This window comes from Pseudodesulfovibrio sediminis, assembly GCF_020886695.1.
GTDB classification, from domain to species: Bacteria; Desulfobacterota; Desulfovibrionia; order Desulfovibrionales; family Desulfovibrionaceae; genus Pseudodesulfovibrio; species Pseudodesulfovibrio sediminis.
Window position 1 is genome coordinate 3,483,056 of record NZ_AP024485.1, and the last position, 111,624, is coordinate 3,594,679.

General features: G+C 54.8%; 113 protein-coding genes, 1 tRNA gene and 1 pseudogene (1 of these 115 running past the window's edge). 44 read left to right on the forward strand and 71 right to left on the reverse strand.

Going from position 1 to position 111,624, the window contains the following annotated elements; genetic code table 11:
- Positions 1-1,235, reverse strand: the 5' portion of a protein-coding gene (locus tag SRBAKS_RS16345; RefSeq protein ID WP_229591960.1) for a Do family serine endopeptidase. It extends 187 nt beyond the left edge of the window; 1,235 of the gene's 1,422 nt are visible here — the first part of the coding sequence; it begins with the start codon at positions 1,233-1,235; the stop codon falls past the left edge of the window.
- A 239-nt stretch (positions 1,236-1,474) separates the two neighbouring features.
- Here SRBAKS_RS16345 and SRBAKS_RS16350 point away from each other — a divergent pair, with 239 nt between their 5' ends.
- Complete coding sequence (locus SRBAKS_RS16350) at positions 1,475-2,221, forward strand: substrate-binding periplasmic protein (protein WP_229591961.1); 747 nt, start codon at positions 1,475-1,477, stop codon at positions 2,219-2,221.
- Positions 2,222-2,277: 56 nt separating this feature from the next.
- Positions 2,278-2,354: transfer RNA gene (locus SRBAKS_RS16355), tRNA-Arg, on the forward strand.
- 81 nt (positions 2,355-2,435) lie between these two features.
- On the opposite strand, the gene SRBAKS_RS16360 is transcribed toward SRBAKS_RS16355, so the two are convergent.
- Positions 2,436-3,095: a class I SAM-dependent methyltransferase gene (locus SRBAKS_RS16360; RefSeq protein WP_229591962.1), complete on the reverse strand. Its 660-nt coding sequence runs from the start codon at positions 3,093-3,095 to the stop codon at positions 2,436-2,438.
- Positions 3,096-3,267: 172 nt separating this feature from the next.
- The gene (locus SRBAKS_RS16365; RefSeq protein WP_229591963.1) at positions 3,268-6,216 is read right to left on the reverse strand and encodes a sensor histidine kinase; all 2,949 of its coding nucleotides are present in this window, start codon (positions 6,214-6,216) and stop codon (positions 3,268-3,270) included.
- A gap of 145 nt (positions 6,217-6,361) precedes the next feature.
- Between SRBAKS_RS16365 and SRBAKS_RS16370 the strand changes: the two genes are divergently transcribed.
- Positions 6,362-7,282 (forward strand): YceI family protein, encoded by a 921-nt coding sequence (locus SRBAKS_RS16370; RefSeq protein WP_229591964.1) that lies wholly within the window; start codon positions 6,362-6,364, stop codon positions 7,280-7,282.
- A 66-nt stretch (positions 7,283-7,348) separates the two neighbouring features.
- Here SRBAKS_RS16370 and SRBAKS_RS16375 read toward each other — a convergent pair whose 3' ends face one another.
- The 6 genes from SRBAKS_RS16375 to SRBAKS_RS16400 all read right to left on the reverse strand — a co-directional run bounded on the left by SRBAKS_RS16375 (position 7,349) and on the right by SRBAKS_RS16400 (position 13,374).
- Positions 7,349-9,019, reverse strand: a complete 1,671-nt coding sequence (locus SRBAKS_RS16375; RefSeq protein WP_229591965.1) for a DEAD/DEAH box helicase — start codon at positions 9,017-9,019, stop codon at positions 7,349-7,351.
- A 288-nt stretch (positions 9,020-9,307) separates the two neighbouring features.
- The gene (infA, locus tag SRBAKS_RS16380) at positions 9,308-9,526 is read right to left on the reverse strand and encodes a translation initiation factor IF-1 (RefSeq protein ID WP_163810014.1); all 219 of its coding nucleotides are present in this window, start codon (positions 9,524-9,526) and stop codon (positions 9,308-9,310) included.
- Between the two features lie 91 nt (positions 9,527-9,617).
- Positions 9,618-9,881, reverse strand: a complete 264-nt coding sequence (gene rbp / locus SRBAKS_RS16385) for an RNA-binding regulator (protein WP_229591966.1) — start codon at positions 9,879-9,881, stop codon at positions 9,618-9,620.
- Positions 9,882-10,234: 353 nt separating this feature from the next.
- Positions 10,235-10,534 carry a hypothetical protein gene (locus SRBAKS_RS16390; RefSeq protein ID WP_229591967.1) on the reverse strand — a complete coding sequence of 100 codons (300 nt, stop codon included), beginning with the start codon at positions 10,532-10,534 and terminating at the stop codon, positions 10,235-10,237.
- An 11-nt stretch (positions 10,535-10,545) separates the two neighbouring features.
- A complete protein-coding gene (locus SRBAKS_RS16395; RefSeq protein WP_229591968.1) occupies positions 10,546-12,081 on the reverse strand; it encodes a sialidase family protein in 1,536 nt (511 codons plus the stop codon).
- 6 nt (positions 12,082-12,087) lie between these two features.
- Positions 12,088-13,374 (reverse strand): phenylacetate--CoA ligase family protein, encoded by a 1,287-nt coding sequence (locus SRBAKS_RS16400; RefSeq protein WP_229591969.1) that lies wholly within the window; start codon positions 13,372-13,374, stop codon positions 12,088-12,090.
- Between the two features lie 137 nt (positions 13,375-13,511).
- Here SRBAKS_RS16400 and SRBAKS_RS16405 point away from each other — a divergent pair, with 137 nt between their 5' ends.
- Positions 13,512-14,294, forward strand: coding sequence for a prepilin peptidase (locus tag SRBAKS_RS16405; RefSeq protein ID WP_229591970.1), 783 nt, complete (start codon positions 13,512-13,514; stop codon positions 14,292-14,294).
- A 96-nt stretch (positions 14,295-14,390) separates the two neighbouring features.
- Here SRBAKS_RS16405 and SRBAKS_RS16410 read toward each other — a convergent pair whose 3' ends face one another.
- The 14 genes from SRBAKS_RS16410 to SRBAKS_RS16475 form a co-directional block, all read right to left on the reverse strand.
- On the reverse strand, positions 14,391-15,194 hold the full coding sequence (locus SRBAKS_RS16410) for a BON domain-containing protein (protein WP_229591971.1): 804 nt from the start codon (positions 15,192-15,194) through the stop codon (positions 14,391-14,393).
- Between the two features lie 227 nt (positions 15,195-15,421).
- Complete coding sequence (locus SRBAKS_RS16415; protein ID WP_229591972.1) at positions 15,422-17,008, reverse strand: ArnT family glycosyltransferase; 1,587 nt, start codon at positions 17,006-17,008, stop codon at positions 15,422-15,424.
- A gap of 342 nt (positions 17,009-17,350) precedes the next feature.
- A complete protein-coding gene (trpA, locus tag SRBAKS_RS16420; protein ID WP_229591973.1) occupies positions 17,351-18,112 on the reverse strand; it encodes a tryptophan synthase subunit alpha in 762 nt (253 codons plus the stop codon).
- 69 nt (positions 18,113-18,181) lie between these two features.
- Positions 18,182-19,345, reverse strand: coding sequence for a tryptophan synthase subunit beta (gene trpB / locus SRBAKS_RS16425; protein ID WP_229591974.1), 1,164 nt, complete (start codon positions 19,343-19,345; stop codon positions 18,182-18,184).
- Between the two features lie 9 nt (positions 19,346-19,354).
- The gene (locus SRBAKS_RS16430; protein WP_229591975.1) at positions 19,355-19,978 is read right to left on the reverse strand and encodes a phosphoribosylanthranilate isomerase; all 624 of its coding nucleotides are present in this window, start codon (positions 19,976-19,978) and stop codon (positions 19,355-19,357) included.
- A 1-nt stretch (position 19,979) separates the two neighbouring features.
- Positions 19,980-20,750, reverse strand: a complete 771-nt coding sequence (locus SRBAKS_RS16435) for an indole-3-glycerol phosphate synthase TrpC (RefSeq protein WP_229591976.1) — start codon at positions 20,748-20,750, stop codon at positions 19,980-19,982.
- Positions 20,740-21,747 (reverse strand): anthranilate phosphoribosyltransferase, encoded by a 1,008-nt coding sequence (gene trpD / locus SRBAKS_RS16440; RefSeq protein WP_229591977.1) that lies wholly within the window; start codon positions 21,745-21,747, stop codon positions 20,740-20,742. Before trpD ends, SRBAKS_RS16435 begins: the two co-directional genes overlap by 11 nt.
- Positions 21,748-21,750: 3 nt before the next feature.
- Positions 21,751-22,323 carry an anthranilate synthase component II gene (locus SRBAKS_RS16445; RefSeq protein WP_229591978.1) on the reverse strand — a complete coding sequence of 191 codons (573 nt, stop codon included), beginning with the start codon at positions 22,321-22,323 and terminating at the stop codon, positions 21,751-21,753.
- Positions 22,304-23,761 (reverse strand): anthranilate synthase component I family protein, encoded by a 1,458-nt coding sequence (locus SRBAKS_RS16450; RefSeq protein ID WP_229591979.1) that lies wholly within the window; start codon positions 23,759-23,761, stop codon positions 22,304-22,306. Before SRBAKS_RS16450 ends, SRBAKS_RS16445 begins: the two co-directional genes overlap by 20 nt.
- A 328-nt stretch (positions 23,762-24,089) precedes the next feature.
- Positions 24,090-24,863 carry a prephenate dehydrogenase/arogenate dehydrogenase family protein gene (locus SRBAKS_RS16455; protein ID WP_229591980.1) on the reverse strand — a complete coding sequence of 258 codons (774 nt, stop codon included), beginning with the start codon at positions 24,861-24,863 and terminating at the stop codon, positions 24,090-24,092.
- 12 nt (positions 24,864-24,875) lie between these two features.
- Positions 24,876-26,216 carry a 3-phosphoshikimate 1-carboxyvinyltransferase gene (gene aroA / locus SRBAKS_RS16460; protein WP_229591981.1) on the reverse strand — a complete coding sequence of 447 codons (1,341 nt, stop codon included), beginning with the start codon at positions 26,214-26,216 and terminating at the stop codon, positions 24,876-24,878.
- Positions 26,216-27,313, reverse strand: coding sequence for a prephenate dehydratase (gene pheA, locus SRBAKS_RS16465; protein WP_229591982.1), 1,098 nt, complete (start codon positions 27,311-27,313; stop codon positions 26,216-26,218). The genes aroA and pheA overlap by 1 nt, the downstream gene beginning before the upstream one ends.
- A gap of 22 nt (positions 27,314-27,335) precedes the next feature.
- Positions 27,336-28,319 carry a 3-dehydroquinate synthase II family protein gene (locus SRBAKS_RS16470; RefSeq protein ID WP_229591983.1) on the reverse strand — a complete coding sequence of 328 codons (984 nt, stop codon included), beginning with the start codon at positions 28,317-28,319 and terminating at the stop codon, positions 27,336-27,338.
- 10 nt (positions 28,320-28,329) lie between these two features.
- The gene (locus tag SRBAKS_RS16475; RefSeq protein ID WP_229591984.1) at positions 28,330-29,127 is read right to left on the reverse strand and encodes a 2-amino-3,7-dideoxy-D-threo-hept-6-ulosonate synthase; all 798 of its coding nucleotides are present in this window, start codon (positions 29,125-29,127) and stop codon (positions 28,330-28,332) included.
- 547 nt (positions 29,128-29,674) lie between these two features.
- On the opposite strand from SRBAKS_RS16475, the gene SRBAKS_RS16480 reads away from it, so the two are divergent.
- The 3 genes from SRBAKS_RS16480 (at position 29,675) to SRBAKS_RS16490 (ending at position 32,908) form a co-directional block, all read left to right on the forward strand.
- Complete coding sequence (locus SRBAKS_RS16480) at positions 29,675-31,033, forward strand: ammonium transporter (protein ID WP_229591985.1); 1,359 nt, start codon at positions 29,675-29,677, stop codon at positions 31,031-31,033.
- A 175-nt stretch (positions 31,034-31,208) separates the two neighbouring features.
- On the forward strand, positions 31,209-31,541 hold the full coding sequence (locus tag SRBAKS_RS16485) for a P-II family nitrogen regulator (RefSeq protein ID WP_229591986.1): 333 nt from the start codon (positions 31,209-31,211) through the stop codon (positions 31,539-31,541).
- A gap of 125 nt (positions 31,542-31,666) precedes the next feature.
- Positions 31,667-32,908 carry an EAL domain-containing protein gene (locus tag SRBAKS_RS16490; protein WP_229591987.1) on the forward strand — a complete coding sequence of 414 codons (1,242 nt, stop codon included), beginning with the start codon at positions 31,667-31,669 and terminating at the stop codon, positions 32,906-32,908.
- Positions 32,909-32,923: 15 nt separating this feature from the next.
- On the opposite strand, the gene SRBAKS_RS16495 is transcribed toward SRBAKS_RS16490, so the two are convergent.
- Entirely contained in the window at positions 32,924-34,321 is a 1,398-nt protein-coding gene (locus tag SRBAKS_RS16495) for an MFS transporter (protein WP_229591988.1), read from the reverse strand.
- The gene (locus SRBAKS_RS16500) at positions 34,321-34,779 is read right to left on the reverse strand and encodes a MarR family winged helix-turn-helix transcriptional regulator (protein WP_229591989.1); all 459 of its coding nucleotides are present in this window, start codon (positions 34,777-34,779) and stop codon (positions 34,321-34,323) included. Before SRBAKS_RS16500 ends, SRBAKS_RS16495 begins: the two co-directional genes overlap by 1 nt.
- A gap of 178 nt (positions 34,780-34,957) precedes the next feature.
- Here SRBAKS_RS16500 and SRBAKS_RS16505 point away from each other — a divergent pair, with 178 nt between their 5' ends.
- Entirely contained in the window at positions 34,958-35,683 is a 726-nt protein-coding gene (locus SRBAKS_RS16505) for a substrate-binding periplasmic protein (protein WP_229591990.1), read from the forward strand.
- Between the two features lie 114 nt (positions 35,684-35,797).
- Here SRBAKS_RS16505 and metK read toward each other — a convergent pair whose 3' ends face one another.
- Genes metK through panC form a run of 3 tightly spaced genes read right to left on the reverse strand, consistent with a single transcriptional unit; the run spans position 35,798 to position 38,236 of the window.
- Positions 35,798-36,967 (reverse strand): methionine adenosyltransferase, encoded by a 1,170-nt coding sequence (gene metK / locus SRBAKS_RS16510; RefSeq protein WP_229591991.1) that lies wholly within the window; start codon positions 36,965-36,967, stop codon positions 35,798-35,800.
- 38 nt (positions 36,968-37,005) lie between these two features.
- Positions 37,006-37,383 (reverse strand): aspartate 1-decarboxylase, encoded by a 378-nt coding sequence (panD, locus tag SRBAKS_RS16515; RefSeq protein WP_229591992.1) that lies wholly within the window; start codon positions 37,381-37,383, stop codon positions 37,006-37,008.
- 4 nt (positions 37,384-37,387) lie between these two features.
- Positions 37,388-38,236, reverse strand: a complete 849-nt coding sequence (panC, locus tag SRBAKS_RS16520; RefSeq protein ID WP_229591993.1) for a pantoate--beta-alanine ligase — start codon at positions 38,234-38,236, stop codon at positions 37,388-37,390.
- A gap of 207 nt (positions 38,237-38,443) precedes the next feature.
- On the opposite strand from panC, the gene SRBAKS_RS16525 reads away from it, so the two are divergent.
- Positions 38,444-40,870, forward strand: coding sequence for a tetratricopeptide repeat-containing diguanylate cyclase (locus SRBAKS_RS16525; protein ID WP_229591994.1), 2,427 nt, complete (start codon positions 38,444-38,446; stop codon positions 40,868-40,870).
- A 124-nt stretch (positions 40,871-40,994) separates the two neighbouring features.
- Here the strand turns inward: SRBAKS_RS16525 and SRBAKS_RS16530 are convergent, their stop codons facing one another.
- Positions 40,995-42,227 (reverse strand): M48 family metallopeptidase, encoded by a 1,233-nt coding sequence (locus SRBAKS_RS16530; RefSeq protein ID WP_229591995.1) that lies wholly within the window; start codon positions 42,225-42,227, stop codon positions 40,995-40,997.
- Positions 42,228-42,435: 208 nt separating this feature from the next.
- Here SRBAKS_RS16530 and SRBAKS_RS16535 point away from each other — a divergent pair, with 208 nt between their 5' ends.
- On the forward strand, positions 42,436-43,308 hold the full coding sequence (locus SRBAKS_RS16535; protein ID WP_229591996.1) for a tetratricopeptide repeat protein: 873 nt from the start codon (positions 42,436-42,438) through the stop codon (positions 43,306-43,308).
- A 19-nt stretch (positions 43,309-43,327) separates the two neighbouring features.
- Here the strand turns inward: SRBAKS_RS16535 and SRBAKS_RS16540 are convergent, their stop codons facing one another.
- Complete coding sequence (locus tag SRBAKS_RS16540) at positions 43,328-43,897, reverse strand: hypothetical protein (RefSeq protein WP_229591997.1); 570 nt, start codon at positions 43,895-43,897, stop codon at positions 43,328-43,330.
- Positions 43,898-44,015: 118 nt separating this feature from the next.
- A complete protein-coding gene (locus SRBAKS_RS16545; RefSeq protein ID WP_229591998.1) occupies positions 44,016-44,480 on the reverse strand; it encodes an SMP-30/gluconolactonase/LRE family protein in 465 nt (154 codons plus the stop codon).
- Between the two features lie 96 nt (positions 44,481-44,576).
- On the opposite strand from SRBAKS_RS16545, the gene SRBAKS_RS16550 reads away from it, so the two are divergent.
- Positions 44,577-45,467, forward strand: coding sequence for a LysR substrate-binding domain-containing protein (locus tag SRBAKS_RS16550; protein WP_229591999.1), 891 nt, complete (start codon positions 44,577-44,579; stop codon positions 45,465-45,467).
- A gap of 97 nt (positions 45,468-45,564) precedes the next feature.
- Complete coding sequence (locus SRBAKS_RS16555; RefSeq protein WP_229592000.1) at positions 45,565-45,942, forward strand: PH domain-containing protein; 378 nt, start codon at positions 45,565-45,567, stop codon at positions 45,940-45,942.
- A gap of 74 nt (positions 45,943-46,016) precedes the next feature.
- Here the strand turns inward: SRBAKS_RS16555 and SRBAKS_RS16560 are convergent, their stop codons facing one another.
- From SRBAKS_RS16560 to SRBAKS_RS16575, 4 genes are all read right to left on the reverse strand, one after another.
- Positions 46,017-46,877, reverse strand: a complete 861-nt coding sequence (locus tag SRBAKS_RS16560; RefSeq protein WP_229592001.1) for an AraC family transcriptional regulator — start codon at positions 46,875-46,877, stop codon at positions 46,017-46,019.
- Positions 46,878-47,151: 274 nt separating this feature from the next.
- A complete protein-coding gene (gene groL / locus SRBAKS_RS16565) occupies positions 47,152-48,813 on the reverse strand; it encodes a chaperonin GroEL (RefSeq protein ID WP_229592002.1) in 1,662 nt (553 codons plus the stop codon).
- A 49-nt stretch (positions 48,814-48,862) separates the two neighbouring features.
- Positions 48,863-49,150: a co-chaperone GroES gene (gene groES, locus SRBAKS_RS16570; protein ID WP_229592003.1), complete on the reverse strand. Its 288-nt coding sequence runs from the start codon at positions 49,148-49,150 to the stop codon at positions 48,863-48,865.
- A gap of 172 nt (positions 49,151-49,322) precedes the next feature.
- Complete coding sequence (locus tag SRBAKS_RS16575; protein ID WP_229592004.1) at positions 49,323-49,757, reverse strand: bacteriohemerythrin; 435 nt, start codon at positions 49,755-49,757, stop codon at positions 49,323-49,325.
- Between the two features lie 137 nt (positions 49,758-49,894).
- Here SRBAKS_RS16575 and SRBAKS_RS16580 point away from each other — a divergent pair, with 137 nt between their 5' ends.
- The 6 genes from SRBAKS_RS16580 to SRBAKS_RS16605 all read left to right on the forward strand — a co-directional run bounded on the left by SRBAKS_RS16580 (position 49,895) and on the right by SRBAKS_RS16605 (position 56,635).
- Complete coding sequence (locus SRBAKS_RS16580) at positions 49,895-50,236, forward strand: hypothetical protein (protein ID WP_229592005.1); 342 nt, start codon at positions 49,895-49,897, stop codon at positions 50,234-50,236.
- 188 nt (positions 50,237-50,424) lie between these two features.
- Positions 50,425-52,266 (forward strand): bifunctional lysophospholipid acyltransferase family protein/GNAT family N-acetyltransferase, encoded by a 1,842-nt coding sequence (locus tag SRBAKS_RS16585; protein ID WP_229592006.1) that lies wholly within the window; start codon positions 50,425-50,427, stop codon positions 52,264-52,266.
- An 89-nt stretch (positions 52,267-52,355) separates the two neighbouring features.
- Complete coding sequence (locus SRBAKS_RS16590; protein WP_229592007.1) at positions 52,356-53,066, forward strand: DsbA family protein; 711 nt, start codon at positions 52,356-52,358, stop codon at positions 53,064-53,066.
- A gap of 516 nt (positions 53,067-53,582) precedes the next feature.
- On the forward strand, positions 53,583-53,822 hold the full coding sequence (locus SRBAKS_RS16595) for a hypothetical protein (RefSeq protein ID WP_229592008.1): 240 nt from the start codon (positions 53,583-53,585) through the stop codon (positions 53,820-53,822).
- Positions 53,819-56,248, forward strand: coding sequence for an AAA family ATPase (locus tag SRBAKS_RS16600; protein ID WP_229592009.1), 2,430 nt, complete (start codon positions 53,819-53,821; stop codon positions 56,246-56,248). The genes SRBAKS_RS16595 and SRBAKS_RS16600 overlap by 4 nt, the downstream gene beginning before the upstream one ends.
- Before the next feature lie 15 nt (positions 56,249-56,263).
- Positions 56,264-56,635 (forward strand): BrnT family toxin, encoded by a 372-nt coding sequence (locus SRBAKS_RS16605; RefSeq protein ID WP_229592010.1) that lies wholly within the window; start codon positions 56,264-56,266, stop codon positions 56,633-56,635.
- A gap of 400 nt (positions 56,636-57,035) precedes the next feature.
- On the opposite strand, the gene SRBAKS_RS16610 is transcribed toward SRBAKS_RS16605, so the two are convergent.
- The 5 genes from SRBAKS_RS16610 to SRBAKS_RS16630 all read right to left on the reverse strand — a co-directional run bounded on the left by SRBAKS_RS16610 (position 57,036) and on the right by SRBAKS_RS16630 (position 60,093).
- On the reverse strand, positions 57,036-57,317 hold the full coding sequence (locus tag SRBAKS_RS16610; RefSeq protein WP_229592011.1) for a peptidylprolyl isomerase: 282 nt from the start codon (positions 57,315-57,317) through the stop codon (positions 57,036-57,038).
- A gap of 107 nt (positions 57,318-57,424) precedes the next feature.
- Positions 57,425-58,009: an LOG family protein gene (locus SRBAKS_RS16615; RefSeq protein ID WP_229592012.1), complete on the reverse strand. Its 585-nt coding sequence runs from the start codon at positions 58,007-58,009 to the stop codon at positions 57,425-57,427.
- A complete protein-coding gene (locus SRBAKS_RS16620; RefSeq protein WP_229592013.1) occupies positions 58,006-59,046 on the reverse strand; it encodes a threonine aldolase family protein in 1,041 nt (346 codons plus the stop codon). Before SRBAKS_RS16620 ends, SRBAKS_RS16615 begins: the two co-directional genes overlap by 4 nt.
- Before the next feature lie 5 nt (positions 59,047-59,051).
- A complete protein-coding gene (locus SRBAKS_RS16625) occupies positions 59,052-59,630 on the reverse strand; it encodes a GDSL-type esterase/lipase family protein (protein WP_229592014.1) in 579 nt (192 codons plus the stop codon).
- 13 nt (positions 59,631-59,643) lie between these two features.
- Positions 59,644-60,093 (reverse strand): pyridoxamine 5'-phosphate oxidase family protein, encoded by a 450-nt coding sequence (locus tag SRBAKS_RS16630; RefSeq protein WP_229592015.1) that lies wholly within the window; start codon positions 60,091-60,093, stop codon positions 59,644-59,646.
- A 50-nt stretch (positions 60,094-60,143) separates the two neighbouring features.
- Between SRBAKS_RS16630 and SRBAKS_RS16635 the strand changes: the two genes are divergently transcribed.
- Genes SRBAKS_RS16635 through nhaA form a run of 3 tightly spaced genes read left to right on the forward strand, consistent with a single transcriptional unit; the run spans position 60,144 to position 62,950 of the window.
- Positions 60,144-60,866: a TIGR04283 family arsenosugar biosynthesis glycosyltransferase gene (locus tag SRBAKS_RS16635; RefSeq protein WP_229592016.1), complete on the forward strand. Its 723-nt coding sequence runs from the start codon at positions 60,144-60,146 to the stop codon at positions 60,864-60,866.
- A complete protein-coding gene (locus tag SRBAKS_RS16640) occupies positions 60,863-61,528 on the forward strand; it encodes a TIGR04282 family arsenosugar biosynthesis glycosyltransferase (RefSeq protein WP_229592017.1) in 666 nt (221 codons plus the stop codon). Before SRBAKS_RS16635 ends, SRBAKS_RS16640 begins: the two co-directional genes overlap by 4 nt.
- 60 nt (positions 61,529-61,588) lie before the next feature.
- Positions 61,589-62,950, forward strand: coding sequence for a Na+/H+ antiporter NhaA (gene nhaA, locus SRBAKS_RS16645; protein WP_229592018.1), 1,362 nt, complete (start codon positions 61,589-61,591; stop codon positions 62,948-62,950).
- Here the strand turns inward: nhaA and SRBAKS_RS16650 are convergent.
- The 8 genes from SRBAKS_RS16650 to rpmH form a co-directional block, all read right to left on the reverse strand.
- A complete protein-coding gene (locus tag SRBAKS_RS16650; RefSeq protein WP_229592019.1) occupies positions 62,947-63,405 on the reverse strand; it encodes a GNAT family N-acetyltransferase in 459 nt (152 codons plus the stop codon). The two genes, nhaA and SRBAKS_RS16650, sit on opposite strands and share 4 nt — an antisense overlap.
- On the reverse strand, positions 63,405-63,671 hold the full coding sequence (locus SRBAKS_RS16655; RefSeq protein WP_229592020.1) for a hypothetical protein: 267 nt from the start codon (positions 63,669-63,671) through the stop codon (positions 63,405-63,407). The genes SRBAKS_RS16650 and SRBAKS_RS16655 overlap by 1 nt, the downstream gene beginning before the upstream one ends.
- A gap of 2 nt (positions 63,672-63,673) precedes the next feature.
- Positions 63,674-65,065: a tRNA uridine-5-carboxymethylaminomethyl(34) synthesis GTPase MnmE gene (gene mnmE, locus SRBAKS_RS16660; protein ID WP_229592021.1), complete on the reverse strand. Its 1,392-nt coding sequence runs from the start codon at positions 65,063-65,065 to the stop codon at positions 63,674-63,676.
- A gap of 89 nt (positions 65,066-65,154) precedes the next feature.
- Positions 65,155-66,201: a Jag family protein gene (locus SRBAKS_RS16665; protein ID WP_229592022.1), complete on the reverse strand. Its 1,047-nt coding sequence runs from the start codon at positions 66,199-66,201 to the stop codon at positions 65,155-65,157.
- A 51-nt stretch (positions 66,202-66,252) separates the two neighbouring features.
- Positions 66,253-67,911: a membrane protein insertase YidC gene (gene yidC / locus SRBAKS_RS16670; protein WP_229592023.1), complete on the reverse strand. Its 1,659-nt coding sequence runs from the start codon at positions 67,909-67,911 to the stop codon at positions 66,253-66,255.
- Complete coding sequence (gene yidD, locus SRBAKS_RS16675; protein ID WP_347339437.1) at positions 67,884-68,222, reverse strand: membrane protein insertion efficiency factor YidD; 339 nt, start codon at positions 68,220-68,222, stop codon at positions 67,884-67,886. Before yidD ends, yidC begins: the two co-directional genes overlap by 28 nt.
- Positions 68,170-68,541, reverse strand: a complete 372-nt coding sequence (gene rnpA, locus SRBAKS_RS16680) for a ribonuclease P protein component (protein ID WP_347339470.1) — start codon at positions 68,539-68,541, stop codon at positions 68,170-68,172. The genes yidD and rnpA overlap by 53 nt, the downstream gene beginning before the upstream one ends.
- Positions 68,529-68,663 carry a 50S ribosomal protein L34 gene (rpmH, locus tag SRBAKS_RS16685; protein WP_097012604.1) on the reverse strand — a complete coding sequence of 45 codons (135 nt, stop codon included), beginning with the start codon at positions 68,661-68,663 and terminating at the stop codon, positions 68,529-68,531. The genes rnpA and rpmH overlap by 13 nt, the downstream gene beginning before the upstream one ends.
- Before the next feature lie 231 nt (positions 68,664-68,894).
- On the opposite strand from rpmH, the gene SRBAKS_RS16690 reads away from it, so the two are divergent.
- Positions 68,895-69,548, forward strand: a complete 654-nt coding sequence (locus tag SRBAKS_RS16690; protein ID WP_229592024.1) for a lactate utilization protein — start codon at positions 68,895-68,897, stop codon at positions 69,546-69,548.
- 75 nt (positions 69,549-69,623) lie between these two features.
- Entirely contained in the window at positions 69,624-70,370 is a 747-nt protein-coding gene (locus SRBAKS_RS16695; RefSeq protein ID WP_229592025.1) for a UPF0280 family protein, read from the forward strand.
- Here SRBAKS_RS16695 and SRBAKS_RS16700 read toward each other — a convergent pair.
- The 4 genes from SRBAKS_RS16700 to SRBAKS_RS16715 all read right to left on the reverse strand — a co-directional run bounded on the left by SRBAKS_RS16700 (position 70,367) and on the right by SRBAKS_RS16715 (position 73,897).
- Entirely contained in the window at positions 70,367-70,906 is a 540-nt protein-coding gene (locus tag SRBAKS_RS16700) for a GNAT family N-acetyltransferase (protein WP_229592026.1), read from the reverse strand. The genes SRBAKS_RS16695 and SRBAKS_RS16700 overlap by 4 nt on opposite strands.
- 8 nt (positions 70,907-70,914) lie before the next feature.
- Positions 70,915-71,568, reverse strand: coding sequence for a cyclic nucleotide-binding domain-containing protein (locus tag SRBAKS_RS16705; RefSeq protein WP_229592027.1), 654 nt, complete (start codon positions 71,566-71,568; stop codon positions 70,915-70,917).
- A gap of 81 nt (positions 71,569-71,649) precedes the next feature.
- A complete protein-coding gene (locus tag SRBAKS_RS16710) occupies positions 71,650-73,587 on the reverse strand; it encodes a diguanylate cyclase (protein WP_229592028.1) in 1,938 nt (645 codons plus the stop codon).
- 10 nt (positions 73,588-73,597) lie between these two features.
- Positions 73,598-73,897 (reverse strand): MTH1187 family thiamine-binding protein, encoded by a 300-nt coding sequence (locus SRBAKS_RS16715; protein WP_229592029.1) that lies wholly within the window; start codon positions 73,895-73,897, stop codon positions 73,598-73,600.
- Between the two features lie 465 nt (positions 73,898-74,362).
- Between SRBAKS_RS16715 and SRBAKS_RS16720 the strand changes: the two genes are divergently transcribed.
- From SRBAKS_RS16720 to SRBAKS_RS16735, 4 genes are all read left to right on the forward strand, one after another.
- Complete coding sequence (locus tag SRBAKS_RS16720) at positions 74,363-75,349, forward strand: hydrogenase small subunit (RefSeq protein WP_229592030.1); 987 nt, start codon at positions 74,363-74,365, stop codon at positions 75,347-75,349.
- Between the two features lie 65 nt (positions 75,350-75,414).
- Positions 75,415-77,133: a nickel-dependent hydrogenase large subunit gene (locus SRBAKS_RS16725; protein WP_229592031.1), complete on the forward strand. Its 1,719-nt coding sequence runs from the start codon at positions 75,415-75,417 to the stop codon at positions 77,131-77,133.
- A 180-nt stretch (positions 77,134-77,313) separates the two neighbouring features.
- Positions 77,314-77,805: a hypothetical protein gene (locus SRBAKS_RS16730; RefSeq protein ID WP_229592032.1), complete on the forward strand. Its 492-nt coding sequence runs from the start codon at positions 77,314-77,316 to the stop codon at positions 77,803-77,805.
- A 26-nt stretch (positions 77,806-77,831) separates the two neighbouring features.
- A complete protein-coding gene (locus tag SRBAKS_RS16735) occupies positions 77,832-78,164 on the forward strand; it encodes a DMT family transporter (RefSeq protein WP_229592033.1) in 333 nt (110 codons plus the stop codon).
- A 152-nt stretch (positions 78,165-78,316) separates the two neighbouring features.
- Here SRBAKS_RS16735 and SRBAKS_RS16740 read toward each other — a convergent pair whose 3' ends face one another.
- The 3 genes from SRBAKS_RS16740 to icd all read right to left on the reverse strand — a co-directional run bounded on the left by SRBAKS_RS16740 (position 78,317) and on the right by icd (position 80,979).
- A complete protein-coding gene (locus SRBAKS_RS16740; protein ID WP_229592034.1) occupies positions 78,317-78,574 on the reverse strand; it encodes a HypC/HybG/HupF family hydrogenase formation chaperone in 258 nt (85 codons plus the stop codon).
- On the reverse strand, positions 78,543-79,097 hold the full coding sequence (locus SRBAKS_RS16745) for a HyaD/HybD family hydrogenase maturation endopeptidase (RefSeq protein WP_229592035.1): 555 nt from the start codon (positions 79,095-79,097) through the stop codon (positions 78,543-78,545). The genes SRBAKS_RS16740 and SRBAKS_RS16745 overlap by 32 nt, the downstream gene beginning before the upstream one ends.
- 739 nt (positions 79,098-79,836) lie before the next feature.
- Positions 79,837-80,979, reverse strand: a complete 1,143-nt coding sequence (icd, locus tag SRBAKS_RS16750; RefSeq protein ID WP_229592036.1) for an NADP-dependent isocitrate dehydrogenase — start codon at positions 80,977-80,979, stop codon at positions 79,837-79,839.
- 162 nt (positions 80,980-81,141) lie between these two features.
- Here icd and SRBAKS_RS16755 point away from each other — a divergent pair, with 162 nt between their 5' ends.
- The 4 genes from SRBAKS_RS16755 (at position 81,142) to SRBAKS_RS16770 (ending at position 84,618) form a co-directional block, all read left to right on the forward strand.
- The gene (locus tag SRBAKS_RS16755) at positions 81,142-81,873 is read left to right on the forward strand and encodes an SIR2 family NAD-dependent protein deacylase (RefSeq protein ID WP_229592037.1); all 732 of its coding nucleotides are present in this window, start codon (positions 81,142-81,144) and stop codon (positions 81,871-81,873) included.
- 359 nt (positions 81,874-82,232) lie between these two features.
- Positions 82,233-83,579, forward strand: coding sequence for a TrpB-like pyridoxal phosphate-dependent enzyme (locus SRBAKS_RS16760; RefSeq protein ID WP_229592038.1), 1,347 nt, complete (start codon positions 82,233-82,235; stop codon positions 83,577-83,579).
- A 122-nt stretch (positions 83,580-83,701) separates the two neighbouring features.
- Positions 83,702-84,166 (forward strand): META domain-containing protein, encoded by a 465-nt coding sequence (locus tag SRBAKS_RS16765; protein WP_229592039.1) that lies wholly within the window; start codon positions 83,702-83,704, stop codon positions 84,164-84,166.
- A 17-nt stretch (positions 84,167-84,183) separates the two neighbouring features.
- Positions 84,184-84,618, forward strand: a complete 435-nt coding sequence (locus SRBAKS_RS16770; protein WP_229592040.1) for an META domain-containing protein — start codon at positions 84,184-84,186, stop codon at positions 84,616-84,618.
- Positions 84,619-84,686: 68 nt separating this feature from the next.
- On the opposite strand, the gene SRBAKS_RS16775 is transcribed toward SRBAKS_RS16770, so the two are convergent.
- Entirely contained in the window at positions 84,687-85,778 is a 1,092-nt protein-coding gene (locus SRBAKS_RS16775) for a glycoside hydrolase family 3 protein (protein ID WP_229592041.1), read from the reverse strand.
- Between the two features lie 99 nt (positions 85,779-85,877).
- Between SRBAKS_RS16775 and SRBAKS_RS16780 the strand changes: the two genes are divergently transcribed.
- The 5 genes from SRBAKS_RS16780 to SRBAKS_RS16800 all read left to right on the forward strand — a co-directional run bounded on the left by SRBAKS_RS16780 (position 85,878) and on the right by SRBAKS_RS16800 (position 89,463).
- Positions 85,878-86,888 (forward strand): rhomboid family intramembrane serine protease, encoded by a 1,011-nt coding sequence (locus SRBAKS_RS16780; protein ID WP_229592042.1) that lies wholly within the window; start codon positions 85,878-85,880, stop codon positions 86,886-86,888.
- Positions 86,889-86,957: 69 nt separating this feature from the next.
- Positions 86,958-87,797: a metal ABC transporter ATP-binding protein gene (locus SRBAKS_RS16785; RefSeq protein ID WP_229592043.1), complete on the forward strand. Its 840-nt coding sequence runs from the start codon at positions 86,958-86,960 to the stop codon at positions 87,795-87,797.
- Entirely contained in the window at positions 87,794-88,597 is an 804-nt protein-coding gene (locus SRBAKS_RS16790; protein ID WP_229592044.1) for a metal ABC transporter permease, read from the forward strand. Before SRBAKS_RS16785 ends, SRBAKS_RS16790 begins: the two co-directional genes overlap by 4 nt.
- Positions 88,598-88,698: 101 nt before the next feature.
- On the forward strand, positions 88,699-88,911 hold the full coding sequence (locus SRBAKS_RS16795; protein WP_229592045.1) for a DNA-binding protein: 213 nt from the start codon (positions 88,699-88,701) through the stop codon (positions 88,909-88,911).
- Between the two features lie 15 nt (positions 88,912-88,926).
- Positions 88,927-89,463 carry a hypothetical protein gene (locus SRBAKS_RS16800; RefSeq protein WP_229592046.1) on the forward strand — a complete coding sequence of 179 codons (537 nt, stop codon included), beginning with the start codon at positions 88,927-88,929 and terminating at the stop codon, positions 89,461-89,463.
- Between the two features lie 133 nt (positions 89,464-89,596).
- Here SRBAKS_RS16800 and SRBAKS_RS16805 read toward each other — a convergent pair whose 3' ends face one another.
- Together SRBAKS_RS16805 and SRBAKS_RS16810 are read right to left on the reverse strand one after the other, a co-directional pair.
- A complete protein-coding gene (locus SRBAKS_RS16805; protein WP_229597031.1) occupies positions 89,597-89,734 on the reverse strand; it encodes a hypothetical protein in 138 nt (45 codons plus the stop codon).
- Positions 89,735-89,839: 105 nt separating this feature from the next.
- A pseudogene (locus SRBAKS_RS16810) lies at positions 89,840-89,908 on the reverse strand (zinc-ribbon domain-containing protein); the annotation flags it as partial.
- A gap of 133 nt (positions 89,909-90,041) precedes the next feature.
- Between SRBAKS_RS16810 and SRBAKS_RS16815 the strand changes: the two are divergent.
- Entirely contained in the window at positions 90,042-91,577 is a 1,536-nt protein-coding gene (locus SRBAKS_RS16815; RefSeq protein ID WP_229592047.1) for a hypothetical protein, read from the forward strand.
- A gap of 74 nt (positions 91,578-91,651) precedes the next feature.
- On the opposite strand, the gene purU is transcribed toward SRBAKS_RS16815, so the two are convergent.
- Entirely contained in the window at positions 91,652-92,530 is an 879-nt protein-coding gene (gene purU, locus SRBAKS_RS16820; protein WP_229592048.1) for a formyltetrahydrofolate deformylase, read from the reverse strand.
- A gap of 207 nt (positions 92,531-92,737) precedes the next feature.
- Between purU and SRBAKS_RS16825 the strand changes: the two genes are divergently transcribed.
- Positions 92,738-93,361 carry a D-sedoheptulose 7-phosphate isomerase gene (locus SRBAKS_RS16825; RefSeq protein WP_229592049.1) on the forward strand — a complete coding sequence of 208 codons (624 nt, stop codon included), beginning with the start codon at positions 92,738-92,740 and terminating at the stop codon, positions 93,359-93,361.
- 75 nt (positions 93,362-93,436) lie between these two features.
- On the opposite strand, the gene SRBAKS_RS16830 is transcribed toward SRBAKS_RS16825, so the two are convergent.
- Complete coding sequence (locus tag SRBAKS_RS16830; protein WP_229592050.1) at positions 93,437-93,775, reverse strand: hypothetical protein; 339 nt, start codon at positions 93,773-93,775, stop codon at positions 93,437-93,439.
- A 185-nt stretch (positions 93,776-93,960) separates the two neighbouring features.
- Between SRBAKS_RS16830 and SRBAKS_RS16835 the strand changes: the two genes are divergently transcribed.
- Positions 93,961-94,383 carry a DUF3592 domain-containing protein gene (locus tag SRBAKS_RS16835; RefSeq protein ID WP_229592051.1) on the forward strand — a complete coding sequence of 141 codons (423 nt, stop codon included), beginning with the start codon at positions 93,961-93,963 and terminating at the stop codon, positions 94,381-94,383.
- On the opposite strand, the gene SRBAKS_RS16840 is transcribed toward SRBAKS_RS16835, so the two are convergent.
- From SRBAKS_RS16840 to SRBAKS_RS16855, 4 genes are all read right to left on the reverse strand, one after another.
- On the reverse strand, positions 94,380-95,102 hold the full coding sequence (locus SRBAKS_RS16840) for a hypothetical protein (protein WP_229592052.1): 723 nt from the start codon (positions 95,100-95,102) through the stop codon (positions 94,380-94,382). The two genes, SRBAKS_RS16835 and SRBAKS_RS16840, sit on opposite strands and share 4 nt — an antisense overlap.
- A 213-nt stretch (positions 95,103-95,315) precedes the next feature.
- Positions 95,316-97,373 (reverse strand): ribonucleoside triphosphate reductase, encoded by a 2,058-nt coding sequence (locus tag SRBAKS_RS16845; protein WP_229592053.1) that lies wholly within the window; start codon positions 97,371-97,373, stop codon positions 95,316-95,318.
- A complete protein-coding gene (locus SRBAKS_RS16850; protein ID WP_229592054.1) occupies positions 97,321-98,007 on the reverse strand; it encodes an anaerobic ribonucleoside-triphosphate reductase activating protein in 687 nt (228 codons plus the stop codon). The genes SRBAKS_RS16845 and SRBAKS_RS16850 overlap by 53 nt, the downstream gene beginning before the upstream one ends.
- A 592-nt stretch (positions 98,008-98,599) precedes the next feature.
- Entirely contained in the window at positions 98,600-99,814 is a 1,215-nt protein-coding gene (locus SRBAKS_RS16855) for a mechanosensitive ion channel family protein (RefSeq protein ID WP_229592055.1), read from the reverse strand.
- Positions 99,815-99,974: 160 nt separating this feature from the next.
- Here SRBAKS_RS16855 and SRBAKS_RS16860 point away from each other — a divergent pair, with 160 nt between their 5' ends.
- From SRBAKS_RS16860 to SRBAKS_RS16875, 4 genes are all read left to right on the forward strand, one after another.
- Positions 99,975-101,168, forward strand: a complete 1,194-nt coding sequence (locus tag SRBAKS_RS16860; protein ID WP_229592056.1) for a metallophosphoesterase — start codon at positions 99,975-99,977, stop codon at positions 101,166-101,168.
- A 110-nt stretch (positions 101,169-101,278) separates the two neighbouring features.
- Entirely contained in the window at positions 101,279-101,968 is a 690-nt protein-coding gene (locus SRBAKS_RS16865) for a FadR/GntR family transcriptional regulator (protein WP_229592057.1), read from the forward strand.
- Between the two features lie 20 nt (positions 101,969-101,988).
- A complete protein-coding gene (locus SRBAKS_RS16870; RefSeq protein WP_229592058.1) occupies positions 101,989-103,005 on the forward strand; it encodes an alpha-hydroxy-acid oxidizing protein in 1,017 nt (338 codons plus the stop codon).
- A 158-nt stretch (positions 103,006-103,163) separates the two neighbouring features.
- Positions 103,164-103,964 (forward strand): sulfite exporter TauE/SafE family protein, encoded by an 801-nt coding sequence (locus SRBAKS_RS16875; protein ID WP_229592059.1) that lies wholly within the window; start codon positions 103,164-103,166, stop codon positions 103,962-103,964.
- A gap of 105 nt (positions 103,965-104,069) precedes the next feature.
- Here SRBAKS_RS16875 and SRBAKS_RS16880 read toward each other — a convergent pair whose 3' ends face one another.
- Genes SRBAKS_RS16880 through lpxB form a run of 3 tightly spaced genes read right to left on the reverse strand, consistent with a single transcriptional unit; the run spans position 104,070 to position 107,287 of the window.
- Complete coding sequence (locus tag SRBAKS_RS16880; RefSeq protein WP_229592060.1) at positions 104,070-104,393, reverse strand: hypothetical protein; 324 nt, start codon at positions 104,391-104,393, stop codon at positions 104,070-104,072.
- Positions 104,394-104,426: 33 nt separating this feature from the next.
- Positions 104,427-106,121, reverse strand: coding sequence for a glycosyltransferase family A protein (locus SRBAKS_RS16885; protein WP_229592061.1), 1,695 nt, complete (start codon positions 106,119-106,121; stop codon positions 104,427-104,429).
- Positions 106,122-106,141: 20 nt separating this feature from the next.
- Positions 106,142-107,287, reverse strand: a complete 1,146-nt coding sequence (gene lpxB, locus SRBAKS_RS16890; RefSeq protein ID WP_229592062.1) for a lipid-A-disaccharide synthase — start codon at positions 107,285-107,287, stop codon at positions 106,142-106,144.
- Positions 107,288-107,415: 128 nt separating this feature from the next.
- Here lpxB and SRBAKS_RS16895 point away from each other — a divergent pair, with 128 nt between their 5' ends.
- Positions 107,416-108,339 carry a Gfo/Idh/MocA family protein gene (locus tag SRBAKS_RS16895; protein ID WP_229592063.1) on the forward strand — a complete coding sequence of 308 codons (924 nt, stop codon included), beginning with the start codon at positions 107,416-107,418 and terminating at the stop codon, positions 108,337-108,339.
- A 57-nt stretch (positions 108,340-108,396) separates the two neighbouring features.
- Here SRBAKS_RS16895 and SRBAKS_RS16900 read toward each other — a convergent pair whose 3' ends face one another.
- The 4 genes from SRBAKS_RS16900 to SRBAKS_RS16915 are packed head-to-tail and all read right to left on the reverse strand — an operon-like array spanning position 108,397 to position 111,598.
- On the reverse strand, positions 108,397-109,044 hold the full coding sequence (locus SRBAKS_RS16900) for a BON domain-containing protein (protein ID WP_229592064.1): 648 nt from the start codon (positions 109,042-109,044) through the stop codon (positions 108,397-108,399).
- A 60-nt stretch (positions 109,045-109,104) separates the two neighbouring features.
- Positions 109,105-110,727 (reverse strand): ArnT family glycosyltransferase, encoded by a 1,623-nt coding sequence (locus SRBAKS_RS16905; RefSeq protein ID WP_229592065.1) that lies wholly within the window; start codon positions 110,725-110,727, stop codon positions 109,105-109,107.
- Position 110,728: 1 nt separating this feature from the next.
- Positions 110,729-111,352 carry a phosphatase PAP2 family protein gene (locus SRBAKS_RS16910; RefSeq protein ID WP_229592066.1) on the reverse strand — a complete coding sequence of 208 codons (624 nt, stop codon included), beginning with the start codon at positions 111,350-111,352 and terminating at the stop codon, positions 110,729-110,731.
- A gap of 57 nt (positions 111,353-111,409) precedes the next feature.
- Positions 111,410-111,598, reverse strand: a complete 189-nt coding sequence (locus SRBAKS_RS16915; protein WP_229592067.1) for a hypothetical protein — start codon at positions 111,596-111,598, stop codon at positions 111,410-111,412.
- Between the last annotated feature and the right edge of the window lie 26 nt (positions 111,599-111,624).

Sequence of the window (111,624 nt, forward strand, 5' to 3'; positions counted from 1 at the left end):
TCCACTGAGACCACGAGCAGGCCCTGTGTCGTTTCCAGACCCAGTGCCTTGGCTTCCTGGTCGGTAATGGATTTCAGCGCCATGCCGAGCACTGCCTTGGCCTCTTTTGGCTTTTGCATTTCAGGGGCCATGGATGCCATGGTCTTTTCACCGCGCTGTCCGAGGATGACGGTCTTCTTGACGCGCTTTCCACTTCTCCACAACACGAGACGGGCCTTGTCGCCGGGAGCGAGGCCTGCAATACGCTGGAGCAGTTCATTATTATCAGCGATCTTGTGTCCGTTGACTTCAAGAATGACATCGCCTTGTTTGACGCCGCCCTTGTCAGCCGGATGGCCTTTGCCCACGGAGGCAATCAGCGCGCCTGTGGTTTCGGGGAGGCCAAGGGCCTTGGCCTGGGTGTCGGACACCCGTTGGATGGTTACGCCGAGCCAGCCGCGCTGGACAACCTTGCCCTGTTGCAGTTGGGCGATGATCTTTTTGGCCTGGGAACTGGGGATGGCGAAGCCGATATTTTCGGCAGCCGCGTTGATGGCCGTGTTGATGCCGATGACTTCTCCCTGCATGTTCAGCAGGGGGCCACCGGAGTTGCCCGGATTGATCGAGGCGTCGGTCTGGAGAAAGTTATCGAACGGACCTGCGCCGATGATACGGTGTTTGGCAGAGATGATGCCCGCAGTGACCGTGTTGTCCAGGCCGAACGGGTTACCGATTGCCAGAACCCATTCGCCGACTTGGATGGCGTCCGAGTTGCCCAGGGCGAGTGTCGGCAGTTTATGACCTATCTTGATCTTCAGGACGGCCAGATCGGTTTCCTGGTCCGCGCCCACGACTTCGGCCTCGTACGTGGCTTTGTCATTCTGGAACCGGACAGTGACCTTGTCCGCGCCATTGATGACGTGGTTGTTGGTGACTATCATGCCCTCGGGAGTAATGACAAAACCGGAACCCTGACCAAGTTGTTTGCGAGGCTGGCCTTGAGGTTGGCCGAAAAATTTATCAAATCGATCGAAAAACTCACGGAACGGGTGTCCCTCCGGAACCTGCTGGCGAAAGAGTTCAGCCTGTCCGTCGCCACCGGTGGTGGTCCGTTCCGTTGAGATGAATACGACGGCTTTGCCGGCCTTGGCGGCCAGTTCCGTGAAGACAGGCAGGCCGTTATCCGCCTGTACCATCATCGGGACAGCCAGGGCGATGGTTAGAGTGAGTATGAAATTGTGTAGCTTATGGGTCATGAATCCTCCAAAAGGGATATGGAAAACAGGAGTGCGCAGAATAAAGTCGCACTGATGGACTATATCCCTTTTTTTGTCGATGTAAATAGTGTGAATTCGATTGCACATGAATTTGTCGTTTTTTTTGTTTTTTTGATGGAGAAATATCCAGTTTGTTATATAAGTCCATATACTGTGCATTTTTGCATTGATGGTACCGAGTCCCTATCAGTCTGGAGGAAGGCGTGTATGGAGCTGGTATGATGCGGATTGTGAAGCTGGTCCTGATTGTGCTCTGTTGGAGCGCTGTCATCTGTCCTGTCGCCGGTGCGGCGGAGCCACTGCGTTTTACTACTTCCATCAAACCTCCTTTTTCCACCGTTGACAAAACCGGTTTTTTTGACGTCCTCATCAGTGAGTTGAGTCAACGCATACATACGACTATTGAAATAGTGAGGGTGCCGCCGGCTCGGGCGCTGGTCATGGTCAACGAGGGACTCAGTGACGGCGAATTGCCGCGCATAGCCGGATTGCAGGAAGAATTTGAAAACCTGATTCTTGTGGAGGAAAAACTCCTTGATTATACCTTTGTCGGATTCACCTGGAAGGAGATGGAAGTCGATAAGTGGGAAGACCTTGCCGGAAAGAATGTCGGTTATCTGATAGGGTGGCGGATTTTCGAGCACAACGTGCCGGAGACGGAACAGGTCTATAAGCTGCGTATGCCGAAGCTTCTTTTTGAGATGCTTAACGCAAAGCGGATTGATGTGGCGCTGTACGAGCGGTATGCCGGATGGGAGATCCTGAAAGGGGGCGCGCCTCTCCCGGAAATTCATGAGCTGCCCAAGCCTTTGGCCGTGAAGGGAATGTATCTGTACATGAACAAGAAAAATGCGCATCTTGTCCCGGCCGTTACTCGTGCCCTGCGCGAGATGAAAGAGGACGGCACATATCAGCGGATATTCGACGCGACGCTGCATGTGGAGGAAGACATATATTTTCCGTAAGAACGAGTGTGAAGGCTTGCCTTTTCAAGTCCTGTCGGCTAGGAAACATTCCCCGTGGCCCCGTAGCTCAGTTGGATAGAGCACAGGATTCCTAATCCTGGTGTCGCAAGTTCGATTCTTGCCGGGGTCACCACCAAAAAAAATACCCGCTCTCAGATGAGGCGGGTTTTTTTGTGCTTGGCATAGTGCTCGGGGAACGGGAAGTACCGCTCGGTCACGGGCGACTCTCGCTGGGTCGGAGTGATTGTTTTTTTCGGCACAGGGCAATGGTCCAGGGGAGGGGGGTATGCACTTCCGTGACCTCGAACAGCTCGGACACGAAGTTGACAAATGCCCGTCTGCTCCAGTGCTGGAGATGACCGGGAGTGTTGCCCCAGTCTCTCAGGTATGCAAGGCGGACCATGTTCAAGGCCCTCCAAACGGGTTCGCGGGGAACGCTGAGCAGGCAGTGGGATTCGGTCAATGCATGCAGCTTTTCGAGTCCGGCGCGAGGGTCCTCAAGGTGTTCGAGGACTTCACAGCAGACAACCAGCTCTGCCTTGAATTCCTGATCGATCGGGATGTCGTAGATACTCATCTTTTCAAGCCGCACCCGTTTCGAGGAGACGTTTTTCCGCGCTGTTGCCAGTACGGCATCCGAGATGTCGGCACCGACAATGGTGGCCGCGGTGTTGTCCAGCGCGAGTTTGATCATCTCGCCTTCACCGCATCCCACTTCCATTATGGTGGAGGGGGCGAGGTCGGTCATGATCCGGGCTATGCGGGCATCGAACTGCCTGACGAGATAGCGGGAAACAGGATTTGATACGCCACGTTTCTCGGTGACGTTGCCGACCACGACTCCATTCTCTGTTGATATATTTGGTGATGCCATGCTTGTCGTCTGTGAATGAGGGTGAGGGGTCCGGGCAACGGTCGGTATTGAGTGTAGGGCCTGCCGTTGCTGCCTGCCGTAGACCGATTTCAGGGATCGGCCTTTCAGCGGGTTGTAATGGCTTTTGCTGTGCTTTGCACTGCTTTTCTTCAGCTAATACTGCGTGAGCGGGTCATCCACAGGCCTTTTCAGAGACTATCGCCGTTGGAAACGCCACGTAAAAAGCGCTTCCTTGTCCAAGGGTTGATTTGACCCATATCTGGCCGCCGTAGTGCTCGACGATTTCCTTGCTTATGGTCAACCCCAGTCCTGTCCCTTTTTCTTCGCTCTGTATGGTGTCACCCAATGCATACTTGTGGAATTTATCAAAAATATGCGGGAGTTCGTATTGAGATATGCCAGAGCCTGTGTCTGTGACAACAAAGTTCAGGTAGTCGGCCTTTTCTTCAACAGAGATGCTGATGTGCCCTTTTTCGGTGAACTTGTAGGCATTGTGCAGCAGGTTGATGAGTACCTGTTGAACCTTGTCAGGGTCAGCAATTATACAGCTGTTGGTCTCCTGTAGCTTGGTTATCAGCTCAATATCGGGATTGGCCGCGAAACCACCGGCAACCGTGCTGGCTGCCTTTTTGATGATGTCATTGGGGTTCAATTGATGATCATGCCATGATGCTTTGCCTGATTCGATACGGTTGATATCAAGAAAATCGTTGATGAGCCGTGTCAGGCGGTCTCCTTCGGTGTCGATAATATCGAGATTGGCGCTGATCCGTTGGCTCTTTTTGATGAGAGTATCCCCTTCACTCAAAGGCTGGAAGTGGCGTCTGAAATCACGTGCACACAGTTTGGCAAATCCGCGTATGGAGGTCAGGGGTGTGCGCAGCTCGTGCGAGACAGACGAGACCAGAGAAGACTTTATCTTGTCCAGTTCCCTGAGGCGTTCATTGGCCTCTTCCAACTGGGCAGCCTTGGCCTTGAGCTCGGCAGTGCGTTTATCGACCTTTGATTCGAGCTCTTCGTTGAGAAGGGTTAATTCCTCCTCAGTCGTTTTGCGTTGGATGGCCATGGCCGCCTGTTCGGAAACCGCCGTCATGAACGCAATGTCCGCATCCGCATATCTGTGGGAGTCGGTGTAATCTTGAACAGCCATGGCCCCGATCACCTTGCCACCGAGTTTGAGGGGAACTCCCAGCCAGACCTCGGGCAGGGTTCCAAGTACACCGATCTCTTGTATGATAGTGTTATAGTTTGAATCGTTTTTGGAAAAGAACACCGGAGAGCCTGTGCGAAAAATCTGAATAGTCAGGCTGTTTTTATTCGGGTCGCTGACATTGTCGATGTTGTAGTAATCATCAACTTCATCTTTGAAATACACAAAGTTCAGAGAGTCATTTTTGTCGTCGTACAGAGTGATAAAGAAATTGTTTGCGATAATGACAGCGTCGATGATGCTGTGGATGGTAGCATAGAGTTCCTGAAGGTCGCTGGCCTCGGTCACGGCGGTGGAGATGGCGTAGAGGGCATGGGTGGTACGCTCATTCATCTTCCTGGCGGTGATGTCATTGAGGAAGCCTTCATAGTAGAGGATCTCGCCTTCACCGTCGCGAACAACGCGCACATTTTCTGTCGTCCAAATATAGCTGCCGTCCCTGCGTCTGACATGCTTTTCGTAGTCGTTGAGCGCGTTCGTTTTCTCAAGGAGTTTCATGTACGCCATGCGATCCTCGGGGTTCAGCCATATCTGGCTGCCGATGTTGTTGACGTTGTTGGTCAGCTCTTCTGGAGAATCATAGCCAAGTATCCTTGCCATGGCCGAGTTGACAGAAATGAAGCGGCCTTCAGGGGTGCATTTGTAAATGCCGCTGCTGGCCTGTTCGATGAGTTCGCGGTATGTTTCTTCGCTTTCGCGAAGAGCCTGCTCCACCTGTTTCCTATCAGTGATATCCGTATGGGTTCCTGCCAGACGGATTACATTGCCTTCTTCGTCCTTGGAGCTGCCTCCTCGTCCTAAAATCCAGCGGATGGAGCCGTCCTTGTGGAACATGCGGTACTCCACCTCGAAGCTCTCAACCTCACCCGTTACGCATGTCATGTTCGCATTGAGAGTGTGTTGCACGTCGTCAGGATGGATGGCGTTTTTCCATGCCTCTGAGGTGTTCGGAAATTCCGTGTCGGAATATCCAATAATTTCTTTGTACCGAGCGGAATACCAGACTTCATCGGTTTTCAGGTTCCAGTCCCAGACACCGTCATTGGCGCCTCTGGTCACCAGTTCATATCGTTCTTCGCTGATCCTGAGCGCTGTCAGCGCGTCATCCTTGGCCGTGATGTCGATGAGTGAACAGATTCTGTCGTCGGTGTTGGGTATCACCCTGACAAAGAGGTTCACTTGTTTGAGCTCGTTGTTTTTTGTCAGAAAGGTAAATTCATAGTTGGTGGGAGCCTCTTCGTTCTTCTGCAACCGTTTCTTGTTAATGGCTTTCATGCGGGCAAGATCGCTGGGTGCGACAAAATCAGACCACCGCATTTTGCCTTCAATGTCTTCTGCTGTGTATCCTGCCAATGCTTCAAATTGAGAATTGCAGTTTTTGATGATGGAGTCCTTTTGGACAATGACCATGGCCGTGCCGGTGTTCTCGAAAAGTGTCTGATAGTAGTTTTCCGTTTTTTCGAGGGCGCTCTCAACTGTCCTGACTGGTGAAAGGTCAATGACAACGCCACGCAGCCCCATGATCTTGCCGTCATCCATGATGCGTTTTGAATAGACTTTGATGGGGAATTCATTGCCGTCTTTGCGTACCCCACGGTATTCCGCACCCATGTCGTCGTTTCCCTGTAGCACGTTGGCGATATTGACACGGGCGATTTTACGGGAGTCAGGGTGCATTGTGTCGAGGACATGCAGACCTTCCGCAAGGTCCTGCTGGGAAAATCCATAGGTATCAAGAGCGAATGTGTTGGCGTAGCTCAGGCGGCCTTTCATATCCATTTCGTAGACGCACAGAGGGAGACCATCCACTATCTGTCGGTAGCGGTTACATTCAGAATGTTGCGTATTTTTTCGAAGCTCTTCAAGTTCCTTGATGAGTTCGGCTTTGGTCTTATGCTCGTCTCTCTTCATGTGCCCCTCAAAAGATGTCATTGTCTTAATACCTATCAGTTTTATGGCGAATATCCAATTGTTTAATATTGGGGTTGGCAATGAATCCCATTTATCCCATTTTATATGCTATGATATCGGTAAAAGTATAACAGTTGGAGGCGTTGTGAGGCAGGCTCCCATTGAACAGGTGTCCCTTGAGGATGTGCAGACCTTTATCGGAGAAAGAAAGGGGATCGTCATCGATACCCTGGTGCAGGAACATTACGAAGCGCGTCATATCCCTGAAGCCGTGAACGCCTGCGTATATGAAATCATCTTTGTTTCCAGTGTCGCCGAAGTGGCGCCAGACAAGGAAAAACCCGTGCTTCTCTACGGCGCCGGTCCGCAGTCTCTGGACAGCATAACCGCTGCCGAAAAGTTGCAGCGAGAGGGATACACCGATGTGTCGGTCTTTTTCGGAGGCCTGGAAGAGTGGCGTGAGGCTGGTTTGCCCTTGGAGGGGCAGGCAACGGGTGAAGTGGCTTTGCCGCACCCCCATTTAGTGTTGTCGGACAGGCGGTATACGCTGCTTCCTGAAGAGTCGACATGTATCTGGGTAGGACGCAGCAGCACGGTCCGTCATCATGGAACCATCGGATTCGCAGACGGATACCTGGATGCCCAGGGCGATCTGTCTGCGCGGTTCACACTGGATATGACCTCCATTCAGAGCATCAATCTTGAAGGGGATGCGCTCAAACCCGTGCTGGAAATGCACCTCATGTCCGATGACTTCTTCTTTACCGCCATGTTCCCCACGGCGACGTTTGAAACCACGGCCATCAAGGTGGTCAAGGATGGGGAGGCCTCCCGGCCCAACGGTATGATGCAGGGGCTGCTCAGTCTGCGGGGCATGTCTCAGGACATCGCCTTCCCTGTGCATATCCGGAACCTGGAAGACGACAGGATCGTTGTGATCGGGGACCTGGATTTCGACCGCACCCAATGGGGCGTCATTTACGGCTCTTCGCGGTTTTTCGCGCACCTCGGCTATCACTCGGTGTACGATTTTGTTTCCGTGGATTACAGATTAGTGTTTGCCTGATCAGGGGCGTTTTGCGTCATGTATTGAAAAACCCCGCTCATCTGACGATGGGCGGGGCTTGTGCTATCAGTCCTTTTTGGGCGGATATTTTTTCTTGTAGGGGCGTTTGCCCTGCATGGGGCCGCCGCTCTTGTGGTATTTTCGACCATAGGGCGGTTTCTTCTTGAATTCCCCTTTGGAAATGAGGGGGCTGCCGTCCCGGCTGTTGACCTTGTTCATTACCTTGTCAGCCTCATGGCCGGGCACGGTGAACGTGGTCTTGTTGCCTTTTATACGAACGTGCTGGATGGCCCATGGTTTGATGTGGGCAGCTTCGGAAACGAACTCCACAAAAGCCTTGGGGTTCATGCCATGAGAGCGACCAAGGGCGCAGACGAGGTCCACGCGGCCACGAGGTGCTCCGCCGGGAGCGCCGGGGCCGACGGCATCGATCTCTCGATAGCTGGACTCGATCAATTCGTTGCCAAAGGAGTTCTTGAGCAGAGCGGCTATCACTTCAGCCGGATCTCTTTCGGCCAGGAGTTCCCGGGCCATATCCAGATAGGAGTTGTGCCCCTCGGTTTCCATGATGGCTTCCAGCTCGGCTACCACGCGGGTTTTCTTGGAATAGATGACGTCCTGGATGCGCGGCAGTTTTTCCTTCTTGATTTCGATGCCGGAGCTCTTGGAGATATACATGAGACGGCGGAATTCGTTGGGCGCGATGAGCGTGATGGCCACGCCTTCCTTGCCCGCGCGACCGGTGCGGCCGGTGCGGTGCACAAAGGTCTGCGGGTCCTGCGGGATGGCGAAGTTGACCACATGGGTCAGGTCCGGCACATCAATGCCTCGTGCCGCCACATCCGTGGCCACCAGAATGGTTGCCTTGCGTTTGCGGAAGCTGTTCAGGATCTTTTCACGCTGATTCTGATTGAGGTCGCCGTGAATGGGTTCGGACGGATAGCCGCGCTGGGTCAGTCTGGAGGCCACGAGGTCGGCGTCTGCACGGGTTCGTGTGAAGACCAGCCCGTAAAAGTCGGATTGGGCATCAATGACGCGGCAGAGCGCTTCGAAGCGATCGGAGTCGGCCATTTCGTGGAAGATCTGTCGGGTGAGCGGGGCATCGGATTTTTCCGGCTTCACGGTCACGACTTCATAGTCGCCCATGAATTCCTTGGCGATGCGCATGACTTCACGCTGCATGGTTGCAGAGAAGAGCAGGGTACGTCGGTCATCGTTGGCCGAGGCGAGGATCTCGCGCACATCGTCCACAAAGCCCATGTTGCACATTTCGTCCGCCTCATCGAGAATGAAGAAGTCGAGGTTGTCAATGTGCATGGTGCCCCGTTTGAGATGGTCCATGATGCGGCCGGGGGTGCCGACCACGATGTCCACGCCGCGTTTGAGCGCCTTGAACTGCATGTGAATGGCCTGGCCGCCGTAGACGGGCAGGACACGGATGCGTTTTCTGCCTTTGAGCGAATTGATCTCTTCGGCCACCTGGATGGCGAGCTCGCGTGTGGGCGTGAGGATGAGAGACTGGATATGGCGTGCCTGTTCGTCGGCAGCCTCGATGACAGGCAGGCCGAAGGCCGCGGTTTTACCCGTGCCTGTCTGTGCCTGACCCACGATATCCACGGCTCCGGTCAGGAGCATGGGGATGGTCAGTGCCTGAATGGGAGTGGGGGCTGTGAACCCCTTGGATTCAAGAGCCGTCAGCATTTCGTCTGACAGACCCAGATCCTTGAAACTGGTCATGATAAAGCCTTTTGAAAAATATTAAACGAGCACCCCAGCCCATGAACGATAACACATAAACCTACAGACGCACAGAAGCACAAACGCACAGGCGCATGAGGTCATGCTGGGAGAAGGTTGAGGGGGTTCGAGTTGTGAGAGAGAAAAGCCGGGCTTTCCTCTGACGTCATTATAGAGCGAGCATGCCAAGCATACTCGAAAAAAGGCCCGAGAGTTCGCAAATGCCGGTGCACTCGGGTTCGGCTCGTGCCTTTTTGTGTCGCTGTTCAACCGTACCAGACGGTGGGATTACCTCGGACGGAAGGTGATTCTACCGCGAGTGAGGTCATAGGGAGAGAGTTCGACGGTGACTGTGTCACCAGGCATGACGCGAATGCGGAATTTGCGCATTTTGCCGGAAATATGAGCGAGCACGGTATGCCCGTTTTCGAGTTCGACGCGGAACATGGCGTTCGGCAGCGCTTCTTCAACGGTGCCTTGAACGACGATTCCTTCTTCTTTTGCCATTAATGTATTCCTTTTGTTTGAGGCGACGGGAAAAGCCCGCCCTTTGGCCAGGGCGGGCTCAAGGTGTCGTAATGCGACTGAACGGCAGCGCTTACCAGCGCGGACGTTCGGGACGGGGACGGGCTTCGTTGACCTTGAGGTTGCGGCCACCGAAGTCAGAGCCATCCAGGCTCTCAATGGCTTCGAGAGCGCCCTGATCTTCCATTTCGACGAAGCCGAAGCCGCGGGGGCGACCGGTCTCGCGATCGTTGATCAATTTTACGGAGATAACTTCGCCGTAAACTTCAAATGCTGCGCGTACATCCTCTTCCGTGGAACTCCAGGGCAGGTTGCCCACATAAATGTTCTTAGCCATTACGTACTCAACTCCAAAATAAATAAGAAATAAGAATTCGGCGACATTTCGCCCGGTGAAATAATGGGGGGAATCGTAAAGCGGAAAAGCCTTTCTGAACCATCTGATCATTCCACCAATCGGCAATATCCCCGTGGATACACCGACTACTGTAGTAGTGGGGCTTACGTGGGGATGCGATATCCGTCAAGAAAAAAATTACATGATCTGGTGGAAGTCCTACGTGGCGGTATCCTTATTTTAATTATCAAAGAGTACTGCACTGCATCACCGGCAACGGCAGTACCCTTCCTGTTGTGCAGCAAGGGATAACCGTGTCTGTTCTTCTTGCCCGGACGTTCGGAGATGCCGGGTCAGATGACGAATTCCATGTCGCTGAAGAGTTTGTCGGGATCATATAACCCCGGATGCTCGGCAGCCACTTTTTCCATGGCAGGGAAAAAATTGTCCCATTCCATGACTTCGGCCACTTTCTTCTTGTCCACGAAGATCTTGAAGGTCGTGCCGCGGGGGCACTTGGTCAGATTGAGTTCCAAGACTCCCTCAGAGAGCATCTCGGTCCAGAACGCGGACCATGCGGTGCGGTCCCCTTCGGTTTTCTTGTACTTTTCAAAATAGGCTTCAAAGATCCGTTCGATATCCGCTCGTTCCATAGCGTCCTCTTTTATTTGAAGTCGTTCAGTGAAAACCAGGTCCCTGCGATGTGGGCAGAGTGCAGAGGCTCGTAGTCCTCTTCGGCCCCGCCGCCGTGGTGGTAGGCGCAGAAAAAATGTGTGTCGTCCAGCATGGCCCAGCCACTGTAGCCAAAGTCCGGGGCCGCCGCGTGCCGATCGTTACGCAGCTCCAGCATATGGTCGCGCACCCATTGGTCAGGCAGCCCGTCCTCGGCGTTCCATTGCCAAGTATACGCTCTCTCATAGGCCGGTTCAACGACATTCAGGCTGACACGTTTCCATGTGCAGTCCACGCTGTTTTCCTCAAAGGGATAGGGGGCGCCGAATATGATGGGACGGGTGTCTGCGTGATCGTCGTCCACTTCGATGGTCGTCTGTTCTTCGCCGTTAATAAACAGGGAGACCCGGCCTGCCGCATAGTCCAGTCGGATGGTGTTGAAGCCGGGTGTCATGGCAATGGGGGGGGATTCATCGCCGTCCGGCTTGATGGCGTCCGGTTGCAGTCGCCACCAGACACCCATGCGGATGGCGCACCCGTTTGTATCTGCTGCGTCCACTTTGACTTCTGCCTCAAGGCTAGCCGTGGCCGTGCGCGGGTCGGTCAGGGGGCGGAGAGCGTAGCGCACCACGGAGAGCTTGCCTTCCTCGTTGTGCACGCGCATGCCGTCCGGGGTGAAGGTCGGGTTGGTCGGATCGGCGGCCCGTCCGTGGACCCGGTAGCCGGACAGCAGGTCGTCCAGCGTGCCGAGCCATGCATTGGTTCCCCAGTCCGGTCCCACATTGCGGTAGGTGACCATAAGGCGCCCGTCCGGGATGCGGCCCATTGTGGGGCGATGCCCGATGAGTGGCGTGGGTACAGGGGATGACCAGGTGCGACCGTTGTCTTCGCTCAGGCAGGCGTACATCGGCTCGAATACAAAGCTGTTTTCACGCATGAGAGCGACGATGCGGCCATCGGGCAGTCGTGTCATGGACGCTTCGCACAAAACAAGATTGCGATGGGCGGCCAGAATGGAGGTTTCATTCCAGGTGTGTCCACGATCCATGGACCGGAACACGGTCTGTTCGGTGGGAGGCTGGCGGATGGCAGGGTGCTCCTCGTCACCGATATGCGAGTGCCCGGTAATCAGGTATCCGTCATCATCCAGATCCAGAACGCGGTCGAGCATGTCGCGCGTCAGCCCCGAGGCCTTGAAGGGCGTCCACGTTTCGCCATTGTCACGGCTGGTATGAAAAATATGCGAACTGTCTGAGAGGAGAATGGCGCCGTCAGGGAAGCGGAGCAGGCGCGGACAATGGCTGCGTCTGGAGTCGGGATAGATCGGGTCAGACCATGTGCGGCCATTGTCGTCACTGAATCGAACCACGGCCACACGTCTGTCAGGGCGGACATGCTTGTCCATTTCGTTGTAGACGACAACGAGGCGGCCGTGTGCGGAGCGGATGACATCCGGGAAGGCCATGTACTGCCCGTCTCTGCGGTCGATGATCACATGACGGGTCGGATCGTCTGACAGGCTTGGCATGGCAGCTTACTCTTCACCGCGTTCGTCTTGCACTCGTTTGGTTTTGGCAAAGCTGCGCGGCAGTTCGCCGGGGCCGAGAATCTTGACCTCTGAGCGGACCAGAATGTGTTTGCGGATCTCGGAGGCCAGTTGTTTGGCCAGATCGTCGCCGCAACAGGTCGCTTCCGGAGTGCACTCCACCTGGACGGCCATATGGTCCAGACCGTCCCGGCGGGTCAGGGAAATCTTGTACTCGGCTGACAATTCCTTGAAATCTTCCAGCACGGAGCCGATCTGGCCGGGGTAGATGTTCACGCCGCGGAAGATGAACATGTCGTCGCTGCGACCCATGATCTTGTCCATGCGGGGCATGGTCACGCCGCAGGAGCAGGTGCCGGGCAACAGGCGCGTCAGGTCGTGGGTGCGGTAGCGGACAAGTGGAGACGCTTCCTTTTGCAGGGAGGTGACAACCATTTCGCCCACTTCTCCGGGGGCGACCGGTTCCAGCGTTTCGGGGTCGATGATTTCGAGGATATATCGGTCGGCCCAGTAATGGATACCGTCATGCGCCTGGCATTCCAGCCCGGTGCCGGGTCCATAGAGTTCCGTCATGCCCACGATGTCGAAGCTGTCCTCCAGGCCAAGGGCTTCCTCGAACTGGCGGCGCATTTTCGGGGTGTGGGTTTCTGCGCCGAAAATTGCTTTCTTGAGATGGAGCTTGTCAAAGAGCCCTTGCTTCTGCACTTCTTCGCCCATGAGCAGGGCCATGGAAGCCGTGGAACAGAGACAGGTGGATTTGAGATCGGTGAGCATTTGGAGCTGTATTTCGAGCAGGCCGGGGCCAACGGGCAGGGCCATGGCACCGAATCGTTCACAGCCGAGCTGGAACCCTGCACCGGCTGTCCACAGACCGTAGCCCACACAAATCTGTACCCTGTCTTCCACGGTCAGTCCTGCCAGCTCGTAACAGCGGGCAAACATGTCCTTCCAGACATCAATGTCTTTTTGCGTGTAGGCGAGGATTTTGCGCTTGCCCGTTGTGCCGCTGGAGCCGTGGATGCGAACCACGTCGGCTTCGGGCACGGATAACAGGGGCATGGGGTAGCCGGATTTGAGGTCTTCAGCCGTGGTAAAGGGAAGCTTGCGGATATCGTCCAGCGTCTTGATGTCACCCGGCTCCACGCCGGTCTTCTTGAAACGGGCCTGATAGAACGGGCTGTTTGCGTAAACATGGCTTGCCGTCCACTTCAATCCGGCAAGCTGGATGTCTGCGATCTGTTCTTCGGTCAAATTCGGTATGAAGCGATAGTCCATCAAGAGCTCCCTTGTGTGTGCATTGCGGCTGCGTACCCTTGTGTCGGCCTACGAAATCCGGTAGCCTTCACAGGTGCTGCGCTCAGCGGTATTCATGCAGCAAAAATAGCAAATCTTCAAGTAGCAAGGGCTTTTTCATGGATATGATACCAACCTGGATTTTCATGGTCGGCGCGGCTCTGGTCGGTCTGGAAATGGGCGGTTTTTCCTCCATCTTCATCCAGCGCTGGATCGACGAGCAGCCCATTCTCAAACCGTGGCGGTCGCGGTGCCCCTCTTGCAAGGAACCGCTTGTCTGGCGGGATACCGTACCGGTGATCAGCTATCTCCTGCTCAAGGGACGCTGCCGTCACTGCGATGCGCGCATAGGCCCACAGTACATGCTGGTGGAGCTTTCCTGCATGGCTTGGTCTCTGGCCGTGGCCCAGGAGTTTGGTTTGTCACCCGAGTGGGCGGTCTATCTCTTGCTCGGAGTCATGCTCATTGCCGGCAGTTTCATCGATTTCGAGACCTTTCTCCTGCCCGATCGCATCACCCTGGGCGGGACGGTCATAGCGCTGGCCGCCAGCTTTGTTCTGCGTGAAGGACCCGCATGGCAGGATGCGTTCATTGGTGCGGTCGTCGGGGCCGGGCTGTTCTGGTTTTTGCAGCAGGGATATCGCCTGTGGCGTGGTGAAGAAGGGCTGGGTACGGGCGATGTCAAACTCATGGCCATGATCGGCGCCATGACCGGGTTGGCCGGATTGCCGTTCACCATTCTAGTCAGCTCGGCCACCGGGGCCGTAGGCAGCATTATCTACGCCATCCGTCCCGGAAGCGGCGGTATCAAGGGGCGCGTACCCTATGGCCCGTTCCTCAGCCTTGGGTGCATGGTGTATCTGCTCTACGGGCAGGATATCCTGCGCTGGCTGCGCTCCTGATTGTCCTGATTCCACGCTTCACCAACCGGAAGACCGTCCACCTGAGGGCGGACGGTTCCAGTTAAGGCGACCTCTCGGTCGATTTGAGAGGCGTGTTCAGCGTCCCCGGTCTGGGTTGGATATAGCCAGTACCGAGTGATCGAGCGCCGCTTTCTTGGCAACTCTGGTGCGTTTTTTGGTTTTGGGTTTGGAAATGGGTGATGGCGGGGGAATGCTATCCAGCGTGTTCGGATTCGTCGCCATGATCCCGGCACTCATGATGTGTGGTTCCGGGCCGCTCAGTTCCTGATGATACAGGTAGGATATCACGCGATTGACGCCGGAGGTGTTTTTGGCGTGGTACATGATCCGATCCCGTTCTTTCTTATCAGCGATAACACCAAGCAGGATCACGTCTCCCTGGACGATGTCGACCTCAATGGGGGTGCTGGTGACGCTGAAGTCCGCAATAAGTTGTGTTCGCAATTCTGCGTACTTGGCCTGCTCTTCAAAAAAGTCGGTGTCGGCTTCCTTGTCCCGGATGTAGAGGTGGCTGATGACGCCACGCTTGTTTTCCACCTTGTCCACACACTCGTATATGGTCCGCAACTGTTCCTGTGACTCATATTCTCCCACCAGATACAACGTGCCGAAATAGCAGTAAGTGTCTATCTGACCGGCCTCGATGTCTTTTTTCTTGTAGAGTTCGGCCTGGGCGTGTCCGGCAATGATGGAGTCCACGATCTGCTGTTCCGTGCTCCGTTCATCCATGGCTGTTTCATAGACGGTCTGCCCGCTGCCTATGATTGAGGAAAGGTAGGCAGGCGCGCCGGGAATGAGCCCGATGCCAAAAGGAACCGCAGCACACCCCGGCAGGAGAAGGAGTACCAGAACGAGTATGATAATTTTGAGATTGAACATCAGCGCCTACTCTCCGCATTCCATTTTTGGTTCCACCGACAGGGGCATCTCAGCAAGAAGTTTGCCAAGATGTTCCGGAAGTCAGGAAAATGGAGGCAGCCCTTGCAGGGCAAAGGCTGAGCAAATTGAGGCTATTAGCAGGCAGGAAGGATAAGTCTACAAATAATAGACTTCGGAAAGCGGTGAAGCTGTCTTTAATCTATTAATTGTGGATTGTGCGAGTGGGGCTAGTACCGTCCAAGACCGTGTTGGGGCCATTGGCCGGTGAATCCTTTGCAGATGTATATGGTGAATTTTCTGCCGGGGTGTCCTTTGAAATTGGATTCATACAGGATCGGCTCGCTGACGGATGCAAAGAGTTTTTCCAATTGCGCCATGGGGCCGGGTTGGAACCGTTTTCGTACCATGATGGCGTCCCAGCCGATCTTGCCGTCCGTGGGGTTGGGCCACAGATCATATTGATTCATGCGGCGGCGGTCCATCCAGGTACAGTAGGTAATGGGTTGGCCCGGTACATAGAAGGCGAGTTCCGAGGTGAACCCATAATTGTCGCTGATTAGGAAGACCCGGTCGGGGTCGTCGAATTCCGTCTGCTGCAACTGGGCGACATAGTGCCCCAGATCAGCCCATCCTTTGAGGCGGTGGGTCGGGTTCATGGTGTCCGGGGCCGGAATATGGGGCGAAGCGAACATGGCAAGGACAATGGCAAGAGCTGCGCCCACGAGAACAGCCTTGCCCCGGATTTTGCGTTGTGGCGCTTCCCACCAGCGTTGCAGGGCCATGCCGCCGAGCAGTGCGCCGCTCATGAACGCGGCCGCTGTCCAGTTGGCTTCGACTTTGGAAAATAGGGCCTTGAAAGTAATGATGCCCCACAAGGGCCAGAAGAAGAGCATGGACTGGAGGTCGCGGCGGTAGGTCGCGTCGTAGCTGCCTACCGGACCGACCCACGATTTCTTCCAAGCGGTGACACTCCCTGCGAGAATTGCCACGAACCACCACGGAGAGAGCAGGCCGATCTGAGCGCCGAGCATCTCGAAGAACGGTCCGATACGCAGGGAGAATGTGCTTGTTTTGCCCACGCCCGAGGTGAGCTTGGCGACATGCTTGTAAGCGACCCAGTCATTATCAATGTTCCATAGGACAATGGGGGCCAGGCCGATGAGGGAGCCGATCAGTCCGGCTCCGAGGAACCGCCACCAGAATTTTGGCGGCAACTGACCACGGAAGTGCAGGATGACAGCATACATGAAGCCCAGCCCGAAAAAGACGAGCATCATGTATTTTGCCAGCGTGCCCACGGCCATGCATACGGCCAGAATGATGAAGGGCAGATCGCCGGGCACAGAGTCCAGCTTGTTGCGCGTGGCGGCAGCCAGGGCAAAGAAAGCGACAGTCCAACAGAAAATCAATGGGTTGTCCGTGGTCGCCAGAATACCAAGTCCGTTTAGCAACGGCATGGTGGCCGCCACGAACAGGATATACAATGCCAGCCTATGTTCTTTCCAGATGCGCGAGACGCCCACATACAAAACGGTCTGGATACCGGTCATGCCGAGGATGGAACCGAAACGCACCCCCAGTTCGGTGTTCCCGAAAACAGCGGTCCAGGTGGCGATCATCCAGGCGATGAGCGGACCCTTGGAATAGTAGGAGAGTTGAGGGCGGCGTATCCAGTCCCAATACTGCGCTTCGTCCTGCACCAGATTGAGCTGGCCTGTGGCCACAAACCAGTAGCGGAGGGCAAAGGAAAGCACGATGATCACAAAGGCGATCACATCCAGCCGAAATGTATATGTAGTATTGGGCGTCGTCATAGTTGTGGTTGGAGTATATTATTCACCACCCCATTGGCAAGCGTGAAGCATCGGGTGCCTCCGGCGGCTGGGGGAAGGGGAGAGAAAACCTTTTGAAAAAGGACTTCTCTCCCCTTCCCTCAGGCCCCCATCCCCTCTTTTTCCAAAACGGTATGTGTGCGCTTGCGCGCAAGAGGAAAGTAAGACGTGATGCTGAGAGAAGTGTCGTTATCTTGTTAGATTAACATGCAAAAAAAAGGACGACTCTGCCGAAGGCGGCGCTAAAAAGTTTTGAAGGGGGAGTCCAGAGGGGGGAACTTTTACAAAAGTTCCCCCCTCTGGACGTCGGAGACATTGCTCAAACTATTTCCACGGCTCCATGAAGGAGTCGCTGGTGTTGCCGGACTGGATATGGGTGATGAGTGCCGAGCCGAACACGGCGGCGTCCATGAGTCCTTCGAATTCCTTGAGCTGATCGGGATGCTTGATACCGAATCCGAGCGCGATGGGGATGTCGAAGACTTCCTTTGCCTCGGTGAGTTTTTCCTTGATGCGGGTGGGCAGGGATTCGCGCTGGCCGGTGGTACCGAGTACGGACACGAAGTAGCAGAAGCCCTGTGCGCCGTCAGCATACAGAGCCATGCGCTCTTTGGTGGTGTTCAGCCCGATCAGAGGGACGAGCGAGACGCCGTGGGGTTCGATGGCTTCCTTGACGAAATCGGATTCTTCAAGCGGCATGTCGGCGATAATCAACCCGGATACGCCGGCTTCCTTGCAGGCAGCGCCGAACGCGTCCAGCCCGTATTGCAGTACGGGATTGAGATAGCCCATGAGCAACAGGGCGGCATTGAACTGCCCTTTGCGCTCCTTGAGACCATCGAAAATCCAGGCGAGGTTGATGCCGTCATCCAGACATTTTAGGGACGCCTTTTCCACTACCGGCCCATCGGCCACAGGGTCGGAAAAGGGCATGCCGATCTCGATGACGGACGCGCCCGCGTTGTCCAGTTCCTCCAATTCCTTCCAGAACTGTTCCCGATTGGGAAAGCCTGCGGGAAGAAAGGGAATAAGGCCAACTTTCCCTTGTTTATTTGCTTTTTCTATCTTTATTTGCATTGGGTTCATTATGTACCCCTTTAGTATCGTTGACGACGCGAAGCGCGCCAAAAGGTTCTTGAGTTGCCGGAGGCTTTCCTACAAAATCTGGTCCAGGATGCCGAGGTCCTTGTCTCCACGTCCTGACAGACACACGAGCACTGACTTGCCTTGCAGCTTGTCCTTGTTCTCGATGGCGTAGGCAACGGCATGCGAGGATTCCAGTGCCGGGATGATCCCTTCGCGCTGGGACAACACTTTGAAGGCGTTGATGGCCTGACTGTCATTGATGGTCGTGTAATCCACACGGCCGATGTCCTGCAGGTGCGCGTGTTCCGGGCCGACACCGGGGTAATCCAGGCCGGGGGCGATGGAGTGGGAGGGCAGAATCTGTCCTTCCTCGGTCTGCAACAGCTTGGTCTTCATGCCGTGCAGTACACCGTCGGTGCCGTGATCCAGCGGTGCGGAATCATCACAACCGGGTTCGCCGGTGCCAGCGGCCTCGACGCCCACGATCTTGACGGATTCGTCGGGCACGAAGTTGTGGAACATGCCGATGGCGTTGGAACCGCCGCCCACACAGGCCACGACCACGTCAGGCAGGTCGCCGTCGTTGCGGTCCATGAACTGCTGGCGTGCTTCCTTGGAGATGATCTGCTGGAATTCGCGGACCAGCTCCGGGAAGGGATACGGTCCGGCTGCGGTGCCGAAACAGTAGTGGGTGTTCTCCTGGTCGGCGAGCCAACGGCGCAGGGCCTCGTTGATGGCGTCCTTCAGCGTTTTGGTGCCGGATTCGACAGAGACGATTTCAGCGCCCATGAGCCGCATGCGGTTGACGTTGGGCTCTTGCCGAACCACGTCCGTGGCGCCCATGTAGATGACGGCCTTCATGTCGAGCATGGCTGCGGCCACTGTGGTGGCAACGCCGTGCATGCCTGCGCCGGTCTCGGCCAGCAGCACTTCCTTGCCCATCATCTTGGCGAGCAGGCCCTGACCCAGTGTATTGTTGATCTTGTGTGCGCCAGAGTGGTTAAGATCCTCGCGCTTGAGCCAGAGGTCCAGGCCGAGGTCCTTTGAGAGGTTGGGGCAGTATGTGATGGCTGAGGGGCGGCCGATGTTTTCCTTGAGCATTGCGGTGAAGCGCGTCTGGAATTCCTCACTGGGGAGGATGGTTTTCATGGCTTCTTCAAGCTCGATGAGTGGCGGCATGAGCAGTTCGGGGATGAACTGGCCTCCGAAATCGCCGAAATAACCTTTCTTCATGATAAATCCTTATTCATTGGCTGCGATGATGTCGAAGACCTCGCGCAGCTTGTTTTCGTCTTTGATGCCCGGTGCCTGCTCCACGCCGGAATTGATGTCCAGCCCTGGAGGGTTGAGGGCCAAGGCGGCTTTCAGGTTGTGTGGCCCTAATCCGCCGGCAAGAAACCAAGGTGTTTGTATTTCAATGTCTTGGAGTATGCCGAAATCAATAGTCTGGCCAGTACCGCCCTGCCCCGTATTGCCAGCGTCCAGCAGGAAATGCCCGCAGGCTTCGGAGTAGTCATCCAGGTCGCGTGCCAGCGCTGCCGATGAGGCGTAGGTGCTAGGCCAGAAGGCTCGGATGACCCGATCGGCTCCCACCTGCCAGCAGAAGGTACTGTCCTGTCCACCGTGAAGCTGTGCCGCGTGCAGGCCGCACCGCTCCATGATGTCGAGTACTTCTTTGGCCGTCTGGTTCACGAACACGCCCACTTTGGTTACACCGGTCTTGACCGAGGCCACAAAGTCTGGGTCCACATTTCGTGGACTTTTCGGATGGAAGATGAAACCGAGCAGGTCTGCGCCGAGTTCGACGCAGAGTTCGACATCCTGCATGCGGGTCATGCCGCAGATCTTGACGAGTGGGCGGGGCATGTTACTTGGCTCCTGTGAGTTCGGCCAGCTTTTCGCCGGGGTTCTCCGCCTCCATGAGGGAAGTCCCGATAAGGATGGCGTCAAAGCCGAGGCTGGCCATTTCTTCTACCTGTGCGCGTTCGGATACGCCGCTTGCGCAGATCCACAGTTCGTCATCCTGCTTTTGCTTGATGAAGTGACGACCCTGATCCAGGGAGATCTCAAGGGTGTCGAGGTTGCGATTGTTCACCTGAATGATGTCGGCACCGGCTTCGCGGGCCATGTCGAGGTCTGCCTGGTCGAATACCTCGACCACGGGTGCCAGACCGGGCATGCGTGCGATATCGATGAGCTGTTTCAGGTGGTCGACGTCATCGCACATACGGGCGATGAGCAGTACGGCAGAGGCCGGGCTGGAGGCCGTCATGGCCACCTGAAGCGGATCGAAGATGAAGTCCTTGCGCAGCAGGGGAATGCCGGGATTGCTCATCATGAAGAGGAAATCCGGGGTGCCGCTGAAGTACTTGTGCTCGGTCAGCACGGAGATGGCAGCCGCACCGTTGTTGGCGTAGTCCTCTGCGAAATCCATCGGGTTGATGTTTTCGCGCAGGATACCCTTGCTCGGACTGGCCGGTTTGAACTCCGCAATGATGGCGCCGGGGCCTTTGGCCTTGATGGCGTCGACGAAAGAGGGGCGATTGCCCGAGTATACGGCCGGGATGCGGCCTTCGACGAAGTCCTTGCGCAGGCTCTCTATTTCGAGCTGCTTGGCTTCTCTGAATTTATTGAGCATAGGGGATTCCTTTCTGTAGTCCTTGATTCACGACGTCGCGGGCAATGTCAGCGCATTCGCTCATGGTGCCTTTGTTCAGTAAGCTGAGGCACCCTGCCAGATTCAGGGCCACCATGTCCATCATGGCCTGGGGACCCTTGCCAGCCAGGATATCCCGGAGTTTGGCCACGGCATCTTCCTTGCCGTTCACACGTACATCCTCGGGGGCGTGGGGCTTGAAACCAAGGCGTTCAGGATTGACCGAGACTTTCTCAATGGTGTCGTTTTCGATGACATATCCGCGGTTCACGCCCCAGGTAGTCAGCTCGTCAAAGCCGCCTGCGCCCGAGAAGATGAGTGCCCGCTCAACGCCGGTCAGGAGCAGGGTCTCACCCATGAGATGCAGTTTTTCCGGATCGCCCACGCCCAGGAGCTGGTGCGAGGGACGCGTCGGATTCAGGAGCGGGCCCATGAAGTTGAACAGGGTGCGGATGCCGAGTTGCTGGCGCACGGGCATGACGTATTTGAAGGCCGGGTGATAGGCGGGCGCAAACAGGAAGGCGAAGTGGTACTTTGCCAGACCGTTGGCTGCCTGTTCCGGGGTGAGGTCCAGCGGGATGCCGAGGGCTTCCAGGGCATCGGCCGAACCGCAGGAAGAAGACAGGGCGCGGTTGCCGTGTTTGGCCACGGTGTAGCCCATATCCGCCAGGAACAGGGAGACTGCCGTGGAGTTGTTGAAGCTGCACTGACCGTCGCCGCCCGTGCCGCAGGTGTCGATGACAGGCTCTGTCGAGCTGCCGTCAAACCCGGGGATTTTGACCGCGTGGGCCACTCCGGCGCGGACGCCCGCAGCCAGATCGGTGGAGTCTTCACCCTTGGCGCGCAGGCCCATGAGGAAGGCGCCGGTCTGTGCTTCAGACATCTTGCCGCTCATGAGTTCGGTGAACATGAAGTCTGCCTGTTCGTCATTCAGCGGGGTTCTTGTTGCTATTATTTCAAGTATTTCAGCTATTGTCATGGTCTATCCTTTCATGTTCAGGAAGTTCTGGAGCAGTTTAGGTCCGTCGGGCGTGAGGATGGATTCCGGGTGGAACTGTACCCCGTGCCATGGACGGTCCTTGTACTGAATGCCCATGATCTCACCCTGTAGGGTGCGGGCCGTGACATCGAGCTTGTCAGCCGCCTTTTCTGCCGGAACGATGAGCGAGTGGTACCGGCAGACCGTGAATGGCGAGTCCAGACCGGCAAAGACTCCCTGGCCTTCATGGAACACCTCGGAGGTCTTGCCGTGCATGATCCGCTCGGCGCGTTCCACCGGTGCTCCGGCAAAATGGCCGAGGGTCTGATGCCCAAGGCAGACGCCGAGCACCGGGGTGTTCTTGGGCAACTTTGCCAGGAACTCCAGGCAGAAACCCGCGTTCTGCGGATTGCTCGGGCCGGGCGACAGGCAGACGCGCTCAAGCTCGCCGCTCTGGGCCAGATCGAGGACCGTCTCCCGGTCGTTGCGAATGACCATCGGATCAGCTCCCAATTGTTGGAAGGCCTGCACCAGATTGAAGGTGAAGGAATCGAAATTATCTATCAGCAAAAACATCGGTGCCTCCCTTGCCGGTGATGACTTCCAGAATCACGCGCGCCTTGTTCTGACATTCGTTCCATTCGGATTCGGCGTTGGAATCATAGACGATTCCGGCTCCTGCCTGCCAATGGCAGATGCCGTCTCGAATCCACATGGAGCGGATGGTGATACCCGTGTCGAGGTTGACCACCCCGTCGTCCAGTCCCAGCCAGCCGATGCAGCCGCCGTACGGCCCACGTTCCTGGGGTTCCAGATCGGCGATGATCTCCATGGCCCGGATTTTGGGTGCGCCTGAAAGGGTGCCTGCCGGGAAGGTGGCCTGGAGCACGTCCAAGGCGTCCAGATCATCCTTCAGCTCGCCTTCAACATAGGATGTGAGGTGCATGACATGAGAGAACCGTTCGACATTCATGAACTTTTCAACTGTCACTGTGCCGGGTTTTGATATGCGCCCAAGGTCGTTGCGGCCCAGGTCCACGAGCATGACATGTTCGGCCCGCTCCTTAGGATCGGCCAGTAGTTCTTCTGCCAGTCGGATGTCTTCCTTTTCCGTATCGCCTCTCCAGCGGGTGCCCGCGATGGGGCGGACTTCAAGCTGTCCGGCGGTGGAGCGGACCATCATTTCGGGCGAGGAGCCGATCAGGGTGGTGCCGCAGGTCTTGCCCATGGACGTGCAGTCCGGGAATTTCATGTAGAACATGAACGGGGAGGGGTTGGCCTGTCGCAGGCGGCGGTAAATCTTGAATGGTTCATCCGGGACGGGCACCGTAAACCGGGTGGACAGAACCACCTGGATGCATTCGCCCTCGGCAATGAGTTCCTTGCACCGCTCGACGCCGCGCATGTATTCTTCCTTGCCGGGATGGACCGTGGGTTTACCGACCTCGGGGGCGGTCAGGTCGCCGCCCCATTGAATGGGAGCGGGCATGGGGGTCGCGCCTTCATCAAGGCTCAAGTAGCAGCAGGAATGACGCAGGTGATCAAACAGCACCATCTGGCCGGGGAGGACGAGGCAGGCCTCGGCGTCAGCGGGCTTGCAGGCTTCCTTGAGCTTGCGTTCGAACATGCCGGCCACGCCGTAGCCGAAGTAGCCGTACAGGCCGCGTGTGAAACCGGGTAAGCCGTCGCGAGCATTGCTGCCGGTGGTGTCCTGTTCAATGGAAAGTGTTTTGACGACTTCTCGGAGACCGGTGAGGTACTCCATGCCCTCCAGTTCTTTGAGCGGGGCGAGTCGTTCGTCCTGAACCTCGACCATCAGCTTGCCGTCCACGGGGTGGAGCATGAGGCGGTAGTCGAAAGCGATGAGGGAATAGCGTCCGAGACGCCCGTCCACTTCTGCCGATTCCAGCAGAATGCCGGGCTGGTCTCCCACCAGTCCCATGTAAAGGGAGATGGTGGTCTGGACGTCGGCTGGCAACCATTTGCCGTGCTGCGTCAATGAGATAGTTTTCATTTTGTATATCCTTGTGTGCGTTGACCCGGATTTCGAGAGTGTTTGTTAAGTTTGTTGCTGTGCTTGAAGGCGTATGCCTTCGCGTCAGGGAGAACTTTCCGTCTGCCTGTTGCTTTCATCACTGTCGAAAATCGAACCGTGTCAACTTGTTAGGCTTAATTATATGGCCTTGGGATGACTTGCCATCCCTTGATCTTCTTCCTGTTTTCAGATTTCTTTCACGTACCATTCATCGTTCTTCTCCTCAAAAAAATGAAACCGCACCCTGTGGGGGGTGCGGCTTCGGTTACAATCGTAATCGTGTGCCAGGCAATAAAGCCGCACCCTATTAATATGATTCGTCGTTACGCCACCACCACAGAGCGCGGTCGGCAAGCAGCTCGAGATCGCCGCCAGCCGCCAGGCTGAGGTAGGACATGAACTTGCGGTTGACTTCCTGCAAGTATGGGTTGGCTTCGGAGATGACCTCAAACAGTTCCGTGTCCTGCGTCATCATCTTGGCCGCCGAATCCAGCCTTCGCTTGAAGGATGGGGTAACGAAATGCTCAATGCCGTCAACATCCCGGGCCGCGGCCAGAAATGCCACGGTGGAGGTGAAGTTGAGTCCCTGGATAAAGGCCAGGGCGCGGTCATGATCCTCGGCAGTTGAATCGAAACAGGTGTACCCGCAGGCCTGCATGAGCGCAGTGACCTTGTCAGCGCTGGAGGCGTCGCTCTCACGGCCCGGCATGATCGCCACCTTGGGTTCGAAGCCTTCGGGGATGATTGGTCCGAAGAGTGGGTGGGTGCCCACGACAGGGCCGTCGTAGTGTTCGAGCATCGCCTTGATGGGCAGCTCTTTCACGCTGCCGACGTCGCAGAGGATGGTTTTTCCGTCCATATGCGGCACCATGATCTCCAGGACATGGTCCATGGCCGTCACCGGCACGCTGATCATGAGCAGATCGCAATCGGTGAGAGCGGCGCGAACAGCGTCGTCCGCATAGGGACGCCCCAGTTCCGCAACTTCGCAGCCGAGCCGGGTGAAGTCTCCTGAAAAGAGACCACCCATCTGACCGCGTGCGCCCACGATGGCGATTTTATTGATGCCTTCGACTGTCATTACTCGTTCACTCTAGTCGACGATTTTTTTCCATTCGTCAAAGAAGCCGGGGAAAGACTTTCCGACACAGGCCGGATTGTCAAGGCCGACTTTGATGCCGCCCAGTTCAAATATGGACATGGACATGGCCATACGGTGGTCGCCGTAGGTGGTGAAATCCACTTCACGCCCCTTGGGCAGGCGCCCGGGACGGACGATGAGCGAGTCTTCGACGATCTCGGTTTCGGCCTGCGTGCGGGCCACTTCGGTGGCACACGCCGCGAGTCTGTCCGTTTCCTTGATGCGCAGGTGAGCCACATTGGTGATGGTCGTGGGGGTGGACGCGAATGCGGCGGCCACGGACACGGTGGGGACCAGATCCGGGCAGCGGCCCATGTCCACGTTTACGCCACGCAGAGTGCTTGGTTCCACCAGTATGCCTTCAAAGGTCACGTTGATGGATGCGCCCATCTGGCTCAGGATGTCCATGATGGCGCGGTCTCCCTGAAGCGAATCTGCGGCCAACCCCTTGATCAGCACCGGGCGTTTTCCCACGGCACCGGCGGCCAGGAAATAGCTGGCGTTGGACCAGTCGCCTTCCACGCGGTAGTCGGTGGCGTCGTAGCCGGTAGGCTGGACAACAAAGCGAATCTTGTTGGGAGTCGCGCTCTTGACCGAACGCCACGGCACGGCCTGCCATGCGTTGCCTTCCTTGACTTCTACGGTGAAGCCCGCCTTGAAATCCTCCATGATGCGGAGCGTCAGGGCGACATACGGCCAGGAGACCGCTTTTTTGCCGACCACGGAGATGACGGTTTCATGATCAGCCAAGGGCGCACCAAGGAGCAGGCCGGAGAGGTATTGGCTGCTTTCTTCCAGGGTGATTTCCACTTTTTTACCAGTGTAGCCCTTGCTGGTCATGACAAAGGGGAGGAACCCCTCTTTCTCCGCATATTCAAAGGTCGATCCGAGGTTGCCCAGCGCCTTGACCAGTTCCGCCATGGGGCGTTCGTGCATGCGCTGTGCGCCGTGGACCTTGAATGTTCCGTGTCCGGCGGCGGCCACGGCCGTCATGAGACGACAGGTGGTGCCGGATTCGTGCATGAAAAGTTCGTGCGGTGCTTCGTCTTTGTGTTTGCCATCGGCGTTGCCGCCTTTAGGCCCGGATTCCATGCCGGTGACGATGAGTTTGCCGTCCTTTTCATCAATCTGCGCACCGCATGCCGTCAGGCAGCCGCGGGTGCGGGTGATGTCGTCGGAATCCAGAATGGATGAGACTTCGGATATGCCGTTGGCGAGGCTCGCCGCGATAAGGGTGCGGTGAGACAAGGATTTACTGGCCGGTGCATTGATGACGATGGGTGTCTTGGACATTATCGTTCCTCCTGAGTGGGGTAGGTCCCGAGCACGCGCAGCGTTTGGCACTGGTCCCTGATATCTTCGAGTACGTCTTCATATCTTTCGCCGCCCAGATCACAGGCCAGATCGGCAAAAAAGACATATTTCCATTTCTCACCCTTGAACGGGCGGGATTCAAGTTTGGACATGTTGATGGATTGGTGCGCCATGGTGGTCAACACACGGGCCAAAGCACCGGGGCGATCGGGCAGGGTAAAGAGTATGGAGGTCTTGTCCCGTCTGTCTTCCTGCGATGGGGATGCGCCGATGATCAGGAACCGGGTCCAGTTGTCGGGCAGATCCTCAATGGATTGCGCCAGCACGTTCATGCCATACATGTCCGCCAGTTTGAGATGACCGATAACGGCGGCAGCTTTTTTGCCCGCCACGACCTTGGCTGCCTCGGCAGTGGATTCCATGGGAATGGTCGGCACGTTGGGGAGATGGTTTCTGATCCAGTCCCGGCATTGTCCGAGCGGTTGCGGATGTGAGTAGATCACTTCCACGTCTTCCACGTTTTCGGCGTTGGATATGAGTGAATGGCTGATGCGACTGAAGACTTCCGCCTGGATGTAGACCTTGTATTTCATGAACAGGTCAACCACCTGCCCCACAGTGCCTTCAATGGTGTTTTCGAGCGGGATTACACCGAGTTCGGCGCCTTCTTCGGCCACGGCCCGGAAGATCTCCTCAAAGTTGGCCTTGGGCGTCAGCGAGGCCGCGGACCCCATGTGCTCGATGGCGGCAAAGTAGGAAAACGTGCCTTCCGGCCCGAGGTAGACCACTCGTTCCGGGCGTTGCAGGTGGCGGGATGAGGACATGATTTCACGGTAAATCGTGCGCAGATGCTTGTCCGGGAGCGGCCCGGGGCTTGAGTCCGCGATCTTGTCCATGACTTCCTGTTCACGAAAGGGCTTGTAGATGGGTTCGTCGTTGGCGGCCTTGTAGCGGCCCACGCCGAGACTCACCTCGGCCCGCTTGTTGAGCAGGTCCACGATCTGTTTGTCGAGGGAATCGATCTCGACTCGCAGCTCGCTGAGATCCGGTATGTCTGTCTTGTCTTTATCAGTCATGACTATCTCCGAAAGAAGGGGACTAGCCCTCTTTGATTTCCTCTGTGATACGCATGCCGAAGTGGCGGCCGGCTTCATCGGTCTTGACCATGATCTTGTCACCGACCTGGAGGGAGACCACCGAGACCGGTTCGCCCTTGTCGCTGACAACGCGGATGGTTTCGGCATTTTGCAGGAACACCTGTCCGGTCTTGACGCCTTCCTGCGTCTTCACTTCCGCCTTGATGAGCAGCATGGGGCGGATTTCCACTTTTACGCGGCCCACAGTGGCCAGGGATGTCGCGCCGTCGGCACCCACGATGAGGACATCGTCTCCCGAGGCCAGCTCTTCAAGATAGGTGGTCTTGTCGCCGGGCATCTGGGCATAGGCGTGCACCGCGCCCGCATTGATGCGGAAGGGACGGGCAGCCACATAGGGGTTGGATTCGGTTTCGGCGTGGACCAGGAAAGAGAAGGCGGAGGAGTTGCCGATGAGCATACCCTGGCCTTTCTTTAATATGGAGATGGTGTCCACGCATACACGGTGGCCGAGGCCGGTGGATTCGATTTCGGTGACAGTGGCGGCTTGCAGATCCATGGTGCCCTGGGAGAGTTTGAGTTCGGAGACGATCTGTTTGAGATCGGCGGCACCTTCGGGCAGGACCACGATGGTGTCGCAGCCACGCTCAAGGATGCCGGCAGCCAGGATGGCGCGGTCAAGGGATTCGCATTCCAGCGCCAACGTATCAACCTGAGCCAGTATGTTTTCCACCGGGATGATCTCCCAGCCTTTCTTCAGGACGACGTCCTTGCCTTCCTTGATGCCCTTGATGGCAATATCCTCGTCGGATTTTTTCTTCAGCTCCACCACCGGCATGTCTTCCGGGGTGATGGTTTTCACCTTGCTCAGGGATTTGACGGCAGCGACCTGATCTTTTTCGACCATAATGGCGTCCACGCCGGATTCCAGCGCCAGGGTGACGAGGTTTTTGTCAAAGGGGACGGATTTGAAAATGACTTTTTTCATGGTTATTCCATTATCCATTAAGATGGTTGAGGGCGGCTTCTACGGTCTCGTCATTATGTACGATCATGTTCAGAGCCTCGACAAGACGAGTGGGATTCTCATGCTGGAAGACGTTGCGACCAACAGACAGGCCAGCTCCGCCTGCTTCAAGGGAATCATGCACCATGTGAAGGAATGCTTCGGTGCTGTCAAGTTTCGGGCCGCCTGCAATGACCACCGGAACGCAGCAGGCGTCGCAGACATGGCTGAATGTATCGATATCGCCGGTGTAGGGAACCTTGACCACATCGGCACCGAGCTCTGTACCTACACGGGCGCAATGGGCGACAACGTCAACGTTGTATTCGTCGGAGACTTTCGGGCCGCGTGCGTAGACCATCGCCAGTAACGGAATGCCCCAGTTGGCGGCGTCGGATGCGACCTTGCCGAAATCGTTGAGCATGGCGGCTTCGGTTTCATCACCAAGATTGCAGTGGATGGAAATGGCGTCTGCGCCAAGACGCATGGCGTCTTCAACACTGGCGACCAGAGATTTTGCGTTGGGGAAGGGGGACAGGGTGGTGGAAGCGGACAGGTGGACGATGAGTCCGATGTCCTTGCCCTGGGCGCGATGGCCGCAGCGGACAAGCCCTTTGTGTTCGATGACGGCGTTGGCTCCGCCGTCCACGACCTTGCCAACGGCCTCGCGCATGTCCACAAGCCCTTCGATGGGGCCGACAGTCACGCCGTGATCCATGGGTACAACAATGGTCCTGCCTGTGTTCCGATTGATGATTCTTTCCAGTCTGATTGCTTTACCGATATGCATGCTCTCTCTCCTTCAAGGTTGTCTTCAAGGTGCAGTGGCTCAGGCCGGCGGATAAAAAACAAGGGCCGCCGGCTTTCGCCCGCGGCCCTTGAAGAGGTTTTTATCTGCTTTCGTAATCCACCATTTGGTTACACAGCACCTCGTCCAAGCCCGCGAGCGCGGCTAAACCAATATCCAAAATAATAGTTGGAAAAGTATGCGTTGGAGGAAGTTGTGTTCATCATGGAGACAGACGCTATACCTTGACGGATATTCTGTCAACAAAAAAAATCGCAGCAAATTCGGACGGATAGAGTATATTACTATATATTCTTGTGACCGGCGGTCATCTTTATCTCTTTTTGACATTTTTTGTAAAATTGACAATTTTGGACTAATTTGGATACTTCAAAAATGTAATTTATTGCAAAATTGTAAAAAAACATTGGTCTAAAATGCACTGTTTTGAGGATTTTTACACTAATAGCAATAAAAAACGAGTTTGGCACGGGTCTTGATAGAAGGGAGGCAGGTTAGAAACGCATTCCATTCAAAGAGGAGTATTGAAATGTATTTGAGAAAGTCCCCGACCCATGTTTCCAAGAGGCTCGCCATCGGCGTAGCCACTTTGGCAGCAGCCCTTGCCCCCACTTTTGCTTATGCTGAAGAAGTGGAAACTCTGTCTCAGTTCCATGGTAATGTTCTGTGGACACTGATTGCCGGTATCCTTGTCTTCTTCATGCAGGCAGGTTTCGGTTGTGTTGAAGCCGGTTTTACTCGCGCCAAATCCGCCGGTAACATCATGATGAAGAACTTCCTGGATTTCTCCGTTGGTTCCATCTGCTTTTTCCTGTTCGGTTTTGCTCTGATGTTCGGCCTTGATGCCGGCGGGTTCCTCGGCACCTCCGGTTACGCACTGGGCGGCGTCAGCGAAGCTGATCTTCCCTGGACTTACACCTTCTGGTTCTTCCAGTCCGTGTTTGCCGCAACTGCAGCTACCATCGTTTCCGGTGGTATGGCTGAACGCACCAAATTTTCCAGCTACATTCTCGTATCCATCGTCGTGACCGGCATCATCTACCCCATCTCCGGCCACTGGGCCTGGGGTTCGCTGTGGCTGGGCGACACTGGCGCTGGCTGGTTGGAAGGTCTCGGCTTCTGTGACTTCGCCGGTTCCACTGTTGTTCACTCCGTTGGTGGCTGGATCGCCCTGGCTGGCGCCCTGGTTCTCGGCCCCCGTATCGGCAAGTACACCGAAGACGGCAAAGCAAAGGCCATTCCCGGTCACAACATTCCCCTGGCAAGCCTTGGTGTTTTCATCCTCTGGTTCGGCTGGTTCGGTTTCAACCCCGGTTCCACCACCACTGCTGACGGCAGCATCGGTTTCATCGCTGTAAACACTTCCCTGGCTGCTTGTGGCGGCGTGCTCGGCGCAATGATGTTCGCCTGGATGCGTTTCGGCAAGCCTGATATCTCCATGACCCTGAACGGCGCCCTGGCTGGCCTGGTCGGTATCACCGCCGGTTGTGCCACGGTTTCCCCCGTCGGTTCCATCATCATCGGTCTGATCGCTGGTGTCCTGGTTGTCCTGGCCATTGAATTCATCGACAAGGTCCTGAAGATCGACGATCCGGTCGGTGCTTCTTCTGTCCACGGCGTCTGCGGTGCCTGGGGTACCATCGCCTGTGGCCTGTTCAACACTGACGGCGGCCTCTTCTACGGCGGCGGCGTGGCTCAGCTCGGCGTACAGCTCATCGGTGCAGGCGCAATCTTCGTTTGGGCATTCGGTGCAGGTTACATCCTCATGGCTCTCGTCAAGGGCATCTTCGGCCTCCGCGTGAGCAAGGAAGAAGAGCTCAAGGGTCTGGATATCGCAGAACATGGTTCCGAGTCCTACAACGGATTCCAGCTCTTCTCTAACGAGTAGGCAGCATTGTTGAAGATGGCCAGAGTGCTTGTTGTTCAACTATGACAACTCTCATGAAAAGAGATCAGGAATCGGCCCTGAATTGAACAACCATTGTGTACCCGAACCATTTTGAACAGCTTGCAAGAAGCTGAACAAAGAACAGAATAAGAGATCATTCAAGGAGATCAAGAAAATGAAGCTCATCATAGCATACATCAGGCCAGAAAAGCTCAACGACGTGAAGCAGGCCCTTTACGCCAAGGAAATCTATTCCATGTCCGTGACCAACATTCTGGGATCGGGCCGTCAGAAAGGATTCACGGAAACCTACCGCGGTGTCCAGATGGAAGTGAACCTGCTCAAGAAGGTTCGTATCGAAATCGGCGTCAACGATGAATTCGAGGACAAGGCTCTCGAAGCAATCAAAAGCGCAGGAGCCACCGGCTCGGAAGGCGATGGCGTGATCTTCGTCACCGAACTTGCCAAAGCGCTGCGTATCAGGACCGGTGAGGACGGAATCCTCTAATCCTGGATTGCGAAAACATATACGTACCGGGGCGGTGACCACACACCACCGCCCCGGTCTTGTTTCGAGAACGAATCAGGCACGGAAACCAACACACCAACCCACATGATCTAGAGGAAATTTTCGTGTTGACCACAGTGCCCGATATAGAAGAGATCATTAAGAATAGGTTTATTCTTACTCACTTTCAGCCCCAGGTTTCCCTCAAGCGGAAGGCCGTTGTCGGGCTGGAGGCTCTGAGCAGAGGATTCGACCCTCAAAGCGGAGAGATTATACCTCCTACTCTGCTGTTCGAGCAAGCCCGGGACAAGGCATCCCGGCTCGCACTGGACCGGGCTTGCCGAACGAACGCAGTCGAAGCATTCGCCGCCCTCCACCGAAGAGACAAAAGTGTCATGCTCTCCATGAACATGGACGCTACCTGCATAAACGAAGAGACCCGAGGCTCCAATCACATTCTCAATTTGGTGAACCGGTGTGGCATTAGCCCGAATTCGGTTATCATCGAGATCATTGAATCGCAGTGTGATGACATGGATGCGCTCATGGCCTTTGTCAAATTCTATCGCAAGCACGATTTTCTTATTGCCCTGGATGATGTCGGAGCCGGATTCTCCAATCTGGATCGTATCCCGACGCTCAAGCCCGACGTCATCAAACTCGATCGATCGCTCATCAGCAATGTGGACAAGCATTTTCACAAGATCGAAGTGGTACGGAGCTTTGTGCAGATGTCCAACCGACTGGGATGTCTGGTGCTGGCTGAAGGCGTAGAACGCGCCGAGGAAGCCATGTGTCTGCTCTCCAATGGTGTGGACGTGTTTCAGGGATACTATTTCGCTCGACCTGCTCCGGGTCTGGATGCGGTGCCCGGCATGGCGTCCAAAGTGGATGCACTGGCCGAAAAGCATCGCGAAAACCGGACACAGCAGATTGCCGACGACAAGCGGCTGTACTCCAGTTATCATCTGACAGTGTTGACCATGTGTCAGGAGTTGGCCGAAAGTCCCTACAAGGATATGGGCAAAAACCTGTCCGGATTCATTGAGACCTACGACAACGTGGAATGTCTGTATGTCCTCGATATGAAAGGGAACCAGATCTCTGACACCATCTGTGATCCGACACGGCTTAAAACGAGCAAGCGGTTTCTCTATGAACCCGCTGCCATTGGCATGGATCATTCGCTCAAGGAATATTTTCTTCCCATACAGGCCGGACTGGAGAAGTTCACCACACAGCCTTATATCTCATTGGCGTCGGGCAACCTGTGCACGACCATTTCCCATGTTTTCTACCACAAGAGCAGCGGCCGCCATCGCATTCTCTGCGTCGACATGAGCCGTGAGGACAGCTGCATCTGCTGATGCGGGAACGCTCCTCTATGAGCGGCTCGATGTCACCGCTTTGCGTTGTCGTATCTTGGCCCGTGCCGAGAGCAGAATGCCCAGCGCGCTGATTGCCGTCAGTGCGATGAATGAGACGTTCATGGCGTGAACAAAGAGGTCTGCGTCTTTTGCATGAAGGGCGGTAGGGCCGACCATGGTGGCCAGCACGGCACTGATGAACACCAGGCTGACGGTCATGCCCGTGGTACGCATACCTGCCACCATGGCGGAGGCGATGCCGTAATGCTCTTTTTCGACAGCATCCATGATGACCGCAGTATTGGCTGTGGCAAATATGGCGTTCCCCGTACCGCAGGCTCCGAGCACCAATGCGATGAACCAGATCGGCGCACCTTGTTCGAGGAAAATAGCGCCTCCGAGGGCAACCGTGGCAAGGGCCATGCCTGCGGTCGCGACATTGTGGGGAGCCCAGCGCTGGCAGAGCTTTCCGCTGACAGGGGAGAATATGGTCTGCATGATCGGTTGGGCCATGAGGATCATCCCGGCCTGACCGGGCGTCATGCCCTGAGCCACCTGCAGGTAAAGGGAGATGAGAAAGGTGATGCCGAAGGTGGCAGCATAGCTGATGAACTGTACGGTGCTGCCAAGGGCAAAGGCCTGATTCTCGCTGAACAGGGTCATGTCCAGCAATGGAGCCTTGGTCCGACGTTCCCAGAAAACAAACGCCGTCAACGACAACAATCCGCCCAGGAGCATGGATTTGCCGGTGATATTATGGAAGTGCGAGCCGCCTTGCGCAAGCAGGAGCATGCCGAGTGCACAGAGGATCGCACCGATGAAATCAAAGGGCGGACATTTTTTGCGGACGGGTTTGACCGGCAACACGTAGATGACCATGATCAGGCAGAGCACACAGGGGACGGCGCCGATGTAGAAAATTGCCCGCCAGCCCATTTCTGTCGCGATCATACCGCCAAGCCACGGGCCTGCGGACAAGCCGACATAGACTCCGGCAGAGGCTATCCCAAGGGCCATGGCGCGGCGCTGTCCGGGAAAGAGATCGGCCAGGATTGCCAGTCCGGTGGTGACCATCATGGCTCCGCCGGCACCCTGAAACATGCGCAGGGCATTGAGTTGTTCAATGGAGTGCGACAGGGGGATGATCAGGCTGAACACCGTGAAGACGGTGACTCCGAGAACAAAAACGAATCCGCGACCGATCATGTCAGCCAGTCGGGTAACCGGGAAGAGCAGCATGGCCACGGCAGAGATATAGCCGGATTCGACCAGTCCGAGTTGGGCGGCTGTTGCGCCGAATTCCGCACCCAGTGAGGGAATGGCCACTGCCACTGATGAGAGCATGAAAACCAACGCGAATTGCGTGATCGTGATGGCCCAGAGTCCGGCAGTACGTTCTTTTTCCGAGATCATTATATTCTTTCTCCGTCGAGTTCGCTCTGAACATTGGCGATGACCCGATCAAGTATGGTTATGGCAGCATTTCTTTCTTCAGCTGAGAATCCGCGAAACATGACGGCATTGTGTCGGGAAAGCACGGGCATGAGTGCCTGGTAACGAGCTTTGCCTTTGGTCGTGGGATACACAAATTTCTGTCTCCGGTTCTCCGGATTTTTTTCGCGTTTGATGAGCCCCGATGCCTCCATGGTTTTCAACATACGCGCAGTATGCCCTCGGTCCAGATGGACTGTGGTTGACAGTTCTTCCTGCGTCAGTCCTTCTTTTTCAACAATGGAAATAATGTACGGTATCTGCCCGCAATGCATTGAAAATCCTTTTGTCCATTGGTCGAGAAGGCACGTGTTCATCCGGAAAAGTCGGCTGATTCGATAGCCGAGGCTGATCCTGCGTTTTTTTATTGATTCAAGCATGTGCATCGTTCCTGTAGAGAGGTGAAGAGTGCTTGTACGGGAGCTTTGTTGACATGTCAACAGTTGTAGTTTGTGTCTGTAATCTGTGTAATTCGGCATGGGAAAGTATCCGCTTTTTGGTGTGCGGCCGCAGGCTAATGCAATTGACATGGGCATCCCCTTCCATCATGGTTGTCTTATGACCGTGAAGTCTTGTCCTGTGGGCACTTTTATTCTTTTCTTCATCCTCTTTTCCGCTGTTTCGGTGCGGGCGGAAGAGTTGCGTTTTGTCTATGAGAACTTTCCCCCGTTGACGTACATTAATGATGCCGGCGAGGCTCGTGGTCAATCGATAGAACTCGTGCGTGAGGCGTGTAGGCGACTCGGGGTTGAACCGCATTTCATCTGGCAGCCTTTCATCCGTGCGCTTGATTCTGTGAAGTATGGTTTTGTAGATGCCATCATCGATGTATTTCGAAATGCGAGCCGAGAAGAGTATCTCTATTATTCCGAAAGTGGAGAGACTGCTGATGCCGTTGTCCTCTACATGAATGCAAAAAATGCCTATGTGCCACGGACATTGTCGGACATTGGGACGAGTTCCGTCGGAGCTGTACGGGGGTATTACCTTGGCAAGGGGGTACACGATCTCCTCGGAGAGAAGATCTCCTATGTCAAAGATAGTGAGACCCTGTGTCATATGATTTTGCTGGGACGTATTCAATTCGCCATCGGGAATTCCCTGGCCATGGAATACTACAAGAAGGAGTCCGGTCGTTTTTCACGAGTAAAGGTCGCTTTTATCGTGGAACGTGTCGCGTACCATTTGGCTTTTTCCAAGACGTTGGGAAGACGTGGGCAGGTTCTCGCCGATATGTTTGGTCAGGAGATTGATCGGATACGAGCTGAGCGCATGCTGGAGTGATCGCAATCTGACACGGTGTTCGTCGACGATTGGACACAATGGCGCTGATGCAATGAAAAACGCCCGGTCCAGCATAGGCTGAACCGGGCGTATCTATTTGTCTGTCAGTACCGACTAGATCTTGCAGGCTGTGCGCAGATCGTCAACGGCATCGGTCTGTTCCCAGGCGAATTCCGGCAGCTCACGACCGAAGTGGCCGTAGTTGGTGGAAGCCTGGAAGATGGGACGGCGCAGGTTCAGACGCTCAAGGATGAAGTAGGGACGCATGTCAAAGACTTCCTTGACGGCAGCGGTCAGCGCTTCATCGGAGACCTTGCCGGTGCCGCGAGAGCAGACGACCACGGAAACGGGTTCTGCAACACCGATGGCGTAGGCGATCTGAACTTCGCACTGTTCGGCCAGGCCGGCGGCAACGACGTTTTTGGCAACGTAACGAGCCATGTAGGCTCCAGAGCGGTCAACCTTGGACGGATCCTTGCCGGAGAATGCGCCACCGCCGTGGGCACCGGCACCACCGTATGTGTCGTTGATGATCTTGCGACCGGTCAGACCGCAGTCGCCAACCGGGCCACCGATGACGAAACGGCCGGTGGGGTTGATGTAGGACTTGAGTTTGTCGTCCAGCAACTCTTCGGGCAGCGTTTTCATGACGACTTCACGCAGCAGGTCTTCCTGAAGCTGGCCGAGTTCGACGCCCTCAGCGTGCTGGGAGGAGACAACCACGTTGTCGATGCGAACGGGTTTACCGTTGTCGAATTCCACGCAGACCTGGGTTTTTCCGTCAGGGCGCAGGTAATCGAGAACGCCTTCTTTGCGCACGTCGGTGAGACGCTTGGAAAGCTGGTGGGCATAGTAGATGGGGGTGGGCATCAGGGTCGGGGTTTCGTTTGTGGCGAAACCGAACATCATGCCCTGGTCGCCTGCGCCCTGTTCTTCGGGCTTCTGGCGATCAACGCCCTGAGCGATATCCGGGGACTGCTTGTCAATGGAAGAGATGACGGCGCAGGTTTCCCAGTCAAAGCCCATGTTGTCGGCTGAGTTGTAACCGATGTCCTTGATGGTTGCGCGGACGATCTCCGGGAAGTCGGCGTAGGCAGAGGTGGAGATTTCACCGGCAATGAATGCCATGCCGGTGGTGACCAGTGTTTCGCAGGCAACACGAGCCATGGGGTCCTGACCTATTATGGTGTCCAGAATGGCGTCGGATATCTGATCAGCGACTTTGTCGGGATGGCCTTCGGTCACGGACTCGGAAGTAAACAGGTATTTGCCTTCAATCTGCATGCGTACCCTCCTTGGGGGATGCTACTGTAAATTTTCGTCTAAAAATCCTGAATGAGATCACATTCGAGGATTTCATCGACGGTGTTGTTTTTGCCGGCGACCACGACACGCGGTTTGCGGGTCTTGGCCTCATTTTCATCCAACCACATGTATGAGGCCACGATGATCCGCTGTCCCACTTCACCCTTATGGGCTGCAGCCCCGTTCAGGCATATCTCTCCCGGTTTCCCGGGAATCGCGTATGTGGTCAGGCGTTCGCCGTTATCTATATTGTAAACATCTATCTGTTCGTAGGGCAGAATCCCCACGGTTTTCATCAACGCGGTGTCGATGGACAGGCTTCCCCGGTATTCCAGGTTCGCACAGGTGATGGAAGCGCCGTGGATTTTGGCGCTCAAAAAGCATCGTTGAGCCAATGGATTAAACCTCGATCAAAATGTTGTCTATGAGCCGTGCCTTGCCAACGCGAATAGCCACGGCGGCCAGCACAGGCTTGTCGATCGTTTCCACCAGCTCAATGGAGTCGGGGTCCACGATCTCTATGTAATCCGAGCTGCCCATGGGCAGGGTGGATGCATATTCGTCTTTCAGTGCAGCCTTTGCGCTGGCTGCGTCACGTTCGCCGTCCTTGATCATGGCAGCCAGCTTCAGGAGGCCCTTTCGGATGGCTGGAGCGGCCGCACGTTCTTCTTCAGTCAGGTAGGCGTTGCGTGAGCTGAGAGCCAGGCCGTCGTCTTCCCGCACAATGGGATGACTGAGGATTTCCACAGGCATGTTCAAGTCGCGGATCATGCGCTTGATGATGGCAAGCTGCTGCCAATCCTTCTGGCCGAACACGGCCTTGGTGGCCTGGGTCAACTGGAACAGTTTGGTCACAACAGTACAGACACCGCGAAAATGACCTGTTCTGGACGCGCCACACAGGTTTTTGCCGAGGTCCGGCACGTCGATCCAGGTAGCATGATCATCTGCATACATGGCATCGGGACTGGGCGCGAAGAGCAGGTCCGTTCCCTGGGCTTTCGCTTTGACGCAATCGCCGTCAAAGTCATGCGGGTAGTTGGACAAATCTTCGTTTTCCCCGAACTGGGTCGGGTTGAGGAATACGGTCGTTATGAGTCTGTCGCACTCGGGCCGGAGCGTTGCCATGAGAGACATATGTCCCGCATGCAAAAAGCCCATGGTGGGCACCAGGCCTATGGTCAGGCCCTGCGCGCGCCATTGCAGGCAGGTGCGTTGCAGCTCAATGGGGTCGGTAATAATATTCATATTTGGTATTAATCCTGGTGAACAACTGACAGATTTGTATCCGGGAGTCAAACAAAATGTTTATATCAAGATGTATTGATATAGTTCGGGTGGATCGTCCTCTCTTCACATGTGGGGAGAGTGCGCTGACAGCGAAGGGAAAATAAGGGCTCCATAGGCCAAACTTTCATTTGAGAAAAACCTGCCTCCGTTGTACCCTCCCGAATTATGAGGACAAAAAAAGACATCTTTGCGGACGAGGCCATTTCTTTCACGCCCCAGGAGCTGATTGATTTCGAGCATACCATCAAGGATTCCATAGCCGAATTCCTCCCATTTACCTCCTATAGTTTGTTTTTTCCCAGACAGAAGACCGAGGAGATTCCGGAGCCCGAGTTCAGAAAAGAAGATAATGAACTGATTCTTCCTCTGGTCTTTCAAGGGCAGATGCTCTGTTATTTCATCGCCAAAGGTGTTCGGCTCAAGGCGCCCAGTACGGCCCCCAAATACATCATGGCCCTGGCAAGCTCAGTGCTGGAGAAGCTCGCTCTCTACAAAAAGGCAGTCACCGACCCGCTCACCGGACTCTACTCGCGCAATTTCTTTTTCTCGGAACTGGAGCAGGCCATTGATCAGGTGCAGAGCTGTATCGCCGCAGGAAGCTGCCGGACCTCGGTGGAAGGGCGTGATGCGGACATGACCTTTTCCGGGACCTTTGGTGTGCTTTTTCTCGACCTCGATACATTTCAGCCCATTAATGAACGCTATGGGTATCTGACCGGCGACGACATCCTCGCGGAAGTGGGGCGGTTGCTCAATATGGTCTGTCCGAAATATACGACCGTTTCGCGGTTTGCCAACGACAAGTTCGCCTTTCTGGTGCCGGACGCCAAGCCGCATGCCTGTTTCCAACTTTCGGAAGTCATCCGTTCGGGCCTCAGCAAACTTTCATTTACTGACGAAATCTCCAATGACACCATTACCGTCACCGGCTCTCTCGGATACGTTTGTTATCCGCAAGGGCTTGAGGGCGCCCAGTTCAGGCGGACCCCGTCCGAACAGGCCCGGATGCTTGTACGCAAGGCGCGCAAAGGTGTCGGGGTGGCCAAGGATCAGGGCCGCAACAGGGTGTTCGGCTATGCGGATATCCTCAGCAAGGGCGGACGCGTGTTGGAAATTTTGCCCATGAACAGAATGATCGTCTCCCTAGGTGAGACCGCCGGTGCAAAGGTCGGCCAGCGTTTTCTGGTGCGTACGCCCAAGTCGGGACAGATTGCCTCCAAAACCATCACCGAAAATGAGCGCATTACCGGGCGCTATCCAGCCATGTATAAAGGCGAGGTCGTACTTGTGGAAGTGCAGGACGATATCGCCTTTGCAGAGGTCCTGCATCTGGGAGACGCTAGCTGGACCGTGGACGCGGGTGATCGACTCAAACTTATTGACGGGGATGAAAGCCTGTTTACCGACCTTGAAGAAGCAACGGACGAATCCATGCCCAGCACTGATACGTTGACCAAACTTTTACGATACAGCGAGTTTGTTTCCTGGTTTTCCAAAGCGCGTCTTGAGCCGAAAACCTTCGGCCTGTCACTCATCCGTATTCTGGATCAGCCGGGTGAAGACCTCGACGGGTATCAGGACAGCATGGATCAGATGGCGCTTCAGGTGGCCAAGTTGGCGCGGGGCGTCTTTGGCGAAGCATCGACCGGTGGTCGACACGGGCTCAACGGCATGATCTTTTTCACCGAAGACATTGATCGGGAAACGCTCAATGAGCGGACGCTGGAGATCGAAAAATTCACCAAAGACACGCTCGGGATCAGGGTCGCTATAGGTTCCTCTTGTTATCCGTTCCTCAATTTCGATCGTGCCGACATGCTCGAAAATTGTCGCAAGGCATCAGAACACGCCTTGCTTCTGCCTGAACCGTGTGTGGCCGTGTTCGATTCGATATCCCTCAACCTGTCGGCAGATCGTCGTTTCATGGATGGCGATATCTATGGAGCCATCGAGGAATTCAAGCTGGCCCTGCTCGACGATGAGAACAACCTGCTGGCCCGTAACTCACTTGGCATTTGCTACGGGCAACTCGGCCGGTTCGAAGAGTCCCGGCATGAATTCGAGGCCGTGGTCAAAGTGGAAAAGAACGACGTGCTCGCCCTGTACAACCTCGGATGGGCCAATCATCGTCTGGGCGACCTCAAGAGTGCCGCAGCATCCTACCGCAAGTGCCTCAAGGCAGAACCCGGGCATGTCTATTCCCTCATGCGTTTGGGGTCCATCGAAGAGCATGCCAAGCACCTTAAGAAGGCAACCAATTACTATAAGAAAGCTGCCGAGCAGCCGGGCGGTGAGCGCATGGTGCTCAGGCCGTTGGCGCGGGTGGCCTACAAGCAGGGTGATATCGAGGGAACTCGTGAATATTTGCATCTTGCACTCAATGCCGATCATAACGACCATCAGGCCATGCATATGCTGGCCAAGCTCTACCTCGATCAGGGCGAGGACCCGCAGATTGCCGAAGTGCTCGCCCGACAATCATCCGCGCTCGCGCCTGCCAAGGATGCCTACTGGGATCTGTTGGTGGAAGCTCTGGAAGCACAAGGCAAGGCTGAAGAGGCCGCCAAGGTCGCGGCCCGAGCAGCCGGTTAGTTCACTTGGTCGTTTATCGTTCTCTGCTTTCCTGACGTTTTCGTACCGTTCTGCAAGGTGTTTTCCTCGTCCGTTTTCCTCATCACTACAGGGGTGAGAGAATACAGCATCCGTGCGCGGTCTGTCAGATCGCGGCCAGACGCCTGACCCGAGCGAGTACCGGGGGGTGGCTGTATTCCAGACAGACAGTGAGCGGGTGTGGGGTCAGATTGGAGAGGTTGCTGGCGGACAGCTTCTTGAGCGCCGAAATCATGGACATGGGGTCGCAAGTGGTGTGGGCGGCAAAGGCGTCGGCTTCGAATTCATGCTTGCGGGAGACCATGTTGGAGAGCACGGACAAGGCCAGGGAGAGCGGGGTGTAAAGCAGGACAAAGAAGGTCAACCCCGCATAGTTGGAGATGTGTTCCATGCCGAACGCTGCAAAAAGTCCTGGCGAATCCAGAAACAGGGACATGAGGTAGAACACGGCACCGGTCTTGAGGAAACCTGTGATCAGACGTTTTCGTATATGGCCGAGTTTGGCGTGTCCTACTTCGTGGGCGAGCACGGCAACGATTTCTTCTGTGGTCTGCTCCTTGATGAGCGTGTCGAAAAGGGCGATGCGTTTGCGGTTGCCCAGTCCTGTGAAAAAGGCGTTGCCCTTTGTGGATCGTTTGGAACCGTCCATGACAAAGATGCCTGACAGCTCAAAGCCGTTCTTGTCGGCGTAGCGTTCCAGCGCGGTCCGCAGTTCGCCCTCCTCAAGGGGAGAGAATGTGTTGAACAGGGGCAGAATCCAGGTGGGCGCTACATAGGTCAACGCCAGTGACACGGTCACGGCCAATCCCCAACACCAGAGCCAGGCAAAGGGACCGGTTTCGCGGAAGAAGAGCAGGACCCCGGCCACCAGGATACCGCCGATAAGAGCGGTCAGTATCATTCCCTTGAAACGGTCCAGAAAAAAGGTGCCCGGTGTGGTGGTGTTGAAGCCGAACCGGTTCTCCAGAACAAAGGTCTGGTATGCCTCGAAGGGCAGGCTCATGACGCCGCTGATGAGGCCGAGAGCGCCGATATACAGCAGCCCTGTTGCCATGGGGCCGAATGCAAGCGAGCGGATGAGCATGTCCAGCCAGTTGAAGCCTCCGGACAGAATGACAGCGATGATGACAACGATGTTGAATGTGCCGGTCAGCGTGGAGAAATGCATGGAGGCACGAGTATATTCTTGTGATTGCGCATATTTTGCGGCGTCAAAGACATCCTGAAATTCTTTGGGCGGCGTGGGCTTCATGGCCTTTGCGCTGAGATGGTCGGAGAGTATTCCCAGCAGCCACGACAGGAGGAGGGACGCTATGATAACTGCAAGGTAGATGTTCACAGGCGACTCCTGACGTGATTGGATGGGAGGGGTAAATTGAAGACGTACGCTATCCGCTGGCCAGGGTTCCGTCAACCGGATTGGAGACTGATCATCATCCACCTGGCCAAAAGGGGGTGCCCGATGGGGGGGGCTACTTGCGAAAACTGTATAACTGTATTAGTTTACGCCATAATCACGTGTATTACTCATTGGGAAACCGGTACTCATGTCACCCACACCACAGACTGCAAAAGCAATTCGCGAAGACATCGCACGCGCCAGATCGTATGCCAAGAAGAGCGACTATCTGAAGACGCTTGAGTGTCTGGCAAACGCCATTAAGGGACTGGCCATCAGCCAGGTCTTCGGTGCCGAGAAGTTCGAGATTCATGCACACCTTGACGAGGCCATGCGAGACCTCAACAAGATGAAGATGATCAAAAAGCTCTTTCCGGCCGGCCTCAAGTTTCAGAAGGGGAAGGAGCGGGCCTTTTACCAGACCCTTATGCGGTTGCACAAGAAACTGGGCGAGGCCATGGAGAAGGCGCGTGTCACCAAACTCAGAAAGCGGCTCATGGTGCTGGATGACAACCTGATCAAGGCTGCCAAACTCATTGAAGGCGATAACCAGATCGAAGCCCGTAAATTGTACTCGAAGATATCGGAATACTTTAATGATATCGAGGGTATCAATTCTGATATAGGTAACCGCTTGGCCCATTTCGGCCTTTTCCCCGAAGCCGTTCCCTACCTTAAAAAGGCCTTGGAATCGCAGAATAATGATTCCCGTGCCTACAATGCGCTCATCCTGAGTTATGAAGGTATGAACGAGATCGAGAAAGCCCTGGCTACCATACAGGATGCCATGCGGTGGCTCGGTCCCAGCGAAGGGTTGTATCTGCGTCTGGCCAAGCTGCATCTCAAGAAGCTCAATTGGGGCGAGGTCTATAATAATGCCAAGGCCGCCCTGGATCGCAATCCGCTCAATGCCGAAGCCGCCAAGCTCGTGAAAAAGGCGGAACCCAAGATATTCAGCGGGAAGAAGGCGGGTGGAAAAACCGCGGCCGCTGCCAAGAAATCACACGACCTGAGTTTCTAGATCTATACTGTGCCCGCTCTTAAGCTTTGGTTTTCGCGCCGATGACCATGCTGAACGGCTCTCCGTCCGGCCTACCGTCAAACAGATAGCTGAACCGGATAAGAGCCGCTTCCGGGTCTTGTTCGTAGGCCTTCATGAATTCGATATGTCTGGCTCCTGCCTCATGGATTTCGGTCGTAGCAGCGACTTGCCTGAAATCATTTGATAATTCTTTTTCGTTCGCAAGCAGTTGTTCGATCTTGTCCTTGTTGGGATGCTCTCCCTTAACGCGCAGGGCTCCCTGCTCATCCACGGTCAATTCTACTGGCGGATCTGTGGAAATGTCGTTTTCCAAAAACAATGCGGTTATGCGGCTTTGCACATCCTCGGAAAGTTCGTCCAATTCCTGTGCGGTCAGTAAGGCGGGCAGCGAGTCGAGCCCTCGGGCACTCAGGTTGGCGGCAGTCTTACTCACTGCCATGGCTTCGCTGGATATGGTGACCGTGTCGCCGGTTGTACCTGACTGCGCCTGCGTTGCCGGGGCTTGCGTAGTGTTTTTCAAGGACTGCACCGGCGTTGCAACCATATCGTATCCAATTGATTGTATCATGTCATACTCCTGCTGATATGGCAGATTTTTCCTAGGGCAAAATCATGCAAGAGCGATGCCCGGGGAGGCATACTTATTCCCTCTCCCCGGGCGGTTGTTCCACCTGTTGTAAGTGTGGTTATTGATGCAGTATGAGTTGTTCCCTGTTGACCCTGAGAATGGTGCCGTTCCTCAGAAAAACGACCAGTCCTCCGTCACGATCAAGGTTCAGCTCCGCTACGCTGCCATGGCAATGGTATGCTTCGACCATGCTTCCGTTCTGTAATACAGCGAATATCGTTCCTGTTTCCGTGCCGATATACAGCGTCTGTACCGTATCAATAGCCAGTGCTGTGGGGGCTCCTTCTATGGTCGCATAGAGCGTTGGTTCGCCGTCATGCGGGAGACAGAATATCTGCCCGGTGTCCATGTCGGCATAGTAAAGGTTGGCCCAGGTATCCCTGACCAGCCCGACAGGTTGTGAAACGCCGGAAATCAGTCTTTCCTCTTTGGGCGGACCTGCCATGGCAAGTCCGGCAACAAGCAGCATGGTGAATACAATGGTTCCTGAAATGGAGAGTTGACAAACATTCTTCCCCTGCATTGAAAGCCTCCTTGTTTGTTTACGGAAACTAGGAATGTGGCATTGATATGTCCAATACATATTTACACGATGATCAATATGCATTAAGTCTTGTTCATGGAACTCAGACAACTCAAATATTTCATTGCCGTGGCAGAGGAACTGCATTTCGGGCGGGCGGCCGAACGCTGTCACATAGCCCAGCCGCCATTGTCGCAACAGATAAAGCGGCTTGAGGAAGAGCTTGGCGTCACGCTGCTTGAACGAACCAGTCGCAGAGTTTCGCTCACGCCTGAGGGCAGGGAGTTTCTTAGGCGGTGCAAGGATCTGGAAGATCGGCTGAAGGAAGCAGTCATCTGTGTCAAGGACATGGCCAAAGGGCTGGAAGGACAATTGAGTGTGGGGTTTATCGGGCCTGCTTCATTGTCGAGACTGCCTCGGGCCATCCGTACTTTCCGGGAGCGCAACCCGAATATTCGACTTGATTTTTCCGCGCAGGCAACCAAAGAGCAGTTGCCGTTGCTGCGGGGAGATCGGCTGGATATCGCGTTTGTGCGTCTGTTCGGGCACGATACGTCCGGGTTCAATTCAATGCTGTTTTTGAGGGAACCCTATGCGTTGGCCGTCCCTGAAGGGCATCACTTTGCTGACCGGGATGATCTCACCCTCAAGGATCTCGACGGGGAACCCCTTGTCTTCTTCCAGCCGATGAATCAGCCTGCATTGTATCGTTCGTTGATTGGGTCTTTTCACAAGGCCGGGTTCATGCCGAATATAGTCCAGGAAGCCAACACTGAACAATCCATTGTCGCCTTGGTCGCAACCGGTCTCGGTTGTGCCCTGGTGCCTTCATCCAGTGCCACTGCGTGTCGTGGGGGAGTGGTGTTCAAAGCCATTTCTGGTGACCTGCCGCAGTGGGAAATTACCGCATTGTGGAAAAAGAAGAATGAAACGGCTTTGCTCAAGAAATTTCTCGATGTGATCGCCGAATATAGCTGGGTTGAGTGATGAGAGGGGCTGCACTTTTTTTGAAAGAATGTGAACAGGATGATATGTGTTTTCAACTGTTTGATTATGGTACTCACTGATATGCATTGGAGTTGAAATGGGATTTTTGAATGGATTGATAGGAAATGCCTCTGAAGTTGATATTGAAGAGGTCGCCAATGATCTGGCCCCGATTCTCGGTGATTCCGAGAGAGTGGAACGGGCCTTTAAAGTTGTTCGGGATATGTATGTCTTCACTTCCGGGCGGCTGTTGCTCATTAACAAACAGGGGATGACAGGGAAAAAGGTGGATTATCTGTCAATACCCTATAAATCCATCAGCACCTTCGCTGTTGAAACCGCAGGCCATTTCGACCTCGATGCCGAACTCAAGATGTGGGTGTCGGGACGGCATGAACCCATCATAAAAGAGTTGAAAAAGGGCAGTGATGTCGTGGGTATTCAGAAGTTTTTGGCGAATAAGATACTGCGATAGCAGTGGCAGGTTGCCGATTTTTCCATGAAGACAGGGTGCACTTTTCAGGAAGTGCACCCTGTCGTTTTATTCAGCTATTTTATAGGGATGTGGACTTGGGTTATCAAGTCTTCCGGTGCGGTCTGCTTCGGGCTGTTGAGATAGATTTCGATGCTGGCTTGGGCCTCTATCTCGTACCCGTTCTGGGGCGCCCATTGGCCGCAGAGTTGGGCATAGGTCTCGGCCAGTTTTTCGTATGGACCATGATGAACCGTCATGGCATATCGGCCACCTTCGATGGTCTTCCTGCTGATAGGGGGCTGTGGTGCGGGAGTGGGTGCCTCAACGGTCATGCACACGTCGCACCGAATTTTCTCTGGTGCCGTGACATCCGGGTCGTCATGATTCAGTGAGAGAAACCGTACTTCGGGACGGATGAGTCCCTTGGGCCCGGCCCATCCGCAGAGCGTTTCCCATGCAGACGCGCATTCTGCGTAGGGGCCGACGTGGCGAACGAAATACACGTCCATATCTTCGAGTTCAACGATGTGCGCTTCCATTATGATCTCCTTCCAGTATTCGATCTGTTTTTTTTCAAGATTCACACGATGAACCTTGCGAAACCCCTGGGGAGAAATACCGAATCTGGAGTTGAAGGCGCGAGTGAACGATTCATGCGTCTCAAAGCCGGCATTGAACGCAATCTCGGTAACAGGCGCTTTACTGTGCATCAATGAGATCGCCGCTCGTTCCAGTCGAAGTCGTCGTACGTACGATTTGACTGATTCGCCGACCATGCCACTGAAAATGCGGTGAAAATGGTACAGTGAAAAACAGGCGACCTCTGCGAGCACAGACAGCTCCAGCGGTTCGTCCAGATGGGTATGGATATACTCCAGGACCCGATCCATCCGTTTCGCATAATCCGTTTTTGATTTCTTCTTAGGGTTGCTCATGGAAATCATTTTGCCTGCTTCTCATCTCTTTACTTGACGATTTTTGCGCTTTTGACATCTGGCAGTAGCCTCGCAGACTTGGGGCCGCCTTTCAACCAGAGTCGCGGAGTTGTTTAAAGTCGGTGCTCTGCCTGAATGATCGTCTGGCTTCACGCTTCACGCAACAGCACACAGTGGGAGATGGGGGAGGGGGCGGTCGCCTCGTCAACAAAGAAACCCGGCCCGCGAATACATCGCAGGCCGGGTTATGTGTTTGGCTAAAGGGCTGTACCGTTTAGTACATGCCGCCCATGCCGCCCATGCCGGGCATGCCGCCGCCCATGCCGCCCATGGGGGGCATACCGCCTGCAGCGCCTGCAGGTTCGGGCTTGTCGGCGATGGCGCACTCGGTGGTCAGCAGGAGACCTGCAACGGAAGCTGCGTTCTGCAGTGCGGTGCGGGTGACCTTCTTGGGATCGATGACGCCGACCTTGATGAGGTCTTCGTAGGTGTCGGTAGCGGCGTTGTAGCCCATGCCACCTTTGCCTTCCTTGATCTTCTCGACCACGATGGAGCCTTCGAGACCGGCGTTAGCGGCGATCTGACGAAGCGGCTCTTCAACGGCGCGGCAGATGATGTTGATACCGGCCTGCTCGTCGTCATCAGCGGCCTTAACTTTGGCTGTTGCGGCACCGGAGCGGGCGAGGACCACGCCACCGCCAGGCACGATGCCTTCTTCGACAGCTGCGCGGGTGGCGTTGAGAGCATCTTCGACGCGGGCTTTCTTTTCCTTCATCTCGGTCTCGGTGGCGGCACCGACGTTGATGACGGCCACACCACCGACGATCTTGGCGAGACGCTCCTGGAGCTTTTCGCGATCGTAGTCGGAAGTGGAGTCAGCGATCTCGGCGCGGATCTGCTGGATGCGGGCCTTGATCTCGTCGGCCTTGCCAGCGCCGTCGACGATGACGGTGTTTTCCTTGTCGATGACAACGCGTTTGCAGGAACCGAGGTCGTTGACGGTCATGGACTCGATCTTGATGCCGAGATCCTCGGAAACGACCTGACCACCGGTCAGGGTGGCGATGTCCTTGAGCATGGCCTTGCGACGTTCGCCAAAGCCGGGGGCCTTGATGGCGACGACATTCAGGGTGCCACGCAGTTTGTTGACAACCAGGGTTGCCAGAGCTTCGCCTTCGATGTCTTCAGCGATGATCATCAGGGGCTTGGACATTTTGGCGCACTGCTCGAGCACGGGCAGCAGCTCTTTCATGTTGGAGATTTTCTTTTCGTTGATGAGGATCAGCGGCTCTTCCATTTCGCAGGTCATGCGCTCGGTGTTGGTCACGAAGTAGGGGGAGAGGTAGCCGCGGTCGAACTGCATGCCTTCGACGACATCGAGGGTGGTGTCCAGACCTTTTGCTTCTTCAACGGTGATGACGCCTTCCTTGCCGACCTTGTTCATGGCCTCGGCAATGATGTTGCCGATGGTGGCGTCGTTGTTTGCGGAGATGGTGCCGACCTGGGCGATTTCTTTCTGATCACGGGTGGGCTTGGCGACCTTTTCGAGGTCAGCGACGATGGCTTCGACAGCCTTGTCGATACCGCGCTTGATGGACATGGGGGAGCGACCGGCTGCCACGAGCTTCACACCTTCGGTGAAGATGGCCTGTGCCAGAACGGTAGCAGTGGTGGTGCCGTCACCGGCAACATCGGAGGTCTTGGAGGCGACTTCCTTTACCATCTGTGCGCCCATGTTCTCGAACTTGTCTTCCAGCTCGATTTCCTTGGCAACGGAAACACCGTCCTTGGTGATGGTGGGGGAACCGAAGGACTTCTCCATCACGACGTTACGGCCCTTGGGACCGAGGGTAACCTTGACGGCGTTAGCCAGTTTGTCCACGCCAGCTTTCAGCTTTTCGCGGGCCTTGGCATCGAAAAGAATTTCTTTCGACATGATCTATTCTCCTTAAAAGAAATGTAGGTGTAGTGAGTAGGAAACAGGACTAGCTGACAATGGCGAGGATGTCTTCCTCACGCATGACCAGGTGTTCCTCGCCTTCGATGGCAATTTCGGTGCCGGCATATTTGGCGAACAGTACAGTATCGCCTTCCTTGACGGTCATGTCGACACGCTTTCCGGCGTCGTCGAGTTTGCCGGGACCGGCAGCAACGATCACGCCCTTAGAGGGCTTTTCCTTGGCAGAATCCGGGATGTAGATGCCACCCGCAGTTTTTTCTTCCATTTCAATACGCTTGACCAATACACGGTCGTTCAGCGGTTTCAGTTTCATCCTCTATACCTCCAAAGGAATAATTTAATTTGTTAAGCCCAACAGGTCTCCCTGATGGACTGTGTTGGAAGATAAACATGGGAGTCTCTGTGTCAAGCAACAAGAGCAAAAAAATATCCGGTCCACGGAAAACGGGTGAACCGGATTTGGGGATAACGGATTGTCTGTGGCGTTAGTCTTCGGTTTTTGAATAGAATGTGCCGAATGGTTTATCCATTGTCAGGATGTGTTCGCCATACCATTCAGTGATGAAATTTCGAATTTTGATGGGCGGCATGGAAGAGCCGTTCATGATCTCGGCTTCCATACGGATAACATCCGTGATGAATTTATTGTGGGCAGCTTTTTGTGCTTTCAGTCCCGGATACTTTACTTCCTGCATGTAGCCTTCTTCAGTCCCGAAGTGGTGCAGGGCATAATCGCGCAGCTCACCGAGGATATCCAGAATGTCGTCCGCTTCATCTTCGTCCATGGGACGATAGAGGTCCGGGGCAACGGCATCAATTTTTGTCAGCATCTCGAAAAAGGACTGATGCTGTTCGTCCAGTTCTTCGATACCAATCACATATTCTTTGGTATATTCGGCCAAATTCAATTTTGAAGACATGCGTCTCTCCTGATAACGCGTTGAATGATGGGGGCTTGTATACCGGGATTTGGGCTATATGTCACGCCTGGATTGGAGAAATTGCAAAACAGGACCAGGATTTGCAACATTTCCGGTAAAGGGAAAAGGAGTCCACCATGTCAAGCATGCATCAACCGGCTTCCACGGCAGAGGTCCTTAGTCAATACGGTATTGATCCTATCCTGCACGCCATAGATTTTGAGGATGTGGCCCTCACTCGCGAGGGTGCACGTCTCGTTCATCTGGGTGCAAAAGCTGTCATGCGGCAATACATGCCTGCTGCGGATTGCGACAGTCTGACGGCATCCCAGGCGGTGGCCCTGTTTGTGGACAAGTTGTTCTGGGAGGAGCACTCCGGCGGTTTGATCATGTGCACGGACATGGCCGACAAAAGCGTATGCCTTCCGATTCCACGCAGGCATTGGGGACTGAAGGATACAGGTGTTCTTTCCCAGTAGGCACAAGCCCTCAACCAATGAATCGAACAAGCCCCTGTGCATGTCGCATGCGCAGGGGTTTTGTCTGCAATGGCCTGTCACGAAATCGCCGGGTAAGTGTCACGCTTTGGCGCAGAGTTGTCATCCGAGCGGCGCGCATTTGTTCGGTTTTCGTCATAACGTCCTCCAAACACACCTGGAGGCATACAATGGACGACCGGACCCACGGCCCGCTCTTCAATCTCGATTCTCCCTTTGTCGATCCTGTTCGGCACACCCTGTTTTCCATGGTCAAGAAGCCGCTGTCCAAGCTGCTGCGGCTGGACACGCTCAACACCATGTATTCCGCCCTTCATGCAACTGGAAGTGACGCGCCTTTTCTGGACAAGGCGATGGAGTTGCTTGACGTTAATTTTTCGGTAGAGGGCCAGCCGGTCTGTCGTATTCCCAAAACCGGTCCGCTGGTGGCTGTCTGCAACCATCCCTTTGGCGTGCTGGAAGGGCTGTTGCTGGTCAAGGCCCTGCGCGAGGTGCGGTCGGATATCAAGATCATGGCCAACTTCATGCTCGGAAAAATTCCCGAGATGGACGAACTGCTCATCGAGGTGGACCCGTTCGGTAAAGAGGAGTCCGCCAAAAAGAATATCGCGGGTCTCAAAAAATCCATGCGCTGGATCAAGGATGGGGGCATGCTCATCGTTTTTCCGGCGGGCGAGGTCTCCAGTCTGAAGGTCAAAAAGGCCATGGTCAGCGACCCGATCTGGAGCCCCATGATAGGCCGTATTATCCGCAAGACCGGCGCCTCCGTGCTTCCGGTCTTTTTTGATGGCCGCAACTCCGGCCTGTTCCAGACGCTGGGGTTGATCCATCCCAGGCTGCGAACCGTGCTACTGCCGCATGAAAACCTGAAGCACGCGGCAAAAGGGGCTATCCGCATGCGTTTCGGGACAACCATTCCGGGCAGCAGGATCAGCGAGTTCGCAGACGAGCACGAATTGATGAGCTATCTGCGCTTTCGAACCTATCTGCTCCGTCAGGACAGGAAATCCCGGTTCGGATTCAAGCCCAAGGAAGAGCGCCGTAAAATGGCGCCCATTGCCACCTCACGCGGCAAGCATATTCTGGCTTCCGAGGTGGCCAGTCTGTCTGACGAGCATATCCTCATTCAGAATGAAACCTTCACTGTCTTTCACGCCGGGGCCTTCGAGATTCCCCGTATCCTGCGCGAGATAGGTATTCGCCGAGAGGAAACATTCCGTCAGGTTGGCGAGGGAACCGGTCTGCCCATGGATATCGATATCTTTGACGACACCTACCGGCATCTCGTGCTCTGGAATCACAAGGAGCGAGAGGTGGCAGGGGCGTATCGATTCGGTTTGACGGATGAACTTCTGCAGGAACACGGCGCAGCCGGGCTGTATACGTCCACCCTGTTCAACTATCGTGAGAGCTTCCTGCGTGACCTCGGTCCGGCCCTGGAGATGGGGCGGTCGTTTATTATTCCGAAATACCAGAAGAGTTATCAACCGCTCCTGCTGCTGTGGAAGGGCGTGGCCGCGTTTGTGGTGCAGAATCCGAAGTACTCCAAGCTCTTTGGCTGTGTGTCCATTTCCAGTGACTACTCCGGGCTTTCCCAGGAGTTGATCATCGGGTTCATGGAGCGACACTGTTCCCTGCCGGAGCTGGCAGGCATGGCCCATCCCAAGCGACCGCCCAAGGTCAAGAAGCTCAAGAAGGTGGATTTCACCCTGCCGGAAAGTGTGTTCAACGACCCGGATGACGTTATTGAGATGGTCCGCAATGTTGAAAAGGATGGCCGCGGCATACCCGTGTTGCTCAAGCAGTATCTCAAGCTGGGTGGCAAGATCATCGGGTTCAATGTGGACCCGGACTTCGGCAACTGCCTGGACGGGTTGATTCTCGTTGATCTCATGCAGTCCGATCCCAAAGTCCTGTCCCGGTTCATGGGGAAAAATGGTGTGGAGCAGTTTCTGCAAGCCAATGAAAAGGTGGATATGCCGGTTCTGGACAGCGGGTACGTGGCGGCCTGATCTCTCGGAGATCACGGCGGCAAAGGCGTTTTCAGCGCTTTTCCCTGTGAACACTTGGCATCACGAGAAGATGAGCATATAAGGCGTGCATGCGAAAAACATTGCTCACCCTTATGGTCCTGATGATAGTGGCTGTGTTCGCCGGATGTACTGATTCCGCCGAAACGACATCACCCAGCAAGAAGAAAAGCGAATCGCCAGCCCAGTCGGCTCCGGTGTCTGCAAAAGACGGCGAAGACCTTGGAGGGTGTGATCCCAGATATCAGGCCTTATATGATCAGGCCCAGATCGAAGTGCCCGGTCAGGGCGAAGGCGAGGTCCTGATCATCAGTGACCCCCTGTGTTGGCATTGCCGCTTGGCAAACAAGCTCATGGGTGAATATTCCGACCTGTTCGGCTCGTACCGTCTCTCATTCTTTCCGCGCAGAAGTTTTATCGGTTCAGATATGGCCGCCTGGATTCTGGAAGACGCCGTGGGCACCGACCGCCTGAAGAAGTTGCTTGATTTTGCCTATACGGACTTGAAAAAGGCCAAAACGACCGACCTCGAAACAGCCCGCATGCTGATGCTCATTCAGTTTACCAAGGCGTTCCCGGAGCTGGTCGAGGGCACGACCATCGAGAAACTCTACGAGCAGTTGCAGCTCAAGCACGAACTCCATGTCCTCAAAAGCGCACAACTTGCCAAGGATTTGCATCTCCCCGGCACGCCGGTGCTTGTCGTCGGAAAGCGCTTGATAGTCGGCTTCGGCCCGGAGGAGTGGATCAAGGCACTGAAAGAGAAATCAGTCTGCCCATAGAGTTTGAAGAATGAATTGATTGAAAAAGGCCTCGACTAGAGGCCTTTTTTCTTTTCAATCCATTTCTCCACATGCGGCTGGTCATACTTGGCGAACATGTCCAGCAGTTCGCCTGAATTGGCGTGGTAGCCGATTTGATTCCAGGTCAAATACTTGTGAAATAAAACACAATGTGCCTTCTTTGGTTAAAATTAAATAAATCATATATTTATCAAGCTAAGCAAGCGTGTGCTTAGTCCCATTTTGGGTGCTTTGGTATACGGGCTGATATACTTTTGAGTGCAAGGGGGTATCCTGGGGTGCTTGGTGGGTATACCCCAAACCCAGAACCGAAATCGCCTATAGGCAGAACTTAGCCAGCTCAACAATAAATTTAAGACGAGTTAATTTCAAAGAGCAGCTAGCAAAGATAGGCATTGACTTTATTGTGTAAAATCAACTCTAATGCATGCAATTCATAAAACATGTATAGACCAAAATACACCATTGAATTCACAAACATTCGGGAGTTGAAACATGCAAGGAGATGATGTCAAGGCACTCTCCCCCGAGGAGAAGGCCGAAGCAGCTGGTTTAAAGAACTATCTGATGAATGAGCTGGCAAGCAATTTCGATGGCGGGCTAAAGAAAGAGCAAGCAATTTGTGATCAAGTCAGGGAGAAGCTCACAGCTTACCTCAATGAAGAGTATCCCGACCCTCATAAAATTCTCGATATTCTGTGTGACTATGAAGAAAGTCCGGAGGGTGAAGGATGATCTTTTCCAAAATCAAGGCCATCCAATTCCAAGGGTTTCGTGGACTCGGAGCTAACACTTGTACCGTTCAATTTGACGGGAAAAATGTCCTCATCGTCGGCGGCAATGGAAAGGGTAAATCATCCATAGCCGACGGCATTGAGCTTTTTTTCCAAGGAGCTGTTTCTCATTTAGAGGACGCATCCTCTTTACCAAACGTATATGCGACTAACGACCCCAAAATCTCTATTTGGCCACGCTCAGGAGACCCGTCTGTTGTAGACATCCCCAAGGATGGTGAACCGATTTGGACACCACCAGAGCAAGGAGGGTTTGCAGGCTATCCCTCTGCTGAAAGTTTTATTCTCAGGCGAAATCGCTTGCTCGCTTTCATTCAAGCTCGTCCGGGCGATAGATTTAAAGAGTTTATGGCACTGTTGGGCATGGATAATTTAGAACGCCAGAAAGAGGCGTTCAAAGAGGCTCATAATGAAGCCAAACTCGAATTAGATAGAGTTCAGCAGCTATTGCAAGGGCAGTTGGAGCAATGCTCCCCGCCTGATGGCGATGTTCCAAAATCACTCGTACAAGGCATTCAAGCGGCATCTGAATTAGCTGTAAGAATAGACCTGCCCGCAATCAACTCAGTCGATGACATTCCGACGACAATAGAACTTCTCTCCCAAAAAATTGGAGGAGCCGATCAGGTCCTTTTGGATAAAGTCAGTTTAGGACTTGCAAGCCTCAGCCCAACCTTCCCTCCGAACTACGAAGAAGAATTAATTCGATTGGAAGAGGCATACTCGGATGTGGAACAGGCTCTTGAAAACTCGGTAGATGGAGAAAAAGGGGCCATTATCAACGAAGGAATAATCTTTTTTGAGAAGCACCCAAATGAAAACCTCTGCCCGCTATGTGGTAACGGAGTATCTCCGGGTGAACTGCTTGATGATTTACGTCAACGGGAAGAAAGTCTTGCCAACCTCAGGTCAGCGCAAAGTCGAAAAAGGATGATGCTGGCTAGATTCTCCGAAGCAATCGCGAAAGCAAGAGACAATTACCACGAAGTCCTCGAAAGCTGTGCTGAACACTTCAGCTCAGACGGAGAAAAAGAACTATGGGGTGCAACACACGCTTGGCTAAAACACATTGTTCTGGAAGGCGTTGAACAATTCATCGGAGATAACAATGAAGCATTCAACCAGTTTGCAGATGGGTGCCAGCTTAACAGGGGCATCGCCGAAAAACTTCAAGAGGAATTACAGAAGGAAAAGAAGAGCTTAGAGAAGAGATTAGACGGAGATATTGTTGGGCTACATGTGTCTCTGACAATGCTTAATAAGCATGCAAAAGCTATCGAGTCCATTGAAGAGGAAGTTGCTGCAGCGAAAAGATTTGTGAGCTTGGCCGACAGAGTCAAAAAGACATATAATAAGGCCTACTCAAAATCATTATCAGACAGCCTACAGCGGTTTAAGGGTAAGGTTTTAAAAATATATAATTTTCTGCACGAAGGTTGTGGGGAAGCTCCAGAGTGTAAAGACATATCTCTCGCTCCCCAGCAGGGGCGCGCATGGCTCCTTAGACTAGGGGTCGACTTTCTCGGTGTCGTTGACGCCAACCCCGAACTTTTCTTAAGCGAGGGCCACTTGGACTCCCTTGGACTGGCTGTCTATCTTGCCGCTGTCCAAGAATTCAATCCCAAAGGGACACTCCTGGTACTAGATGATGTAGTTTCCAGTATCGACCGAGATCATCAAGACAGGATCGCGGAGTTGCTTGCTCATCAGTTCCAAGACTATCAGTTGTTGGTGACAACCCACGATGAACGATGGGGAAAGATTCTACTCAACAAAGCAGATGCGCTTGGCGCGAAGAAGTCCTGGATAGCAACCAAGTATGGTTCGTGGACTCCAGAGACTGGACCAACGCTTACAACCCTCAAGGGGAATTGGGATCATATTCAGGCAGCATTGACCGAGGAAAGGTATCTCACTCTTGGAAGCCTTTTAAGAATAGTCACTGAATCCTTTATGAAAAGAATGATCGTCCGATTTCAGATATCTCTCCCCTACAAAGTCGACAATCGTTACACCATCAAAGATTTACTTGACTTTTCAAAGCCATCTGAAAGCAACGTCCTTTACAGAGCAGCCAAAAAAGCCAGCACAGAGAACGGCCTGAACAAACCGACTAAACTTAAACAAGTGCTGGCAGGAGCGTTGATGTCCTCACAAAATGGACATCCAGCCTTAAAGAAGGAACGGGCAGAGCAGTTGGTTATGAGAGTTTTCGGAGTCGATAACTTAATCAATGAGTTAAGCCACGACTCTCCAAATCTCTCTGACGTAGGTTTGGGCGCTGTTCGAGATTTCGCTTTGAGCCTCAAAGAAGCTGAGGAGCACTGTGTTGCTTGTGGCTACTGCTCTGGAGAGCCAAGTTTGTAACCCAATGAGGAGATCATGAGTATCGTCGATATACTTGGAATTGAGGACGAGGACTTCCGCATTGTTTTTGGAAAGACACAGATCGACTACGACCCAAACAAGGACGAAATTAACCGTAAAAAGCATGGATACGCTTTAGAAAGCGGAGTCGATTTTTTGAACAGAACCATACAACCTTTCTCGTCATCACCAATGATGACCAGAAAAAAAGTTGTCGCAAATGACGAGTACGGTGATGAAGTTAGGCACAACCATCTTTGCTACGATGACCAGAATAACGTGGTATTCATGGTCACGACTATGCGCCCCGATGAAACCGTTTGGGTGATTTCTGTTCGTCCTGCAAGCAGAGAAGAAAGGGATTTGTTTCAAGCAACTTACGGGTAGTTTTTCACTCTACCTGCCGCAGATCACAGCCCCTTCTTTTTCTCAATCCACTTGTCCACCTGAGGCGGATCATAGGTCGCGAACTGATCAAGCAGCCCGTCGGGTGTGGAGTCGGTCAGCACCATGCCACGGTGCTCCTGCACGAGGAACCCGTTCTACACCATGCGGTCCATGTGCTCGGCGAGACAGGTGTAGTATCCTTTCACGTCAAGCAGTCCGCACGGCTTGGTGTGCCGAGATGGTTCCAGGTCAAATGATTGAGAGGCTATCACTCTTTTGTCTATGCGGGGTAAAGCCAAGAAAAATGGCCCCGAGTTCATCGGAGCCATTTTATCAACATTTATGGAAAACGCCTTGGCTGAAAAGAGCAGGGCATTTTATTACAACGGTGAAGAGATGTTTAGTCTTCGCGGCTCGTGACTTCCAGCAGGTGGTAACCGAACTGTGTTTTTACCGGGCCATGAACTTCGCCAACAGCTTCGTTAAACACCACGGTGTCAAATTCCGGGACCATGGCACCGGGGCCGAACTCACCGAGATCGCCGCCGCGCTGTCCGGAAGGGCAGCTGGAGTGTTGTTTTGCCAATTCACCAAAATCTGCGCCGTCCTGAATTTGTTTTTTCAGGTCCAGACAGGTTTCTTCATCATTAACCAAAAGATGGCGGGCAGATGCTTTTGCCATGTGTGTGCTCCTGTAAGTTTGAATATATGAGTTTACTAACCCATGTGATTATGCCGTTGCGACTTTGTTCGCCGCAAAAAAATGATACTTACGAATTGGAAGCGCTTTTACAACCCCTTCTTCTTCTCAATCCACTTATCCACCTTGGGCGGGTCATACGTCTCGAACTGATCGAGCAGTCCGTTGGGCGTGGCATCGGTAAGCGCCATGGCTCGGTGTTCCTGCATGAGGAATCCGTTCTGCACCATGCGGTCCATGTGCTCGGCCAGGTATGAGTAGTAGCCCTTGACGTCCAGCAGGCCGCATGGCTTGGTGTGATAGCCGAGCTGGCTCCACGTTAGGGTTTCGAAAAATTCCTCCAGCGTGCCTATGCCGCCGGGCAGGGTGATGAAGCCGTCGGAGAGGTCGGCCATCTTCTGCTTGCGTTCGTGCATGGACTTGACCACGTGGAGCTTGGAGAGCCCTGTGTGCGACACTTCCTTTTCCACTAACAACTCCGGAATGACGCCGGTAACTTCTCCGCCGACCTCAAGGCATGTGTTGGCGATAAGACCCATGAGGCCTACGTTGGAGCCGCCATATACCAGACCTATATTGCGGGCTGCCAGTTCTCTGGCGAGTGCTTTGGTCGCTTCCGCATAGGCTTCGTCAAAACCGGGGTTGGAGCCGAGATAGACACAAACTCGTTTCATGAAACAGCCTCCACAGCTTTTTTGATGTCCGCAACAAATTCATCCACCATTTCCTCGGTGGTGGCCCAGGATGTCATCCACCGCACGGTGTGGGTGTGCTCGTCCCAGACATAGAAGTAGTAGTCTTTTTGCAGTATCTCAGTGGCCGCAGGCGGGATATGGGCAAAGATGGCGTTGCAGTCCACCGTATCCAGAATCTCCACGCCGTCGATGGCTCCGGCCTTGTCGGCCAGTCGTTTTGCCATGGCATTGGCCTGACGGGCGTTGATCAGCCAGAGGTCGTCGGCCAGATAGCGTTCCAACTGGGCAGACACGAAGCGCATCTTGGAGACAAGCTGCATGGATTGTTTGCGCAGGTACGGGAAGCCTTCGCCGATTTCCGGGTTCAGGAAGATCACGGCCTCGCCCATGAGACAGCCGTTCTTGGTGCCGCCAAAGGAGACGAGGTCCACGTCCAGAGCGGTGGTCATGTCAAAGAACGAGCAATCCAGGGCGGCACAGGCGTTGGCTATGCGCGCGCCGTCCAGATGGACCAGCAGGTCGCGGTCATGGGCGAACTCCACTATGTCCTCGATTTCCTTCAAGGTGTAGAGCTTGCCGACTTCCGTGGGCTGGGTGATGGACACGACCTTGGGCTGCGAGGCGTGCACGAACCCGACGTGGCCGAGATACGGCGCGATCATGCCGGGCGTGAGCTTGCCGTCCTTGGACGGGATGGGTACCAGCTTGATGCCGCCAAAGGCCTCTGGCGCACCGCACTCGTCGTTGTTGATATGGGCCTGCTCGGCGCAGAGGACCGAGTTGTAGGTGTGGGTCACGGCCCGAATACCGAGGACGTTGGCAGCGGTGCCGGTGGTCACATAGTGGATGCGCGCACGGGAGCCGAAAAATTCCTTGAACACCTCATCGGTGTGGATGGAAATTTCGTCTTCGCCATAGGATTTCAGATGGCCGGTGTTGGCTTTGACCACGGCCTCCATGATTTCAGGATGCGCGCCGGAGTTGTTGTCGCTGGCAAAGGATTTCAAATCGTTCATGGGTATTACTCCAGCCCGAAGAAATCGCGGGCGGGTTCGGATTGCATGATGTGTCGGGCCAGGTCGGCGTATCCCATGGCCGCGGGATGTGTGCCGTCGTTGTCGGCAAGCGCCCTTTGGTAGGTCGGCGAATGGAGCATGGCGTCGAAAACAGGGACAAAGGGAACGGCGAGGTCTGTACACAGCTCGGCAAGGGCGTTGGAAAGCGTGTTGATCATGCCGTTCTTTTCCTCGTTGGTGGTCGGGGACGGGCCTATCATCAGCACATCTCCCATGCCTTGAGCCTTGGTCAAGATGGCCTTGGCCGCAGCCACTGAATTCTCTGTGGTCTGGGCGTGCACCACGTCGGCCACGCCGAAGCTGAAGACGAATTTGAACCCGGTGTCTTCAATCTTTCTCCGTGACGCTTCGGCCTCGAAACGGTCGAGCAGGGCCGTGCTGGTATTCTTGCGTATGCCGAGATTGTAGCTGGTCACATCCACGCCGAGGGTGGAGAGTGTGCCGGAAATGCGGCCTGCCCAGCCCAGTCCGGCGGGATCGCCGTAACCCAGTGTAAGGGAATCGCCGAAATAGCAGATAATCATGGGGTACTCCTGGTTATTCCTTGACGCGAGCCGTGGCGGTCTCGATGTCAATGGCGTAAACATTGGTTACAGGTATGTATTTTTCATCATAGGGGAGTTGCTTGCCCAGGTGCTTGACGGTGAGCAGGTCCAGGCCACGCATTTTTTCATCCCCTTCAGTCAGGCGAGGCGTGCCGTTACCCATGACGGATCGGAACAGATAGCCCTGATCACAGGCATCGTCGCCGCCCTTGCGCATGCGTACATCCACCGCCGTTGAAAAAGCCACACGGGCACCGGAGTTCAGACAGGCGGCCTTGCGGCCACGCATGCCGGAGTGGATGTAGATGACGCCGTCCTCTTCTGCGCAGTTGACTGGTACGCAGTAGGGGCCGTCCTTGTCCGTGAGCGCCAGCCAGAGCACTTCGGCGTCGGACAGAATGGCAGATATGATTTGTTTGTCGTCAGTATATCCCTTACACATGCGTCTTCTCCGGTCTTTATTATTAAGGGCAAACCGTTTATTAATCATCCATGGCCCGGAACACAACCTCTGAAAATCACATTTCCGTGATCATTCCCGTTTACAATGAGATGGCGGGTATCAATGCAACCATTGCCCATGTTCTTGAAACAGCAGGTGACCAGGCTGTGGAAATCATTGTGGCCGATGGTGGGCCGGAGAATGCAACGCTGGCTGTGCTTGAGGATCCGGCAGTCGTCAAGGTCGCTTCTAGGCCGGGACGCGGCACCCAGATGAATGCGGGGGCAGCTCTGGCCTCGGGCAGGATTCTGCTCTTTCTGCATGCGGACACCCGTCTCCCCGACGGCTGGTCCACGGACGTCGGTCAGGTGTTGCAACAGGATGTCAGGGCCGGGGCGTTTTCGCTTTCCATCGACTCCAGCAGAGTTGCGCTGGGGGTGGTGGCACTGTTTGCCAACCTGCGCACGAGGTGGGAGCGTGTTCCCTATGGCGACCAGGCGCATTTTTTCGAAGCCCGTTTTTTTCATGAGCTGGGAGGGTACGCCGATATTCCCATCATGGAGGATGTGGAGCTGTTCAAACGCATACGAAAGCAGGGGGATAATATACTGCTGCTCTCGAAAAAAGTGCAGACTTCGCCGCGTCGCTGGGAGACAGAGGGAGTGTTTCGGCGTACAGTCGCAAACTGGTGGTTGCGGATTCGATATGGATTCGGAGCGTCACCGGCACATTTGGTGGCCGGGTATCGTCCACATGGAGAAAACAGAAAATGAGTGATTGCGTCATATTTTTCGTGAAATACCCTGAACCGGGGATGGTCAAGACACGTTTGGCCGAGGAATGTACCCCGGAACTCGCCGCAGAATTCTACCGCGTGTTCGTGGAAGAGAAGGTGGTCGAGCTTGAGCAGGGAGTGGATGGTGACCTGCTGGTCTTTCATGCGCCGGAACAAGCCGGACAGGCCATGGCCGACTGGCTGGGCGATGGCTATCGGTTTGTCGGTCAAAAAGGTGCCGGTCTCGGGCGGCGGATGGAGAATGCATTCCGCGAAGCTTTTCATATGGGGTATGAGTGCGTTGTGCTGGTGGGCAGCGACATTCCCGGGCTGACCGCGGATATCGTCAACCGGGCATTGGCTGAGCTCACACCCGAAACCGCGGTCCTCGGACCGGCAGGAGACGGCGGCTACTACCTCATCGGATTTCACAAGGAAGGATTTACTCAGCAGGTCTTCAGAACCGAGGACTGGGGTAATGAGGGCGTGTTTGATCGCGCCTTTAATGTCATTGCTGACGCGGGCATGCAGTTTATGGAAATGGAAAGGCTGGATGACATGGATACGCTCGAAGATGTCGAGACCATGATCGCTCTGGGGGGAGGAGGGCCGCTCTCAGGCAGGGCCCTGGAAGTCGCCAGAAAACTCCTTGGAATGTAACAACTTGATTTTACAGATATCAGTGCTATATTCAGTCGAAATATGATGTAAGGAGCCATTGTGAGCCAATCAAGAAATAGACAACTGCCCATGCGATCCCTGAGAAAATCATTTGATGCCTTTTTCAAGATGGAGGCAGCGGGCGGCATCGCGCTCATGATCTGCACTATCGCCGCCTTGGTCTGGGCCAACTCTCCCTGGGCCGCGAGCTATGATGCGCTCTGGCAGACCAAGCTCACGGTTGGCGTGGGGTCCTGGGTGCTGTCAAAGGCGGCCATTCTCTGGATCAATGACGGCCTCATGGCCATTTTCTTTTTTTTGGTGGGCCTTGAAATCAAGCGGGAACTGTTGGTCGGCGGTCTGTCCACGCCGAGTCAGACCATTATGCCGGTGTGCGCGGCGCTGGGTGGTATGATTGTCCCCGCGCTCTTCTTCTTTGGATTCAATATGGGGCATGAGTCCGTGGCCGGATGGGGTATACCCATGGCAACGGATATCGCCTTTGCGCTGGGCATCATGTCCCTGCTGGGAAGCAGGGTGCCTCTCGGGCTCAAGATATTTCTGACCGCAGTCGCCATCGTGGATGATATCGGCGCCATTCTTGTCATCGCCATTTTCTATACTTCTTCGCTCGATCTGACCGCACTGGGAGTCGGGCTTGCCGGGTTGGCACTTATGGCGACTCTCAACCTGCGCTGGGGGGTTCGGCATTCCATTCCCTATCTGATCCTGGGTGTGATCATCTGGTTCGCCTTCCTGAAATCAGGTATCCACGCGACCATTGCCGGTGTGCTAGCTGCCATGACCATTCCCGCGAGCACGCGCATGAACTGTTCCAGTTTCGTGGAAGAGCTTCGTCATGCCGCCGAAGTGTTCGAGCTGGCCATCACGCCGGGCAAAACCGTCCTGACCAACAAGGAACAGCAGGTCGCCCTTCATTCCATGGAGCATGCGTATGAAGCGGCCACCACGCCGTTGCAGAATATCGAGCACGCTCTGCATCCATGGGTCTCATTTTTGGTCATGCCCATATTTGCGTTGGCCAACGCCGGTGTGACCTTTGAGGCCGATGTGTTTCAGGATTTGCTGACGCCCGTTTCACTGGGCATCTTTTTTGGCTTGGTACTGGGCAAGCAGATCGGGATTACCTTTGCCTGTTGGATTATCAACAAGCTCGGTCTGGCCACATACCCGGATCGGACGACATTGATTCACTTCTGGGGTGCGGCCTGTCTGGCGGGCGTGGGGTTCACCATGTCCATTTTCATTGCCAATCTGGCCTTTGATGAAGGGTCGCGTCTGGTGGAGCTGTCCAAGATCGCCATTCTGGTTGCTTCACTCGTCTCGGGCGTACTCGGCTACGTGGTGCTCAGGTATTTTGCTCCGGAGTTACCCCGAAGTACGGAGACGGAGCAGGCTTAGTCTTCCGGGATGGCCAGGTAGGTGGTACGGGGCAGAAATCCATATCTGGCGTAGAACGGATGTGCGGCTTCATTGCCAAAAACAACGGCCACGGATTTTGAGCGGACGTCGTTTTCGTCGAGCCATTTGAGTGCGGCGGTCATGAGCATGTCTCCGACCTGCTGTCTCCGAAAGGCTTCTTCCACAAAAATGGATTCGATTTCCCCATCACCAACGGGATTGATGGAGGCCACGCAGTACCCGACCAGCTCCGTGTCGTTCATGGCCATGAAGATACGCAGGGAGCCGAGGTCCCCCTTGGTGCGGAGATATGCCTTGCGGTATCCGAAGAGATATTCTTTGAAGTGGGCGGAAAAGTGGATGGACACGGCCTTGTGCAGGTCGTTGAGCTGTTCCCAAAGGGGCTGGATCTGGTCAAGGCTTTCCTTGCCCTTGGTGATGAGGGTGATGCCCATCAGAACTCCATGAGTCCCAGGGGATCAAGTTCGCTTTGTTCTACCCGTACAAACGTGACCACATCGAAAAAGAGGTCCTTGCGGATGTCGGTCAGTCGCCATTCACTGCCTGTTCCGAACGAGTTCCACAGCTCGGTCTGGATACCCTGTCGAACCTTGAATTCCACGGTATCAACATCCGGCTCGGCACCGCCCAGATGGGTGGACATGAGCGGGACCAGTCCGCAGGTCACATGTTGTACATCAATGATAGTATCGTCGGTCATGATTATTTTCCTATGCAGAATGAGTCGAAAATAGCGTTGAGCACATCGTTGGAAGCAATCTCGCCTGTGATGCCGGAGAGAATGGTACACGCGGTCTCCAGCCGGACGCTGAGGAGATCATAGGGGATGGACTTGGCTGTATCCTGCTCCAGCGCAAGGAGTTCGCTGGCGGCTTCGGCAAGCACGGTGGCCTGTCGGGCGTTGGGAGCCAGTTCATCCGGGTCGGGTTGCCCCTCTCCGCCGAGAATCCGTTCACGGATGCGGCTGCAAAGAAGATCAATGGCGGTTCCGGCTTTGGCGGAAATTTCTATGGTCTCGAAACCGCTGTCTGTCAACGGTGCGCCGTGTGTGGCATCGAATCCGTCCAGATCGCTCTTGTTGAGGACGGCCAGTGTCTTGTCGGCGGCCAGAATGCCTGCCGTGTTCAAGGTGTCTTCAGTCAGAGGCGACGTGCAATCCGCCAGCAGGAGGACGAGATCGGCCTGATCCATAAGCTCGCGTCCTTTTTCCAGGCCAGCGGCTTCAATGGCGTCGTCGGTTTCACGGATACCGGCAGTGTCGGCAAGCCGAATATTCAGCCCATCCAGATTAATGGACTCCTCAAGGTAGTCGCGGGTCGTGCCGGGTTGGTCCGTGACAATGGCCCGGTTGCGGCCCAGTAGCGCATTCATGAGACTGGATTTGCCTGCATTGACACGTCCGGCCAATACCACCAGTGCTCCTTCGCGCCATGCCCGGGTGCGGTCCACGGCAGACAGCAGCTCTTCAATCTCCTTGCGGACCTGTGCCGAAGTGGAGACAAGGGCTTCGGGTGAAAGACATTCGATTTCGTCGTCAGGAAAATCCACGGCCACGGCAAGCTGTGCCCGGAGGTATTCCAACTGCGCTCTGAGTTCGCTGATCTTGTTGCCGAGCAGTCCGGAGAGCTTGACCTGTGCCAGATGCATGGCCGCTTTGGTGGGGGCGTGGATCATCTCGACCACGGCTTCGGCCTGTGACAAATCCAGGCGTCCGTTCATGAAGGCGCGGTAGGTGAATTCGCCTCGTTCGGCGAGTCGCGCACCATGTGACAATGCTTCCTGCAATATGGCAGTCAATACCGCCCGTCCGCCATGGCAGTTGATCTCTACAACATCTTCGCCAGTATATGAATTGGGGCCTGGCATATACGCACAGAGTACGTCGTCCAATTCATTTCCTGTGCTGTCAAGGATGTGGCCGTAATGGAGGTGGTAGGGTTGCAGTGCAGTGAACGTCGAACTGGCAGCCCTGAAGAGGGCGGCAGCAATGGAAAGGCTGCTCGTGCCGCTGATGCGGATGATGCCGACGCCGCCATCTCCGGGGGGAGTGGCAATGGCGGCAATGGTGTCTTGTGAAAGCCGGGGATCAAGCATGTATGTCTTCTACAGCACGTTTATTTAAATGGCAAAAAGGAAAAGGGCCGGAGGGGATGATCCCTCCGGCCCTTTTTGCGTTCAGTGAATTAGTAGCGAGCGCGGTTGTTGTTCTTGCGGCTCTTGGGGACGATCAACACGCGCTTCATGGGACCATCGCCCTTGGAGCGGGTAAAGACCGTCTCGTGATCCTGCAGTGCCAGATGCACGACTCTGCGGTGGTAGGACGAGAGCGGCTTGGTGGACTGGGTGCGGCCGATATTGTCCGCCTTTTCAGCCAGGTGCCATGCGATCTGCCGGAGCTTGTCGTCCTGACGTTCCCGATAGTCGCCGGTGTCCACCTGAATGCGAATGGAGGCCTCCATTTTGCGGGAAACCAGTCGATTCACAAGATACTGCAGGGAAGAGAGCGTCTGTCCCTCGCGGCCAATGATCAGGCCGGAGTTTTCTTCATCGTCGATAAAGACTTTGACGCGGTCTTCTTCCAGCGTGATATTCACGGTGGTTTCGCCCACAATGGGTTCCAGCAGCTTGGTCATGACCTCTCTGACAGTCCCTTCGAGGATGACGGGATCAAATTCAGACATACTGGAGCGCGGCCGTTCCGGTTCACGCTGTTTTTTCTCGCGAGGTTTGCGCTCGCGGCGTGGCTGAGGCTTGTCTGCCTTGGCTTCCTGACGCGGCTTTCGTTCACGCGGTTTTTTCGGCTGACGGGGAGCCTTGGCGGACTCAATGGTGTTGCCGTTGATGTCGTTGAAGACTTCTTCCGGAATGACGTTGCCGTTGGGTTCTTCAATTTCTTCAATCACGTTCCCGTTGGGCTCATCCTGTTCAACAGTCTTCGCAGGAGCCTTTTTTTCCGCCTTGGGCGCTGCTTTCGGTGCAGGCTTGCGGGCGGTTTCACGCTTGGGTTTACTCGGTTTGCTTTCCTCGTTGAGGATGCCGGTTGCATTGACCTGGGCGCGGGGGCGAGCCTGCACCTTGGCCTTCTTCACACCCATAATACCGAAGATTCCGGAGGAACCACCAGCCAGGATTTCTATTTCAAGACGATCCCGTTTGAGGTTGAAGTAATTGCAAGCTGACTCTATGGCTTCATCCAGGTCCTTGCCCTGGAACTCTTTGAAGTCGCTCATTATTCTCTATCCTTATAACATGCCGGGTGATTAGGCCCCCGGGAGCTTGGTTTACGCGTTTTGAGTCGCGGATTTTTTTCCTGAACGGGCGATCATCATCTGCTGTCCGATGGACAGGAGGTTGTTGAACATCCAGTAGACGACCAGGCCGGACGGGAATTGCAGGAACATGAAGGTGAAGACCACCGGCATGAGCAGCATGATCTTCTGCTGGGTCGGGTCGCCGGCGGTGGGGGTCATTTTCTGCTGCAGGAACATGGTTGCACCCATGATCAGGGGGGTGACGTAATAAGGGTCCTTGGCAGAGAGGTCGACCAACCAGGGCAGATCGGTAAAGGGCACGTGCTGAATAAAGGGAGCGTGCCTGAGTTCAATTGCACCGAGCAGGGCCTTGTACAGACCGAAGAAAACAGGAATCTGGAGAAGCATGGGCAGACAACCACCCATCGGGTTGACTTTGTAGGTCTTGTACAAAGCCATGGTTTCCTGATTCAGTTTCTGCTTGTCGTCCGCGTATTTCTCGCGGAGTTTCGCCACCATGGGCTGCAACTTCTTCATCTTCTCCATGGAACTGTAGCTCTTGTGCGAGAGGGGCCAGAAAATGAGCTTGATGACCAGGGTCAGCAGAATGATGGCTATACCGTAGTTGCCGACATAGTCGTAGAAAAAGTTCAGGCCGATAAGCAGCGGCTTGGCCAGGACATCAAAGAAACCGAAGTTGACCGTGTCCGCCAGATCGTTGGGCATCTTTGCGAGCATGGCCCGATCAGTGGCGCCGATGAAGTAGGAAGCCTTGATGGTCTTTGCCACGTTGGGCATGAACGTCGCGTCCTCGGTCACAGCCATGCGGAAGACGTCGTCCTGCACGCCAGCGGACAGAGAAGCATCTTCTCCGTTGGGGATGACGGCAAACAGGAAATAGTTGGATTCAATGGAGCCCCATTTGAGATCGGCGGAAGCGGACATTCCTTCTTCCTTGAGATCGTCACGGTCGCTCATTTCTTCCCGGGTGTCCTTGGTGAGATACACGATTCTGGTCTGGTTGTACCGATCATCTTCTGCGGACATGGACTTGGCGGCAGCGGTATAGGACACGGAGCCTTCAACGCCGGTTGCAGAGAGGTTGGTGACGGTTGACGCTTCTTCAATCAGGTAGGAATCCGCATGAAAGGTGAGCGTGCGCTCGATACGGAACCCTGCGGACTGGCCGGTAAAGGTCAGGGTCTTGGTACCGTCGGTTTCGGATACGCTGATATCGGAACCGGTGAAGGACCATTCGCCGTGTCTCCAGGTGTGAATTTCCTTGGAGTTCTTGGTCAGGATCAGACCAAGAGGGCCTTTGGCAAAAGCTTTTTCGCCGACGAGGTCGACATTGGGAGAGTCTTTCTCCGTGGTTTCACGATAGTTCTTGAGGGTGAACTTTTTAAGAACGCCGCCCTGAGAGTTGAATGTGGCGGTGTACAGCGGAGTCTCCACTGTGACAGGAGTCCCTGCGGTCGGAATGAAGTCGGCTACGGGTGTGGCCGCGGATTCGGTTGCGGCATCGTTCTGCTTGGTGAGTGCAGCGGTTTTCTGTTCGGCTACAGCGGCCTTACGGGCCATTTCCGCCTGTTCTTCTGCCGTGGGGGCCGTGAGGTATTGCCATCCGAAGATGACGATAGCACTCAAGACCAAGGCAATAACTAGACGGATTTGCTCCTTCTTGTCCATGGAATGAATCTCGCTTTGGTTTTGAAATCGGGCCATACGGCCGGGACGGGGTCAAAGCCCCCGTTGCATAGAGGTTGGCAACGAAGGAGACGCCAAAGCGCAAGAAGGGTCCCTTTGAATGCACCATGAGTCATGAGGGCTTCCCTGGCGTACTGAGAGCACGACGGATAGAACCTGCATGCATGGGGGAGCATGGGGGAGATGAGATTCTGGTAAATCCAAATGAGCGCGAGCAATATCGGGCGCATCATTTCCTCTCTATGAGGCCGCCGCTTCTTCCCGTATACGGGTGAGAAGCGGTGTAAACTCATCTATGGTGAGGGCGAGTGTCAGCTGCTTGGCCTGTAGGTTCCGTTTCGGAACAACGACAATATCCAGAGGCAATTCAAAATCAAATTGATGCAGCCTGAAATACTCGCGCACAACCCTCTTTATACGGTTTCGCGCTACTGCATTGCCCATCTTCTTGCTGACGGTAAGCCCGAGGCGTAATCCTCCATCGGGCTCAGACCGTTTCATTATGAACAGGATGAAACTTTTCGTAAAATGCTTCTTACCCCGTTCATAACACAGCGTGAATTCAGGGCTTTTGAGCAGCCTGCGCTCCTTGTTCCAAGCTAGACGGCTAATCTCTTACGCCCTTTGGCGCGACGGCGGCGGAGCACCGCGCGACCGTTTTTGGTGCGGGAGCGCACCAGGAAACCGTGGGTTCTTTTGCGACGGCATTTGCTGGGCTGGTAAGTACGTTTCATATCTATTATCTCCGTAAGAGTGAAAAATTGCTAAAAGACGTGTCGAACGGAAGCATATAACCGCTGGCAAGGTAGGCGTCAAGATTAATTTTTAACCGCATCTCCGACCTCTGACTTCCTGTCGACAGCGAATTCTGCTACACATTTTCCGAGCGGAAGGCGAGTAAAAAATGGACGTTTTGGAAAAACGACATATAAGATCAATATCATTATAATAGGACAGGAGTTCGCATGAATAAGCCCATTGATACTTTCTGGAATCTTAATCTGCGGGAACTGAGAGACACCCTGAGAAAAAACAATTTCGATGTGTATCTGGCCGACAACTGTGAAGAGGCCAGGAAAATCGTGGTGGACGAGATCTTGCCGGAGATCAAACCCAAAACCGTTTCGTGGGGCGGGTCTCAGACACTGGCGGGGACGGGGCTGTATGAGCTTCTGCGGGATTCGGACGAGTACGAGGCGTTGGACACCTGGGACAAGAACCTGAGCAATGAAGAGAAGAACGAGCTTCGGCGTCAGGCGCTGCTTGTGGATTGTTTCTTTACCGGCACCAACGCCATCACCGAGCAAGGGCATCTGGTCAATCTCGACATGATCGGCAATCGTACGGGGGCAATTACCTTTGGTCCCCGGAACGTCGTCATTCTGGTCAGTCGCAATAAAGTGGTTCCCGACCTTCAACGCGCCATGGACCGCGTCAAGGAGTATGTGGCTCCGGTGAATACCCTGCGTCTTGATATGAAGACCCCCTGTGTCAAGACCGGGTACTGTATGGATTGCTCTTCTCCGCAGCGAATCTGCAACGTCTGGTCGATCACGGAAAAGTCTTTTCCAAAGGGACGTATCAAGATTGTGCTTATCAATGAAGACGCCGGTTATTAAGGGTGTGTAAAACGTGTTCGTAAGTATGTTCCTACATGGTTCCAAATTAGGAACATTCGCCGGGAGGCCTTGGTAATGGCGGGACGACACCTTTCCACAGATCGGGCCTATCGTGACCTTGTACGACCCGCAACAGGGGAAGTGCGTTTTCAGGTGGCCATGGAGCAGACTGATCTCCTTGTCGTGGCTGAAAGGGATTTACAGGTCGAGATAGCCTCGTTCGTTTCATTGATACGGGGTGATATCAAAAACTGGATCATGTTTCACCCGGAGTTCGCGGAGAGCCTTGTTCCTGTCGATATCCCTTCCTCTGCGCCGGAAGTGATTCGTGCCATGGGGGCTGCGGCTGCAATCTGTGGCGTGGGGCCCATGGCCGCCGTTGCCGGGGCCGTGGCTCAAGCCGTGGGCGACCGGTTCGTGAGTGAAAGCCCGAATCTGTTGGTGGAAAATGGTGGTGATACCTACCTGCATTCCACTAAAGAAAGAGTGGTGGCGCTGCTGAGTGAGCCGGATTCCGGCGCGTCGGTCGGGTTGCGTCTTGATGCAGAGATATTTCCGACCTCAGTGTGTGCTTCCAGCGGCACCATCGGTCACTCGTTGAGCCTTGGGTCCGGTGATCTGGTTGCCGTGCGCGCCACCGATGCCCGACTGGCGGACGCAGCAGCGACAGCTCTATGCAACATGCTGCAAAGCGAAAGAGATATGGATCGTGTGCTCAAGCGCGCCAAGGAGCTGGCTTCTCAGGGGGTTGCCGGGGTCTTTGCCCAATATGATCAGAAAGTGGCTGTCTGGGGTGATTTGGAGCTGGTCGCGCTGGATTAGGGCAGTGACCTGGCCAAGTACCAGAGATCAGTTGTTTTTCCCCATTTATGGACGGCGTCCTTGCTCACGCCTTCGAGGTCGAAGCCGCATTTCTCCAGCACCCTGCGAGACGCGGGATTCCAGCCAAAGACAGTGGCCGTGAGCTTCTTCACATCCGTCTCGTGCGTCATGTACTCCACCAGTGCCTGCACGACCTCGGTGGCGAGCCCCTTGCCCCAGTACTCCACGCCAAGCCAGTAGCCGACAATGGCCGTATGCGTCTGGACATCCTTGCCGCGAATACACCCGCACCCGCCGATGAGCGCCTCATCCAGTGTGATGGCGAATTGCCATGTGTCTTTCCCCAGACCGTGTGTCTGGAATGTCAGAAACGTATTGGCCGATGTTTCGTCATACGGATAGGGGAATTTGTTGCTGGTATTCCAGGAGATTTTTTTGGTGTTCGCAATGGACGGGAGTATGCGTGCGTCACTTGTACGCCATGGGCGCAGTATGCATCGTTTCGTGTGGATGGAGACGTCGGAGAAATCAATCATGGGACCGGCTATTCTTTTTTTTGCATGACAGCGTTGAGCATGTCTCGTTCGCGAATGCGGATTATGCGGGTGTCATTGTTGTCACGGCCGATGCTCAGTAGTCCCTGATCGGCGAGGCCGAAGATATACTGCTCGATTTTGTCTGTGGTTGTCACGAACGTGTCGGCCATGGTCTTGACGGTAGGGCTGTACTTGAGCTCCAGCCTGCCGCATGTGGAGAACAGGTCAAAGATGCGAACAATGCCGAGGCCTGTGCTCGGGACTTTCATGGCTTTTTTGGTCGTCGTCTTCAGGCGGCTGACCAATACCGTTATGATGGAGGCGATGACCTTGGGGGACTGTCGCATGAATTCTTCGAGATCATCCTTGGTCACCACGATGACTTTGGAGTCCTCCAATGCGATAGCCGTGGCCGTTCGCATGCCTTCATCAAGGAAGAGCGCCATTTCTCCGAATATGGAAATCGGTTTCAGGATGGCAAACACTTTCTTGTGTCCTTCAATGATTCCTGAGATTTCGATTTTTCCCTCGGTCAGAATGTATGCCGCATCGCCTTTGGTGCCCTCATTGAAGACCACATTGTGCTTGAGCACGTTGCGCATCAGGTAGTTCCCGCGGGAGACCTGTTTCATCTGGACTGTTTGTTGTGTGACGATGGACACCTGATCTGCTCCTGATTGCGTATTGCTGAACGTCAGTCATAGCACAACCACTGCGGGTTACAAGTAGTATGCGCGTCGAGGTTATATCCTTCCAAGGGTGTTTCGGCCACTTGTCTTGGCTTGATACAGTGCCTTGTCGGCCCGTTTGAGCATTGTGGTGACCGTGTCTTCGTCCTGCAGTGCCGTGATACCGATACTGGTCGTGATGGTCAGCTCTCCGGACTCGGTGGCGATGGGTTTGTCGGCAGCGATGGCGCGGATGCGTTCAGCTATTTCCACGCCGCGCGATTCGTCTGTTTCGATCAACAGGGCCGCGAACTCCTCGCCGCCAAGACGGGCAAAGATATCACTTTGCCTGAGATCAGCCCGACAGCGCATGGCAAAGACCCGCAACACCTCATCGCCCACGGCGTGACCATGAGTGTCGTTGACCGCTTTGAAGTGGTCGAGGTCGAACATGAGAACAGTCATGGGGTGGTTGAAGCGTTGGGCCCGGATGATTTCTTCCTTTGCGCGGAGGAAGAACGCGTGCCGATTGAATGCGCCGGTGAGTTGGTCACGAGTGGCCATGCGCTCCAGCTTGCCTTCCAGCCGGCGTTTTTCCGTGACGTCATGGATGATAGAGTAGTGGAGATGGCGTTTGCCCAGTGATATTGGACCGGTATACACTTCGACGTGACGCTTGGTGCCGTTTTTGAGTGTGTGGGTGTGATTGAAGTAGTTGCGTCTTTCAGCCGTGGAGTTCTTGAGCTCCTCGAAGATTTCCTCATCACTCATGTTGTTGAGGTCGTAAATGGTCATGGAGGTCAGCTCACGCTCGCTGTATCCGTAATAGTTGCAGGCCGCCGGATTGACAAACTGGATGCTGGAATCAAGCGGGTCGTGCAGGAGCATGACCGCCTTGTTTTCCTCAAAGAACGCGCGGTGGAGTTCATCTCGTTCTTCAAGCGCCGTTTGGGCTTCAACCGTGGTGGTCACATCCTGGAGGATACCGTTGACCGAGCCGTCTTCTTTGAGATTGCCTGACAGCTCAACCCAGATAGTCGTTCCATCCACTTTGTTGAATTGAACCCGGTAGTGGGCAATCTGTCCGTCTTTGGCCAGGAGCTTTTTGATGGCGATGCTGTCGTCCGGGTCGTAGTAATGGTCCAGAACATTGGCTTTGAGAATCTCTTCCCGTGAGTTGTAAGCCATCAAGTGGGCCAGTGTGAGGTTCGCATTCAGGATGGAGCCGTCCGGGTTGCTGTGGAAAATACCGACCTGGGCGTTGTCGAAGAGTTCCCTGTAGCGCTTTTCACTTTCGGAAAGCGCTGTGTCCTTGGCGCCGATATGCCGAATCATGGCGTTGTGCGCCTCAATGACCTGGCCGATCTCGTCGTCGCTTTCCCACTTTGCCTCGTGCCATTTGCTGCTGCTGCTGTCCGTGGTGTGGATGGCTTTCAACAGCTCCTTGAGAGGGCGGCCGATGGTATAATGAAAGGCATAGTAGCCGCTGATGCACATGACTAAAATAATGATGAGCATACGTATTATCTGATTGAACATACGTTTCTCATGCTTGCTCATGGCATTAGCGTAGCTATAGTGAATAACAAGTTTTCCTATGTCGATACGCTCGCCGTAGGGTTGTCTTTTGAAGATGTCCTTGGAGACGGAGAGGAGTGTTTCGCCAGCCTCGCCCTTGTTGTCTCCATAGCTGAGAAAGAGCTTTCCCTGGTCATCAAAGAGTTCTGCCCCGCGCATGGAGGGATTGCTTGAGATGGTCGCCAGGGCACTGACCAGCTCCTCTGTCTGAAAGTTCCACATGAGGTTGTCGAGCACGCGACTTATGGACGTGGCATACGCCTCCACATCCGCATCGATTTCTTCCTTGAATGCCCGTTGCGTCTGAACGGAGTATATGCTCATGAAAAGAATGGTTGTCAGGGTCAACGGAATCAGGATTCTGACCATGTACTTGACCACCAGCAAACGCTGAGGAGGGATGGCCTGAAATGTGTCTTTGGCAGGCAATGTCATGATTGGGTGCTCAGCGAGTCTTTTCCTGAACGCTGTTAATCTTTGAGGTCAGACCATTTTTGCGGCCTTTTCGGCTGTCAACCTTCATGGTCAGGTAAATCCGGTCGGAGTCTTTTTCGAGTTCTTTGTAGCAGGAATCGACTACGCCCATGACTTCATCCCATTCGCCTTCGATGCAGGTCCCCATCGGGCCGAGTGTGTGGCTGAGTGCAGAAGATTTGATCACGTCGAGAACACGGGCGACATAGGGGCTCAGACTATTGGTCCCCTTGTCCAGTGGGAAAATGGATAATTCGATTATTACGCTCATCTGTTGTGTGCCTCACTTGACGTTTGAGAGCCTCATGTCAACGTCGCATTAATATAATTACACATGGCGACACTGCCAAGTCAATGAGAGAAAATTCTGAAGATTGATATAGGCAACAGAGATGTGTTTGTGTTAGTATTATTTGTATTAATTGACTGCATAATCAATCGGTGCTCGACGGCCCGACATTTCTTGTTGGAATGAGCTAGCGTGCCGATACGTTTGAAAGTTTTTTTTGTTTGGCTATTGATTTTGTTTGTGATCCGAGATAGTACCTTGTTAATTAATTTTTCCGGGGGGTTATAGCACGAACTCGGGAAAAGAATGTCAATCGTGTCACGTTTGTTTGTTTCGTGACATGAAGGATTGTTTAGGTCCGAGTTCGGGCGTGTGCCCGACGGTTATGCAATGAGGATAACGGTGTTCTCTCGTCATAACAGACTCATTTTATTACGGAGGTGTTCTATGAAATTTTCCGTAGGTCATGGCAAAGAAGGAGCCGTGGAACGGCTGGAAAAACGCGGCGTTACTCGTCGTGATTTCATGAAGTTCTGCGGTACCGTGGCCGCAGTGATGGGCATGGGTCCGGCTTTCGCTCCGAAAGTCGCCGAAGCCCTCACAGCTGACAACAGGCCCGACGTCGTTTGGCTGCACAATGCTGAATGTACAGGGTGTTCCGAGTCCATTTTGAGAACTGTCGAACCTTATATCGACGCGCTCATTCTGGATTACATCTCGCTGAACTACCATGAGACAATCATGGCAGCAGCGGGTCACGCCGCAGAGAAGGCTCTGTGGGATACCGTCAATGCCGGCAACTTTGTTGCTGTCATCGAAGGTGGTGTTCCGACCGCTCCGGCCGGTACTGCCAACGAGCCCGGCGGTCATGGTAAGGTTGGTGGACACACTATGCTGTCCAATACCACCAAGGTTATCGAAGCCGCTTCCGCGACCATCACGTACGGCACCTGTGCCGCATACGGTGGTGTGCAGAAAGCCGCTCCGAACCCGACTGGTACCAAGGGTGTTGGCGAACTGTTCCCCGGCAAGCCGGTGATCAACGTTCCCGGTTGCCCGCCGAACCCGTTCTCTCTGATCGGTACCATTGTCATGTTTGTTAGCAATCAGAATATTGAACTCGACGATGTCGGTCGTCCCGCGAAATTCTACGGCGAGACCGTTCATGACAACTGTCCCAGGCAGGAGTTCTTCGACAATGACCAGTTTGCTCCTTCCTTCGGTTCCGAGGAAGCTCGCAAGGGCTGGTGTCTGCGCAAACTCGGTTGTCGTGGTCCTGAGACCTACAACAACTGCTCCACTGTTAAGTTCAACCAGTACAACTGGCCTGTTCAGGCCGGTCACCCCTGCATCGGTTGCTCGCAGCCTGATTTCTGGGATGGCGCTGACTGGGATGGCGAAACCTACATGTACGCTGACCTGACCGACCTGTAGTCGTGGTCTCGTATAGTTTCGCTCAACTAACGCAGACAATTCAGAATTCTTAAGGAGGATACAATATGTCTGGTTGCTCCCCTAAAACCGCCGCAATGGCGCATGGGAAACACGATGTAGTCGTTGACCCGGTCACCAGGATCGAGGGTCACCTTCGCGTGGAAGCCGTGGTAGAAGACGGTAAAATCATTGACGTACGTAGCAGCTCTCAGTTGTTCCGTGGTCTGGAGATCATCCTGAAAGGCCGTGATCCCCGTGATGCCCAGCACTTTACTCAGCGCTCCTGCGGTGTCTGCACCTACGTGCATGCTCTCGCATCCATCCGCTGTGTCGACAACGCCGTTGGCGTTGATAAAGAACTGCCCCACAACGCCACCATCATCCGTAACCTGGTGCTGGCTTCGCAGTTCATGCATGATCACATCGTGCATTTCTATCATCTGCATGCTCTTGACTTCGTCGATGTCGCAGGTTGCCTGTCCGCCGACGTAGCCAAAACTGCTGAACTGGCCGTTGCCGTTTCCAAGACCGTCCGTCAGGATCCGAAGATCGTCTCCTCCAAGGAAGACCTTCAGAAGACCAAGGACACCGTCAAGGGAATCGTCGACTCCGGTCGTCTCGGCATCTTCACCAACGCTTACTTCCTCGGTGGTCACGACGCGTACGTCCTGCCGCCCGAAGTGAACCTGTTGGCTACCAACCATTACCTGAACGCCCTGCACCTCCAGGTCAAGGCCGCTCGTGCAATGGCTGTCTTCGGCGCAAAGAACCCGCACACCCAGTTCACTGTCATGGGCGGCGTTACCTGTTACGAAGGCCTCACTGACAAATACATCAATGACTACCTGGGCCTGTACTCCGAGATCATGGACTTCATCCTTGATTGTTACATCCCGGACCTCATCGCTGTTGCCGGTTTCTACAAAGACTGGGCCTCCATCGGTGGTACCACTAACTTCATGAGCTTTGGTGAGTTCCCCGCACAGGGCGGCGAAGCCGATCTGAACTCCCGCTACGTGAAGCCCGGCGTCATCTTCAACCGTGACATCGACAATGTCATGCCTTTCGATCCGTCCAAGATCGAAGAGCATGTTAAGCACTCCTGGTACAAGGATGATTCTCCGAAGCATCCCTACTCCGGTGTGACCGATCCCATGTACACCAGCCTGGATGACAAGACCAAGTACTCCTGGATGAAGGCTCCCCGTTACGACGGCAAGGCCACAGAAGTCGGTCCCCTGGCTACCTGCCTGGTCAACTATGGCCTGGGTCAGCCTGAGTTCGTCAAGTACGTGAACTTCGTGCTCGAAAAACTCGGCGTCGGCGCTGGCGCACTGTTCTCTACCCTGGGCCGTACCGGCGCACGTGGTATTGAATGCCTGATCACCGCTCTGAAGACCGCTGAATGGGTTGACGATCTGAAAGAAAACGTTGCCAAGGGCAACCTCGACATCTGCAAGGACTGGGACATGCCCGCCGAAGCAAAGGGTGTCGGATTCGTCAACGCTCCTCGCGGTGGCCTGAGCCACTGGATCGATATCAAAGACAGCAAGATCGACAACTTCCAGCTCGTGGTTCCGTCCACCTGGAACATCGGTCCCCGTTGTGATGCTGATATCGCCGGTCCGCTCGAAGAAGCACTGCTTGACAACACCCCGATCGTCGATCCGGAACGCCCGGTCGAGATCCTGCGTACCGTTCACTCCTATGACCCCTGTATCGCCTGCGGCGTACACGTCATTGACAACAAGACCGGTAACGTCAAGAAGTTCAAGATTCTGTAGTCACTACAGACACGAACGCACTTACAAGGGACTCGGCATTCGCCGGGTCCCTTTTTTTGTGGAAAAACCGGTGTCGTAGGGAGGGAGCGAGATAAGAAAATCGAAGGCGAAGCACTTTCTGTCGAATTGACCGAGGGTTGAAGGTGGGATAGAAGGTAAGCTCAAGAGGAAATGATCTCCATGTCCGAGCACATTCAACATGCTTTGCGTTATGTAAAAGCCGCGCCCTGGCCATATATGACCGGGCTGGGTTCCTTGTTGCTTGCGCTTGGACTGAAGACAGCGAGCGTGGCTCATTGGTCTTCGGGAGAGTTGACGACCGCCGCCGTTTTCGGCTGGTGGGGGCTGTGTTGGATGATTGTCGCCCTGGTTGCCTTGGCCGATGGTATTTCCCGTCATCGTGAATATAGACGGATCAAGGCGATGTTTATGAAATATGGGTTCAGCGAGCGGATTCTTAAGCCTTTGGCCCGGTCTCGATGTCAACGAGACGCCGGCTTGCTCGCCGCTCGTGAGACCGGGCATCACGACCAGGCAAAGGCCTATTTTCATCAGCTTGGCTATCGCTGGTATCACATCCTGCCAGACCTTGTTGTTCGTAACCCATTTGTCTTTGTCAGTCCGACATTTCTTCGCTCTTCTTTTTTGCCCGGCAAAAAAGTACGGGTCTAATTTCTTACTCTTTCTGCGGGTGCCCAATGGGAAACCTCTATCTTGCTTTTGCGATTATCACCGAAGTTATCGGGACTGCCGCATTGGGGGCCAGCCATGGTTTTACCCGGTTGGTTCCGAGCTGTATTGCTGTCATCGGGTACTGTCTCTCGTTCTATCTGCTCAGTCTGACACTCAAGACGTCCCTTATGGGGATCGGCCTCGTGTATGCCATCTGGGCTGGATTAGGGATTGTGCTCATCTGTATTACCGGGATTGTAATCCATAAGCAGATTCCTGATATTCCCGCCATAATCGGGATGGCGTTCATCATCATTGGGGTGGTTGTCATTAATCTTTTTTCCAAAACCGGACACTAGAATGAGACGCGCCCTTGTGGGATGCGTGTACTCTCTGGCAACCACCAAGGCCGTTTTCTGGATCGGATGATTTCTCGTCAGTAGATTGGGGACAAAAAAGCCTGAAGCACACAGTGCTTCAGGCTTTATTCATGTATTATTGATGAGGGGAGTTACAGCATGTCGTGCTGATAGTCGTCTCCACCCATGAGGTCGACCATATCGCGGAGGATTTTGAGTGTCTCCTGCGCTTCCTTGTAATCAAGCTTGCGCAGGGCGAATCCGGCGTGGATGATGATGTAGTCCCCGAGGGTGACCTCTTCATCCATCAGCATGAGTGACGCTTCGACCGTGGTTTCGCCTTCTCCCACTTTGCAGGTGGCTACACCGTCGGATATCTCAAGAATTTCGGCTGGAATCGCGAGGCACATAGACTTTCTCCATTGAGGGATTGGCTACTGATCGAAGGGCGTATGTCCCTCCGGCTTCTTCAACTTCCTTGAGCACCATGTCCATGACCCCGGGGAGTTTCTCCTCAAGCTCTGGGGACAGTGCGGAAGACATGTCCTTATAGTTGACCGGCTCAATGCCGTAGAGGATGACATCATCGGGCACGTTGCCGATGAGGCTGCACCGGGCAAGCGTGTCGAGCAAGTCGGTCTGATGCATGGAGTTGGTGAACGCGCAGGCCTTGCTCAGGTTTTCACCGAGCAGTCGGAACACATCGCCGGGTTGCCCTTCATTGAGGACGATATCGACTATGATGAGGTGGTCGCATTCCATGATCGGCCCCATGAGCCGAAGGCCCAGAGTGCCGCCGTCGAGCAACTCGACATTTGGTGAAAATTCGTATTTTCGATCCAGTTCCTCAGCCACTCGGACACCGAAACCTTCATCGGTATAGAGAATGTTCCCCACGCCCAAGATGAGTATCTTTTTCTCGTTTTCAGACATTGTTTTCATTTAGTAGAGAGCGGGACTTTTCGCAAGGTGAAAGTCCTATTTATCTGAAACTTCGATCGGAGTGTGGACTAGAGATTGTAGAGCGTATCGTGTTGAAAATATATATTGACAGGATTTCGTGATGGTAAATAAGTGAGCGCTGGATATATTGTTTAGCAATATAGTCACGCTTCACGCGCTCCTCTCCTTTGCTGCAGAACTGGCGGGGGGGCAATTGGATGGATAAGGGCGTTTCGTTTCTGAGTTCAGGCCCGGAAACGGCGTTTGGTGCTTTGGTGGCGCTTAATCATGCTCTTTGTGCAGGTGATGTTCATCAATGGGGTGGTTGAGTCTCTGTATCATAAAGTGCTGGACCATAGGGGTGGTTCAAAATGGCCATTTTCCTGCTCGCTGCCGATGGCGCAGGGTTTTGGTTGATTATTCCCATGTGCAGGCTGATCGCAATACCCGGTTGGTATTGGCGGTATAACCTTATCGGAGTGTTCGTCATTCCCAGCCTGGGAGTGCATCTGCCGCTCATAAATATAAAGGCGTTGGGAACGCCCGTAGCCATCATGGCCTTTTTGAGCTTCTTCAGTGCGTTGAACTGGTGGGCCCTGTGTCTTGCCATCTATTTTGCGCCATTTGGACTGACCTATCTACTGGGAAAGCTGAGGGACCCATTCGAGTTGGGTAAAAAAAAACGCCCCGATATATCGGGGCGTTTTTTTTATTGCAATTGTAGGTCTGTCTACAGGTTGGCGAGCAGAATTTCACCGAATTCCTGACAACCGACTTCCGTGGAGCCTTTGATCTGTGCGGCCAGGTCGACTGTGACCTTTTTGTCGGACAGGGCTTTCTCGACGGATGCGTGAATCAGGGCGGCCGCTTCGTGCCAGCCGAGGTGTTCGAGCATCATGGCGCCGGAAAGAATGAGCGAACCGGGGTTGGCCATGTCTTTGCCTGCGATGGTCGGCGCGGTGCCGTGGGTGGGTTCGAAGAAAGCGAGCGTGTCGCCCATGTTTACGCCCGGAGCAAGGCCGAGTCCGCCTACCTGTGCGGCCAGTGCGTCGGAGATGTAATCGCCGTTCAGGTTGGTGGTGGCGATGACAGAATATTGTTCCGGGTACATGAGCACGTTCTGGAACATGGCGTCAGCGATGCGATCCTTGATGATGACACCATCGCCATCAGCGCCTTCACGAACAACCTTGCCAGCATATTCCTGATCGGCCAGCTCATAGCCCCATTTACGGAAGCCACCTTCGGTGGTCTTCATGATGTTGCCTTTGTGAACCAGGGTCACGGACGGCTTGTTCTCGGCAATGGCGAAGTCCAGAGCCTTCTTGACGAGACGCTTGGATCCGGCGGGAGTGATGGGCTTGATGCCTACGCCGGCGGTGCTGTCCACGTTGGCGCCCAGTTCGTCCACGAGGAACTCAATTAATTTCTTGGCTTCCGGGCTGCCGGACTGGTATTCAATACCTGCGTAGACATCTTCGGTGTTTTCGCGGAACACGGTCATGTCGACCAGTTCGGGCCGCTTGACCGGGGATTCGATGCCCTTGAAATACTTGATGGGGCGGATACAGGCATAGAGGTCAAAGACCTGACGCAGAGTGACGTTGAGGCTGCGGAAGCCTTCGCCGACAGGGGTATTGAGCGGGCCTTTCATGGCCAGATCGGCCTTGGACAGGGCGTCCATGGTTGCCTTGGGCAGATGCTCGCCGGTCTCGGCATACCCTTTTTCACCGGCCAGCAGTTCCTGCCAGTCCAGCTTGTTGGTGTCGCCATACGCTTTTTCAATGGCTGCGTTGAGTACAGGGCGGCCGGCCTTCCAGACTTCGGGGCCGACGCCGTCGCCTTCGATGTAATATACGGTTTTAGTTGCCAATGGGTCCTCCTCAGGCAAGGTGTGTGATGCGGGGTTGTAATCAGAAGTAGCGGACTATGACGTTTATTCGGCGTGATTGCAAGTCGGTTGCACTGCAGAAATGTTGGTGGGAAGCCATTTTTTTGGAATAATAGTAAAAGAATTTAGAGGATAGGCAGATCTGTGCAGGCGAATTTGGAGATGGTCAAAGCGGTTTTGGATGGGGGCAGGAGTGTGGTTGCGCTGACAGGAGCAGGTGTCTCTGCCGAGAGTGGCGTGCCGACCTTTCGTGGTAAGGACGGAATGTGGAAAAAGAACAGGCCGGAAGACCTGGCACGGCCTGATGCCTTTGCCGCTCACCCGGAATTGGTGTGGGAATTCTATAATTGGCGACGGGAAAAAATGGGGCAGTGTGAGCCGAACCCAGCGCATGTGGCCCTGGCCAGAATGGAAAAGACGCTGCCGAATTTTCTTCTGATAACCCAGAATGTGGACGGCCTGCATGCCAGGGCGGGCAGTCGGAAGCTCATGGAGATGCACGGGAGCTTGTGGCAGGTGAAATGTACGGTCTGTACGCACGCTCGTGAGGACTACAGTGCTTTGCCGGCGCTCCCGGAATGCCCGGTCTGCGGTCATCTGCTCCGTCCTGGGGTGGTTTGGTTCGGTGAACCCCTGGTGCCGGGGGTGCTCAAGGTAGCCATTGATCAGATCAGCAAGGCGGATGTGTTCCTGTCTATCGGCACGTCAAATCTGGTGCAGCCCGCGGCATCTTTTTATCAACTGGCCAAAGATCATGGTGCGGTGACGGTGGAGGTCAATCTCGAACCGACTCCCAATACCGGATTCATGGATTTTGCCCTGCATGGTCAGGCCGGCGACATCCTGCCGGAGTTGGTGACCGGGTTGTCCGATTAAGGATGGCAGCGTAAGGATGGCAGCGAGGTCGAAGCGTGTATGAAAATTCAGGTTTTCTTGACTTCAAACGGGCAAACAACGTAACTGCTCTGTTCATGCAAACACCCATTTCATTTACTTACTTTTGTGGACGCGGGTGGCGTAACGTCAAGCGGCCTGATTCCTAGGCGCGTGCTGAAGTCATGCCCTCCTCCTGTAGGAGTGACGGGCTGGTACAGCATGCAGTTTGAGAGTCGGAAGAAGCCGCTGGAGTTTATGCTCCCAGTGGTTTTTTTATGCACGAAGAGTGATCGGAGCGGCGGCCGGGAAGCCGAATACTCCCTTTCAATTATGATCTTAAAACTGTTCGGAGGAACACGATGTTTGTCAAAAAAATCTTTCTACCCCAGGACCAGATGCCAACGCAGTGGTATAACCCCATGCCGGACCTGCCCACTCCGTTGGCTCCGCCCCTGAATCCTGGAACCCTGGAACCGCTGACTCCAGCTGATCTCGCCCCTATTTTTCCCGACTCTCTGATCGCACAGGAAATGAGTCAGGATCGTTTCATCGATATCCCGGAGGAAGTGCTGGATGTTTACAAGATCTGGCGTCCGTCTCCGCTCGTTCGGGCCGACAAACTGGAAAAGGCCATCGGTGCCAAATGCAAAATCTACTACAAGGATGAGTCCGGCTCTCCGGCTGGGTCGCACAAGCCGAACACTTCGGTTCCCCAAGCATACTACAACAAACTCGAAGGCGTAGAGCGTCTGGCCACGGAGACTGGTGCCGGACAGTGGGGCACGGCCCTGTCCTTTGCCTGTGCGCAGTTCGACATGGAATGCGTGGTCTACATGGTCAAGGTCAGCTACGAAATGAAGCCGTACCGCAAAATGATCATCAACACCTACGGCGGCACCATTTTTCCGTCCCCGTCTGAAGAAACCCGCACAGGTCGCGAGATGCTGGAAAAAGACCCGGACTGCAAGGGATCCCTTGGACTGGCCATCTCCGAAGCCGTTGAAGACGCAGCCACGCACGACAACACCAAGTACGCGCTTGGTTCCGTGCTCAATCACGTCCTCATTCATCAGACCATCACCGGTCTGGAGGTTCAGAAGCAGCTTGAAATGGTCGGGGAGACAGCCACGCACCTCGTGGGTTGTGTGGGCGGAGGATCGAACTTCGGCGGGCTGGTGCTGCCGTTCCTGCCGCAGAAGCTGGCTGGTGATCCGGTCAAATTCATACCGGTCGAGCCAAAGGCCTGCCCGACTCTGACTCGCGGCGAATATCGCTATGATTTCGGAGATATGGCTCGCTTGACCCCGTTGGTGAAGATGCACACGCTGGGACACGATTTCATGCCCGCGCCCATCCACGCCGGTGGCCTGCGCTATCACGGCGATGCTCCCATCGTCTGCAACATTGTTGAGGAAGGGCTGACTGAACCGGTGGCCTATTTCCAGACTGAATGCTTTGAAGCCGCCAAGCTCTTCATGCAGACCGAGGGATTCCTGCCTGCGCCTGAGACCTCTCATGCTATCAAGGGAGCGATTGAAGCGGCCAAAACAGCCGGTCCTGATGACGTGATCGTCTTCCTGTACTCCGGTCACGGCATGCTTGATCTGGCTTCGTACGACGCCTTCAATCAGGGGTTGCTCACCAACTTCGAACTGCCGCAGCGGGACATCGAGGAAGCGCTCAAGGCGTGTCCGAAAGTGGACTAGCTCAAAACTGCTTCAGTTAACCGGCCCCGGCATGTCTGCACATGTCGGGGTTTTCTTTTGGCCTTGCCACAAGGAAAGGTGACTGCTACTTTTTCGATCGGACTGGATATAAGGAGAATGACATGAAAATACAGATGACATTGAAATGGTGTGTGTCGGCAGTGCTGCTGACTTCCATAGTTGTGCTGGCTGCCTGCGGTTCCCATTCCACGCAGCCCACGGACGAGGCCTCCATCCGAAGTGCCATTGTCGGCAAGGTCTGGCATCTTGAGAAACTCTTTTTACGGGATGTGAGCAGCGACACCGATTTGACGCTGGAGTTCAAGAACGACAATACCGTTTCCGGCTTCGGTGGATGCAACGACTTCAACGGAACTTACACGCTGCAGGACGACAATTTGAAGTTCGGCCCTATGACATCCACCCGGAAATCATGTGGCGCAGGTATTGGCGAGCAGGAGTATAGCTATCTGACGTTCCTGAGTACCATCAAGAATGTGAGGCTGGAAGAAGACGAGTTGCATTTGCTCAATGACAAGTATTCTGGAGCCATGACCTTCACCACCGGTGATCAGGGCTTCTGGTAGGCGACAGGGAGGCAATCATGTCCGCAGTTAAGCGTAAGGTGTGCCCGGCTCTGTTGGTAACAGTACTCCTCCTTGCCGGGTGTATGGGATCGGGAACAGCAACCACGGTTGATATCAAAACCCAGCTTGTTGACAGGGAGTGGGTAGCGGAGTCCATTTTGGGCGATCCGGTCGTGGATATGAGTCATACGTCCATATCCTTTACGGATAAAGGCGCTGTGCAGGGCTCGGGCGGATGCAACCGGTTCTCCGGTTCATATATTCTGAATGGCGATGTGCTGTCGTTCGGTCCCATGTCCGCGACCATGATGGCGTGTGTCCCGCCTCTTGGTGATCAGGAGATGCGGTTTTTCCGGGCTTTGGCTTCACCGCTCAAGGTGAAGATCGAGAACGGCCTGCTCTACCTGGTGGCCGATGATGGCCGGGAGCTGATTTTCGCGGTGCAGGACTAGGAACGGAAAGGAAGGGGAGCGCTCGGTGTTTCCCTTCAATTTTTTCGTATCTGGTGTTTTGAAGGCGATCAGAGGGCTTCTTTCAACCGCATGATGCGTGTGTAGGACTGTTCGATCCGGTCCTGCGAAATCTTTCCACTTCTCACCAATCCCATGATGATCGTGTGCGCCTTGGCCACGATGTTTTTGTCGTAGCTGATGTTGTTTCCGAACAGGAGCATGTCGGCCCCGGCTTCGATGGCCAGGCGGATGGCTTCCTTCTGGCCGTAGAACTCGGTGATCGCTCCCATATTCATGTCGTCAGTGATGACCACGCCGTTATAACCGAGATCGTTTCTGAGGATGCCGGTGATCACGTTTTTGGACAGGGTCGCCGGGTAATCCGGGTCGAGATTGCCGTTGAAGATGTGGGCGGTCATGATCATCTGGACTTTTCCCTGGTCGATAAGGGTGCGGTAGGGAATCAATTCCGCCTTGGTCCATGTTTTGGTGACGTCGGTCAATCCCTTGTGGCTGTCGGAGCCTGCGGAGCCGTGTCCCGGGAAATGTTTGAGGCAGGCGAGCACGTCGTTGCGCTTGAGCTCATCCATGTAGATTCCCGCGCACCGGGCCACTTGATCGGGATCGCTGGAGAAACTCCGGCCGAGCTTGCCGATGGCCGGACTGTTCGGGTCCACATTGACATCCACCACCGGAGCAAAGTCGAGATTGAACCCCACGCTGTTCAGGGTAGTGCCGATGGTGAAAGACGCAATCCTGACCTTGAATTCGCCGGAAGCGCAGATATTGTGCGCCGAAGGTGTCTCAAGAAATCCATAGGCTTTTTTGAGCCGTTGCACCTTGCCTCCCTCCTGATCCACGGCCACCAGAAGCGGTATGGACGCGAAAGAGCGCAGTTCGTTGATGAGTGTCTTTACCTGTTGCTTGCTTTGTATGTTCCGCTCGGCCTTGCCCCGGACAACATCGTAATCGAATAGGATGACGCCACCCAGATGATACTCCGTTATGTCCCGGCTGATTTGATCATTGGCGTCCACATCAAAACCGCGGAATCCGGCCATGAGCATCTGGCCGACCATGACGTCGAGGTCCGCGGCCGGTGCAGTGGAGGGAAACAGGATGATGACAGAGAGTAATGTGGCGATAAGGCAGCGTTTCATGGGAGCTCCGAATTGTTTTTGAGACCATAGGGTTAAGCTGATTTTCGTGCAAGGATGAAATCGGTTTGACCTGATCGGTTTTTCTTCTACACTGTGCCCATGGAAACAGAACGCTCCGGTTTTTTCAGTCGGGTCCTGCGCCATGCATGGATCAACCTCGTGCCATTGGTGCGGGGCAATGACACCACGTCTCTCTCCTGCAAGGAAGCCCAGTTGTGGGGGCTTATTCTTGCCTCCCGACATGTGCCGTATCGTCTGGAACGACTCCCGGATTCTGAAGGCGGCCGGTATATCGTCGAGGTGCAGGAGTGGTTCGGAGAGCGTGCTTTCTCTGAGATCAAGCTGTATTTCGAGGAGAATCAGCCGGATTGGCGTGGGGCCAGATTAACGGACCTCCGCCCTGTGAGCGGTCTTGAGCCGACCGTCTTCGGTCTGGTCATGCTGATGCTCTTCTTTTGGGCGTATACGCATACCTATCCCGGGTTGGGACTGTATCCCGAGCGATGGATCAACCTCGGCAGCGCCGCTGCCGGAGCCATTCTGACCGGCGAGCTCTGGCGTCTGGCCACCGCCCTTACGTTGCACGCCAACGGGCCGCACGTGGCGGGCAACTGTGTTATCGGAGGGGTTTTCATCTGGCTGGTGGCGCGTCGCATCGGGTCGGGTATGGCCTGGATGACAACCATTCTGGCTGGGGTGCTTGGTAATCTTTGTAATTCCATGGTCCTGGGCGTACATCACAACGCCATCGGGTTTTCCACGGCAACGTTTGGCGCGGCAGGTGTACTGGCCTCCATAACGCCGTTTGTGGTGGGCGGAGGCGTGCACGGGCTTGGACAGGGTGATTTGGTGCAACGCTCCCTGCGGTTTGTGCGTACGGCCCTGGTGCCGTTTGCGGCCGGACTTGGATTGTTGGCCATGCTCGGAGCCGGAAAGGAGACCGACCTGAGTGCGCATCTTTTCGGATTTGTCGCCGGTCTGGGGCTGGGGTCCCTTGTGGGATTGCAAACCACCAGAGCCGGTGTGCCCGGTCGCATTCTCGATGGATGCCTCTATGCAGCGGCGTTGAGCATACCCGTACTGGCCTGGATTTGGGCCTGGGTGGCATGAACCCGTACGTTGTGCTAGGATTACTCCTCGGCACCTGCGTCTGTTCAGTATACTTACGAGGTTGAATTTGTGAGCGAATTTATTGTTGAAATTGAAGAGGTGAATTACTCCGTCGGGCAGGTGCCCATCCTGGAGAATGTGAACCTGCACGTCGAGGCCGGGGACTATATGGCTGTGTTGGGTCCCAACGGCGGCGGGAAGTCCACGTTGCTCAAGCTCATACTCGGTCTGATACACCCTGACAGCGGAACCGTGAAGGTGCTTGGCGCACCGGCAGGGCAGGCCGGAGGCCGAATCGGGTACCTGCCTCAGCATACCCATGTGGCGAAATCCTTTCCCATCACTGTTGTGGAGGCTGTCTGCATGGGCTTGATCAAGCCTGGGTTCGGCGGCATTTCCGGCCTGTCTCCTTCAGCGGAAGAGCGGGACAGGGCTCTGGCTGCGCTTGAACAGGTCAACATGGCCGATTTTGCCAGACGGAGCCTCTCCGGGCTTTCAGGAGGTCAGCGACAGCGCGTGTTTATCGCCCGTGCTCTTGTGGACGACCCGAAACTGCTCATGCTGGATGAACCTACGGCCAGCGTTGACTCGGCCAGTCGCAACGCGCTCTTTGAACTGCTGGTCGAACTCAATACGAAGATGACCGTGATCATGGTCAGTCATGATATTTCTTCCCTGGCATCCGGGGTCAAATCCGTGGTCTGTGTCAACCGGGGCCTTCACCATCATCACGCGCCGGAAGTTACAGACGACATGTATCATCTCTCATATGGCACACCCGGACAAAAGGGGTGCCCTGTGGAGTTGGTCACTCATGGTCATGTGCCGCACAGAGTACTCGGTCCCCACGATCCCCAATGCACCTGTGAACTCGGCTGTGCTCATACTCACGACGAGAAATCTTCATGATGGATATCCTTTCTTTCGAATTCATGCAGAACGCCCTGGCCGCCGGCCTGCTGGCCAGTCTGATCTGCGGCATCATCGGTTCGTTGGTGGTGGTCAATCGTATTGTCTTCATTTCCGGCGGCATCGCCCATGCCTCATATGGCGGGGTAGGCCTTGCCTTCATGCTCGGGCTGCCGGTCCTGCCGGTGACCACGGTGTTCACGGTGTTTGCGGCGCTGATCATGGCCCTAGTGACCCTGCGCACGCGAGAACGAGTGGACACGGTCATCGGTGTGATCTGGGCGGCGGGCATGGCGCTCGGTATCATCCTGCTCGACCTTTCGCCGGGGTACAATGTTGACCTCATGAGCTATCTTTTCGGTTCCATCCTGGCTGTGCCGCGTTCGGATTTGTGGCTTATGGCCGGGTTGGCCTGTCTGGTGCTCATACTGGTGCTGGTGTTTTTCCGTGGCTTCATGATCATGAGTTTTGACGAGGAGTTTGCCCGGTCCCGTGGCGTCCCCGTGGATTTTCTGCACTGCCTGCTCATTGTCATGGTAGGGCTGTGCGTGGTCATGATCATTCGTGTGGTCGGCCTGATTCTGGTCATAGCCCTGTTGACTATCCCTCCGTTCATTGCCGAACGGTGGACAGATTCACTCAAGTGGATGATGGTTGTGTCCACGCTGCTGAGCGCGTTGTTTACCGTGGTTGGACTTGGGCTCTCCTATGCGCTGGATATCACGTCCGGTGCATCCATCATCGCCGTGGCCGCCGTGGGATTTTTCGCGTCGTTGCTGTTGCCGAAAAAGAGCGCGTAGCATGTGTCCAAGAGGCTGATTTTTCCCATGGAATGGGTTTTGCATTTTGTGTTTACCCGGTGTACTCATTTTCCTGTTCAACGGATTAACAAGGTCAAGATGTGACGAAGAATTTCAAGGATATGATTCGAGAGGAAGGGTACACCCGGTACCGTGGCGCAGTGGACGCTTCGGTATACGAGTACTTCAATTGCGACTGGTCGTGGAAGGCGCAATGGTACCTTAAGGGGGGCCATTATCAGTGCTGCGGCTGCAAGGAGAAGTGCGAAACCCGGGACCCGGAAGGGTTCCAGCTCTTCCTTGATCTAGGATAGGCACAAGGACATCGCATGCGACGAATTCTATTTGCCATTGTATTGACCATGACCTTCATGACCGGTTCGGCCCTGGCCTCCGAGTATGAAGACATGGATCGTTGTCTGGGCAGGGCTGTTGTGGCCCGGCTTGTCTGCAAAGACGTTGATGACGTGCAGTTTGTCTCCAAGGTGCGGGACAATCTCTATTTGTTTTCAGTCTTTTATGCTCGGCAGGAAGCGCGTTTCATTGTCGGCGTCTCCAGTAAATCCATCCGGGTTCAAGGGCGTGAGTTTCTGAAACTGACCAAAACGATTCCATACAATTTTGATGACAATTCAAAATGCGGTGTGGCCACGTTTTCCTCTCCTGAATGTCCCACCTCGGCACCGATCGTCTGCTGCTCGGAAAAGACCGTGGAAGACAAGCTCGACGATAAATTCTGGGGCCGTCCGATTCCGGATTTGCTGGATGAGGATTTGAAAAAGGCGCTTGAGATGTACAAGGAAGAGCAGGAAGCCAACCCCGACGGAAAACCCGCCGAGGGAACAGAAGCGGCTCCTCAGCAATAACGAATACCAACAGCATTGATGAAGACCTCCACGTGGAGGTCTTTTTTTTGCGCTTGTTTTACTGTGTTCGGGAAAAAATGGGGTTTCGGCCAGATCGTCGGGCCAGAGAGAGAATCAGACGTTGCCTGGGGAATCAGACTCGCCTGAACCAGAGAAGAAGGCCAAGTATCCCTACTGTCGGGTACATGGGCCACCATGTGGTGAAGTAGGCACACCCGGCACCCACTCCCAGCAGTACCAGCACATAGGCCCACGCTTCCACCATTCGCATGAGCGCACGCCATGAGTCCGTGGGAACCCCTTCATGCTGAAAATGCTCCAAGGGATGATGGCGAGCCTCTTCCGTCGGAGCAGCTTTGCGTGAAGACTGAAGCTTGTTGTTACACTTGGAACAAAAGCGGGTTTCGTCGGAGTTTTGTTCTCCGCATTTGGTGCAGGTAATCACAGTGTCTTTATCGCTCGTGGGCGGTGCGAGGTCAAGGGGTGTGTAGGGGGTCGGGGGATATTTGTTTTGCAAAAAAAATAGAGTTGGCTTAGTATTTTGGACCAATTAACCGTATAAGGAAAGCTCATATACTATGGCAGAAGAACCCTCCGGCAGCACCCGTCCAGGCAACGAACAGCGGCTCGCCGCCTACCAGAAAAAACTTCGAGCTCTCAAGGAACGTTCCTCCCTGCGGGAGAATACGGAACGTGAGCTGCTGCTTGAACTTTTGCACACAAACAGTAATGCGATTAGCGAATTTCCCATGATTCCTGCTCAGCAGAACAGTGTTGCCGAACTGCTCGGCGATCGTATCGGCCATCCTGGATACGAATTCATCCACACACATATTGCCAATTTCATCACCCTGCTTGCCCACTATGAAAAAGCGGTTGGAGGCAAGGACGCGGATCGCACAGCCGAGTTGCAGGTTGATCTGCTCAATACGGAATCCGTGCTGATCAAGTGTGCGCAGGGCATCGTTTTCGGCATGGCCCTTATTACGGATAATTTTGAAGAAATAGTACTGAAGTATTTTGGTCGGACCGCATTGAAAGACTATAGCGGACTCATCGAAAAGCATGAGCTCAACGAACAGTTCTGGATCGCATTTGTGGAGCAGTTCATTGCAAGTCGAGTGTTGGAGGCGCACAAGGAAATCCTTGAAGGCGAGAAATATACCATCTCCAAGGAACGCAATTTCGTGGTCATCCGTTTTCTGTTCGATGACATCCTGTCCAAGCTCAACCCCACGGATCAGGAAATCGAGAAAACGCGTATCCAGACGCGGTATATAGAGAGCCGAGCCTCCGAGGAAGGGCAGCGTCGTGCCAAGCTTGTTCAGGCCATGCTGGTTAAAGAGTTGTCGGATCTGGCCCAATTCAAGGAGTTGACGTCCGGCGAGTTTTTACAGGCCGCACGAATAACCTGCATTGATACCATCGGCCCTGAATTCGAGAAGAAGTATCTGAAGCGACAGGCAGAGCGCAAGGAAGATGGGCCGCGAAAGGATCGCGAGACGATCAAGAAGGAACAGGCTCAGTTCCGGTTCCTGGTGGATCAGCTGGTTGGAGTGGGCGTTGGCGCTTCCATAGCCGTCGGCAGGATCAGTGACTTCTTTTACAAGGCGCTGGAAGGCATCATCGGGGAGCAGATTAAAGGTATCCTGCCGTTCAAGGCGGATTTTTCCATGCCGGTATTGGAGAAGATTCTATTTTTCCTTTTGGAGAATCATGCAATCCATATCCTTCGTGAGACCGGCAAGGAGGAGGGCGCCAAGGTACAGGTGAGGACCGGGCGCGCCCGGCGGGTTTCTCAGGCTGTTGTGGACGCATTGCCGAATATGTCCAAGATCCGCAAAAAACAATTTTTCGGCAACGATGTCACCCGCGAGGACACGTTGTTGTTCAAGCCCAAGACGGCCAAGCAGGTGGCTGAGGTCATGTCCATGCTCAGCCTTGAACCGGAACTGCAGCAGCAGTTGAGCGTTTTGTGGAAGAGGGCCGTGTTTCGGGTGGACATCATGGTGTTGGTGAATCTGGAGCTGGTGGCAAAGACGTCTACCAACACGGCGGCAAAGCTCGCTGAAATACTGGATTTGTATCAGGTTTCAACATCTTCACAGAGATGAGTCCACCGGGAAAGTGCATGAAAAAGCCCCCTGTGCCTTGAGCGCAGGGGGCTTTCTTCGTTCGGGAGAATGGATTAACGGCGAAAGACGATGGTCTTGTTGCCGTCCACAATGACCCTGTCTTCGAGGTGCCATTTAACGGCACGGGCAAGTACATGGCGTTCGATGTCGCCACCGAGTCGTTTAAGGTCGTCAATGTCGTGGCTGTGGGTGACGCGGATGACATCCTGTTCGATGATCGGGCCTTCATCCAGTTTTTCCGTGACGTAGTGGGCGGTCGCGCCGATGAGTTTCACTCCGCGCTGGTGCGCCCTGCGGTACGGGTCCGCGCCCACGAAGGCAGGGAGGAACGAGTGGTGGATGTTTATGATCTTCCCCGTGTATTTGTTGACAAAGTCCGGTGTCAGAATCTGCATGTACCGGGCCAGAACAACAAGGTCGATGTTGCCATCCATGAGTTCGATCATGGTGTCCTCAGCTGCCACTTTGTCACGCAGTGTCGGTCCTACGGGAACGTGGTGGAAGGGAACGAAATTTTCAACGGATTCGCGCAGGTCGGGGTGGTTGGAAATGACCATGGAGATGTCGGCCTCCAGATCGCCTCGCTTCCAGCGCCACAGAAGTTCCATGAGCGCATGGTCCACCTTGGAGCAGAGAATGACCATCTTCTTGGGTTTCCAGACCGGATTCAGGCTCCAATCCATGACGAAATCCGTGGTCACTGTTTTTTCGAAATCAGCACGCAAGGCATCCAGTCCATCCATGGTCAGGCCAGGCAGAAAAAACTCATTACGCATGAAGAAGCGACCGCCTACCGGGTCGGTTGAATGCTGGTCCGAGTGAATGATGTTGGCGTTTTTCTTATGTAGATATCCGCTGACTGCGGCCACGATACCAGGTTGGTCCGGGCAGGTGATCAGCAGCCTGACAGTTGATTCTTTTGATTCGGTCATGTCTGAATTCCTGATGCTATGTGCGAGATTGAGTAAAAGCAGGGGTATGAGAACATATCCCGTGCACAGAGTTGGGCTTTAACGCAAAAGCCGGGCGAATAAAAGCCTTTTCCATGTACGGAAAGGGTTGCCAGTGACGTCAGTGGCATTATATGGGTGTTCAATCTGTTGTTCGACACAAACGGAACGACATAAAGGAATCATTCTATGTCTGAAAGAGCATTGAAGAAAGTTATGGATCATGCCTCTGCAGGGCTGGCAGCCCGCAAGGCCTTTTTTGATACAAAAGCGGAACTTATTGTCGAGATTGCCAGGGCCATGGCCGTGTGTCTCGCGGGTGGCGGCAAGGTCATGTTCTGCGGCAACGGAGGCTCTGCTGCCGACAGTCAACATCTGGCTGCCGAGTTTACCAATCGTTTCAAGTTGGAGCGTCCCCCGCTGCCGGGTTTGGCGCTGACCACCGATACGTCCGCGTTGACGGCTATCGGCAATGACTACAGTTTTGACGAGGTCTTTTCCAAGCAGCTTCTCGCCCTTGGGCGTCCCGGTGATATGCTGGTCGGCTTTTCCACTTCCGGTACGTCGACCAATGTGATTCGGGCCATGCGGGAAGCCAAGCGCAATGAGATCGTGACCGTGGGCATGACAGGACAATCCGGTGCCGAGATGGCTTCGGTTTCCGATTTTCTCGTTACCGTGCCTTCCGGCGACACGCCGGTCATTCAGGAGATCCACATTGCCGCAGGGCACATGATGTGTCATCTCGTGGATCATTTCCTGTTTGAGGCTGTTTCCGAGTTGACCCCGTATCTGCCGGATGCCGTGGGATAAGCTGGTATTGAAGCCAATATAAAAGCCCCTGCGAGCGTCTCGCAGGGGCTTTTTTTGTCGTATGATATCGGGTGATTAAAATGTTTCCCGTTTGATGCGAATGGTCAGCCCTTTTTTTTTAAGGCGTTCGGCAAGTATCTGGGCCCGTTCCAGAGAAGGGACTGTGCTTATGACCAGTTGGGCTACGCCATCCTCATCCCAAACCCAGATGTTTTCCGGCAGCACGATACCAGCCAGTCTGGTTTCCCTGAGCAGGGCGTTTCTGGTTATATCCCGCTGCTCAATGGATGACTCGTCCAGCATATCGCCACAGGCTAGGACCCACCACCCTCTGGGGCGGATTTTCGGGGTCGGGTTTTCTCCGAAGCTTCGAGCCGTTTCCGCAGCATGGGACTGACGCACTACTGCTGTCATACGGCGTATGCTTTCTTCTATTTGACTGATATTGCTTGACATTAATTATCTCTATCGTTTTTTTAGCGGGTATGTCCCATAAGAGCAATTTACCTTGGAGGCGGTGGAATGGCAAGAGGGATACTGTTGGATTCTGATTTTTTTCACACCCTTGCGGCATTGCGTACACACATGTATTTATAGGTATGGTTTATCTGTCGAGTTCACCCATCAAGCGCACTCGGGCGCAGAAAATCCTTCGACTCATTGTTGGAGTGATTGCCGTTTCACTCATTCTGTGGGCTCTTTACTCCATTCCATACGATATCCTGCGCGAAGAGCGGGCCAGGTTATACGGTGAAATCGTGACGTCCGGTCAGGTCCTGGAGGTGCGGACAGATGTCACACCCCGATATCCCGAAGCCAGGCTTGTCATCCGATATACATACGTTGACCCGGATGGCTTTGCTCGTTTTGCTGAGGCTCGAATACCTGATAGCCAATGGCAGAAGTTTCAGCCGGGGGCGGTTATCGAAGTTATCTACGGACGCACGCAACCCGCCCTGGTCAGAGTGCCGGGCGAAGTGGAACCCCGGTTCCAGGTCTGGCTTCGAGAACTGATTAATTAACTGTATTGTTTAGGGAATTTTTCGCCCATCAGGTATTCCATGGCTTCGCGGTCTATGGTGCCGGAGGCGATGAAAAACTCCAACCCGACAATCATGGGGTGGTAGACGATGTCATGAGGCAATGCGTCGGCCTGACCATGGAAGAACCGTTCGGCGGGCACGGCTTCGTTGACCTCGATGAGATCATCCGCATGCAGGGCCGAAGGCAACACATGATCGAGTATCACCCCGCCGGGCAGGGTGGTCCAGAGATGGTACATGCCCATGTCTTCTTCTCCGGATTCGTTTTCCACCATCTTTTTGAAGTCTGTGGGCGTCACAGGCATACGCATCGTGCCGTTTATTGACACATTCCCCAACGTGATGAGGCCGCCGGGGATAAAGAATTTCTTGGTCAGCATATGAAACATGCCGAAATTAACGGACATGGCCTTGCCTGCGCGATCGGCAAACGGAATGTGTCCGGTTTCCTCCACGGCATTCAAGATGCTTTGGTCTATGGGAAAGGGTGTCTCGCACAATGTGTATTCGCCCAACCCCAGCTTTTTGGTTCGGGATGCGGCTGCCTTGAATTCTTTGAGGTAGTTCATGGAGAGGGTGGGTATCATTTCATCGGCCTGTTCGCAATCCTGCGCAACCGCCTTTTTTCTGTTGGCTATCGGGTGCTTACTCACCCGGCGTATCAGTGTGTTGTCTGTTGAACCGATATTGTTTTTCATGCCATCCGGATGAAAGTCCGCCTTTTGACTTTTAGCCTCTTCTGGGTGGCAGGAGAGTAGGGGAAGAACATTCGCTGTCCTACTTCTTCACATTGGAGAAGACGCTGTGCGATCATATCGCCAAAGAGTACAAGACCCGCGCCGGGAGGGGGCGACGGGTCTTGCATTCCACTATCCTCAGGCTCCAATCCTCAAGGGAGCCTTCAGAACAATCTAATTACAAAGGCAGTCACTGAATACGACTCTGTCTGTGTATTCGGCCTGTTTGCCTTTGTTCCAGCGCGAAACCGGGCGATAGTACCCGACAATTCGGGTGTACACTTCGGCTTCGTTTCCGCAGGTTGGGCACTCGAAGTGTTCACCCAGAATGTACCCGTGCTCCTTGCAGATGGAGAAGGTGGGCGTAACCGAGACATAGGGAATCTTGGTTTTGGTGAACGCCTTGAGGATGAAGTTTCTCAGAGATGCCGGATCGGTGACCGCTTCACCCAGGAAGGTGTGGAACACGGTGCCGCCGGTGTAGAGCGGCTGAAGCTGGTTCTGGTGCTCCAGCGCGTACAGCACGTCTTCGGAGATGCCCACGGGCAACTGGGTTGAGTTGGTGTAGTATGGGGTGCCGTTGCCCTGCGTCTGGATATCGGCGTAAAGCGACTTGTCGATTTTGGCCAGGCGGTAGCTGGTGCCTTCGGCCGGAGTGGCTTCGAGGTTGTACAGAGAGCCTGTTTCTTCCTGAAAACGGGAAGTGACACGCCGCAGATGATTCAGGGTGCGGCGCATGAGACGAACGCCGCCTTCGGTTTCGATGCCTTTGCCGATGAGATTCAGACAGGCTTCGTGTCCTCCGAGCAGGCCGATGGTGGAGAAGTGCCCCTTGTACCCGTTTTTGAGGTACCGCTTGGACCACGGGAACATGCCCGCTTCGAGGTTGGCGTTGATCACTTTGCGCTTGTACTCAAGGGATTCCTTGGCCATCTCGGCATATTCTTCGACCAGCTCAAGGAACTCGTCTTCGGACTGGGCCAGGTAGGCGAGCTTGGGCAGGTTCAGGGTGACCACACCGATGGAACCGGTCAGGTCGCCCGCACCGAACAGACCGCCGGTCTTGGTACGCAGTTCGCGCAAGTCCATCTGGAGACGGCAGCACATGGAGCGCACATCCTCGGGGTTGAGATCCGAGCTGATGAAGTTCTGGAAATAGGGCACGCCGTATTTGGCGGTGAGCTGCATCAGCTTGTCGCCGATCTCGGATTCCCAGGGGAAGTCTTCGGTGACGTTGTATGTCGGAATGGGGAACGAGAAGATGCGGTCTTGGTGATCGCCTTCAAGCATGACCTCTATATAGGCCTGGTTGATCATGTCCATCTCTTCCTGGAAATCACCATACGTCAGCTCATCGTCGTATTTTCCACCCATGATGATGGGTTCTTTCGCGATGTGCTTGGGCGCCACCAGGTCAAACGAGAGGTTGGTGAACGGAGACTGGCCGCCCCAGCGGGAAGTGGTGTTCAGGTTGAACACGAATTTCTGCATGCACTGGCGGACCTGCGAGTAATTCAGCCCGTCTTCCCTGATAAAGGGTGCCAGATACGTGTCCACGTTGTTGAATGCCTGAGCGCCGGCCCATTCATTCTGCAGTGTGCCCAGGAAGTTGTTCATCTGTCCGAGGGCGGTATCGAAATGCTTGGCAGGACCGGCAGAGGCGCGGCCTTCCAGGTTGAAGCCCTCCAGCAGCAGGTCGCGCAGGGACCAGCCCGCGCAGTATCCGGCCAGACCAAAGGAAAGATCATGTATATGGAAATAGCCGTGTTCGTGGGCAAGGCGAATTTCTTCGGGGTACTTTTCCAGAGCATAGCGTGCCTGTACAGTGCCGGAGAGGTGCAGCATGAGTCCCTGGAAGGAGTGGGTCATGTTGGCGTTTTCGTTCACACGCCAGTCCGCCTGATCAAGGTAGGTGTCGATGACGTCCTTGATGTCGAGGTAGGCTTCTTTCTGGCTTCTGAGCTGACGGCGTTTTTCGCGGTAGAGTATGTACTTTTTGGCGATATCGTACTGGCGCGCCTCCATCAGCACCTGCTCGACCATGTTCTGGACGTGCTCCTGCTCAGGGATTTCCCGGTCGGAGAGTTTCTTTTCGACCTTGCGGGCAAGGCGTTTGCCAAGAAGCGGGTCTTTGATCCCGCTGGCGCTGAGGGCTTTGAAAATGGCTTGGGCGATGCGGTCAGTTGACCACGTTTCCAGCCGGCCGTCTCTCTTCATGATTTGGCTTGGCATGCTCCGGCTTCCTCCTTGGGGGTACGAATTTTTGGATTGTCAGCTCATATCCCAGAGGCAGATACGCTTGGGCAATGGCAAGGTCCTTATCTGTCAGGTCGGGAACCTGTGTTGTGCGGAAATAAAAGGCTTCGGGGTTGGCTTTGGCCAGTTCGAAAATGCGGGCGAGATTGGCTTGTGCCGCTATTTCGGAAACAGCATTGCCTGTCAGGGACGGATATTTGTACCACGGCCCCTTGATATCAACGGCGAACGCATCAACCAGCTTGTACTCAAGGAGTTCCTTGATCACTTCCGGTCGCATGCCGTTGGTGTCCATCTTGATCGGCAGGCCGAATTTCTTGATCTCGAAAAGCAGTTCTGCCACTCCGGGGACGATGGTCGGTTCGCCACCCGTGACAGTTATCCCGTCCAGCCAACCTGCGCGGTCGCGGATGTAAGCCTTGATGCGAACGGGGTCCATGGGGGGCAGTGCGTTCATGTCCCAGGCGAGTTCGAAATTGTGACATGTCGGGCAGTGTAAGTTGCAGCCGCCAAGAAAGATGATGCAGGTGGATCGGCCAGGCCAATCGCAGAGACTCAGATTTTCAAAGCCGCGAACATAGTTCCAGACCCCTGCGGGTTCTTTTGACATTTTGACTCCCTCTCTCCGATGGTCGAAATCGACTGCGCTGATCATTAATTCATTGTTTGCAGGGGGCTCTGTACAAAGAGTGATGCCTCTGCATTTACTGGCGGCTCTTTTGGTATAAAATCGCCGCAGTCATGTGACGAACAAGATAGCCTAGGGTAAAGATTTTGTACAGGGGGTTATCAAAAACAAAATGACTAATCAGGTTGTTTTTCCTGATTATTAGCAGTTATTCAATATTAGAGATGATTGTAAAAAGTTTTAAACAGTTTGCTGAAATCGTGCAAGGGCGATATCTTTACGTTTTTTCTAGATTAAGTTTAGAAAAAAAATAATTCAATTCCAGATGGATTATGTTTTCGACAGGGAGGGGGGTGGCGTTCAGGGAAGGGGCGGGTCTTGCTGAACTGAAAAGTACTTACCACAAGGGTTTCCCGTTGGGAACATGAAAAAGGCCGATTTCCACAGGAAAAAGAACATTCAGAATGTGATTTTTTCCTGAATTTCTGCAAAGTGCCGAGGCTCTAGGGATGCGTCCTTGTCAACATTTTTGGGGGACATTTTTGTGGCACGGGTTTTGATTGGATTGCATTCACTATGCGGTGCCGCGACCATCAACCAACGCGTTCCGCTGGTAAGCCTTCAGGTCGAATTCGGGCAGTGCTGCGAGGAGGTGATCCATGATGTCCGACTGGATGCCTTCGTGTGCATTCCACTCCGTCCTGGTGGTGAAGCAATAGATTTCCAACGGCAGCCCTTGAGATGCCTCTGGGTTGAGCTGACGCACAAGCAGGGTCATGGATTGATTGATCTCGGGGTGTGCCCGGAGATATTCAACGGCATAACGGCGGAACAGGCCGATATTGGTCAGGCGGCGGCCATTGAGCCGGGACGCCGGATCTACGCCGGTGGCCTTGTTGGCCGTGTCGATCTCCGCCTGGCGGGTTTCAATGTACGGGGCCAGGTGCTGGACTTTGCTGAGCCGTTCGATGAGGGCCTCATCGGCAAAACGGATGGAGGACTGGTCTATCTTGATTGAACGTTTGATACGCCGTCCGCCGGATTCACTCATGTTGCGCCAGTTCTTGAATGACGTGTCCAGAAATTTGTAGGTGGGGATGGCCGTTATGGTCATATCCCAGTTCTGGACCTTGACCGTGTTCAGGGCCACGTCCACCACGTCACCGTCTGCGCCCATGCTGCTCATTTCTATCCAGTCTCCCTTGTGCAGCAGGTCGTTGGCGCTGATCTGGATGCCGGCCACCACCGAAAGGATGGTGTCGCGAAAAACCAGCATGAGGACTGCGGTCATGGCGCCGATACCGGAAAGCAGGCCCCATGGTGATTTGCCGAGCAGGATGGAGACGACCGCGATGCCGCCGAGGATATAGATGAAGAGTTTGATGAGCTGGACATAGCCCTTGATAGGGCGGCGGTTGGAGACGTCAAAAGTCTGATACAAGGCGACCAGCCCGTCCAGAACCTTGGTCATGACCAGAATGACCGCTATGGCCATGTAGGCGTAAATCGCATTGTGCAGGATGTCCTTGAGTTGGGGAAAGAATTCCAGCCCCCAAAAGAAGACGGGTGCCGGAGCCAGGAGCGCGGCCCTGGAAAACACGCCCTGTTCCATCAGGATGTCATCGAGTTTGGACTTGGTGCGTTGGGCAAAGGCATGGGCGGCTCGTACCAGCAGGAGCTTTGCGACTCCATAGGCGATCAGGGCGGCCAGCAGCAACAGGCCTATTTTGGCAGAGACATCGAACAGGTGATTGTTCTCTATAATGACTATGGGCGTAGAAAAGGTCATGGGTCGCTCCTTGGCTGTCTTCGGTCTCGGTCTCCTAGCAGAAAGATGGACTTTTGAGAACCATTGCTGATAGTCCTCGCCTGTATTTTCTGCATAAATTTGACAATATGCTGTTCCTGGCACATGTGAAGGTAATGGAAAACAGCAAAAGGAAGCATGCATGACCATTTGGGGTATCATTGTCCTTACTGTCACCACCATGATAGTGCTCTATCTTGGATGGCGGCTCGTCGAGCCGTTGCCTATGGGGCGCAAGCGGAAGCTCTTGGCTTGGCTGACACTGGCCATCCTGCTTTTCGGGCACCGGCTGACGTGGTTTCTCCAGCGAACCGACAAGATTCAATGTCTGGTTTGTGATTCCATCGACTGGGTCGGCTTCACCTTTTTCGGTTTTGTTTCGATCCTTATCGTCTTCATGCTCGTGAGGGATGTGCCTCGTTTTCTCGGATCAATCTTTTCGGGGGTAAAGAAGCTGTTTGTGCGCCGGAGCAAACGCCCGTATTTCATCGGGCCCAACCTGGAGCGTCGGCGCTTCATGCTTAACGCCACCAATGGGGTATTGTTGACCGCCTCCCTGCCGCTCACCGGGTACGCGGTGTTCAAGGCGCGCAGTAAGCCAACGGTGGTTCACAACGACCTTCCGTTGATGGATTTACCCGAAGGGCTCGATGGATTCACCATAGCCCAGATTTCGGATACGCACATCGGCCCGACCATCCGAGGCGATTGGGCGCGCATGGTCGTGAACGAGGTCAACGGCCTGCACCCCGACATGATCGTCCACACCGGCGATCTGGTGGATGGGAGTGTGGATGGCCTCAAGGACGATATCCAGCCCATGGGCGAGCTGACGGCACCGCATGGCGTGTGGTTCTGTACCGGCAATCATGAGTATTATTCCGGCGTACATCAGTGGCTTGCCGAGGTCAGGAGGCTGGGCATCAAGCCGTTAGTGAACGAGCATGCGCTGATCGACACGGGCAAGGGAGCCATTTTGCTGGCCGGGGTCACTGACCTGCGTGCTGAACGTCTTGAACCGACACATATATCCTCCCCCTCGAAAGCCAAGATGGGGGCCCCTGATCATGACGTGTCCATCCTGTTGGCCCATCAGCCCAATTCCGTGTTTGAGGGAGCAGGGGCGCGGTTTGACGTGCAGCTTTCCGGGCACACGCATGGCGGGCAGTATTTCCCGTATAACTATGTCATTCATCTTTTTCAGAAATATGTCCGTGGCCTGTACGTGGTCGACAAGACATTGCTGTATGTGAATACCGGGACCGGATATTGGGGACCGCCCATGCGTCTGGGCACCGCGCCGGAAATCACGTTGCATACGTTGAAGAAAGCATAAACACCATTCGACAGGCTGTTTCCTCAGTCTGTTTTTCTCTGCGATATCTTTATTGACCTGCTGGCTGAAAGCGGCTACTTCTCGATTGGTCCAACCAATTTGGAGGCGTGATGGATATCAAACGAGTACGCAAAAAATCCATATCAGAAAAGATCGTGGCCCAACTGAAGGAGATGATCGGTCAGGGGCAGCTCAAGCCCGGAGACCGGTTGCCTGCCGAACGGAATCTGGCCGAGATGTTTGGTGTTTCCCGGACAACGGTGCGGGAGGGTATCAAGGCTCTGGCTGAATCCGGTGTGCTGGAGAGTCGCCAGGGAGCCGGTACGTTTGTCAGTGAAGTGGACCCGTCGCAGGTGTCGGTCATTGAGTCGGTGTTATCCGGTGACCACGATATGCGGGACGTTTTTGCTGTGCGCAAAATGCTGGAACCGGAGATCGCGGCCCTGGCTGCGCAAAAGCGATCACCGGCTGAAATTTACAAGTTGGAGGCTATCCTGTCCGAACAGGAGGAGGCCGTCCGAAAAGGAGAAACCGGATCGGATTATGATCAGCGGTTTCATCGCATGTTGGCTGATGCTTCTGGTAATCTTGTATTACGCGAGATGGTCAAGGCATTGCATGATGCCTTTGCGCAAAGTCGGTCCATGATCATTCAATCAGAAGAGAGGCAACGCGCTTCTCTTGCCGCCCACCGCGCTATCGTGGAAGCGGTCAAGCATGGCCACGGCATGCAGGCCGAACGCGCGATGCGAGAGCATCTGGATGAAGTCGAAAACATCATTTTTGATAATCAAAAGTAAATATATTCAAGGAGATATTGATGAAAGAAATTAATGATAAGGCGCGTGAAATGATGAAGGGCTACTGCCGTGTCTGCAAAGTGTGTGACGGGCGTGCCTGTGCTGGCGAAGTGCCGGGTATGGGAGGTCTTGGAACCGCTTCTTCATTCAAGTCCAATGTGGAAGCGTTGGAAGGCATTCGTGTGAACATGCGTCTGCTTCATGACGCCACCGAACCAGACACCTCCACTTCACTGCTGGGCTACGACATGTCCATGCCGGTCATGGCCGCGCCGATCGGTGGTATCTCCTTTAACATGGGAGGAGCCATTACCGAAGATGCCTATACCGATGCCATAGTGGGCGGCTGCAAGGCTGCCGGTGTGGTCGGTTGTGTGGGTGACGGCGTGCCGCCCTATATCCATGAAGCCGGGTACGCTTCCATCAAGAAGAATGACGGCCTCGGCATCCCGTTCATCAAGCCGTGGGAAGGCGCAGAGCTTGACGAAAAACTTGAGTTGGCCCGCGCTGCCGGGTGCACGACGTTCGGCATGGATGTGGACGCCGCCGGTCTGATCACACTGCGTAAAATGGGACGTCCCGTATCTCCCAAGGCTCCGGCTGAATTGGCAAAGATCATCGAAAAGGTCCATTCCTGGGGTGCCAGGTTTGTGCTCAAGGGCATCATGACTCCTGATGAGGCCGCTCTGGCTGTGGAGGTCGGTGCCGATGCCATTGTGGTTTCCAATCATGGCGGGCGCGTACTTGATCACACTCCGGGGACAGCAGAGGTTCTTCAGGAAGTGTCCGAGGCAGTCAAGGGCCAACTGGTCGTGTTTGTGGATGGCGGTATCCGTACCGGTGTCGATGTGCTCAAGATGCTCGCGCTCGGTGCCGATGCCGTCATGGTCGGCCGTCCGGTCTCGGTCGCAGCCGTGGGCGGACTGCAGGAAGGCGTGGAGAAATACATGGAAACCCTCAGGGGGCAGCTCGTCGGAGCCATGGTCCTGACAGGGTGCAAAGATATTGCATCCGTGGACATCAACGTATTGTTCTAGGCTGTATTGAAAAGTATTCGGCAGGGAGGGGGAGCCTCCTGAAAAAAGCTTCCTCTCTCTGTTTATCGTTGTATCATTCGTGCTCTTTCCTACGCATCATGGCGATGCTCTCTAGGATTTGCATGGGATTGATGTTACATTTTAGGTAAGAATAACATATGATTACTACATATCTTCTTTACATCGTGTTGGGGGCGTTTGCCGGGGTTCTGGCCGGGCTGCTGGGTATCGGCGGCGGGTTGGTCATCGTCCCCATGCTCAATATCGCCTTTGAGTTGCAGGACTTCCCCATGGAACATATCCAGCATATCGCGCTCGGTACATCCATGGCGACCATCATTTTCACCTCCCTGTCGAGCATGCGCGCCCATCACAAGCGGGGAGCCATCAACTACTCGGCCTTTTGGCGGCTGACTCCCGGCATTATCGTCGGCACCTACCTCGGAGCCTGGGTGGCCGCGTTGTTGCCCACCGGATTTCTCAAGGCGTTCTTCGGTTTCTTCCTGTATTATGTGGCAACCCAGATGCTGCTTGGTCTCAAGCCCACAAGCTCTCGCGATCTTCCGGGTAATATCGGTATCTTCGGTGCGGGAAACGGTATCGGCATTTTCTCTGCGTTGGTCGGTATCGGCGGCGGCACGCTGACCGTGCCGTTTCTGTCGTGGTGCAACCAGACCATGCACACGGCCATTGCCACGGCGGCCGCAGTCGGTCTGCCTATCGCCCTGTCCGGGACTGCCGGTTACCTCATCAATGGCTTGGGAATCGAGGGTATTCCCGGTCCCCACATTGGGTACATCTACCTTCCGGCCTTTTTCGGCATCATCGCCACCAGCATGCTGACAGCTCCTTTCGGGGCCAAGCTCGCTCACAGTCTGCCGGTGGAAAAGCTGAAGAAGATCTTCGCCATCCTGCTTATTGTCGTTGGAACCAAGATGCTCTGGAGTGCGTTCATGTAAGGGCTGCGCGCACATTTCCCTGCCGGGGACGCTGTCTTTCAGCCCACGCAGTCGTTCGCTCTGCAAGTTGCTTGAAAGACAACAGGTGCGCAAGAAAATCCCGGTTTACAACCCGTGCTCTCGTTGGTGAGCGTCGACGACATTGTCCACGCGGACGATTTTTTCTTCTATCTTGCCGGGAGTGATTGTGTAGCGGGTGACGATCCAGTCGAGCTGGTCAATGAATTCCACATGACCGTAGCCGTTCTCCGGCAGGAGGTTGCTGACGGTTTCGATGAAGTCGTCGATCATGAGGTAGTGGCCTTCGTGATCCACGCGCAGGACATCACCATCGTACTCCACCTGATCAAAGGGTATGGAGTCTTTTATCTGTTCATATATCTCTGGTGTGATGCGGTGAAAATCACCGTATACGCGTGTCGCTTCCATGCAGTCCTCCCGCGGAAATGTGGTCCGAAAGAGTTAGGTACGCAATCCCAGTCGGTCAACCAGAAAAGTGCATTTTTGTTCCAGATCGCTCCATAACCGTTGCCGGTTTTCCTGACCGAGCCGGATGAGCTCTTCATCCGAATATTTCGTATCCAGCTTGAACTTGTTGCCCATTACATGACCTATCTGCTTGTTGGTCTTGGATTTGGCCAGACTGGAGTGCTGGATATGCCGGATAGCCAGACCGCCTACATACAGGGCTGGCATGCCTATGAGGCTGGACTGGAGATCGCGGTCCAAATCATCAAACTGGGACGGGGTGTAGCGCAGGTCGAATCCGCCGGTTTGGGCAATGGAAGCCATGTTCACCATGTGACAGCAGCCGGACACGGACAGGCAGGGGCGGGTGTAGGTGAACAGCCCGGTGTCCACACTGCCGGCGCAGTTGTCGAAGAGGAGCACCCGATTGGGGAGTGCGCCCGGTTCGGTCTCGGCCGGTGGGGTGGGGAAAAGATTATAGTCCGCAGATTGCAGGCCGAACGGGGGAAAGGCGGCGGTGATGCGGCACCCCACGGCACCGATATCTGTGCGCTCACCCACGGCGCCGAGCAGGCGCAGGAGCCAGTCGGTGGGCAGAACAATGTCATCATCCAGAAAGGCGGCCCATTTGGAGGCGCGCACTTCGGGCAGGGCGAGCAGCCAGTTGCGTGCGGCCGGTGCGCCGACGTTGATGGGGAGCGTTTCGATATGGAAACGGTCAGGGCCGAATGTGTGTCGGGCCTTGTCCAGCACCGCGGCTGTGTGGTCCGTGGAGCCGTTGTTCAAAGCGAAAATTTTAGCCGTGCCGATGGCACTCTGTGCCAGACTCGCAAGCGTGTCGGCCAGCAGGTCAGCCTTGTTCCACGAGTAAGCGAGGATGGCGACATCGTGGGTGTCCGCTTCCTCGGCAACAGGCGGTGCATTGAAAAGATCGTGGAGCTTGAGCGTCAGGTTCACGTGCCACGGGATGGCCTTCCACAATCCCGCCAGTGTGGCCTTGGCTTCGCCTTTTTTACCCAGTCGCAGCAGCAGCTCTCCTCCGGCATAGGCGCGCCACAGGCTCCATGTTTCGGGATTCAGGGCTTCGATGAATGGGAGCGCTTCTTCCGGAGGCAGACAATGGAATGCCCAGTCCGCTTCCATGCGCGCCTTGAGGGGGAGCAAGGTTGCATCCCAGGCGATCATGTCCAGCACGGCCCTGGAGAGTTCCGGCTTGCCGAGGTGCAGCAGATCCTGCCAGATGTGGTGCAGCCAGGTCAGTCCCTTTGACGGAATTTTGAGCACCACTGCCAGGAATCGGAGGATCAGGCTGCGATCATCCTGCCGCACCAGCGCGTGCCAGGTTGTCATGGACTCTTCGTCTGCCTCGTCGAGTTGGGGCAGGGTGGCGCATACGGCGATGAGTTTGCCCAGCTCCGTGGACAGAGGCAGCCCGAGACCGGAGGCCTTGGCGGTCAATGCCGCCATGGTCGGAGCGAGCGGGTATGCCTGCATTCCCCATAGCGCCATGCCGATGGCCGTGTGTCTGCATCCCGTGCTCTCTTCGCCGAGCATGAACAGCCCGGGCAGGATGCCTGTAATGGTACCGGGCAGTCCCATGCCGAGATGCCAGCCGGAGAAGCGGTGGATAAATTCGGGTTGAACGGGCGCGCAGGGCGGGAGCGTGTGAGGGACGGCGAATCGGTTCATGATGATTCGATTACCAGAAATCAGGGGCGTCCGTCGAGCAGCGCCAGATCATTGAGGATGATCCGGGCCGCACGCATGGGCGCACCGGGGTCGCCGACCATGGTGCGCAGACCGGCCAGGTCTGTTTTGACCGCGTTGTAGGCTGCTTCGTTGTCCAGCCATTCCCTGGCTTTGGCGGTGAGGTTCTCCGGGGTGGCTGCCTCCTGGACGAATTCCGGGTAGACTTCCCGTTCCATGATCAGGTTGGGCAGGGAGATGTATTCCACGTTGATCAGCATCTTGCCTACCATATAGGAAATGGGCGAGACCTCGTATGCCACCATGACCGGGGTGCCGATGAGGGCGGTTTCCAGTGTCACGGTGCCTGAGGCGGCCATGATCAGCTTGCAGGAACGGAAGGTTTCGTACCGGGTGTCCGGTTCCACTATCTCCACTGGGATGTCGGCGGGCCAGAATGAAAGGAGCCGCTCCTTTTCCATGCCCGGAGCGCGGACAATGACGTAGGAGAGGTCCGGGTGGTCCGCCTGCAGCATTTTGGCGGTCGCGGCAAATTTGGGCAGCAGGGACGAGACCTCCTTGTTGCGTGAGCCGGGCAGCAGGCCGATGCGGTTTTCTTTGACCGGGATTTGATCCAGCTCCTCAAGGGGAAGCACATCCATGAGCGGGCTTCCCACGTAGTCCACGTCCATGCCGTATTTTTTGTAAAAAGCCTTTTCGAACGGGAGAATGCAGATGACATTGCGGACGTGCTCTCGCAGGAAGTTGGCGCGTCCCGAACGCCATGCCCAGATTTGCGGGCTAATATAGTAATAGACAGGAATACCGAGTTTCTTGGCGATTTTGGCAATGCGAAAGTTGAACTCGGGGCAGTCCACGAGGATGATTGCGCGGGGCATGAGCCCGGCGAGTTCCCGTTTGATTTTGCCGAGCAATGTGAGGATGCGCGGCAGGGCACTGAAGATTTCCGTAAAGCCCACAAGGGAGATGAGTTTCATGGAGTAGCGGATGTCCATGCCTTCGGCTTCCATGGACGGACCGCCCATGCCTGTGAAGGTGGCGTTCTCGTCCACTTGCCTGAGTCGCTTGATGAGTTCCGCACCGTGCAGGTCGCCGGAAGCCTCGCCCACGCTGAACCAGATGGGCCTGGATGGATTGTCAGTCTGCATAGATGGTTAGTACCGCAAGCAGCTATTCTGGGCAAGTAAACCCTTGCGTTCTGGGACTCAGGGGTTGCAAACCGGGACTTTGGCGCGTAGAAAGCACTCGCAACATAAACACCGAGCGAGGTAAATATATGCTTAAAGTCGCAGTTGTCGGCCTGGGTTGGATGGGCCGAGTACATCTGAGGAACTATACCGAGATGCCTGACGTTGAAGTCGTCGGCGTCGTCGATATTGATGAAGCCATTCTCAAGGAAGTCGCTGATCAGTTCGGCGTGAAGACATTCACTTCTCTGGATGAGCTGCTTGAGAACGAGCTGGATGCCATGTCTATCTGCGTGCCCACCAGCCTGCACCACGAGGTCGGTCTCAAGGTCATGGACAAGTCGATCAACGCCATCATCGAAAAGCCCCTGGCTGTCACCTCCCAGGAGGGAGAAGACCTGGTCGCCAAGGCCAAGGAAAAGGGCGTGGCTCTCATGGTCGGCCATGTGGAGCGCTACAACCCCGCTGTTTCCAGAGTCAAGGAGCTGATGGGCTCTGATGATGTCATCTCCATCCAGATCGAGCGCGTGGGACCGTACCCGCCCCGTATTCAGGATGTCGGCGTCATCAAGGATCTGGGCGCTCACGATGTCGACCTGATCCGGTTCCTGACCGGTTCCGAGTTCAAGTCCGTGTACGCCGTATCCTCCAGCACCTTGGGCAAGCACGAGGACTCCGCGCTTATTACCGCAGAGATGGAAAACGGCGTGCTCGCCAATATCACCACCAACTGGGTGACTCCGTACAAGGCCCGCAATATCAACGTGGCCTGTGAGTCCAAGTACATCAAGGCCAACCTGATTACGCAGGAAGTCAAGGAATACTCCGCGTTCTCCTCGTACGACCAGTCGTACTCAGTGCGCGAGTGGCCCCTGATGTTCCGTGAGCCGGTCAAGGCCGAGCTGACCGAATTCCTGACCGCGCTGCGTGAAGGTACCCCGGTGCCCATTACCGGTGAAGACGGACTTGAAGTGCTCAAGACCTTTGACAAGATTTTCGAGTGCGCCTGCTAGCACCGAATCAGTATACAAGAAAAAGACCCTGTCTCCATGAGGCAGGGTCTTTTTGTATCATTCGTTGACAGCGAGTGTGTCTGTGGTTGTCGGTTGATCCGGTGGGGCCGCAACGTGGATATAGTCGACCACGTCGTTGATGCCGACGACTTCAGTGGCCACGGCCACCGCCTCGGCCTGTTGGGCGTATGTGTCAGCCTTGCCTATGAGGATGGCGTCACTCTGGATGACTTCGACCCTCAGATCCAGGCATTGGAGATGTTCGATCTTTTCCAGTCGGATATTCAGTTCGGTTTGGAGCCGAAGGTCATTGCCCGCCTGATTGGGGGAGTTGGGTGGATAGAATTTGCAGGTGATCGCCCTGACGCCGGAGACGGATGAAGCCGTGTCGATGGCGTAGTCTGCATGGGCGCGGTCCTTGAGGCTGCCTATGAGATAGGCGTTGCCGTCGATGATGTGGGCGCTGACCGGGATGTTGTTCATGCGGAGTCGTTCGCGTAGCCGGCGTTCCATGATTTTGTCCTGAGCATAGGTACGCTGGCCGCCTTCCACGGAATAGCGGGGGAGGTATTCATCGGCCAATACGACGGTGTCATATCCGGTCCATACGCTGCCCGCTACCTGGACGGCAGGGTACAGTGCACATCCACCCAGCAGGGCAATGGCCAGAACGGCAGAAATCGTATGAGATGATATGTTGCCCATAATTACTCGGAGAGTATAATAGAATGTCTAGATATTGTCTAATCCATACCGAGGGGCAGATCAATCCTTTATGAGGATATTATGGACAATGCCTGCGATGGATTGTTGGTCCACCAGTTTGAACTCGGGCAGGCGGCTTTTGAGGTCTTTCCAATGCCGTTCTCGGATGGCGAGAACAACCTTGTCTTCTTTGGCCATCATGTCCGTCAGTTCGGGATATTTGTCCGTTTCCCTGTACTCGACACCCGCGTAGTAGGTGAAGATACCGGGATAGACCCGACCGGCGAACGGCGTATATCCCTTGTCCACATATTCCTTGATTATCAGCGCCTGTCTTTTGGGGCTCATGGCATTGTCCAGTGACGGGGCGACCAGCAGGCCCACAGGGTAGATCCAGATGATCACGGCCAGGGTCAGTGTGATGAGACTGGTGCGGTATCCGCTCGTGCGCAGGAACAGCATGGTGCCGCCGCCCAGGATGAGCAGGGCCGCAGCGATACCCATGCCGCGGACAGGGACGGGCAGCGGGATCAGATCGCCTGCCAGGAGCAGGCCGGTTCCGGCCACGATCCACAGGCCGCCGATGAGCGTCCACAATTTCCGTGTGCGCGCTTCGTCCATGGTCTGCATGGCATTGGCGATGATGATGGCCAGGGGCGGGAACATGGGCAGGATGTAAATGAGCACCTTGCCGCTCAGGGATGACAGAAAGATGAACGTGGAGGCGAACATGATCCACAGGAAGGCCGTGGGACCGGCTTGTCGGCGCGTGGACCACAGCGATGCCCAGTGACCGGGCGAAAAGAGGCGTTTGACCGGCGCGACAAACAGGCTCAGGGTCCAGGGCATCCAGGCCAGGGGGAAGGCAATGATGTAATAGTAGAACGCTTCCCTGTGGTGAAAGGTCTTGGTGGCGCGCTGGATGATCTGTTTGCCGAGAACGGTTTTCATGAGGAAGTCCGAGCCTTCGGTCATGATCACGCCGCCCACCCATGCGGCGAGCATGGCGAGCATCAGCAGCAGGCCGAGAGCCATCCTGCTGGTCAGGAATTTCTTGAGTTCACCCTTCCACGCTAGAAAAACGCCGGAGGTTAACAGCGGAAAGATGAAGCCGAGCGGTCCCTTGATCAGCGTGGCGATGCCCATGAGTGCAAAGGCGTGGACCGGCCACCAGCCTTGTTTTTCGCCATTGAATGCGCGGAACAGGCAGGCGTGGCTGAGGAGGATGAACGTGCCGAACATGAGGTCCATACGCGAGTAGTGGAACAGGGCCACGAGCATGAACGTGGAGAGCAGGATCAGCACTGAAGCCAGGCTGACCGCCTTGTCGCATTGCAGCGAACGGGCCAGAAAGTAGGCCGCATACAGGAAGAACAGGCCGGACAACGCCGCGCCCAGCATGAACACCTCCGGCATATGTGCCGGGGTGATGGTGTCCAGCAGCCAGAGGAACCAGAAGTACACCGGCGGCTTATCGGGATAGGGCTGTCCGTTGAGGGAGAGTACCATCCATTTGCCGTTGAGAACGAGGTTCTGGTAGGCGTTGCCATAACGCACTTCGTCCGAAAACCAGAGGGCGCGATTGCCCAACGTGAACCATGTCTGGGCAAAGACGGCCAGGGTCATGGTCAGCCAGGGGTGGGCCTCAAGACGTTTCCAGATATTCTTGGCAAGTATGGTCATGTTATCCCTTCCGGGTAAAAATCGAGGTGGAGGCGATGACGGTGGTGGCCAGTCCGCCCATGCTGCCGAGCAGCCAGCCGAAAAAGACATCGGATGGATGATGCCATCCGAGATAGACGCGGGAGAATCCCACCAGTCCGATGAACAGGCTCATGAGTACTGTCAGCCATATTTTGTCGATACGCAGGGAGAGCGGCAGGGACCATCCTATGATCTCCGTGGTATGGCCAGAGGGCAGGGAGTGCTGTGAGGCGCGAGTTGTCAGCGGGTCGAACCAGAGGCCCTGGCCCGGTCTGGGGCGCCCGATAAAGGATTTGAGGAAATGGACGGCCAGTCCGGCTACCACACCCTGACAGACGAGCAGGATGAGGATGAAGCGCACCCGGTCGCGGTCGCCCGATCTCCAGGCCGTCAGCAGCATGACCGCATAGACGCCGTAGAAGAGGGGGTTGCTCCAGTCCGTAACAACTTGCATGAAAGATCGGAGGGCCGGATGCAGCAAACGATGGTCTTTGAAATAGATGGCCACGTCCCCTTCGGAACTGAAGCCGAACCAGAGTATGGCCAGCAGAATGAGTAAGGGGGCGGAAAAGATCGCCCAATGTGTCAGGGAGCGTGTGTGCATGCGGATTTTATAGGGTATACGGGCCGATGGAGCAAGCTTCGGCGGTCGGTGAAAGGATTACTCTTGGGTGTCTGGGAACTTTTTATGGGTATATCTGGCCCAGACTTCGGGGCTGGCGTTCAACTCCGTGAGGATCTCCGTGATGTCTCTGCCTTCCTGCTTCCAGTATTTGTACGTGTTGTCCGCACATTCAAAAGGGATGATCAGGGTGCCGTCTTCGGTCAGGTAGGGTTTTGTTTCGTCCATGGCGTGGGACTCTCTCACGGTTCGGC

Excerpts from the sequence above, each read along its gene's own strand:
- SRBAKS_RS16855 (WP_229592055.1), bottom strand. The coding sequence starts at position 99,814 with ATGACCTTTTCTACGCCCATAGTCATTATAGAGAACAATCACCTGTTC.
- SRBAKS_RS16640 (WP_229592017.1), top strand. The coding sequence starts at position 60,863 with ATGAGTGATTGCGTCATATTTTTCGTGAAATACCCTGAACCGGGGATG.
- SRBAKS_RS16615 (WP_229592012.1), bottom strand. The coding sequence starts at position 58,009 with ATGAAACGAGTTTGTGTCTATCTCGGCTCCAACCCCGGTTTTGACGAA.
- SRBAKS_RS16690 (WP_229592024.1), top strand. The coding sequence starts at position 68,895 with ATGAATAAGCCCATTGATACTTTCTGGAATCTTAATCTGCGGGAACTG.
- SRBAKS_RS16500 (WP_229591989.1), bottom strand. The coding sequence starts at position 34,779 with ATGCTTGAATCAATAAAAAAACGCAGGATCAGCCTCGGCTATCGAATC.
- SRBAKS_RS16575 (WP_229592004.1), bottom strand. The coding sequence starts at position 49,757 with ATGTCTTCAAAATTGAATTTGGCCGAATATACCAAAGAATATGTGATT.
- SRBAKS_RS16600 (WP_229592009.1), top strand. The coding sequence starts at position 53,819 with ATGATCTTTTCCAAAATCAAGGCCATCCAATTCCAAGGGTTTCGTGGA.
- SRBAKS_RS16555 (WP_229592000.1), top strand. The coding sequence starts at position 45,565 with ATGGGATTTTTGAATGGATTGATAGGAAATGCCTCTGAAGTTGATATT.
- SRBAKS_RS16605 (WP_229592010.1), top strand. The coding sequence starts at position 56,264 with ATGAGTATCGTCGATATACTTGGAATTGAGGACGAGGACTTCCGCATT.
- SRBAKS_RS16790 (WP_229592044.1), top strand. The coding sequence starts at position 87,794 with ATGATGGATATCCTTTCTTTCGAATTCATGCAGAACGCCCTGGCCGCC.
- SRBAKS_RS16730 (WP_229592032.1), top strand. The coding sequence starts at position 77,314 with ATGTCCGAGCACATTCAACATGCTTTGCGTTATGTAAAAGCCGCGCCC.
- metK (WP_229591991.1), bottom strand. The coding sequence starts at position 36,967 with ATGCAGATTGAAGGCAAATACCTGTTTACTTCCGAGTCCGTGACCGAA.
- SRBAKS_RS16830 (WP_229592050.1), bottom strand. The coding sequence starts at position 93,775 with ATGACAGCAGTAGTGCGTCAGTCCCATGCTGCGGAAACGGCTCGAAGC.
- SRBAKS_RS16715 (WP_229592029.1), bottom strand. The coding sequence starts at position 73,897 with ATGAGCGTAATAATCGAATTATCCATTTTCCCACTGGACAAGGGGACC.
- trpB (WP_229591974.1), bottom strand. The coding sequence starts at position 19,345 with ATGAAGAAAGGTTATTTCGGCGATTTCGGAGGCCAGTTCATCCCCGAA.
- SRBAKS_RS16620 (WP_229592013.1), bottom strand. The coding sequence starts at position 59,046 with ATGAACGATTTGAAATCCTTTGCCAGCGACAACAACTCCGGCGCGCAT.
- SRBAKS_RS16580 (WP_229592005.1), top strand. The coding sequence starts at position 49,895 with ATGTCAAGCATGCATCAACCGGCTTCCACGGCAGAGGTCCTTAGTCAA.
- SRBAKS_RS16630 (WP_229592015.1), bottom strand. The coding sequence starts at position 60,093 with ATGTGTAAGGGATATACTGACGACAAACAAATCATATCTGCCATTCTG.
- SRBAKS_RS16475 (WP_229591984.1), bottom strand. The coding sequence starts at position 29,127 with ATGCATATCGGTAAAGCAATCAGACTGGAAAGAATCATCAATCGGAAC.
- SRBAKS_RS16405 (WP_229591970.1), top strand. The coding sequence starts at position 13,512 with ATGGATATGATACCAACCTGGATTTTCATGGTCGGCGCGGCTCTGGTC.
- purU (WP_229592048.1), bottom strand. The coding sequence starts at position 92,530 with ATGACCGAATCAAAAGAATCAACTGTCAGGCTGCTGATCACCTGCCCG.
- SRBAKS_RS16905 (WP_229592065.1), bottom strand. The coding sequence starts at position 110,727 with ATGACCATACTTGCCAAGAATATCTGGAAACGTCTTGAGGCCCACCCC.
- aroA (WP_229591981.1), bottom strand. The coding sequence starts at position 26,216 with ATGTCCAAGACACCCATCGTCATCAATGCACCGGCCAGTAAATCCTTG.
- SRBAKS_RS16365 (WP_229591963.1), bottom strand. The coding sequence starts at position 6,216 with ATGAAGAGAGACGAGCATAAGACCAAAGCCGAACTCATCAAGGAACTT.
- SRBAKS_RS16445 (WP_229591978.1), bottom strand. The coding sequence starts at position 22,323 with ATGTTTTTGCTGATAGATAATTTCGATTCCTTCACCTTCAATCTGGTG.
- rpmH (WP_097012604.1), bottom strand. The coding sequence starts at position 68,663 with ATGAAACGTACTTACCAGCCCAGCAAATGCCGTCGCAAAAGAACCCAC.
- groES (WP_229592003.1), bottom strand. The coding sequence starts at position 49,150 with ATGAAACTGAAACCGCTGAACGACCGTGTATTGGTCAAGCGTATTGAA.
- SRBAKS_RS16700 (WP_229592026.1), bottom strand. The coding sequence starts at position 70,906 with ATGATTGATTTCTCCGACGTCTCCATCCACACGAAACGATGCATACTG.
- SRBAKS_RS16400 (WP_229591969.1), bottom strand. The coding sequence starts at position 13,374 with ATGGACTATCGCTTCATACCGAATTTGACCGAAGAACAGATCGCAGAC.
- SRBAKS_RS16360 (WP_229591962.1), bottom strand. The coding sequence starts at position 3,095 with ATGGCATCACCAAATATATCAACAGAGAATGGAGTCGTGGTCGGCAAC.
- SRBAKS_RS16915 (WP_229592067.1), bottom strand. The coding sequence starts at position 111,598 with ATGGACGAAACAAAACCCTACCTGACCGAAGACGGCACCCTGATCATC.
- SRBAKS_RS16910 (WP_229592066.1), bottom strand. The coding sequence starts at position 111,352 with ATGCACACACGCTCCCTGACACATTGGGCGATCTTTTCCGCCCCCTTA.
- SRBAKS_RS16720 (WP_229592030.1), top strand. The coding sequence starts at position 74,363 with ATGAAATTTTCCGTAGGTCATGGCAAAGAAGGAGCCGTGGAACGGCTG.
- yidC (WP_229592023.1), bottom strand. The coding sequence starts at position 67,911 with ATGGACAAGAAGGAGCAAATCCGTCTAGTTATTGCCTTGGTCTTGAGT.
- SRBAKS_RS16375 (WP_229591965.1), bottom strand. The coding sequence starts at position 9,019 with ATGACCAGTTTCAAGGATCTGGGTCTGTCAGACGAAATGCTGACGGCT.
- SRBAKS_RS16505 (WP_229591990.1), top strand. The coding sequence starts at position 34,958 with ATGACCGTGAAGTCTTGTCCTGTGGGCACTTTTATTCTTTTCTTCATC.
- SRBAKS_RS16495 (WP_229591988.1), bottom strand. The coding sequence starts at position 34,321 with ATGATCTCGGAAAAAGAACGTACTGCCGGACTCTGGGCCATCACGATC.
- SRBAKS_RS16900 (WP_229592064.1), bottom strand. The coding sequence starts at position 109,044 with ATGGGCAACATATCATCTCATACGATTTCTGCCGTTCTGGCCATTGCC.
- SRBAKS_RS16695 (WP_229592025.1), top strand. The coding sequence starts at position 69,624 with ATGGCGGGACGACACCTTTCCACAGATCGGGCCTATCGTGACCTTGTA.
- trpD (WP_229591977.1), bottom strand. The coding sequence starts at position 21,747 with ATGACAATAGCTGAAATACTTGAAATAATAGCAACAAGAACCCCGCTG.
- SRBAKS_RS16595 (WP_229592008.1), top strand. The coding sequence starts at position 53,583 with ATGCAAGGAGATGATGTCAAGGCACTCTCCCCCGAGGAGAAGGCCGAA.
- yidD (WP_347339437.1), bottom strand. The coding sequence starts at position 68,222 with ATGAGTTTACACCGCTTCTCACCCGTATACGGGAAGAAGCGGCGGCCT.
- SRBAKS_RS16610 (WP_229592011.1), bottom strand. The coding sequence starts at position 57,317 with ATGGCAAAAGCATCTGCCCGCCATCTTTTGGTTAATGATGAAGAAACC.
- SRBAKS_RS16850 (WP_229592054.1), bottom strand. The coding sequence starts at position 98,007 with ATGTCAAAAGAACCCGCAGGGGTCTGGAACTATGTTCGCGGCTTTGAA.
- pheA (WP_229591982.1), bottom strand. The coding sequence starts at position 27,313 with ATGACTGATAAAGACAAGACAGACATACCGGATCTCAGCGAGCTGCGA.
- infA (WP_163810014.1), bottom strand. The coding sequence starts at position 9,526 with ATGGCAAAAGAAGAAGGAATCGTCGTTCAAGGCACCGTTGAAGAAGCG.
- SRBAKS_RS16875 (WP_229592059.1), top strand. The coding sequence starts at position 103,164 with ATGATTACTACATATCTTCTTTACATCGTGTTGGGGGCGTTTGCCGGG.
- SRBAKS_RS16710 (WP_229592028.1), bottom strand. The coding sequence starts at position 73,587 with ATGACATTGCCTGCCAAAGACACATTTCAGGCCATCCCTCCTCAGCGT.
- SRBAKS_RS16410 (WP_229591971.1), bottom strand. The coding sequence starts at position 15,194 with ATGTTCAATCTCAAAATTATCATACTCGTTCTGGTACTCCTTCTCCTG.
- SRBAKS_RS16725 (WP_229592031.1), top strand. The coding sequence starts at position 75,415 with ATGTCTGGTTGCTCCCCTAAAACCGCCGCAATGGCGCATGGGAAACAC.
- SRBAKS_RS16740 (WP_229592034.1), bottom strand. The coding sequence starts at position 78,574 with ATGTGCCTCGCGATTCCAGCCGAAATTCTTGAGATATCCGACGGTGTA.
- SRBAKS_RS16450 (WP_229591979.1), bottom strand. The coding sequence starts at position 23,761 with ATGAAAACTATCTCATTGACGCAGCACGGCAAATGGTTGCCAGCCGAC.
- SRBAKS_RS16880 (WP_229592060.1), bottom strand. The coding sequence starts at position 104,393 with ATGGAAGCGACACGCGTATACGGTGATTTTCACCGCATCACACCAGAG.
- SRBAKS_RS16655 (WP_229592020.1), bottom strand. The coding sequence starts at position 63,671 with ATGACCGACGATACTATCATTGATGTACAACATGTGACCTGCGGACTG.
- SRBAKS_RS16865 (WP_229592057.1), top strand. The coding sequence starts at position 101,279 with ATGGATATCAAACGAGTACGCAAAAAATCCATATCAGAAAAGATCGTG.
- SRBAKS_RS16485 (WP_229591986.1), top strand. The coding sequence starts at position 31,209 with ATGAAGCTCATCATAGCATACATCAGGCCAGAAAAGCTCAACGACGTG.
- panC (WP_229591993.1), bottom strand. The coding sequence starts at position 38,236 with ATGAATATTATTACCGACCCCATTGAGCTGCAACGCACCTGCCTGCAA.
- SRBAKS_RS16840 (WP_229592052.1), bottom strand. The coding sequence starts at position 95,102 with ATGAAAAACAATATCGGTTCAACAGACAACACACTGATACGCCGGGTG.
- SRBAKS_RS16665 (WP_229592022.1), bottom strand. The coding sequence starts at position 66,201 with ATGAGCGACTTCAAAGAGTTCCAGGGCAAGGACCTGGATGAAGCCATA.
- SRBAKS_RS16635 (WP_229592016.1), top strand. The coding sequence starts at position 60,144 with ATGGCCCGGAACACAACCTCTGAAAATCACATTTCCGTGATCATTCCC.
- SRBAKS_RS16845 (WP_229592053.1), bottom strand. The coding sequence starts at position 97,373 with ATGCCAAGCCAAATCATGAAGAGAGACGGCCGGCTGGAAACGTGGTCA.
- SRBAKS_RS16415 (WP_229591972.1), bottom strand. The coding sequence starts at position 17,008 with ATGACGACGCCCAATACTACATATACATTTCGGCTGGATGTGATCGCC.
- SRBAKS_RS16745 (WP_229592035.1), bottom strand. The coding sequence starts at position 79,097 with ATGTCTGAAAACGAGAAAAAGATACTCATCTTGGGCGTGGGGAACATT.
- SRBAKS_RS16825 (WP_229592049.1), top strand. The coding sequence starts at position 92,738 with ATGTCTGAAAGAGCATTGAAGAAAGTTATGGATCATGCCTCTGCAGGG.
- SRBAKS_RS16765 (WP_229592039.1), top strand. The coding sequence starts at position 83,702 with ATGAAAATACAGATGACATTGAAATGGTGTGTGTCGGCAGTGCTGCTG.
- SRBAKS_RS16860 (WP_229592056.1), top strand. The coding sequence starts at position 99,975 with ATGACCATTTGGGGTATCATTGTCCTTACTGTCACCACCATGATAGTG.
- SRBAKS_RS16885 (WP_229592061.1), bottom strand. The coding sequence starts at position 106,121 with ATGAACCGATTCGCCGTCCCTCACACGCTCCCGCCCTGCGCGCCCGTT.
- SRBAKS_RS16760 (WP_229592038.1), top strand. The coding sequence starts at position 82,233 with ATGTTTGTCAAAAAAATCTTTCTACCCCAGGACCAGATGCCAACGCAG.
- trpA (WP_229591973.1), bottom strand. The coding sequence starts at position 18,112 with ATGAACCCAATGCAAATAAAGATAGAAAAAGCAAATAAACAAGGGAAA.
- SRBAKS_RS16550 (WP_229591999.1), top strand. The coding sequence starts at position 44,577 with ATGGAACTCAGACAACTCAAATATTTCATTGCCGTGGCAGAGGAACTG.
- SRBAKS_RS16590 (WP_229592007.1), top strand. The coding sequence starts at position 52,356 with ATGCGAAAAACATTGCTCACCCTTATGGTCCTGATGATAGTGGCTGTG.
- SRBAKS_RS16480 (WP_229591985.1), top strand. The coding sequence starts at position 29,675 with ATGTATTTGAGAAAGTCCCCGACCCATGTTTCCAAGAGGCTCGCCATC.
- SRBAKS_RS16870 (WP_229592058.1), top strand. The coding sequence starts at position 101,989 with ATGAAAGAAATTAATGATAAGGCGCGTGAAATGATGAAGGGCTACTGC.
- lpxB (WP_229592062.1), bottom strand. The coding sequence starts at position 107,287 with ATGCAGACTGACAATCCATCCAGGCCCATCTGGTTCAGCGTGGGCGAG.
- SRBAKS_RS16800 (WP_229592046.1), top strand. The coding sequence starts at position 88,927 with ATGCGACGAATTCTATTTGCCATTGTATTGACCATGACCTTCATGACC.
- SRBAKS_RS16455 (WP_229591980.1), bottom strand. The coding sequence starts at position 24,863 with ATGACAGTCGAAGGCATCAATAAAATCGCCATCGTGGGCGCACGCGGT.
- SRBAKS_RS16395 (WP_229591968.1), bottom strand. The coding sequence starts at position 12,081 with ATGCCAAGCCTGTCAGACGATCCGACCCGTCATGTGATCATCGACCGC.
- SRBAKS_RS16735 (WP_229592033.1), top strand. The coding sequence starts at position 77,832 with ATGGGAAACCTCTATCTTGCTTTTGCGATTATCACCGAAGTTATCGGG.
- SRBAKS_RS16815 (WP_229592047.1), top strand. The coding sequence starts at position 90,042 with ATGGCAGAAGAACCCTCCGGCAGCACCCGTCCAGGCAACGAACAGCGG.
- SRBAKS_RS16430 (WP_229591975.1), bottom strand. The coding sequence starts at position 19,978 with ATGCCCCGCCCACTCGTCAAGATCTGCGGCATGACCCGCATGCAGGAT.
- SRBAKS_RS16625 (WP_229592014.1), bottom strand. The coding sequence starts at position 59,630 with ATGATTATCTGCTATTTCGGCGATTCCCTTACACTGGGTTACGGCGAT.
- SRBAKS_RS16350 (WP_229591961.1), top strand. The coding sequence starts at position 1,475 with ATGATGCGGATTGTGAAGCTGGTCCTGATTGTGCTCTGTTGGAGCGCT.
- SRBAKS_RS16780 (WP_229592042.1), top strand. The coding sequence starts at position 85,878 with ATGGAAACAGAACGCTCCGGTTTTTTCAGTCGGGTCCTGCGCCATGCA.
- SRBAKS_RS16835 (WP_229592051.1), top strand. The coding sequence starts at position 93,961 with ATGGTTTATCTGTCGAGTTCACCCATCAAGCGCACTCGGGCGCAGAAA.
- groL (WP_229592002.1), bottom strand. The coding sequence starts at position 48,813 with ATGTCGAAAGAAATTCTTTTCGATGCCAAGGCCCGCGAAAAGCTGAAA.
- SRBAKS_RS16775 (WP_229592041.1), bottom strand. The coding sequence starts at position 85,778 with ATGAAACGCTGCCTTATCGCCACATTACTCTCTGTCATCATCCTGTTT.
- SRBAKS_RS16770 (WP_229592040.1), top strand. The coding sequence starts at position 84,184 with ATGTCCGCAGTTAAGCGTAAGGTGTGCCCGGCTCTGTTGGTAACAGTA.
- SRBAKS_RS16390 (WP_229591967.1), bottom strand. The coding sequence starts at position 10,534 with ATGGAACGAGCGGATATCGAACGGATCTTTGAAGCCTATTTTGAAAAG.
- SRBAKS_RS16895 (WP_229592063.1), top strand. The coding sequence starts at position 107,416 with ATGCTTAAAGTCGCAGTTGTCGGCCTGGGTTGGATGGGCCGAGTACAT.
- SRBAKS_RS16540 (WP_229591997.1), bottom strand. The coding sequence starts at position 43,897 with ATGATACAATCAATTGGATACGATATGGTTGCAACGCCGGTGCAGTCC.
- mnmE (WP_229592021.1), bottom strand. The coding sequence starts at position 65,065 with ATGCTTGATCCCCGGCTTTCACAAGACACCATTGCCGCCATTGCCACT.
- SRBAKS_RS16585 (WP_229592006.1), top strand. The coding sequence starts at position 50,425 with ATGGACGACCGGACCCACGGCCCGCTCTTCAATCTCGATTCTCCCTTT.
- SRBAKS_RS16535 (WP_229591996.1), top strand. The coding sequence starts at position 42,436 with ATGTCACCCACACCACAGACTGCAAAAGCAATTCGCGAAGACATCGCA.
- SRBAKS_RS16545 (WP_229591998.1), bottom strand. The coding sequence starts at position 44,480 with ATGCAGGGGAAGAATGTTTGTCAACTCTCCATTTCAGGAACCATTGTA.
- SRBAKS_RS16560 (WP_229592001.1), bottom strand. The coding sequence starts at position 46,877 with ATGAGCAACCCTAAGAAGAAATCAAAAACGGATTATGCGAAACGGATG.
- SRBAKS_RS16805 (WP_229597031.1), bottom strand. The coding sequence starts at position 89,734 with ATGCGAATGGTGGAAGCGTGGGCCTATGTGCTGGTACTGCTGGGAGTG.
- SRBAKS_RS16470 (WP_229591983.1), bottom strand. The coding sequence starts at position 28,319 with ATGAAAAAAGTCATTTTCAAATCCGTCCCCTTTGACAAAAACCTCGTC.
- rbp (WP_229591966.1), bottom strand. The coding sequence starts at position 9,881 with ATGGCTAAGAACATTTATGTGGGCAACCTGCCCTGGAGTTCCACGGAA.
- SRBAKS_RS16650 (WP_229592019.1), bottom strand. The coding sequence starts at position 63,405 with ATGGGCATCACCCTCATCACCAAGGGCAAGGAAAGCCTTGACCAGATC.
- SRBAKS_RS16525 (WP_229591994.1), top strand. The coding sequence starts at position 38,444 with ATGAGGACAAAAAAAGACATCTTTGCGGACGAGGCCATTTCTTTCACG.
- SRBAKS_RS16435 (WP_229591976.1), bottom strand. The coding sequence starts at position 20,750 with ATGCTCAATAAATTCAGAGAAGCCAAGCAGCTCGAAATAGAGAGCCTG.